The organism is Promicromonospora thailandica (assembly GCF_024171955.1).
GTDB classification, from domain to species: domain Bacteria; phylum Actinomycetota; class Actinomycetes; order Actinomycetales; family Cellulomonadaceae; genus Promicromonospora; species Promicromonospora thailandica.
In genome coordinates this window covers 230,687-313,651 of the sequence record NZ_JAMTCS010000007.1, presented here as the reverse complement: position 1 = coordinate 313,651, position 82,965 = coordinate 230,687, and the positions used below count along the sequence as shown (strand labels likewise).

Genomic DNA, 82,965 nt, shown 5'->3' with positions numbered 1-82,965 from the left:
AGACGGACGGCGTACCGCCCGGCCAGGCCACGGACGACGGCACAGCACCGGGCCGGGCCGCCGGCGACTCACCGGCCACCGGGTCCGGGAACAGCGCGAACCCGCCCGGCGGCGACCAGGTGCCGCCCGGCCTCGCGAAGTCCGACGGCGTGCCCCCCGGCCTGGCGAAGAAGGACGGCGTACCGCCGGGCCAGGCGAAGAAGGGCACGCCCCCGCCCGGCCAGGCGAAGAAGGACACCCCGCCCGGCCAGGCGAAGAAGGACACCCCGCCCGGCCAGGCGAAGAAGGACACCCCGCCCGGCCAGGCGAAGAAGGGCTCCTCGGGCACGGGCGCGGAAACCGGCGCGGACGGCACGCCTCCCGGACTGGCGAAGCAGGACGGGGTGCCGCCGGGCCAGGCCCGGAAGCAGGCCGGCCGGACTGCCTGGCCGCCGGACGAGGGGTACGCCCCGCCGGGGTATCCCGACGGCTCGGAGCGGGCGAACGGTCGGCGCCCCGACGACGGGCGCCCGAGCGACCGGTCCGACAGGTACGAGCACGACCGGCGCGCCGGCGACCGGCGGCACGGCCGGGACGGTCAGGACCGCTGGAGGAGCACGAGCACCTCGTAGTGCGAGGTCTGCGGGAACATGTCGAGGAGCCGTGCCCGCACCGGACGCAGGGACGGCATGGCGGCAAGATCCTTGGCGAGCGTGGTCGCGTTGCAGCTCGAGTACAGGACGTGGTCGATCCCCGAGGTCTCGAGCCACCGCGCCAGGTCGGCGCCGATACCGCGGCGCGGCGGGTTCACGATCACCATCTCCGGCAGTCCGGGAGCGTCCGGCCCGACGGCGAACGCCGTGGCATCCCCCGCCGCGAACGAGACGTCGCGGAACCGCTCACCGGCCGGTCCCGCGCTCAGCCGGGCCGCCGTGCCCGACGCCGCCGCGACCGCCTCGGCACTGATCTCGATGCCGGTGACCGCGCGCCCTGGTGCGGCACAGTGCAGGGCGAACCCGCCGACGCCGCAGTAGAGATCCCAGAGGCTCGTCGGCCCCACCTCGTCGACCCAGGTCCGCGCCTGCCGGTACAGCTCGGTGGCCACCGGTGTGTTGGTCTGGAAGAAGCTCTGCGGGCGCAGGTCGAGCGTGATGTCGTCGATCCGCATCGGGAGCGTGGTCCGCTCGGTGAGGGGGATCTCCAGGTCACCCTCCAGGATCGCGGCGTGCGCGGGCTGGATGTTCGCCGACGCCACGGCCAGGGCCGGCAGCTCCGCCTGGAGCGCGGGAAGGTGCTTGCGGATCCGCGCGATCGACTCCTGGGACCGCAGCACGAACCGGACCATGAGCTCGGCGTCGGGCGAGAGGGTCACCAGGAGGTACTTGAGCTCGCCGCGCTGCTGGGCGCGCTTGCCCCTGCCGGAGACCTCGTAGGGCTCCAGGTTCGCGCGGGTCACGAAGGCGGCGAGCGGCCCGAACGACGCCTGCAGGGCCACGGGGTAGAGGCCGCAGTCCGTGAGATCGACGCCCCGCCCCGCACCGTCCAGGATGCCCAGCACGGGCGCCCCGACGGTGCCGCTGACCACCATCTTCGCCTTGTTCCGGAAGCCCGACTCCTGGCCGGTGACGGCCGGCAGCCAGGTCAGGTCGGCGGACACGGGTTCGAGGAGGGCGGCGACGTGCCCCTCCTTGTCGAGCACCTGCGTCGGGTAGTCGATCTCCAGGAGGGTGCAGGAGTGGCAGCGGCCGGCGTCGTAGTGAGGGCACTGCACGTACCCATTATCCCGCGCGCCGGCCCTGCCTTCGACCGCCCGGCCCGCGACGGGCCCGGACGCTCAGCCCACGTACTCGAAGTGCCACGGTTCCTCGCGCCCGCCGCCGGCACGCGCCCACCCCGGGTGCACCCAGCCGGAGTTCGGACCGTGCGCGGCGAGCCACTCGTACTCGGGCTGCCCGAACCGGAACCCGTCGTCCACCGGCACGTCGACCGCCAGGGCCCAGCCGTGGTTCGAGGTTCCGGGGGCGGCCACCTGGCCGCTGCCGAACTCGTCGAGCGCCTGGAGCTGCCAGTCGTAGGGGCGGTAGCCGTACTCGACGCGCAGCGGCTTGCCGAACGTGGCCTCGAACGCCAGGCCCAGCTTCTTCCACGCCTGGGCGGCGTCGCACCGCAGGTACTGGTCCTGTCCCTCCGGCCCGACGCCCACCTTGCACAGCGTGTCCAGCGCTAGGCGCCCGTTGGTCCCGTCGGCGACGGTGGCCCGCGCGTCCCACGCCGCCTTCTCGATGGCGGCCCGTGCCGCCTCCCGGCGCTCCGTCAGCTTCGTCACGGAGGCCGGGTCCTGCATGTCGGCCCCGGTCCCGAGCGCCGCCTGCCCCTCGGCCCGCTGCTCGCTCAGCGTCGTGCGGACGTCGGCCGGCGCCCCGACGCTCGCCGTCCAGTCGAGCGTGTACCGGGCGTCCCGTACCGAGATCTTGAGCTGGTCGCTGACCGCGGTGAGCCGCGCCGTCGCCGTCTTCAGGTCGGCTGCCTTCCGGGCCGCTCGTTCAGCCTCCGCCTTCGCCTTCTCCTGGGCCGCCTTGCGCTGCTGCTGCCACTCCTTGGTGGCCGCGAGCACGTCCTCGGTGGCCGCGACGAGCGTCGAGGACGTGGTGCGCATGGTCGTGGCCCACTCGGTCGCCTGCGCCTCCAGGGCGTCGACGTCCTCCGGAGCCTCCAGCCCGGCGGCGCCGGCCGCCGGAACCGTGGGCGGCGCGGCCGTGCCGAGCTCCTTGGCGGCCGCGACGTGCTTCGCCAGCTCGGCCCGGACCGCGTCGTCCGGCACCTTCCCCTTCGTCGCGGCCAGGGCCTGCTCCGCGGCGGCGATCTGCTCGGCGAGCCCGTCCTGCGCCGTACGGCCCTTGTCCACCGCGGCCACGACCTCGGCGCGCGCGGCCGTCAGCTCCTCCAGCTCGCGGCCGTTCCCGGCCTGGACCAGCGCGAAGACGATGCTCCCGACCAGCGCCACGGCCGCCGCGACGAGAAAGACGAACAGCGGCCGCATGGACCCGCCGTCGGCGTAGGCCCGGCGTGCGCCGGGTACGGGGACGACCGGGACGACGAACTCGTCCGGCGCTCCGACCTGCGGCGATGCACCCGAGTCAGGCGACGGGTCACTCCCGGCGGACGGTGCGGCGGGTGCGGTCGGGTCCGGCTCGAAGGGCATGGCCGAAGTGTGGCGAATCCGGGACGTGAGCGCTAGTTGCCCGCCCGCTCGGCCAGGCCCTTGAGCTTCTCGACGTAGGCCGCGGAGCCGCCCTCGCCCAGGTCGGGGATGTTGGTGTTGTCGACGTGGAGCCCCACGGAGTCGTCGGTCAGCTCGCGGAGGATGTCGGCGTGGCCTGCGTGCCGCGCGATCTCGTCGGTCACGTGCACCATGAGGCGGAACAGCGTGACGTCCCCGGACCGCCACCACGGCACGTGCCCGACGGCGGACAGCGGCAGCGAGTCGATGGTCTCGTCGCAGAACACCCAGGCCCGGCGGTACAGGTCCACGACCGACTCGACCGACTCGTCGGCGGTCGCGTACCAGTCGGCCTGCGGGTCCGCCTCGTAGTCGGCGTCGGAGACGATCTCCTCCGGGTTCGGCCACTCACGGCCGAAGCACGACCCGAAGTAACCGATCTCGATGTTGGCGCAGTGCTTCACGATGCCGAGCAGGTTGTTGCCGGACGACACCAGGGGCCAGCGCGCCTGCTTCTCCGTGAGGCCCTCGAGCTTCCACAGGAGGGCCTCACGGGTCTCCTGGAGGTACTTCTTCAGGATCTGCTTCTGTTCGAGGTCGGCGGTGGACGCCGGGTCACTCGTCGTCTGAGTCATGCGGACAGTGTGACCCCTGCCACTGACATCGTCACCGACTGCGGGGTGCCCGGGCCGGTCGGCGCCCCCGCTGGAGCCACCACTCGGCGAACATGAGGTTGACCACCCACGACACCCAGGCGGACGCGATGGCCGCACCCTCGATCTCCGGCGCGCCGAACGCGAGGTCCGGGTCGCTCAGCGCCCCCGGCACGTAGACGGCGATGAGCACAGGGCCCCAGAACCGGTTGGTCACGATCGAGAAGGCGAGGGCGGTGCTGCGCACCATCCACGCCCGGTGGTCGCCGAAGCGCCGCTGCCGCACCGCACGGAACCCGAGCAGCGTGCAGACGAGCAGCAGCACGGCCAGGAAGGTGTTCGCCACCTGCTGACCCGCGCCGGCGCTGGGGAACTGCGCCGTGACCAGCGCGGCGGCTCCCGTCACGAGCGCGGCCGCCACGTAGGTGCGGCCGCTCCACCGGTGCACCCGGGGGTGGTGGGCGCGCAGCCACGGCCAGAGCTGCAGCACCGCGGCGGTGAGCATGACCGAACCCGCGAAGATGTGCGTCACGAGCGCGGGGTAGAACGCGGGGCCACGATCCGTGGGCACCAGGGAGAGCGTCGGGTCCAGCCCGACGTACCGCGGCAGCGCGGTCACCAGGAACACACCCGTGACGACCGTGAGCGGCGCGATCCAGGGGCGGCGCCACCAGCGGACCGGCGGCGAGGCGGGCGGGCGGGCGGGCGCGGGCGTCGTCGTCGCCATCTCGTACCTGCTTTCGTCGTGCCGGGCCGCGGCCCGGCGGAGGAGAGGGGAAGGGTCAGCGGCGGGCGCGGAACGCGAGCCCGGCCGCCACCATGGAGACCAGCCCGAGACCCAGGCACCAGGCGACCGCGAGGGCGGCCTCCCCGCCCGGTCCGGCGCTGCCAGAGAGCAGCGCCCGCACGGTCTCGATCACCGGTGTCACCGGCTGGTGCTCGGCGAAGCCGCGCAACCAGGTGGGCAGCGTCTCGACCGGCACGAACGCGCTGGACACATAGGGCAGGAACATCACGCCGAAGGTGAACCCGCCCGCGGCGTCGGGCGACCGGACGAGCACGCCCACGAGGGCCGCGAGCCACGTGATCCAGGCGACGAACAGCAGGATCACGCCCACGGCCGCCAGCCATTCCCACGGCGTGGCCTCGGGCCGGAAGCCCATGAGGATCGACACGCCGAACACGATCGCGGTGGACGCGAGGTTCTTCACCAGGCTCGCGACCACGTGCCCGGTCAGCACCGTCCAGGCGGCGACGGGCATGGAGCGCAGCCGCTCCACCATGCCGCTCGACATGTCGCGTTCCACCGCCAGGGCGGTGTTGGCGGCACCGAACCCGGCGGCCAGCAGGATGACGCCGGGCGTCACGTAGGTGATGTAGCCCGTCCCGATGTCGACGGCGCCGCCGAACACCAGGACGAACAGCAGCAGGATGATCACGGGGAGCACCACCGCGGTGATCATCGCGTCGAGGTCGCGCGTGACCAGGCGCAGGCCGCGCACCGACATCGTCGTCACGTCCCGGAGCAGGTACCTCATGCCGCCACCCCCGCGGGCCGCGCCGCGCGCTCCTGGCCGGCGTGCCCGGTCAGGGCGAGGAAGACGTCGTCCAGGGTCGGCGCGCGCACCTCCCAGTGCTCGGGTACGACGCCGGTGGCCTCCACCGCCGAGAGCACCGCCCGCACGTGGGCGACGGATCCGTCGGTGGGGACCCGCACGCGGGCGCCCTCGGGCGTCGGCACCGCGAGCGCCGGGGCGACCAGGGCGGCGTCGGCCGGCGAGGCGAGCACGAGCTCGACCCCGGCCTCGCCCACCTCACGCTTGAGCTGTGCGGGCGTGCCCTCGGCGACGACGCGGCCGCCGTCCACGAGGGCCACGCGCCGCGCGAGGCGGTCCGCCTCCTCGAGGTACTGGGTGGTGAGGAACACGCTCGTCCCGTCGGCCACGACGCCCCGGACGACGTCCCACAGGGCCTGCCGGGAGCGCGGGTCGAGGCCGGTGGTGGGCTCGTCGAGGAACATGACGCGGGGCCGGGTGAGCAGACCGGCGGCCAGGTCGAGCCGACGGCGCATGCCGCCCGACCAGGTGGCCACACGGCGGCCCGCCGCGTCGGCCAGGTCGAAGGCCGTGAGCAGCGCGTCGACGCGGTCGCGGACCGCCCGGCGGGGCAGGTGGGCGAGGTGGCCCATCATCGTGAGGTTCTCGGCGCCGGAGAGCTTGTCGTCGACGGCGACCTGCTGCCCGGTGAGGCTGATGAGCTCGCGCACCCGGGAGGCGTCGCGGACGACGTCGTGACCGGCGACGGTCGCGCGCCCGGCGTCGGGTCGCAGCAGCGTGGTGAGGATGCGAACGGTGGTGGTCTTGCCGGCGCCGTTCGGCCCGAGCAGCGCGAGCACAGCGCCCTCCTCCAGCTCCAGGTCGAGCCCGTCGAGCACGGGTGGGCTCGCGGGGTCGCGCCGGGCGAAGGACTTGCGCAGTCCTTCCGCCGTGACGATCGCGGTCATGGGGGGTCCCCTTCCGAGACTTTCTGTATATGGCCTACGCGGAATAGTGTGCGGCGTAAACAGTATGGGGTCAAGAGAGTTTCGGCGGGCGACGCGAGATCGGGGGAGGATGGGGGCGATGAGCACCGACACGACGCCCGAGCAGCCCGAGCCGGAGGAGACCGCGGCGGACCCGCTGCCCGCGGCCGTGCGCCGCCTGTGGGGCGCGGCCGCGCCCCGGCGGCGCGGGCCCAAGCCCGCCCTGTCCACCGCGCGCATCGTGCGGGCCGCCATGGGCCTGGCCGACGCCGAGGGCCTGGCCGCCGTCTCGATGGCGCGCGTGGCCGAGGCGCTCGGGTACACGCCCATGGCCCTCTACCGCCACGTCGCCAACAAGGAGGAGCTGCTGCTCCTCATGGTCGACGCCGTGGCGGAGCAGGCGCCGGAGATCCCGGACGACGCCGGCTGGCGCGCGGGGCTGGAGCTGTGGACGCGAGCCCAGATCGAGCTCGGTGTCCGACGGCCGTGGATGCTGGAGCTGCCGCTGTCCTCCGCACTGCCCGGACCCAACCGGGTGCGGTGGATGGACCAGGCGTTCAAGGTCATGCGGACGCTGGACCTGCCCGCGGACGAGAAGCTCGCCGTCATCGGCCTCCTCGCGCAGCACGTGCTCGGCCAGGCCCGGGTGGAGGTCGAGTCGCGGCGTGCGGCCGTCCAGATCGTCCTGCGGGAGTCCGGGCTGCCGGCCACCACGCCGGAGCCGGAGCTCGACCCCGCCGCGGTGGCCGCGGCGAACCCGTGGGCCGACCTCGAGGCGATGCTCGTCCGCCACGCCGAGCCCACGGCCTACCCGCACCTGTTCGAGTCGTTCGCGACGTGGCAGCCGCCCGAGGGCGAGCCCGCCGACGAGGTCGGCTTCGGCATGGGCATCCTGCTCGACGGCATCGAGGCGTACCTGCGCCGCCGGGGGGCGCTGCCCGACGCGGAGTGAGCGCCGCCGCCCCGGCCCACGACACGACAACGGCCCGAGCGTGACCACAGGTGGCGGTTTCCGGACGTCGTGCACAGGCACACGGTCCGGCGGCGCGGCATGTCAGTGGTGTGCGTCAGAGTGGTGCCGTGACGAGCGAACCCCTGACCGACCTGACGCCGCGACCGGGCGTGGCCGCACGCTGCTTCGGCGACGGCGACCCGCTCTACGAGACCTACCACGACACGGAGTGGGGCGTGCCCGTGCACGGGGAGTCCGCCCTGCTGGAACGGCTCGCGCTGGAGGGTTTCCAGTCGGGCCTCTCCTGGATCACCGTGCTGCGCAAGCGGCCCGCGTTCCGGGAGGTCTTCGAGGACTTCGAGCCCGAGCGCGTGGCGGGCTTCGGCCCGGACGACGTCGAGCGGCTGCTCACGGACAGCCGCATCATCCGCAACCGCATGAAGATCGAGGCCACGATCGACAACGCGCGGGCCGTCCTCGCCCTGCACGATGCCGGGCGCACGCTCGACGAGCTGATCTGGTCGTTCGCACCCGACCCCGCGGATCGGGTGCGCGCGGCCACGTTCGCCGAGGTACCGGCCACCACCGACGAGTCGAAGGCCCTGAGCAAGGCGCTCAAGAAGGAGGGCTTCCGGTTCGTCGGGCCCACCACCGCCTACGCGGCGATGCAGGCGTGCGGCCTCGTCGACGACCACCTGGCCGGCTGCCCGGTCGTACTGGGCCGCGCGGCGGCCGGCGGCACCCTCGACGTCACCGCCGGCGGACCGGCGGCCTGACGGTCACAGCTCGGCGCACGGCTCCACCACCGGCAGCACGGCGTCGCGCACCCACTCGGCGAGCGACGTCGCCGGCGGCCGCAGGATCACGGTGTCGACGCCGTTGCCCGCGAACCCGCGCATCTCCTCGACGAAGGCGGCGGTGTCCCCCGGGCCGATCGGTGTGCCCCGGTGCAGCATCGTGATCCGGATGTCGGCGACGTCCCGGCCCACGTCGTCGCAGTGCCGGCGCAGCACGTCGAGCAGGTGACGCAGACGCTCCGGCGTCTCGGCGAACAGGTTGCACGCGTCCGCGTACTGCGCCACCAGCCGGAGCGTGCGCTTCTCCCCCGAGCCGCCGATCATGATCTCGGGCTTCGAGAGCGGCTGCGGCGAGCACAGCGTCTCGGCCAACCGGAAGTGCTTGCCCTCGAAGGGTCCGTTGTCGTCGGGGTCGTACATCTGCCGCGCGATCCGGACCGTCTCCTCCAGCATCTCGAAGCGGTCCCGGAGCTCCGGGAAGGGCACCCCGAGCGCCGCGTGCTCCCGGTCGTACCAGGCGGCTCCGATGCCGTAGGTGGCCCGGCCGCCCGAGACCACGTCGAGCGAGGCGACGATCTTCGCCAGCAGCCCCGGGTAGCGGTAGGTCACGCCCGTGACCAGGGAACCCAGCTGCACCTTCTCGGTCACGCCGGCCAGATAGCCCAGGGTCGTGTACGCCTCCAGCATGGGGTCCGACGCCGGGAAGCCCTGGTGCACCATCTGGAAGTAGTGGTCCATCACGGAGATCCACGAGACGCCGCCCTCGTCGGCGTACCGGGCAGCGTCCGCCAGCTCGGTACGCATCCCGGCCGGATCCATCGAGTCGAAACGCATGAAGTGGGTACCGATTCGCATGCGTCGATCCTCCTCCGCCGCCGGGCGGCGTCAAGCGCAGCGGGCCGTCAGGCGTCGGAGCGGACCGGGCTGCGCAGCAGCCGCGCCACGATCCAGGTGATCTCGCCCGCCGTCTCGCCCGGCGTGGCCGAGGGCTGCATGGCGTGGCTCAGCACGGCCCGCACCACCAGGTCGATGACCGCCGTGATGCGCTCCGGCTCCAGGTCGATCTCGTACCGGTCCACACGGTCCTGCACCACCACCTTCACGGTGCCGAGCAGCGCCTCCGAGTGGGTCGTGAGCAGCGGGAGCAGCTCGGTGTCGGCGCCGTGCGTCGCGGACACCACGGCCCGCAGCAGCTCGTTGCCCCGCGCGAGCACGAGGGTCCGCTCCACTGCGGCGCGGATCGCGGACAGCAGGTCACCGGGGTGCTCGTCGAAGGCCTCGGCGATCTGGAAGACGAAACCGGCGCACTCCGACAGCACCATCGCCTCGGCCAGGTCCTCCCGGCTGCCCACGGCGTTGTAGACGGTCTGCCGGCTGACCCCCGCCTCGGCCGCGAGACGGGCCATCGTCACCCTGGACCACCCGTCGGCACACGTCAGCCGCGCCGCGGCCGCGATGATCCGGCTGCGGCTCGAGATGGGGTCCTCGTGCCCCGCGGTCGCCTCGGCCATGCCCTGATCCTAGGGAGCGGACCCGTTCCCGGCCGGGCGAAACGGGGTGGGGGGAGAACGTTTCACCCGCTCGGGTTTTCGGTATGCGGAGCGTCACCTCGGGCAGCCCACGCGTGCCGCTCGACCAGCCCGGGCAGGGAAACCCCATAGAGTGGCAGGCATGGACCTCGAGGAACGCCTGGCAGTCTTCATCGACTACGAGAACCTGGCGCTCGGCGCCCGGGAGCACCTGGGGGGCATGCAGTTCGACTTCGGCCCGATCGCCGACGCGCTCGCCGTCCGCGGACGCGTCGTGGCACGCCGGGCCTACGCGGACTGGTCGTACTTCGACGAGGACCGCCGCATGCTGACACGGCACCAGGTCGAGCTCATCGAGATGACGCAGCGGATGGGTGCCTCCCGCAAGAACGCCGCCGACATCAAGATGGTGGTCGACGCCATCGAGATGGCCTTCGAGCGCGACTACATCTCCACGTTCGTCATGTGCACGGGGGACAGCGACTTCTCCCCGCTCGTCCACAAGCTGCGCGAGCTCAACAAGCGCGTGATCGGTGTGGGTGTCGAGAAGTCGACGTCGCGCCTGCTGCCCGCCGCGTGCGACGAGTTCCTCTTCTACGACCGCCTCGAAGGCGTCGAGGTGCCCGAGGAGGACCAGGGTGCGCCGGCCCCGAAGCGCGGCTCCCGCACCCGCAAGGCCGGTACGACGCAGAAGGCGCCCGCCACGTCGCGGCGCACCAAGGCCGCCGAGGCCGTCGCCGAGGCGGTGGCGGAGGCTGCCGCCGAGACGGTCGAGGCGACCGTCGAGGCAGGGGCCGCCGCCGAGCCGAAGCCCGCCACCCGCCGACGCCGCAAGGCGGAGCCCGCCCCGGCCCCGGCCGACGTCATGCCCGAGACGGAGGCCGAGACCGAGGCGGACGTCGCCGACCAGGACGACGCCGTGTCGGACGACGTACCCATGGAGGTACGCGTCGCCCAGACCCTCGCCGACCTGCAGTCGTCCACGAGCGGCGCCGTGACGGCGTCCGCGCTCAAGCGCACCCTGCTGCGCAAGGACCCGACCTTCAGCGAGTCCGACTACGGCTTCCGTACGTTCGGCGAGTTCCTGCGGTTCCTCGCGGACCGCGGGTTCGTCGAGCTCGCCGCGGGCCCGTCGGCGGGCGACCCGGAGGTGTCCCTGCCGGAGCAGGGCGACACCGACGCCGCGTTCGCGCTGCTGCGCTCCGTGGTGCAGGAGGCGAACGGCTCCGCCGCCCTGTCCGGCCTCAAGAACGCGGTGCGCAAGCGCCGTCCCGACTTCTCGGAGAAGGCCCTCGGCTTCCGGGGCTTCCTGCAGTTCGCCAAGGCCGCGGAGGCGGCCGGCGCGGTAGCGCTGGCCTGGGACGACGACGCCGACGACTACCTGGTCACCGCCTAGTCACCTCCTCGGGTCCTACCCGGCGGCCCGGAGCACGCCCGGCACCTCCGCGAGCCGGCGGGCGAGCTCGGTGCCGTCGCGTCCGGTGACGGTGGGCACCGGCGCCTCGCCCTCGGCCGAGGCGCCGTTGCCCGGCGCGTTCCCGGCGAGCACCTGCTGCCCGCCGGTCAGCTCCCGGATGGCGACGGCCCGCACCCGGCCCGGGCTGCGGCGTGCGGCCCGGTCGTAGATGTCGGGGTCGTGCTGCCCGTCGTCGCCCACGAGCAGCCAGCGCACGTGGGGGAACCACGACATCAGCAGGTCGAGGCTGGCGTCCTTGTGGGCGGGACCGCTCCGGAACCAGCCCGTCAGGGTGGGTCCCCAGTCGGTGAGCAGCAGCGGGCCGGCCGGGTACCCGTGCTGGGCGAGGAACGCGCGCAGCGTCCCCGCCGTGTTCCACGCGCCGGTGGACAGGTAGAAGAACGGGGCCTCCGGGTGCGCCTCGCGGACGGTCCGGTAGAGGTCGGCCATGCCCGGCACGGGCCGTCGCGCGCTCGAGTGCCGCACGAACGTGTTCCAGGCCGCGAGCAGGGGGCGGGGCACCGCCGTGACCATGGTCGTGTCGTCCATGTCGCTGACCACGCCGAACCGGGTGTCCTGCCCGAGCACCAGCACGGTCGCCTCACCGGTCACCGGTTCGGGCACGTCGAGGCACGTCAGGGTGACCGCATGGGTGCCTGTGGACAGCGGCGCGGTGGTCGGCAGCTCGACGTCGACGTACCCGGCCCGGTCGCTCACGACGTCCGACGCCGTCTCGCCCACCCGGACGCCGACGCGCTGGTGCGGCGCCGGGACGGTGAGGAAGTGCCGGAAGCCGCGCCGCCCGGCGCGCAGCTGGTCCCGCTCCGGGCCGGTGTGCCCGCGGGGGGCGAGCAGCACGCGCGCGAGCACCCGCACCCGGTCGGGTGTGCCGTATCCGGTGTAGACCTCCAGCCGAGGTCGCCAGCCGAGCCGGGACAGCAGCCACCCCGCCGCGGCGTAGAGGTGGTCCTCCACCACCGCGGCGAGGTGCGGGCGCTGTGAGGGATGCGGGGTCGGGGTAGCCATCCCTCGATTCTGACGGACTACTGCCCACCCATGCCTGTCGTCGCGACACCCTGCACGATGCGCCGCTGGAACAGCATGAACACGACGAGCAGCGGCAGGGCCGCGATCATGGCCGAGGCCATGTTCTGGGCGTACTGCACGCCGTAGGCGTCCTTCACGGTGGACAGGCCCACCGGCAGCGTCATGAACTGCGGGTCCGTCGTGATGATGAACGGCCAGAGGAAGTTGTTCCACGCACCGATGAACACGAAGATCGCGACGGCGACGAGGATCGACCGCGACAGCGGCAGCACGATGGTCCAGAACAGGCGCCACGGCCCGGCGCCGTCGATGCGGGCCGCGTCGAGCAGCTCGCTGGGGATCGCGTCGAAGAAGCGCTTGAGGATGAACACCATGACGGGCGCCACCACCTGCGGGAGCACGATGCCGGCGAACGTGTCGACGAGCCCGAGGAGCTGCATCTCGCGGAACAGCGGGACGATGAGGATCTGGCCCGGCATCATGATCGCGGCGAGGGTCAGCCACTGCATGAAGGCGCGGCCCCGGAACAGCGTCTGCGAGAACGCGAACGCCGCCATCGCGGAGATGAGCACGGTCAGCGCCGTGACCAGCACGGCGACCACCAGGCTGTTCCACATCCACAACGGGAGGTCGCTGGCGCCGAGCACCTTCTGGTAGGCCTCGACCGTCCAGCCCGTCGCGGGCATCAGCTGGGCGGGCAGCGCCGCCTCCGACTCGTGCTTGAAGCTCGTGATCGCACCCCAGACGATCGGCACGAGCCACGCGACGGCGATCACGGCGAGCGCGATCAGCGCACCCGCCCGGGCCCACGGCGACGGTCCGATCGTGAGCCTGGTGAGCGTGCGGTTCTCGGCACGCTCCTGCAGGGCCTTCGTCCGGCGGACGGCGGCGATGTCGGCGACGGCCATGTCAGGCCTCCTTCCGGGCCGGCAGCAGGCGCACCAGCGTGAACACGAGGATCAGGGCGAAGAACACGTACGAGATCGCCGACGCGTAGCCGAGGCGGTAGTTCGTGAAGCCCGTGTCGTAGATGTACTCCAGGATCGGCCGCGTGCTGCCGTTCGGGCCGCCGGCCGTGAGCATGTAGATCTGGTCGAACACCTTGAGCGAGGCCAGGAGCTGGAGCACCAGGATGACGCCGGTGATAGTGCGCAGCTGCGGCAGCGTGATGGAGAACAGGCGCCGCCAGCCGCCCGCGCCGTCGATGGTCGCCGCCTCGTACTGCTGCTGCGGTATCCCCTGCAGCGCGGCCAGGTAGAGCAGGAAGTTGAAGCCGACCGTCCACCACACGGTGACGCCGGCGATCGAGAACATCGCCACGTTCTCGTCCGTGAGCCAGCCGATGGGTTCGAGCCCGATGGCGGCGACCCACGCGTCCAGCAGGCCGATGTCCGGCTGGAACATCCAGTTGCTGAGGTGCCAGACGACGGCACTGGTCAGCAGGTACGGCGCGAAGAACGACATGCGCCAGACCCACTGCCCGGGCAGGCCCGTGTGCACGAGCAGGGCCATGATCAGCGCGACCAGCACGAGGGGGACGGTGCTGAGGACGGTGAACCACACCGTGTGCCACAGCGTCTCCCACACCTGGGGGTCGCGGAAGGCCTCCACGTAGTTGTCGAACCCGATGAACTCGCTGCCCGCACCGGTCAGGCTCTGGTTCGTGAAGCTCATCCAGAGGCCGTAGAGGGTCGGGACCACGAGGAAGAGTCCGGTGGCGACCGCGAACGGCGCCACGAACAGGTAGCCGGACCGGTCCTGCGCGCGCAGGGACGTGCCGGAGGTGCGGGTGCCCGTGCCGGGCGAGGCCGCAGGTGTCCGCCGGCGGGACGTCGCCCCACCGGGGACGGTGGTGACGTCGGCGTTCGAGACAGTCATCGTCGTCCTCTCGATCAGGCGGGGTTGGGCAGGGCGAGGAAGCGGTCCATCTCGGCGAGCATCCGGGTCACGGCCGTGCGGCCGGGGGCCTTGCCCGCGAGGGTGTCCGTCATGGCGTCGGCCATGCGGGTCTGGAAGTCGCTGCCGCCGCCGGTGAACCAGGCGTCGGGGTCGAAGACCGCGACCTCGGCGGCCGGTGCGTAGTCGCGCTGCGGCGTGAGCTCCTGGTACTCGGGCTCCTGCACGATGGGCTGGTACGCCGGGATGTGTCCGGCCGACGCCCAGGTCAGGCCCTGCTTGAGCAGCCCGGCCAGCACCCGGTAGGTCGCCTCGCGCGCCGCCGGGTCCGGGCTGCCCTGCTTGGGGAGCACGAACGCGTGGGAGTCGGCGTAGTTGGCAGGGGTGTCGAAGACCGCGGGGAACTGCGTGGCGCCGACGTCGGGGTTGGCGTCCCGGAACATCGGCAGGTCCCACTCGCCCGCGAACATGAGCCCGGTGCGGTTCGACATGAAGCGCGCGGCTGCGGCGTTCCCGTCCTGGTTCCTGGCGGCCACCGTGCCGTCGATCATCTCCTGGAGGAACTCGAACACCTCGGCCGCGGCCTCCTCGTCGAGGGCGGCGGGGCGGCCCGGCGTCAGCTCGTACTCGCCGCCGTTCTGCGAGTAGAGACCCCAGAACATGCGCCAGCAGCCGGCAGGGTCTCGCTGGTAGCCCCAGCCGACGCCGGTCTCACCGGTGACCTCTGCCATGGCCCGGCCGGCGGCCAGGAAGCCGTCGGTGCCGGAGACGGCGTCCAGGTCGAGCTTCCCGTCCGGTCCGGCCAGGCCGGCGTCCTGGACGATCGTGGGGTTGTGGAAGGCGATGTACGGGTGCGTGTCCAGCGGCAGGGCGTAGAGCTGACCGTCGTACTGGGCCTTCTGCCAGACCGCCGGGGCGAAGTCTGCCTCGGTGATGCCGAGGTCGGCGAGGGCGTCGAGGTCGAACGGCTCCAGCAGCCCGCCCGGCGCGTACCCGGCGAGCCGGGACATGTGCATGACGGCGGCCTCGGGCGGGCGTCCGCCGGACGACGCCATCGCGAGCTTCGTGTAGTACGGCGGTCCCCACGCCAGGGTGGTCGACTGCACGGCGATGTCCGGGTTCGCCGCGGCCACTGTGCCCACCATCTCCTGCATCAGCGCACCGTCACCCCCGGAGAAGAGGTCCCAGATCATGACGGACGTGCGTCCGGCGCCCGCTGCGCTGGGTGTCGCGCACCCGGCGAGGGCACCGCCCAGCGCCACGCCACCGGCACCGACGAGGGCCGCCTTGAGCACGTCGCGCCGGCTCAGCCCTCCCGAACTGCCCGCGCGCATGCGGGCTCTCGACCCGGACGCAAGGCTTCCTTGCCCTGCGACACCGCGTCCTCGAAACACGGTCATCTTCGACCTCCTATGGTGCAACGTTGCGCTCCAACGTTGGATCACGATGGACTAGGCTGCGCGTCTCGTCAAGGGGCGAAGGGGCGGAAGGAAGTGAAGGGTTGTCTGAACGAGCGAGCCGTCGAGTAGGCATCAAGGAGGTCGCCGCGGCGGCGGGGGTCTCCTGGAAGACCGTCTCCAACGTGGTGAACGGAACGGGCCGCGTCGGCGCCGCCACGCGGGAGCGCGTCGAGGCGGTCATCGCGGAGCTCGACTACCGGCCGAACCTCGCCGGCCGGCAGCTCCGCCGCGGTCGCACGAACACACTCGCCCTCGCCGTGCCGTGGGTGCACGCGCCCTACTTCTCGGTGCTGGCGCACGAGCTGATCGAGGTGGCGGGCACGCGCGGGTACCGCGTGCTCATCGAGGAGACGCGGTCCTCCCGCGACATCGAGCTCGAGGTGGCCCGCGGCTTCGACGTGCAGGCGATCGACGGCATCATCTTCTCGCCGCTGGAGCTCACACCGGCCCAGATCGACGAGGCCCGCGGCTCCCTGCCGCTGGTGCTCCTCGGCGAGCGCGCCGACCAGGACCCGGCGCGGGAACGTCGCACGGACCACGTGAGCATCGACAACGTGGCCGCGGCGGCGCAGGTCACGACGCACCTGCTGGAGGGCGGCCGGCGTCGGCTCGGCTTCCTCGGCGCGGAACCGCGCGGTGCGGGCCGCACGGGCGCGCAACGCGTCCAGGGCTTCCTGGACGCCCATGCCGCCGCCGAGGTGGACGTCGACGAGCGGTGGGTGCTCCAGGTGGACCAGTTCTCCCGCCCGGCGGGCGCCTCGACCATCGAGGCGGCCCTGCCCCGGATCGACCAGATCGACGGCCTCGTCTGCGCCAACGACGAGCTCGCCCTCGGAGCCCTGTACGCGCTGCGCCGCAACGGTGTCCGCGTGCCGGAGGACCTCGCCGTGACGGGGTGGGACAACACCGAGGACGGCCGGTACGCGAACCCCTCGCTCACCACGGTCGCGCCCGACCTGCGCGCCATCGCGGAGACCGCCGTGGACCGGGTGCTCACGCAGCTCGAGAAGCCGTCGGTCGAGCCCGTCGACGCGGTGGTGCCGCACCGCCTGCTGGTCCGGGAGAGCAGCCGGACCTGACCGCGCGGGCGCCGACACCGGCCCTCCGCCGGGGGCGACCCGGTGATACAACGTTGCATTCTTTGCCGAACCCGTGTTGAATCTCCGCGCACCTGTCGTAGACGCAACGGAGCAGCTGATGACCTTCCTCGACCGCTTCTCGCCCGCCGGCGCACCCACGGCCACGGCCGTGCCGCGCCCCGAGTACCCCCGCCCGCAGATGGCCCGCGACCGCTGGCTGAACCTGAACGGCACCTGGCAGTTCGAGATCGACTCGGGCGACTCCGGTCTCGAGCGCGGCCTGGTCGAGCGGCCGCTCCAGGGCGAGATCACCGTGCCCTTCGCCCCGGAGTCCCAGCTCTCCGGCATCGAGAACACCGACTTCCTCGAGGCGGTCTGGTACCGCCGCGAGGTGACCGTCCCGGCGGAGTGGTCCGACGTCGGCGAGGACCCGCACGTGCTGCTGCACTTCGGCGCGGTCGACCACGACACGACCGTGTGGGTCGACGGCACGGAGGTGGTGCGGCACCGCGGCGGCTTCACGCCGTTCACGGCAGACCTGCACGGGGTGGCGGGCCCGGGCGACACGGTCACCGTCGTCGTGCGGGCGCGGGACACGCGGCACGGGCCGCAGGCCCGCGGCAAGCAGAGCAACCGCTACGCCAACTTCGAGTGCAACTACACGCGCACCACGGGCATCTGGCAGACCGTGTGGCTCGAGCCGGTGCCCGCCGCGCACCTGCGCCGGCCGCGCATCACGCCGGACCTGTCGAGCTCGGCGTTCGACGTCGTGGTGCCACTGTCGGCGAACCGGCGCGGGCACACCGTCACCGTCACGGTGACCGACGAGGACGGCGAGGTGGGCAGCGCCACCGCGCGCGCCGACCTCGACCTGGCGCCGGCGCTGCGCGTCGTCGTCCCCGCCGACCGCGTGCGCACCTGGGGTCCCGAGGACCCGCACCTGTACGGCATCGACGTCGAGCTGCGGGACGCCGCGGGCGCCGTCGTCGACTCGGTGCGCTCGTACGGCGGGCTGCGGTCGGTGTCCATCGACGGCACGGCGATCAAGATCAACGGCGAGCACGTGTTCCAGCGGCTCGTGCTGGACCAGGGCTACTGGCCCGAGTCGCTCATGACGGCGCCCTCGGACGAGGCCCTCGCGCGCGACATCGAGCTGGGCCTCGCGGCGGGCTTCAACGGCGCTCGCCTGCACCAGAAGGTCTTCGAGGAGCGCTACCTGTTCCACGCGGACCGGCTGGGCTACCTGGTCTGGGGCGAGTTCGGCGACTGGGGCGTGAGCGGCTACGGAACGCCGGCGGACGGCCAGCGGCCGACGACGTCCTTCGTGGCCGAGTGGCTCGAGGCCCTGCACCGGGACTACTCGCACCCGTCGATCATCGGCTGGTGCCCGCTCAACGAGACGCACCAGGACCTGCACGACCGCATCACGCAGCTGGACGACGTGACCCGCGGCATGTGGCTGGCCACCAAGGTCGCCGACCCGACGCGGCCGGTGCTCGACGCCAGCGGCTACGCGCACCGCGTGCCGGAGACCGACGTCTGGGACTCGCACAACTACGAGCAGGACCCGGCGACGTTCGCGGAGCAGGTCGGCGGGCTCGCGGCGGGCACGCCGTTCGCGAACCGGCGCGACGACGGCACGCCGATCTCGCAGCCGTACAACGGGCAGCCGTACTTCGTCAGCGAGTACGGCGGCATCTGGTGGAACCCGGAGACCGCGGCGAGCGCCTCGGGCAGCTCCCCCGACTCTTGGGGCTACGGCCAGCGCGTGGCGGACGAGGACGAGTTCCACGCCCGGTTCGCGGGCCTGACGGACGCGCTGCTCGACGACCCGCTGATGTTCGGCTACTGCTACACGCAGCTCACCGACGTGTTCCAGGAGGAGAACGGCGTCTACCGGTTCGACCGGAGCGTCAAGCTCGACGTCGACCGCGTGCGGGCCGTGCAGGTGCGCCCCGCGGCGTTCGAGAAGCCCACGGACTGACTCCACCGCCCCGTGTCAGGCGTGCAGGTCACCGGGGTGACCTGCACGCCGGACACGGGGTCTTGTCGTTCTCTTTAGCCTTTTGTCCCGCATCACACCTCGTCCACAAGGCTGCTTGGGGGGTGCACAATAGGCCGGTGACGTACCGGTTCCTCAAGCTCATCCTCTCGCTCCTCGTGCTTGTGCTCCTGCGCCCGCGCGTCACAGGCCTGGACAACATCCCGAAGCAGGGTGCGGTGATCCTGGCGAGCAACCACCTGTCGTTCATCGACTCGCTGCTCATCCCGATCATGGCGCCGCGGCACGTGGCGTTCCTGGCCAAGGCTGAGTACTGGACCGGCAAGGGCATCAAGGGCCGGTTCTCCCGCTGGTTCTTCACCAAGATGGGCGACATCCCGGTGCAGCGCGACGACCCGCGGGCCGGGCAGCGCTCCCTGGAGGACGCGCTGGCGGTGCTGCAGCGCGGCGGCGCGTTCGGCATCTACCCGGAGGGCACGCGCTCGCGCGACGGCAAGCTGCACAAGGGCCACACGGGCGTCGCCTGGCTGGCGCTGACCGGCAAGGCCCCGGTGGTGCCGGTCGCGCTGCTGGGCACGGACAAGGTCAAGCCCATCGGCAAGATGCCGCGGCTCGCCCGCGTCGAGGTGCACTTCGGGGCGCCGATCGACCCGTCCCGGCAGATCGCCGCGGGGACCAAGCCCGCACAGGCCCGGCGCGAGCTCACGGAGCAGGTCATGCAGTCCATCCAGGCGATGAGCGGCCAGGAGCGCGCGGACACCTGACGGCCCGGCATCCCGTGCGGGGTATGCCCCGGATGTGATGTACCGGTGGGCTCGGCGGGCGGCCGATACTACGGATGAGATCGGCACGTATCCGTACCGAACCGTGGAGGCCCCTCGTGCACGAACACGTCCCCAGCTCCACCGACCACGACCACGACCACACCTCGTTCGGCCGGCGCGACCTGCTGCGCGGTGCCGTCGTCCTCGGCATCGGCGCCGCGGGCGCGACGATCGCGGCAGCCTCACCGGCCGCCGCGGCGCCCGGTGAGCCGCCGTCGCTCGCACCCGACCCCGACGCACCCGCCGACGCCCCGCCGGGTGCGCTGGCCGGCGTGGAGATCGCGGCGCCGACCATCGCGAGCTGCGCGACGTGGGGCGCGGCAGCCGCCCGGGGCACGATCGACACGGTCTCGACCAACCCGAACAAGATCCTGATCCACCACACGGCCTCGGCGAACGTCACCGACTACTCCCGAGCCGCCGGCTACCAGATCGCCCGCGACATCCAGCAGTGGCACTTCGCCAACGGCTGGGTGGACACCGGCCAGCACCTCACGGTGAGCCGCGGCGGCTACGTCATGGAGGGCCGGCACGGTTCGCTCTCCCGGCTGCAGAACGGCAGCGGCACGGTGGTGGGTGCGCACGCGCCCGGCCAGAACAGCCAGGCGATCGGCATCGAGAACCAGGGCACGTACACGAGCGCGACGCCGCCCGCCCAGCTCTGGAGCCGCCTGGTGGAGCTGTGCGCCTACATCTGCGACCAGTACGGCATCGCGCCCACGCAGATCTACGGCCACCGGGACTACACGGCCACGGCGTGCCCGGGGGACGTCCTGTACGCGATGCTGCCGCAGCTGCGGTCGGAGGTCGCGGCGGCCCTGGCGGGCACGAGCTGGTCCGTGGTCGTGGACAACACGTCGGCGGGCTTCTCGGCCGGCTCGTCGTGGCTCACGTCGTCCTTCTCGGGCGAGCGGTACGGCGCCGACTACCGCTACGCGACGCCGGCCGAGGTGAGCGACCTGGCCACGTACTCGGCCACGATCCCCTCCAGCGGCTCCTACCGGGTGGAGGCCTGGTTCCCCGGGATCGCGGGCTACAACACGTCCACGCCGTTCATCGTGCACACCGGCACGGGCTCGTCCACCGTCCGGGTGGACCAGTCCACGGGCGGCGGCACCTGGCTCTCGCTCGGCACGTACGCGATGACGGCGGGCACCCGCACGGTGGTCGCCGTCAGCCGCTGGACCCAGGGCACCGCCTACGTCGTGGCGGACGCGATCCGCATCACCCGGCTCTGAACCGCCCTCAGGCGGCCGCCCGGCCCGACAGGCCCGTCCGGGCCAGCAGGTCCAGGGCCGGGCGGTGCTTGTTGAACGTGTACACGTGCAGCCCGGGCGCGCCGGCGTCGAGCACCTCGCGGGCCAGCGCCGCGGAGTACTCGATGCCGTGCGCGTGCTGGGCCTCGGTGTCCACGGCACCGTCGGGTGCCACGAGCCGGTCGAGCTCCCGGAGCAGGGCGGCGGGCGCGGCCACGCCCGTGAGCTCCTCGACGCGGCGCAGCCGGCGGGCCTCCGTCGTCGGCAGGATGCCGGCGAGGATCGGGATGGTCACGCCAGCGGCGCGGGCCGCCTCGACGAAGCCGGTGTAGGACTCGGCCCGGTAGAAGAACTGGGTGATCGCGAAGCTCGCGCCCGCCTCCTGCTTCTCCAGGAGCCGGTGCACCTCCTGCTCGCGCGTGGTGCCGGCGCCGGCGTTCCCGTCCGGGAACGTCGCGACGGCGATGGCCAGCGGGTGGGCCGCGGAGCGCAGCGCGGCGCTGGCGTCGGCGGCACACCGGCGCTCGTCCACCTGGCGCAGCAGCCGGACGAGGTCGACGCTGGACCGCACACCGTCCTCGGGCGGCGTCCAGTGCGGCTCGTCGCGCGGCGGGTCGCCCCGCAGGGCCAGGAACGATCGCACGCCCGCCTCGAGGAACTCGTCGATCACCTCGGACACGTCCTCGCGGGACGCGCCCACGCAGGTCAGGTGTGCCACCGGCAGCACGGGCGTGCCGCGCAGCAGCGTGGCGAGCACCTCGCGCGACGTCGCCCGGTCGCCCCCGCCCGCGCCGTACGTGACGGAGACGAAGTCCGGCCGGGCCGCCACGAGCTGCTCCGCGGTCTCCCAGAAGCGGGGCGCGACGTCGGGCCGGCGCGGCGGCATCAGCTCGAACGAGACCGTCGGGCGGTGCGGGTGTACCTCGGCGACCATGGCTGCTCCATCGAACCTGGCGTGAGCACCTTGCCTCGTCGTGCCGCACATGCGGCAGCAGCAGGCAGGTTGCTGCGGTGTCAGGGAGCCAGGACTCTCGACCGCTCTGGATGGGGTTCGCCCCCATCGTAGGCGACCGTCCAGCACTGGGACAGATTTCGTCCGGCGGTCGAGACGGCCCGGTCCACGCCGTGCGGACCGGGCCGCCGCGTCACTTCACCGACCCCGCCACCAGGCCGCCGACCAGCCGCTTCTCGATGGCCATGAACAGGATCACGACGGGCACGATGGCCACGATCGACACCCCGAACACGTAGTGCCAGGACGTCTCGTACTGGCCCACGAACTTCGTCAGCGCCACCGAAAGGGGCTGGTTGCCCGCCGTCGTGAGCAGCACGAGCGAGGCCGCGAACTCGTTCCAGGACGCGACGAACGTGAACACGACCGCCGTCACGATGCCCGGCCAGACCAGCGGGAGGTTGATCTTGGTGAGCACGGCGAACGTGCCCGCGCCGTCGAGCTGCGCCGCCTCGTCCACCTCCTTCGGGATGCCCGCGAAGAAGCTGTGCATGATCCAGACCGCGAACGACAGGTTGAACGCCGCGTTGACCAGGATCATCGCGAGCCACGTGTCGAGGATGCCCACGGCGATGAACTCGCGGAACAGACCCGAGGTCAGCACCGCGGGCTGCACCATCTGCGTCACGATCACGAGGAACAGGAAGACCAGCCGCCCCCGGAACCGGAAACGCGCCGTGTAGTAGGCGGCCGGCAGCGCGACGGCGAGCACGAGGAGCGTCGCGCACAGCGAGATCACCAGGGTGGAGATCAGGTTCTGCAGCAGCGGCGTCTCGGGCGTCGACCACATCGTGACGTAGTTGTCCCAGTGCCACTCCCGCGGGAAGTAGGTGGGATCGACCGACCTGATCTCGGCCTTGGTCTTCACCGAGCCGAAGAACATGATCAGGTACGGCAGCAGGAACACCACCAGCACCACGAGCCCGGCCAGCAGCCGCAGCAGCAGGGAGCCGAGCGGTACCTGGTCAGCGGTGTACCTCCGCACCCGCCGCCCGTCGTCCGACGGCGGACGGGTCGCCTTGCGCGGCGGCGTCGCCGTCTGCGTGATCGCGGCCATCAGACCTCCTCCAGCGGGCGGACCATCCGGACGTAGACCGCCACGATGACGACGACCACGAGGAACGCGATGACGGACAGCGCGCTCGCCAGGTCGATCTGCCGCTGGTTCTGCATGTACTTGAAGATCATGGTCATCACGGTGTCGGCGTCGTACCCCGGGATGGACCCGGTCATGACGCGCAGGATCGGCAGCGAGTTGAACACGTTGATGATGTTGATCAGCACCGCCACCGAGATGGCTCCACGGAGCTGGGGCAGCACCACGCTGAAGTACGTGCGCACACCGTTCGCCCCGTCGATCCGCGCCGCCTCGACGGTCTCGCCGGGCACCGTCTGCAGGCCCGCCAGGATCGTGTAGGTGGTGAACGGCAGCGACACGAACACCGCGACCACCATGGCCCACGCGAAGGCGGTGCCCGCGTGCCGGGTCCAGCCGTAGCCCTCGGGCGTGTCGATCAGGCCGACGTCCACGAGGAACGAGTTGATGATGCCGAAGTACGGCTCCAGCCCGTAGTGCACCACCAGGGTGGTCATCACGACGCTGGAGGCCCACGGCACGATGACGGCCATGCGCACCAGGCGCCGGCCGGGGAACGCCTTGTTCAGCAGCGCCGCCAGGGCGAGCGACCCCAGCAGGGTGCACGCGACCACGACGACCACCCACACCACGGTGCGTCCGAGGATCGGCCAGAAGGCCTCGAACCCCAGCACGGTGGCGAAGTTGTCGAGCCCGACGCCGCCCTTGTCCACGCCGCTCTGGCTGATGTCACGGGTCGAGTTGTAGAACATCAGGCCCACCGGGAACAGGACCACGGTCGCGATGAGCGCGACCGCGGGCCCGATCCACGGCAGGGCCTTGAGCAGGTCCTTCACGACAGTCGTCCGATCAGCCCTGGTCGACCCGGTCCTGGATCTCCGCCAGGACGTCCGCAGCGGACTTCTTGCTGTCGAGCTGGCCGAAGAGCGCCTTGAACGCGGAGTCCGTGGCGGCCCAGTCCGGGTTGGTGGTCGGGTAGAACTGCGCGTCGGGCAGCACCTCGAGGAACGGCGCGAGCGACTCCTCGCCGGCCAGCTCCTCCGAACCGGACAGCGTGGTGGGCAGGAAGCCCTCGGCCTGGACCCACGGCACGTAGACGTCGGCGGTGTAGAAGTAGTCGAAGAAGGCGGTGATGGCCTCCTGCTTGTCGCCGTCGTTCTGGAACGCCATGAGGTGGTCCGCCACGCCCAGCGTGAACGGCGAGCCGTCCTCGGTGGGGATCGGGTGGATCGAGTACTCCAGGTCGGGGTTGTCCGACTCGATCTGGCCGACGCTCGGCGGCAGGCCGACCTGCATGCCGACCTTGCCCTGGACGAAGATGTCGAACAGCGGGCTGCGGTCCGTCGCACCCGCGTCGGCCTGGGTGGCGCCCTCGTCGATCATCGTCTTGATGAACTCGGCGCCGGCCAGGTTCTCCGGGGTGTCGACCGTGATGGCGTCGGCGTCACCGAACGAACCACCGCCGCCCCACAGCCACACGGCCGCCTCGGCCTGGGCCTCCTCGGAACCGAGCGGCATGCCGTAGCCGGCCACGCCGCCGCCGAGCTCCGAGACCTTCTTCGCGGACTCGAGCAGCTCGTCCCACGTCGCGGGAACCTCGGCGCCCGCCTCCTCCAGCAGCGCGTCGTTCACGAACAGCGCGCGGGCCGACGCGATGAATGGCAGACCGTAGGTGGTGCCGCCCACCTGGGCGTTCTCCAGGAACGTGGGCTGGAAGTCGGCGTAGGTCTCCTCAGAGGTGACCTCCTCGACCGGGTAGAGCAGCTCGTCCTCGGCGAAGCCCGCGAACGGACCGCCGTTGTAGATGTCGGGTGCGTCGCCGCCCTGGATCTTGGTCGCGATGACCGACTCGAGGTTGTCCCACGACTCGACCTGGAGGTTCACCGTGATGTCAGGGTTCTCCTCCTCGAACCCGGCGATCACGTCGTTCCACAGGCCCTGGGTGGCGTCGGAGTAGCTGGGGACGAGCAGGTCGATCGTGGTCGCGCCACCGCCCTCCTCCCCCGATGACGACCCGCCGAACCCGCAGGCTGTGAGTCCCGTTGCCGTGGCCAGCGTGATCGCCATGATCCCGCCGAACCTCTTGTACTGGGCCATGACCGTCCCTCTCCTTCGTGGTGGTGCTGGTCACGTTTTCACTAGGCCGCGTAATCTGTCAATGGTTCTAACAAACCTGTGACCTCCGGGTGACACGGCGGTCACAGGGGCGGTCCGGGGCCGGCTCAGGGCAGCGAAAAAGGGCCGCAGCGCACGGCTGCGGCCCTCTTCGGAAGGGTGTGGGAAGCGCGCCCGGGGTCAGCGCTCGGGGTCAGCGCTCGGTGGCGCCGATCATGGGCAGGCCGAACGAGAGGCCGACCGTCAGGATCCCGCCCACGAACAGGAAGGGCGACGACGCCCCGGTGTCGGACGAACCGATCCCGATCAGGACGAGCCCGGCCAGGAACAGCGCGAAGCACACGATCACGCGGACCAGCAGGGTCGCCGTGGGCTCCTGCTTCTGCCTACGGGCCACCTCGAAGTTGCTCATGGGCCAAATCTACCGTCCGGCGCGTGTCCACGAGACGGAGGGACGGCGACCGCGCCGGGGGTGACTTCTGCGGCGTTCTCGACGTGCGAGTCCGCTCCAGGTGCGCTAGTAGCGGCGGCGCCTCGGAGAGCTCAGCGAGCGCGCCCACCAGCCGTGTCGGGGCGGGCACCGCCGGTCCGGTCTCGGCACCAGGATCGGTTCGCCTCGCACCCAGACCAGCATCGCTGCAGGTCAGAGGGACGCCCGGTAACGCGGGCCACGCCCAGGGCGGCCGCCTGGACCAGCCGCACAGGCCCGTCCGAGGTCGTCGGGCCACGTCCGGTGGTCGGCACCCACTGGACGGGCCCCCGCCGACCGAGGTGTGAAAAGTACCCGAACCGCAACCGTTGTTCGCTGAGCGCGAACAAGGGGCGCGTCCGGGTGACACTACGATGCGGACGTGGCAAACACGTCCCCTGCCTTCGACCAGCGTCCCGCCCGTGTACGCACGGACTGGGGCATCTCCGGCGCACTCGCCCTCACCGCCACGGATGCGCGCGCGTCGCTCGTGGTCGTCGTGGACGTGCTCTCCTTCTCGACCACCGTCACCGTCGCCTGTGAACAGGGAGCGGGGGTCTACCCGTTCCCGTACCACGATCCCGCCGGCGCGGCCCGGCTGGCCCGCACCATGCGCGCCGCGCTGGCGGGTCCGCGGTGGGAGGACGGCATCAGCATCTCGCCCGCGTCGCTGCAGGACCTCGACGCCGAGCGCCTGGTGCTCCCGTCGCCGGGCGCCGCACAGATCTGCCACACGATCGCGAACCGCGGCGCCCTCATCGTCACGGGTAGCCTCCGCAACGCGAAGGCCGTGGCCGGTCTGGCGGCCGCGCACCTCGACGCGTCCGAGCGGCACGACGTCGTGCTGGTCCCCGTGGGCGAGCGGTGGCCGGACGACACGCTGCGGCCCGCGCTCGAGGACCACCTCGCCGTGGGGGCCATCGCGGCGCGCCTCACGTCGATGCTGCCCGGCGTCAGCATCTCCCCCGAGACGGCCGCTACCGCGACGCTCTGGAAGGGCACCAAGGACGTGGTCGACTTCGTGGGCGGCTCCGCGAGCGGCCGCGAGCTGCTCGACTCCGGGTTTGCCGACGACGTCACGATCGCCACCGACCTGGACGCCACCGACGTGGTGCCCGTGCTCATGGACGGCGCGTTCGTGCCGCTGGGCCACCGGGCTGCCGCGGCCCGCAACCGGGTGCAGGCCGCGGCCCGTTAGGACCGCTGGAACGAGCGGGACAGCGCGGCGACGATCTCCACGTCGCCGTCCAGCCACGGCACGTCGTCCAGCTCGCCGGCACCGAGCCAGCGCAGCTCGTCATGGTCCTCCAGCGGGGTCGGGTCGCCCTCCCGCAGGGTGGCGAACCAGACCCGCATGCGGTGGACGGGCGTGATCGGCCAGCCCTCGCCGTCCGACGCCGGGAGCTCCGCGCCCAGCGTCACCGTCACGCCGAGCTCCTCCGCGAGTTCGCGGTGCAGCGCGGCGAGCCGGTCCTCGCCCGGCTCCACCTTGCCGCCCGGCAGCTCCCAGCGGCCGGCGAGAGCCGGCGGCGCCGAACGGCGTGCGGCGAGCAGCCGGGTGGGGTGGTCGAGGTCGTCCACGATCGCCGCGGCGACCACGTCGATGCGCGTCTCCTGCATGCCGAGCAGTCTCCCACCCGGCCCTCCTGCCCGACCCCGGACACAGGACGACGACGGCACCTCTGGGGAGGGCGCCGTCGTCGTGGACCTGCGTCGTCTGAGCTGCGGCTCTGCTCGGCTCAGTCGGCGAGCTGGTACTCGTGAGCCTTCGCGATGGCCTCGGCGCGCGAGGACACGCCGAGCTTGCGGTAGACACTGCGCACCTGCGTCTTCACCGTGTTGCGGGTGACGTACAGGCGCCGAGCGATCTGCTCGAGCGTGGCGTCCTCGCTGAGGTTCGCCAGGATTACCCGCTCACGGCGGGTGAGGCTGGGCACACGGTGTTCTAGGGTCATCGCGGTCATGATTATTTTTCCTCCACACAGCGGCCGGCTCTGGGGTTCCGGCCTACGGATGCTGCTATGGGGAAGAACGCACCTGCATGGACTTCATGACGCGGTTCTCGGAGGAAAACGTAACCGTTACCGTTTCGAGACACAGATCACCCGGAGAGCGCGAGCGAGTGACCGCTGACGGCGTTATTTTTCGCGCCTGCGGCCCCCCGGCGGTCTGTGTGCCGCGCCCGCCGGGGGCCGCCGTCGGGGTCAGTTCCCGGTGTGCGCGGCGTACTCCGCGGCGCTGAGCAGCTCGCCCGTGCCGGTCACCTCGACCTTGAACAGCCAGCCCTTGCCGTACGGGTCCTCGTTCACGATCTCGGGGTTGTCGACGGCCTCGGTGTTCACCTCGGCGACCGTGCCGCTGACCGGGGAGTACAGCTCGGACACGGACTTGGTGGACTCGATCTCGCCCACCACGGCACCGGCCTCGACCTGGGCGCCCACCTCGGGCAGCTCCAGGTAGACCACGTCACCCAGCGCCTCGGCCGCGACGTCGGTCACGCCGATGACGGCGGGGGTGGACCCGTCCAGCCACTCGTGCTCGGTGGTGTACTTCAGGTTCTCGGGGAAGTCGGCCATGACAGCTCCTTGCGGTTCCGGGAGGGGTGGGTCAGTTCTGGGGACGACGGTAGAACGGCACGGGCACCACCACGAACGGTTCGGCCCTGCCACGCACGTCGACCGCGAGCTCCGTGCCCTCGGCGGAGACCTCGGGGGTCACGTAGGCCAGGGCGATCGGGTACCCGAGGGTGGGCGACGGCGCACCCGAGGTGACCGTGCCGACGGTCGCGCCGGGCTCGGAGCCCTCGCCGCGCAGCACGACCGGGTAGTCCGCGCGGGCCGGGCGCCGGCCCTCGCCGCGCAGGCCCACGAGCACGCGCGCCGGCGGCGACGCCTTGCGCGCCGCCAGGGCGTCGCGGCCCACGAAGGGGATCGGCGCGCCGTCGTCGGACACCTTGTCGAGGCGCACGACGCGCCCCAGCCCCGCCTCGAACGGCGTGGTCGTCGTGTCGAGCTCGTGCCCGTAGAGCGGCATGCCCGCCTCCAGGCGGAGCGAGTCGCGGGCCGACAGGCCTGCCGGCACCAGGTCGAACGGCTCACCCGCGGCGAGCAGCGCGCGCCACAGGGACACGGCGCGTTCGGCCGGGACCCAGATCTCGAACCCGTCCTCGCCCGTGTACCCGGTGCGGCCGACGAGCACCTGCTCACCCTCGAACCGCATGCCCATGCAGGCGTAGTACCTGAGGTCGGCGAAGGCGGTGCCGCCCGAGATCTCGGCGTCCTCCTCGAGGCACGCGGTCGCGCGGAGGATCTCCGCGGCCCGCGGCCCCTGCACCGCGATCAGGGCCTGACCCGGCTGGACGTCCTTGAGCACCACGTCGAACCCGGCGGCGCGCTGCTCCAGCTCGCCCAGCACGAGCGTCGCGTTGGCGGCGTTGGCGACCACCGAGTACACCCCGGGAGCCTTGTGGTAGACGATCAGGTCGTCCAGCACGCTGCCGTCCTCGGCGCAGATCATCGAATAGCGCGCACCCATCTCACGCACCTTCGAGATCCAGCCCACGAGGGCGTGGTCGAGGAACGCGGCGGCGTCCGGCCCCGTCACCTCGATGTTGCCCATGTGCGAGAGGTCGAACAGGCCGGCGGTCCCGCGCACCGCGCGGTGCTCCGCCAGGTCGGAGGTGTACCGCAGCGGCATCAGCCAGCCGCCGAACGGCGTCATCGAGGCGCCCAGCGCCACGTGCTCGTCGTGGAGCGGGGTCGTCTTGTCGGTCACGGCAGGTCCCATCACTCGGTGAAGGCTTCGATCGGCGGGCACGCGCACACGAGGTTGCGGTCACCCTTGGCCCCGTCGATGCGGCGCACCGGGGGCCAGTACTTGGTGGCGCGCAGGCTCGCCACGGGGAACGCGGCCAGCTCGCGGGAGTAGGGCTTGTCCCACTCGTCGCCCAGCAGCGACGCGGCCGTGTGCGGCGCGTTGTGCAGCGGGTTGTCGTCACGCGGCCAGGTGCCCGCGCCGACGGCGTCGATCTCGCCGCGGATGGCGATCATCGCGTCGATGAACCGGTCGAGCTCTGCCAGGTCCTCCGACTCCGTGGGCTCCACCATCAGCGTGCCGGGCACGGGGAAGGCGAGCGTGGGGGCGTGGAAGCCGTAGTCCATGAGGCGCTTGGACACGTCCTCCGCGGTCACGCCGGTCTCGGCGGTGATCTGGCGCAGGTCGAGGATGCACTCGTGCGCCACCAGCCCGTTCGGGCCGGTGTACAGCACGGGGAAGTGCGGGTCGAGGCGGCTGGCCACGTAGTTCGCGGTGAGGACGGCGGCCTTGGTCGCCTCGGTCAGCCCGTCCGGGCCCATGAGGGCCACGTAGGCGTACGAGATGGGGAGGATGCCTGCCGAGCCGTACCGGGTCGCGGACACCGGGACGCCCGCCGCGGCGGCCTCACCCGTGAGCGCGCCGGGGGTCGGGTCGCCCGGGAGGAACGGCACGAGGTGCTCGGCCACCGCGACCGGGCCGACGCCGGGGCCACCGCCGCCGTGCGGGATGCAGAACGTCTTGTGCAGGTTGAGGTGCGACACGTCGCCGCCGAACTCGCCCGGCCGGGCCAGGCCCACCAGGGCGTTCAGGTTGGCGCCGTCGATGTAGACCTGGCCGCCCGCCTCGTGCACCAGGTCGCAGACCTCGCGCACGTGCTCCTCGTACACGCCGTGCGTGGACGGGTAGGTGATCATGATCCCCGCGACCTGGGGGCCGTGCTGCTCCAGCTTGGCGCGCAGGTCGTCGAGCAGGATCTCGCCGTCGTCGGCCGTGGCGACCACCACGACGCGCAGGCCCGCGAGCGCCGCCGACGCCGCGTTGGTGCCGTGCGCGGAGGCGGGGATGAGCACGATGTCGCGGTGCTGCTCGCCGCGGGAGGCGTGGTAGCCCTTGATCGCGAGCAGGCCGGCGAACTCGCCCTGGCTGCCGGCGTTGGGCTGCACGGACACGGCGGCGTACCCGGTGATCTCGGCGAGCTGAGCCTCGAGCGCGGTGACGAGCTCGGTGTAGCCCTGGGTCTGGTCGGCCGGCGCGTAGGGGTGGATGTCCGCGAAGCCGGGCCAGGAGATGGCCTCCATCTCGGCGGTCGCGTTGAGCTTCATGGTGCAGGAGCCCAGCGGGATCATGGTGCGGTCGAGCGCCAGGTCCTTGTCCGAGAGCTTGCGCAGGTAGCGCAGCATGCTCGTCTCGGAGCGGTGGCTGTGGAAGATGGGGTGCTGCAGGTAGTCGGTGGTCCGGACCATCTCCGCCGGCAGGGCCGGGTCGAGGACCGGACCGGACACGTCGAAGGGCTCGTCCGAGAATACTGCGAGCACGTTCGCAACATCCTGCGCCGTAGTGGTCTCGTCCGTGCTGATCTGCACGTGGTCGGCGTCCGGAACGAAGAGGTTGTACCCGGCGTCGGCCGCGGCGCGGGCGAGCTCCTGGGCCCGGCCCGGCACCTCGATACGGACGGTGTCGAAGAAGACGTCGTGCTCGATCCTGAACCCTGAGGCGTGAATGCCCTCGGCGAGAGACAACGCGTACCCGTGCACACGGGTCGCGATCGCCTTCAGGCCCTCCGGACCGTGGTAGACCGCGTACATGCTGGCCACGATGGCCAGCAGCGCCTGGGCGGTGCAGATGTTGCTCGTGGCCTTCTCGCGGCGGATGTGCTGCTCGCGGGTGGCCAGCGCGAGGCGGTAGCCGGCGGCGCCGTCGACGTCGATCGAGACCCCGACCAGGCGGCCCGGGAGCTGCCGCTCCAGACCCTTCTTCACCGCCATGTACGCGGCGTGCGGGCCGCCGTAGAACAGCGGGACGCCGAAGCGCTGGGCGGAGCCCACGGAGATGTCGGCGCCGAGCTCACCGGGGCTGACCAGGAGCGTCAGGGCGAGCAGGTCGGTCGCGACCGTGACGAGCGCGCCGGCCGCCTTGGCCTCGGCGACCACGGCGCGCGCGTCGAGCACCCGGCCGGAGGCGCCGGCCTGCTGGATCACGACGCCGACGAGCTGGCCGGCGGGCAGCTCGGTGCCGGCGGCGTCGAGCCCTGCCTGGAGACCGTCGCTGAGGTCGGCGACCACGACGGGCAGGCCGATGGCCTCGGCGCGACCGCGCGCGACGGCGAGCGACTGGCCGAACAGGTCGGCGTCGAGGACGACGTAACCCTCCTTGGCCCGCGACGCCCGCCACATGAGGGCGACGGCCTCCGCGACCGCGCTGGCCTCGTCGAGCAGCGACGCGTTCGCGATCTCGAGGCCCGTGAGGTCCTCGACCGCGGTCTGGAAGTTGAGCAGGGCCTCCAGCCGGCCCTGGCTGATCTCCGGCTGGTACGGCGTGTAGGCCGTGTACCAGGCGGGCGACTCGAGCACGTTGCGGCGGATGACGGCGGGCGTGTGCGTGCCGTAGAAGCCCTGGCCGATCATCTGGGTCTTGACCTGGTTCTTCGCCGCGAGGTCGCGCAGGTGGGCGAGCACCTCGGCCTCGGTGCGCGCGGCGGGCAGGTTCAGCGGCGCCTGGGTGCGGATCGCCTTGGGGACCGCCCGGTCCACCAGGGTGTCCATCGTGTCGATGCCGAGCTGGTCCAGCATGGTGCGGACCTCGCGGCCGCGCGGACCGAGGTGCCGGTCGGCGAAGACGTCGGGGTTGTGGGGCGTGCTCACGGCGGGCTCCTGGCTGTCCGAGGGCGTGGGGACGACTGCGGTCCCTCCCCGCTCTGTCATCGGACGCCGGGCGTCGACCTGAGAGTTTTGCCGGTCCGCCTTCCCTCGCGGGACGGGGCGCGCCGGCTTGCACCGTCGGTGGAGCCGCCCTGCCCGACGGCGGGGTGGCTCGCTTTCCAGAGTTGCCTCGCCGTGGCGGTACTGGGGCCTGAGAGATTCCCGGGGAGGGTTTGCTCCTTCGGCGCCGGCTCCGACGTCGTCCGAGGACGGCGCTGCGGACCGGACTCTCCCGTCGCGGCTGATGGCGGCGTGTTCGGTTGTGGGGCCCAGCCTACTGTGACGCGGGGTGCACCCGGGCCGCGGCCGTCAGCCCAGGTCGATCTCACGGGCCGCGGCGACCATCTCGTCGACGACGGCGCGCACGATGGGTCCGGGTTCGTGCCGGTTCTGACGGTGCCGCATCACGAGCCGCCGCGAGCCGAGACCGGCGAGGGCGACCACCGCGACGCCGTCGGGCACCTCCTGCTGGAGCGCGAGGGCGGGCAGCATGGCGATGCCCTGACCGGCGGCGACGAGCGAGATGGCGGTGTCGAAGTCGTTGTAGGCGTGCCGCATCTCGAAGGTCGTGCCGAGCTGGGCGGCCAGGCGGCTGGCCGCACGCTCGGCCGCGGACCCGGCCTGCGGCCCCACCCAGGTGAGGGCGGCGAGGTCGTCGAGGCGCTCGGGCTCGGGCAGGCTGGTCGGGACCACGATGCGCCACGGCTCGTCGAGCAGGGGCACGTCGTGCGCACCGCGGGGAGCCGGAGCGTCCACCTCGACGTCGCGCTCCAGCACCACCGCGTCCAGGTCACCGGCCCGCAGCCGGCGCACCGAGTCCACCGGGTCGTACTCCTGGACGTCCACCTCGATGTGCGGGTGCCGCTCGGCGAGCGAGACGAGCACGGGGGCCACGACCGTCCGGATCGCGGTCTGGATGGAGCCGACCGACACCCGTCCTGTGAGCTCACCCTCCAGCGCGGCGACGGCCTGCCGGGCCTGCACCAGCTCGGCCTCGATGCGCTCGGCGGCGTCCGCCAGGACGCGGCCGGCGGGCGTGAGGGTGACGCCGCGGGGGCCGCGGTCCAGCACGTCGATGCCCTCCTCGGCCTCCAGCCGGGCGATCTGCTGGGAGACGGCGGACGGCGTCACGTGCAGCAGGTCGGCCGCCGCGAGCACGCCGCCCGCCCGGTGCACGGCAAGGAGGAAAGCGAGTCGTCGTGGATCGGTTGCCATGTAGCGATGCTACATCCCGGAGTCACAAACATTCGATTGTGCTGAACCTGGGTTTGCCTCATGATTGAGGCTGTCGGTGGTCGGACCCAGATCCGTACCGGCACCCACCCCACCCTTCACGGATGATCCCGGCTCTCGACCTCCGGAGCATCCTCGAATCGTTTCGATACTACGTTCCCCAGGAGTCTTCTCATGTCCCTCATGATGGTCGTCACCGCTCTCGGCTGGTTCGGCGCGCTCGCCGGGCTCGTGGCGTATGCCATGGTCAGCCGCGGGCGCTGGAGCGCCGACTCACTCGCGTTCCAGAGCACCAACGTGCTGGCGGCCGGGACCCTGCTGACCGTGGCCGCGGTGAACGGCATCTGGCCGTCCGCGGCGTCGAACGTCGCCGCCATCGTGATCGGTGCCAACGCGCTGTTCACCGTGTTCCGCGCCAAGCGGCGCGCAGCGGGCGAGGCCGCGGCGCTGTCCGTGGTCGAGGCCGCGGCGGAGCCCCTGCCGGCCGAGACCGCAGAGCGGCCCGCCGTCCCGCAGCGGGTGTACGCCGAGGCCGCCTGAGCCGCACGGCGCCTTGCGGGTGACGCCGGATGTGCTGCGCTGGAGCCATGACTCCTCGCCTCCGGTCCGTCGTGCTGGACACCACGGATGCCCGCGCCCTCGCCGAGTTCTACCGGCAGCTCCTCGACCTGGAGTACCGCCCGGGGGACGCCCCGCCGTCCGACGGCCAACCCGACCCCCGCGGCGCCGACTGGCTCGTGCTCCGGAACGACGACGGCGTCGACCTCGCGTTCCAGCAGGTCGAGGACCTGCCCCGGTCGACGTGGCCGGGAACCGACGTGCCGCAGCAGCTGCACCTCGACACCTCGGTGCCGGACGCGGCCGCGCTCACCGCGGCCCGCGACCGCGCCCTCGAGCTGGGGGCGACCCAGCTGTTCGACCGGTTCGACGACCCGGACGAGCCGCTGTACGTCCTCGCGGACCCGGCGGGCCACCCGTTCTGCATCTTCGTCGGCTGACCCCGGCGTTCGATCATCTTCGAGACCGAGGTTGCTTCTCTGTGGAGCCGCTCAAAGAGGAGCAACCTCGGTCTCGAAGGTGATCGTGGCGCGACGCCGCGCCCCTCAGCCCGCTCCTCTGCCCGCTCTTCAGGCCGCCGTGAGGTCCGCGACGAGGGCCCGGTGGTCCGAGACCCCCGTGTCCACCGCCCGGCCACCGACCGGCCGGAACGCTCCGTCCGACGCCGGGTCCGCAGGGTCCCCCGGGTCGAGCAGGATGTGGTCGATCTGGAACCGGGGGTCGTGCCGCGGGTAGGTGTCGTCCGTGGCGAGCGGGCGCCAGCCGGTGCGGTCCGCCGGCACCGGCGCCCGGAGGTTCAGGTCGCCCAGCAGCACGACCGGCCGGTGCGCCCTGGTGAGCTGCTGCCGGAGATGGTCGAGCTGCCACTCGGCATACCGCTCGTCGGGCACTCCCCTGCGGTATCCGGCCGCACGTCGCACGAACCCGCCGGCCCAGCTCACGGCAGGGAACCGGTAGACGCTCAGGTGCGTGCCCACGACGGTCAGCGGACCGGCCACCGTCTCGACCACCGCCGCGAGCGCCACCCGGGGCTCGTCCGTGCCGAGCTGTACCCGCCCCCAGACCCACGGCGTGGCGCCTGGCAGGAGCACCACGCGCCAGGTCCGCACGGGAAGCCGGGACAGCAGGGCGATGCCGTATCCCGGGGTGGTGGGCAGCTCGGTGGCGCGCGCCCGCCGTCGTACGCCGGGGTAGCGGAAGGGCCCGGCGAGGGCGGGCAGGAAGCGGTGGTCCACGGCCTTCATCGCTCGCGCGCACAGCAGCGCCTGGTCCACTCCCCCGGACCGGGACTGACGCCGGTCCACCTCCTGCAGCGCGACCACGTCGGCGTCGAGCCCCGCGACGGCGTCCGCCAGGCGGTGGTTGTCGACGCGGCCGTCCGGACCGAGGCCGTGCTGGATGTTGAAGGTGGCGACGCGCAGCGCGCGGCTCATCCGTCCTCCGCGATCTTCCGCGTCTGGCGGTCGATCTCGGCCGGGTCGACGCCCCGCTCCCGCAGGAGGGCGTCGACCTTGGCCTCGAGGCGCTGGTCGCCCTCGCGGGACTGCGACGAGCCCCAGAAGTAGAACAGCCCGAGTCCTGCAGCCTGCCAGATGAGCTGCAGGAACTCGGACTGCCAGTTCTCGAACGTCGAAGCGAGGAAGTCCGGCCAGTAGTCGATCCACGAGAACGAGGTCCCGTGGTCGCTCGCCTCGTTGCCGAAGCGGATCGCCTGGAAGACGAACTGCCCGACCCAGGACAGCAGGAAGAACGCCCCGGTGACCAACCCGAACGAGTACGCCTTCCAGAACACCGGCCGGGATCGGGTCTCGTCGGTCTTCGCGTCGCTCATCACGCCTCCTGGCAGTTGCCGATCGGCGCCCCTGACCTGGGACGTCTGCCCACCAAGGTAGGCCGGTGGGTCAGTCGTCGCCCGGCGGGACCGGGTTGCGCAGGAACTCGTCGATCGCCTCCCGGGTCGGGAACACGGTCACGCCCGGTCCGGAGAAGAGGTGCACCAGCGTCTGGGCGATGTCGCGCACGGCGACGTTCGCGAGGTTGGAGGCCTCCCGCAGCAGCTCGAACGCGGCAGTCTCCCCCACGCCGTACACGACCATCAGCACGCCCTTGGCCTGCTCGATGACCGCGCGCTTCTCGGCCGAGGCCTGGATCGAGGCGGTCGCCTCGCGGGCCGCGGCCTCCTTGTGCGACTCGGTCACGTCGATGAAGTACCCGAAGAGCTCCACCACCTGGCCCGTCACGGGGTCGCGGCGGCCCTGGCCCGTCACGGCCAGGGTGCGCGTCCGGCCGTACGCGTCCCGGATGCGGTGCACGGAGCTGAACGGCCGGCCGGTCTCCGCGGCGAGCCGCAGCACCCCGTCCACGCGGGCGCGGTCCTCCGGGTGCTTGTGCGACAGCATCAACGGCGTCGTCGGCACGATCTGCCCGGGCTCGAAGCCGTGCATCACGTACACCTCGTCCGACCACGCCCACGTACCCGTCGCCAGGTCGAGGCGGTACCTGCCGACCGGCGGCCGGCTTCCCCCGGCGAAAACTTGCTCGATTGCGCCGTCGAACGTTCGCTCGACGGGTGACTGTCCCGTGTTCACGGAGGCGCCTCCTGGGGCAGGGTCGTTGCTGATGGTTCGAACAGTACGGGACGTGCGACCGTTCGGCGCCGACGCTAGCGTGAGGAGGAGGGTCGAGAACTGGCCGGCACGTCGATCCGACATGTGTGCACGACGACGGAGGACGCCATGAGCCAGGACCAGCCTTTCCCACCGCAGCAGCAGGAGCCGCCCGGTACGACGGATCGGATGATACCGGCCCCGGACCACGGCGAGGAGAGCTATGTCGGCAGCGAGAAGCTGGCCGGCTGCCGGGCTCTCGTGACCGGCGGGGACTCGGGGATCGGGCGGGCCGTCGCGATCGCGTTCGCCCGCGAGGGTGCCGATGTCGCCATCTCGTTCCTCCCCGAGGAGGAACGAGACGCGCGGACGACGGCGGAGTGGGTCGAGCGGGCCGGACGGCGCTGCGCGCTGCTGCCCGGAGACCTGCGGGACGAGGCGACCGCGCGCGGCGTGGCGCACCGGGCAGCGGGCGAGCTCGGCGGCCTGGACGTGCTGGTGAACAACGCGGGGTACCAGATGGCGCGGCGCGACTCGGTGGACGACCTGACCACCGAGGAGCTGGACCGCGTGCTCAAGACCAACCTGTACGCGCTGTTCTGGGTGACGCAGTCGGCGCTGGGACACCTCGGCGAGGGCGGCGCGATCATCAACAACTCGTCGATCCAGGCGTACCAGCCGTCCACGTCCCTGCTCGACTACGCCGCCACGAAGGCGGCCATCAACAACGTCACGGTGAACCTCGCGGCCGAGCTCGGCCCGCGAGGGATCCGCGTGAACGCCGTGGCGCCGGGTCCGATCTGGACGCCGCTGCAGCCGGCCACGCAGCCGGAGGAGAAGATCGCGTCGTTCGGCAGCGACACGCCGCTGGGCCGGGCGGGTCAGCCGGCGGAGGTCGCGCCGGCCTTCGTCTTCCTGGCCTCCCCGGTGACGGCGTCGTACGTCTCGGGCACGGTGCTGGGCGTCACGGGTGGCAAGCCGGTCTTCTGACGCCCGGCAGGACAAGAAGGTCCGCCTCGACCAGGCGGTTCGGCCTGCTCCCAGCGGCTGGGAGCATGCCGAACCACCTGGTCGAGGCGGACCTTTGTCGTGCGGAAAGACCCAGGTCAGCCGACCGTGACGTTCACCGACGCCTGCGACGGCGCCTGCAGGCTCGTGCCCGGGTACTTCGCGATCCAGGCGCCCGTGGCGGACGCGGAGACCGACGTCGAGTAGTTGCCGTTCGAGCCCGTGGTCACCGTCTTCTTGAGCACCGGTGCGGCCGAGCCCGCCGGGTCGAAGTAGATCTCGACCTTCGTGTTCGGCGCCGGCCGCTCCTGCGCGCCGCCGCCGCTGACGAGCTGCACCTTGCGGACGCCACCGCTCAGCGTCACCGAGCCGGGGGCGGGCAGCGACGTCCGCGACGCCGTGACCGTGGTGCTGCTGGCGCGCTTGACCACGAGGGTCGTGACCGTCGGGTCCTCGACGAGCACGTCATGGGTGCAGTTGCTGGTGCCGCCGTCGAGGCCGTCCCAGTCGGGTGCGGCGCAAGCCTTCATGGCGTCGCGGATGCCGATGTCGTACACGCCCGCCGGGAGGGTCGGGTTGAACGTCAGCGTCACGTGGCTGGTGCCGATGCCCGCGTGCACCAGCTCGCGCTGCATGCGGTACCCGTCGGGGTAGCTGCCCTCGCCACGGCGGCTCTCCGCGCTGACGAATCCGGACATGCCGCCCATCGAGAAGTTGAGGCTGCCGACGTCGACGCGGCGGCTCACGGGCGCCAGGCCCACGACGACGTCGTGCGTCATCAGGTGGTCACCCGCGGTGTAGCCGCCCTGCGTGACCCTGACCTGGCCCTGCCGCAGGGTGGTCGACCGGGTGCGCTCGGCGGACGTGATGGTCCAGACCGTGCGCGCGCCCGTGTCGGTCTGCGCCATCTCGGCGCGCCACTTCCCGGAGGCCCCCGGCTTCTGCCGGCTCGTGAAGTAGCCGCGCGAGTCCGTGGTGAGCGTGGCCCGGAGCGTCTCCGGAGCCGACCCCTCCGGGTCGAAGTAGAGCTTGACCTCCTGGCCGGTCGCGGGCTCGTACTCGCCCGTGCCCAGGCTGCGGACGTTCGCGGCGCCGTGCACCGAGATGGTCGAGCCCGCCGGAGCGCTCGACGGCGAGGTCCAGATCAGCGGGATGTTCCGCAGTGCACGGAACGGCACCGAGATGGGCGTCTGCGTGCGGATCGGCACCTCGGTCACACCCTCGTCCGTGGTGATCGCGACCCGGGCGTCGAGGCTGACCTGGTAGACACCGGGAGCGGCGTCCGCCGGCAGCGGCACCGTGGACGTCCAGGTGTCGGCGGCGCCACCGGCCACGAACGACTCGCCCAGGAGCTCGCGGTTGTCCGGGTCGACCATGGTGATGCGTCCGGACTTCATGGACGACGACGTCCCGTCGTGCGTGATGGTCAGCGTGCCGGTGATGGAACCGTTCACCGAGGAGCCCGCCGGCAGCGAGATCTTCGCGGTGACGCTGACGTCGGCGGCTCGCGCCGTCACGCTCGCCGTGCTCGACGGCCCGGGTGAGGCCGCGGCGTCCGGTGACGCGGCGGCCGCCGTCGGCGCCGTGGAAACCCCTGGCGCCACGGCGCCGGCCACCAGCAGTGCTGCCCCGAGTGCCACGCCCAGCGACACCCGCATCCTTGATCTCATCACGTGTACGCCCCTTGTCCGCGGGACGCGGACGCGTCCCCCCTCAGGCGCATGTTCACCCGCTGGACCCGCCCCGGCCACGGGAGACGGTGATGTGAGCGGGTGAAAAAATTCGCCCGATCGGACCTACCAGACAGTTGAGACAATGGGACGGTGCACACCGACGACCGCGGCGAATCTCCGGCCCAACGGGCCGACCGGAACTGGAACGAGCTCCTCCAGGAGCTGCGGGTCATGCAGACCGGCGTGCAGATCCTCACGGGGTTCCTGCTGACGCTGCCCTTCCAGTCCCGGTTCGCCGACCTGGACCACTACCAGCGCACCGTCTACCTCGTGCTGGTGGTGACCGCCGTCATCGCGACGGCCCTCATCGTGGCGCCGGTCAGCGTGCACCGGTCGCTGTTCCGCCAGCAGATGAAGCGCGTCATCGTGACCCAGGCCGACCGGCTCGCGCGCGTGGCGCTCGGCGTGCTCGCCCTCGTCATGACCGGGGCCACCCTGCTGGTGTTCGACGTCGTGGTCGGGCGCACGGAGGGCATCGTGGCCGGCGCGACCGTGCTGGTCGTGCTGGCGCTCGTGTGGGTCGTGCTGCCGGAGGTGCTGCGCCGGCGCAAGTGATGGCCGGTCAGAGGGTCTTGTGCCAGGCCACGATCCGGTCCACCGCACGCGTCACCGTGTCGAGCGACGAGGCGAACGACAGGCGCACCCAGTCCCGCCCGCGCACGCCGTCGAAGTCCGTGCCCGGCGTGATCGCGACGTCGGCCTCCGCGAGCAGCCGCGCGCAGTACGTGACGGAGTCGAGGCCGAAGGCCGAGATGTTCCCGTACAGGTAGAAGGCACCGTCGGCGGGTGCGACCGGGCGCCAGCCCAGCTCACCGAGCCGGTCCAGGAGCAGGGTGCGCGACGCCGCGTAGCGCGCGACGTTCTCGGCGGCCGCGGCGTAGCCCTCGGGTGTGAAGGCCGCGATGCCCGCCTGCTGCGCGAGCGCCGGCGGGGACAGTGCGACGTTCCCGGCCAGCGCGTCGACGGGCGCGACCAGCTCGTCGGGCAGCACGAGCCAGCCGAGCCGCCAGCCCGTCATGGCCCAGTACTTCGAGAACGAGTTCACGACCACGGCGCCCTGGCCGGTGTACGACGCGGCGGTCGCCTGCGCCACCTCGTCCGAGTACGCGATGCCGTGGTAGATCTCGTCGCTGATCAGCCGGACGTCGTGGTCGGCGCACCACGCGGCGATCGCGGCCAGCTCGGCCGGGGTGATCATCGTGCCGGTGGGGTTGGCGGGCGAGGCGACCATGACGCCGTCGAGCCCGCCGCCGTAGTACGCCTCATTGAGCTGCGACACCGTGGGCTGGTAGCGGGTCTCGGGTCCGCAGTCGAGCTCGACCACCTCGCAGCCCAGCGCCGACAGGATGTTCTTGTAGGCGGGGTAGCCCGGGCGCGCGAGCGCCACCCGGTCGCCGACGTCGAAGGCCGCGAGGAACGCCAGCACGAATCCGCCGCTGGAGCCGGTGGTGACGGCGATGCGCGCGGGGTCGACGTCGACGTCGTACCAGCGCCGGTAGTGCCCCGCGATCTGGTCGCGCAGGGCGGGCACGCCCATCGCCTCGGTGTAGCCGAGGTTCCCGTCGCGCAGCAGGGCGATCGCCCGCTCCCGCACGACGTCGGACGCCCCGGTGGACGGCTCCCCCGCGCACAGGTTGAGCACGTCGGCCCCGGTGGCGCGGCGCGCGTTGGCGGCGGCGAGCACCTCCATGACGGCGAACGGGGGCACGTGGGACCGGCGAGAGACCTTCATGCTGCCCATCATGGCCCACGTGCCGTGTGTGCGGGCCGTGCCGGGGTCACCAGCGCAGGCGGCCGACCGTCAAGGAACCGCCCGCGTCGTCGAGCGCGGTCCAGGCGACGCGGTCGCCGTCCACCCCCACCGTGACCATGTCGCCCGGCAGGGTGAACAGGCTGAGTGCGTCGTCCTCGCCGGTGAGGACGCGTGCGGGCCCGCCGGGTGACGACCAGGCGACCGTCCCCGCGGACACGTCGATCGCGTCCACCTCGCCCACGCCGCGCACCTGGTAGCCGGTGCCCTCCTCGACGTCGACCACGTAGAGGAGACCGCCTGAGGCGAAGGCCAGCCGCCCGGCGTCGTAGCCGACGGCGGTCACGGGCTGGAGGTCGAGCAGTCCGCTGTCCACGCTGAGCAGGGGGCGCGCATCGTCCATCGCAGGCCCGGCGAGGAGCAGGAAGACCGTGCCTTCACCCTGTCCGGATGCCGGGCCCTCGCCCGCCGCGCTCGCGACCACCACACCGTCGGGGGACGAACCGATCGCGCAGACGCGCCTCGCCTGGTCGGGGTGCGGTGTCGTGAGGTCCGGGCGCATCGCGACGTGCAGGACACCGCCACACACCGGGCCGGCGACGGACGAGGTCGTGGTCCACCAGACCGCGTCGTCCGAGAGCGCCGGCTCCCCGGCCTCCGCCGAGACGAGGGTCGTGGAGTCGCTCACCGTGACGACGCTCCCGTCGTCGTCCAGCGTCCGGAGCGCCCACGGGAGCGTCCCGGTGACCTGGGTGTTCGGCGTCGCGAACCAGGCGGCGCGGTCGCCCTGCCGCACGAGGCCGAACGCCTGGGGCCAGCGCCCGGCGACCTGGCGGGTGGTGGCGACGTCGGCGGTCCGCAGGCGGCCCCCGTCGGGCGCGAGGGCGCGCAGCGTGAGCGGCCCGGTGAGCCGGTCGCCGTCGAACAGCCTGAAGGAGTCGGACCAGCCGACGACACTTCCGCGCGCGCCCAGCGTCGCGGCGTCGGCGACCACCCGGTCGCCGGTCCGCACGACGTGGTCGACAGCCACGTCGGCGCAGGGTGCGACCACGTGCGCGTCCGTGACGCGCACCACCGTGGTGATCGTGATGTCGCCCCAGCTCGCCGACACGTCGTCGACCGGCACGGCACGCGCAGCCGGGTCCAGGGGCCCGCCGCACACCGCGTCGTCGGCCGGCTCGGGGAACGGCAGGTCCGACAGGCCGTGCCTCCCGTCGATCCCGAGCACGTGGCGCAGCCACTCGCTGCCCGGGAGTACCACCGGCCCGACGCCGGGGACGTGGACCGGGCCGACGAGCAGCAGGCCGAGCACCACGGCGAGCACGCCGGCGACGGCGCCCCGTGCCACGCGCCGACGGCGGACGGCGGCGCGGGCCGTGAGCAGCACGTCGTGCGCGTCGGCGCGGTACGCGGGAACGGCGTCGACGGCGGACGCGCTCAGCAGCGAGCGCAGCCGGGCCAGGCCACGGGCGTTGGTGGACTTCACCGTGCCCACCGAGATGCCGAGCTCCTCGGCGACCTGTGCCTCGGGCAGGTCGAGCAGGTGGCGCATGACCACGACCCTGCGCTGACCGGGCGGGAGCGCGCGCAGGGCCCGGCCGAGCTCGTCGCGGACGGCGACGCCCTCGGCGTGGTCGGGCACGGGGGTGAGCGGCACGACGCCGTCGTCCGTGACGCCGGAGCGCCGGTCCTTGCGCCAGCCGTCGATCCGGAGGTTCATCAGGATGCGGCGCGCGTAGGCACGGGGCTCTCCGGTGCGCGCCCGGGCCCACGCGCGGTAGGTGCGCTCGAAGGTGGCCTGGACCAGCTCCTCGGCCTGGTGCGGGTCACCCGTCAGCAGGTAGGCCGTGCGGTGCAGGTACGGCCCCGCGGACGCCACGAAGTCCACGAACTCCGCGTCGCGGTCGGGTGCCACCAGCACCCGGGCGCGCGCCGGGTCGACGACGGGCTGCTCGGCTGTCTCCGTGTTCATACCGCCCACCACGGGCGGACGAGCGCCGAGGTTGCCTCGCGGTGGACGTTCGCGGCGCGGTGCATGGCGTCATCATCGCGCCCGGCCGCCCTTCACCGGTGCTTGTGAAAGTTGTAACATGGATGTATGGCGCCGGGACCGCGCGACGAAGCCGACAACGACCCCCTCCGCCGGGCCGCGCAGTACCGCGTGGACCGGGAGACGGTCGCGGAGCGAGAGGCGAGCGAGGGTGCCGGGTCGGCGACCACCGACGACGCCTCGGAGGAGGCTCAGCGCCCTGGCAGCATGACCACCGAGGAGCGGGCGCGCTACGTCGACGTCGTGGTCGACCAGGCGATGCGGCGCGGCGAGTTCGACAACCTGCCGCTGCACGGCAAGCCGATCCCCGGCCTGTCCGGCACCTACGACCCCGACTGGTGGGTCAAGGGCCTCATCGAGCGCGAGAACATCACCGGCGTGCTGCCGTCGGCACAGCTCCGGAAGGACTCCGCCGAGCTGGAGGGCAGGCTCGACCTCGAGGCCATGGAGGGGCGCGTCCGCGAGATCGTCGAGGACTTCAACGCCCGGGTGATCGACGCGCGCCGCCAGCTCCAGGGCGGGCCTCCGGTCGTCACGCCCACGCGCGACGTCGACGCGGAGGTCAGGAGGTGGGCGGAACGGCGGGCGGCGCGCCGGGCGTCGTCGGCCACCCCGGCGGCACCGCCCCGCCGGGCGCCGGGCGGACGGCCCTGGTGGAAGTTCTGGTGAGGCCCGGGACCGGGCTCAGAACCCGTACGTCGTCACGATGACCACGGCCGTGGCGAGCCAGTAGGGCACGGAGCCCGCCACGAAGCCGAGCCCCGCCGCGACCGCCATCCGGCCCCAGCGGGCGCCGAACCGGCCGGACACGGCACCCGCGGCCATCGCGAGGCAGCCCGTGATGGTCACACCCTCGGCGGCGCCCTGCGAGATCAGCATGCCGAGGACGGCCGCCACGATGCCGACGAGCAGCTCGCCGCGCACGAGATACGGACCGTGCCGGCGGGCGCGGTGATGGGTCTCCTGGTGCGTTGTCATGGCGCATCGCCCCTCGTGCCCGGCGTCGGTGCGGGCACCTCCGTTCCAGGATCGCACCGGCACCCGCCACCCGCCAGGGGCACGGCCGCCCGGTCGCCGTCAGCCGCGCACGTAGCCGTCGAACCAGCGCCGCGTCTGGCGCCACACCTGTTCCCGTACGGGCGCCGCGGACAGGGTCACGTCGTGCAGGCCGCCCGCGATGCGCACCAGCGTCACCAGCGAGCCGACGTCGGGCACCCGGCGGGCGATGCCGACCACGTCGAGCACGGAGTCGGTGCTCCGCATGTCCTCGCTCCACCGCGTCGGGATGGTGCTCCGGGCGCTGAGCAGCACCAGCACAGGGATGTCGAGGCCGAGCCCGCGGGCCACCTGGTCCTGCCCGCGGAAGATCGCGGCGAGCCAGGCGGGCGTGGCGCGCCACCCGGCGTCGGGGCGCCAGGCCACGTCGTAGTCCCACTCCCCGTCGAACCGGGCCGAGATCGACCGGGCGTACAGGCCGCGGTCCAGGTTGACGAGCTGGCTGCGGGGCACGAGCGCCGACTGGACCCGGATGCCGGGCTCCATGAGCTTGCGCACCGTCTCGCGCGGCTGGAACTCGAGCCAGGGGGAGTTGAGCACGAGCCCCGCGACCCGCTCCTGGTTGCGGGCCGTCCACAGGCTGACCGTCAGGCCGCCCGTCGAGTGGCCCATGAGCACCAGCCTGCGCTCCGGCCGGTCGGCCCGGCCGTGTCCCATGACGTCGAGCGCCGCCTCGATGTCCTCGTCGTAGGTGGTCAGGCTGCGCACGTAGCCCGGCGTCTGGTCCGGGCGCAGGCTGCGCCCGTACCGCCGCAGGTCGAGAGCGTGGAACCGCACGCCGAGCGACTCCCAGAACTCCGCGAGGTGCACCTGGAAGAAGTAGTCGAGCCAGCCGTGCACGTACAGGAGGTCGACGCCGGCGTCGGGCACCGGCTCGGCCGCCTCCGGCTGCCCGGTGGCCTCGGGGTGACGCACGGTGCCGGGCAGGCGCAGCCGCCGGCCGAGCTCGGCGAGCTCCTCCCACAGGCGCGCGACCTGCGGGTTGCCGGCACCCACGGGGTGACCGCGGCGCGGCTCCGTCGCCTCGGGGACGGCGGGCCGGAACCGCCGCACGAGGGTCGCCACCACCTCCGCCTCGTCCTCGTCGGCGGTCAGGGGGAGGGTGCGGCGCTCGAACCCCGGCAGCACGTCGGGCTCCCAGTCCTGACCGACCGCGGGTCCCGCCTCGGCCGCCGTCCTGCTGTCAGGGTCGGGAGCAGGGTCGGGGTCCGGGGAGTGGCTCGTCATCTGACCGACGGTAACCGCAGGTGCGCCCACTCCGCCGGGTAGTCGTCGAGCCAGTCGGCGAGGGACCGGGCGGGCCGGCCCGCCAGCTGCCCGACGTCGGGGCTCACGCCCGCCAGCACCCCCGCCTCGACGGCCTGGCACTGCGTGATCCAGTCCTCGACCTCGCCCGTGGTGGACCGGGAGAAGAGGGCCCGCGCCTGCTCCGCGGTCTGCGGCACGTACCGGATGGTGCGCCCCACGGCAGCCGAGAGCGTCTCGGCGACCTCGTCGAGGCTCAGTGACTCCGGCCCGGTGAGGTGGTACGTCCGCCCGTCGTGCCGCCGGGGGTCCTCGTCGAGCAGGACGGCGGTGGCCACGTCGGCCACGTCGTCGTGCGAGACGGAGGCGACCCGGCCGTCGCCCGCGGGGGCGCGGAGCACGGTGCCGGGCGCCGAGCCGTACGACTCGTCGTGCACCGCGAACGTCAGGGTGCGGTGGAACATCGAGGTCCGCAGCAGCGTCCAGCGCAGGTCGGTGCCGCGCAGGTACTCCTCCGTGAGCCAGTCGTCGCGGGCCACCGTGGCGACGGCGTCCGGCGCCGCGCCCACGGACGACACGTAGACCACGTGCGGCACCCCGGCGAGCACCGCGGCGTCGACGGCGGCGCGGTGCCGCGCGACCCGGCGCCGGCCCGCCTGACCGGGTACGAGGAACACGGCGTGCGCGCCCTCGAACACACCCGTCAGCACCCGCGACGCGGTCTCGGGCGAGCTGTCGAACGACAGCTCGGACGGGAGGGCGACGACCTCGGTCTCCGGCAGCGGGGCCCCGTCGGGCAGGCGGGGGACCTGGCCCCGTCCGGTGACCAGCAGGCGCTGCCGACCACCCGCCGCGGCGATGCGGAAGGCGAGCCTGGAACCGAGGCGGCCGTCGGCCCCGGTGAGGACGACGAGCCGGTCGGGAGACGCGGGCGTCATCCCCTCACGGTAGTCGGCCCGCGGTCGCCCGGCCGCGCGTGCCGGGGTGAAAGCCGACCTCGGCTCAGGCCTCCGACGGCACGCCCAGCCGGCCGCGCACGAAGGCCACGACGCCGTCCGCCGCCGCCTCGACCTGGGCGAGGCACTCCTCGAAGTCCTCCGGGCCGCCGTACCAGGGGTCGGCGATGTCGAGCCGGTCGTCGGGCAGGCCCGCCGCAGCGGGGTCGAACGACCGGTACATCCGCACGTCCGCGTCCGGTGCCAGGGCGCGCAGGGCGCGCGCGTGGCGCGTGGTCATGGCGAGCAGCAGGTCGCGCGCGCCGGCGTCGGCGGCCGTCACCTGCCGGGCGCGGTGCCCGTCACCCGCGGGGTAGCCGTGCTCGGCCAGGACCGCGCGGGCCCGCGGGTCCACGGGGTTGCCGTGCTCCTCGTCGCTCACGCCGGAGGAGTCCAGCACGACGGCGTCGCCGAGGCCCGCGGCCTCGAAGCGGTCCCGTAGCACGATCTCGGCCATGGGGGAGCGGCAGATGTTTCCCGTGCAGACGGTCATCACGCGATAGGCGGTCACCCGGGCATTCTCCCCGAGACCGGACCAGCTGGTCGCCTTCCGGCCCGGGCCGCCTCCGGGCACGGGAAAGCCCGCGGGGCGACTGTCGTCAGCCGTGCTGGACGAGGGCACGGCACCCGCGGGCTCCGGTGGTCGCGAGGATCTCGCCACCATGTCCCGTTGCGCCTCTGCCGGTCAGGAAGGCCCCGTGCTGAGCCCCCGGTCCGGTGTCGGCGCGAAACGCTTGCGCGTCACGCGACTAGCGCGCGACCACCTCATGGGTCCGATGTGAATTCACTACTCGGATCACCTCCCTTCTCATGTGCCCACGAACCTACGCTTCCCGGAGCCCCGCGCACAGAGTTTTTTCTCGCGGCGAAACGAGGGCACCGCGAGATGGAGCGACGACTTTGGGCCCGCCGCGCCGTCTGCCCCTCCATGACGACCCTCACCGCCGACGCCTTCACGACGTCGGCCGACGGCACCCGGATCGCCTACGACCTGACCGGGCCCGTACCCGGCCTGGCGCCGGCGGTCGTGGTGGTCGACGGCGTGCTCGCCCACCGGCTGGCCGTGACGCGGGCCGTGGCGGCCGAGCTGGACCGGAGGGTCACCACGCTGCGCTACGACCGGCGGGGCCGGGGCGCGAGCGGGGACACGCCCCCGTACAGCGTGGACCGCGAGGTCGACGACATCGCCGCGCTGCTGGAGGTGACGGGTCCGGCCGCGCTGGTGGGCATCTCCACGGGCGTGTTCCTCGCGCTGCGCGCGGCGGCCGACCTCGGGGCCGCCGTCACCGCGGTGCTCTGCTACGAACCCACCTACGACGTGGCGAGCGGGGAGCCGCCCGTGGACCCGCGGATGATCGCCGGCGTGGAGGCGTGCCTGGAGGCCGGCGACCCGGGCAGCGCCGTCGAGGTCTTCCTCGACGTGATGGGCATGCCGTGCGGGCTGGTCCCACGCATGCGGGCGTCGCCGTCGTGGGCGGACCTGGAGGCGATCGCGCCGACCATCGCCTATGACGGCCGGGTGCTCGCCGGCGTCGCGCTGGGCCACCGGGCCCTCATGTGCCGCTGGGAGCAGATCACGCAGTCCGTGCTCGTGGTGGACGGCACCGCGAGCGCCGCGGCCGTGACGGCGGCGGCGGACTCGCTCGCCGCCGCGCTGCCGGAGGCACTCCGGGTGACCCTTCCGGGCCACGGGACGGACGTGCCCCCGGCGGCGCTGGCGGAGGCGGTGACGGGTCTGCTCAGAAGGGCCGGCGTGCCGTGACGAGGATGCGTGGCGCCTCGTCGACGAGCACGTTGCCCGTGGCGAAGTGCATGTGCAGCGCGCGCAGCCCGGCCTCGTGCCGGGCAATCGCGGCCGGGGTGAGCTCGGCGAGCCCGGGCACCTGCCAGGCCGCCGTGCGCAGGTACCAGAGCACGGACGACAGGTCCGTGAACGTGCGCGTGCCCACGTGCTCCGTGGCCTCGACGATCTCCAGGCCGGCGGCGACGAGCCCGTCGGAGACGACGTCGACGGTGACGGCGTCCGGGTCCCACCCGAGCGGCACGCCGAGCGCCTTGTTGAGGACGATGCCGTCGCGGGTGTCGACCTGTTCGGTGAGGAACGTGCCGCCGGGCTCGAGCACGCGGCCCACCTCGGCGGCGTCGATGGTGCTGAACCGGCTGAGCACCACGCTGTACCGGCCGTCGAAGAAGGGGAGCAGCACGTCGCCCGTCCAGGAGGGCTCGGCGCGGCGCACGTCCACGCCGAGGGGCTCCAGCCGGCGGCGCGCCGTGAGGAAGGCCGGGCCGGTCTCCGTGGCGGCCGAGCCGGTGGGCAGCGGGCCGAGGCCCGCGAAGAAGTCACCGTTGCCGGTGCCGATGTCCAGCACCGCGCCTCGGGAGCGCCGCACGAGCTCCTGGGCGAGGGCGGGGTAGTCCCAGCCGGGGGTGTCGACCGTGAGACGGTCGTCGACGGGGGTCTCGTCGAGACCACCGGTGAACAGCGCCGCGGGGGTCGACGGGGTCGCGGGAGCGTTGCGCGCCCATTCGATGTGATCCTCGAACGGCGCGTCCGGCGCCGGAGCTGGGGCGATCGAGACGTCAAGCATGGGGGAGATTGTGGCGCAAAGTAGGAGCAACGGGCTAACAGTGACGTAAACCCGACCGGAGGAGTCGATCTGATGGTGCAACCGTGGCGTAGATCCCGCGTCTCACCTGCGAAGGGACCGGATTCGCTGTGCGTGGTGGGCCTCATGTCGGGCACCTCGCACGACGCCGTCGACGCCGCGGCCTGCGATCTCCGGCTCGACGGCGGGACCCTCCTGCTCACCCCGCGTGGTCACGTCTCCGTGCCGTACCCGGCGGCGCTGCGGTCCGAGCTGGTGGCCGCTCTGCCCCCGGCGCGCACCACGATCGAGCAGGTGTGCCGCCTCGACACGGGGATCGGGCAGGCGTTCGCGGACGTCGCGCGGCGCGCCGTGGCCGAGCTGTGCGACGGCCGCGCCGACCTGGTGGTCTCCCACGGGCAGACCGTCTACCACTGGGTCGACGACGGCGCCGTGCGTGGCACCCTGCAGATCGGCGAGGCGGCGTGGATCGCCGAGGCGACGGGGCTGCCCGTCGTCTCCGGCCTACGCACCCGCGACGTCGCCGCCGGCGGGCAGGGTGCGCCCCTGGTCGGTCTGTTCGACGCGCTGTGGCTCGCGGGACGGCCCGGTGCCGCCGTCGCCCTGAACCTGGGCGGCATCGCGAACGTGACGGTACCGACGGGGGACGGGGGAGCGCTCGCGTTCGACACGGGCCCCGCGTGCGCGCTGCTCGACGCCGCCACCCGGCACGTCACCGGTGACCGCCTCACCTTCGACGCCGACGGCGCGCTCGCCGCCCGCGGCCGGGTGGCGCCCGAGCTGCTGGCGCGGCTGCTCGACGACCCGTACTACGCCCGGCCGGCGCCGAAGTCGACCGGCAAGGAGCTGTTCCACCTCGGCTACGTGCTCGACCGGCTGGGGCCGACGCCGCCGTCGGCCGAGGACCTGCTCGCCACGCTGGTCGCGCTGACCGCCCGCACGGTGGCCGACGCGATCCGGGACGGCGTCACGGAGGTCGTCGCGTCGGGCGGCGGCACGCGCAACCCCGTGCTCATGGCGGCGCTGCGGGAGGAGCTGCCCGGGGTGGCGGTCCGGACCTCGGACGAGCTGGGTGTGCCCAGCCAAGCCAAAGAGGCGCTGGCGTTCGCCGTGCTGGGCTGGCACACGTGGCACGGCTTGCCGGGCGTGCTGCCGGGGGCGACGGGCGCACGGCACGTGAGCGTGCTGGGGTCGGTGACGCCGGGCGCGGGCGGGGTGTTCCCGCCGGGCGCGGCCGCCGGGGCGGACCGCCCGGGACGGCTGGAGGTGGTGCGCTGCTGACGTCGCCGCCGCGCCCCGGACATGACGAAGGCCCCGACTCTGTGAGCCGGGGCCTTCGTGCAACGTGCGCGAGGGGGGAGTTGAACCCCCACGCCCTTTCGGGCACACGGACCTGAACCGTGCGCGTCTGCCTATTCCGCCACTCGCGCGCTGCTGATGAGGAGGCTAGCACGGCTCAGACCCCACTTCCGAATCCAATAGCCGTGAGGTGGTTCACGTGCTGCCGCAGGTCTAGTAGCGTGCGGATCCGCCCACGCCTCTCCTCATCGCGCCACCTGAGGGAAGATCGGAGAAGATCCGCAGGACATCCACAGTATTGGAGTCTGCGAGCACCTACCGGTCTATACGATCTAGGTAGTCTGCCCGGCGCAGACCCTGGAAGGAGGTGGCATGGGCGCCCTGGACCGCTTCGAGAAGAGCGTGGAGCGCATGATGAACAACGCGTTCGCCAAGGTGGGACGTGGCGAGGTGAAGCCTGTCGAACTGGCGAGCAGGCTGCGGCGTGAGCTGGACGACCGTGCCGCGGTCGTCGGACGCGACCGTACCGTCGCACCGAACGAGTTCACCATCGAGCTGGCCCCTGACGACTTCGCGCAGATCGAGGCGTGGGGTGCACAGACCCTCGCCGACGAGCTCGCGTCCAACATCACGGCGTACGCCGCGACGCAGCACTACGCGTTCGTCGGCCCCGTGAGCGTGACGTTCGACGAGCAGTACGAGCTGGTGCCCGGCCGCTTCACCGTGCGGTCGCGCAGCGTGCAGGGGAGCGTCGCCCCGGCGACCTCCGGCGCGCCGACCGGCCGGCACCCGCTGATCGACATCGACGGACAGCGGTACCTGCTGACGGGTCCCGTGACCGTCATCGGGCGCGACGCCGAGGCGGACATCGTCGTGGACGACCCGGGCGTGTCCCGGCGCCACCTCGAGATCCGCGTGACGCCGGACGGCGTCGTCGCGACCGACATGGGCTCCACGAACGGGCTGTACGTGGAGGGCCACCAGGTCCCGGCCGCGACGCTGCTCGACGGCAACACGATGACCATCGGCCGTACCCGGATCATGTTCTGGACCGGCAGCGCGTCCGGTGCGGACAACGAGGACTGGTGACTGACCCGACATGAGCGAGCTGACGTTCACCCTGCTCCGGCTGGGCTACCTGGTGCTGCTGTGGGTGTTCGTGCTCTCGGCCGTGGCCGTGCTGCGGCGCGACCTCGCAGGGCCACGCACCGCGAGCACCCGGCGGCGCCGGCCCGAGCCGGCGGGGCCGGCCCCGACGCCGACCCCCGGCGGTGGAGCCCCCCGCGCACCCCAGCGCGGCGGGCCGTCGCGGCTCGTCGTGGTGGCCGGCCCGCTCACGGGCACCACCATCCCGCTCACCTCGTCGGGCGTGCTGATCGGGCGGGCGCCCAGCTGCACCCTCGTGCTCGACGACGACTACTCGTCGTCGCGGCACGCGCGGATCTTCCCCCAGGGCGGTCAGTGGTTCGTGGAGGACCTCGGTTCCACGAACGGCACGTACATCGGCGAGGAGCGGGTCCAGGGCATCGTCCCGCTCGCCCCGGGTGTGGGCGTGCAGATCGGACAGTCCGTCGTCGAGCTCCAGGGATGACCACCACGTGACCGTGACCTTGCGGTATGCCGCGCGTTCCGACGTCGGCCTCGTCCGCTCCAACAACCAGGACTCCGCCTACGCGGGGCCCAACCTCCTCGTCGTGGCCGACGGCATGGGCGGGCACGCCGGTGGCGACGTCGCGTCCGCGCTGACCATCGCCGCGCTGGTGGGCCTGGACCGGCCCGACCACAGCTCCGACCAGTCGATGTCCGAGCTGGAGCGCACGATCGACCGCGCCCGGCAGGACCTCGTCGACGCCACCACGGCAGACCCGGACCTGGCGGGCATGGGCACCACGGTGACCGCGCTGCTCAAGTCCGGCAACACCCTGGCCATGGCCCACCTGGGCGACTCGCGCGCCTACCTCCTGCGCGACGGCGTCCTGGCCCAGGTCACGGTGGATCACACCTTCGTGCAGCACCTGGTCGACACGGGCCGCATCACGCCGGACGAGGCGGAGACACACCCGCAGCGCAACGTCGTCATGCGGGTGCTCGGCGACTTCGACCTCGACCTGACGCCCGACCTCTCCATCCGCGAGGCCGTGCCCGGCGACCGCTGGATGCTGTGCTCCGACGGCCTGTCCGGGTTCGTCCCCGAGGACGAGATCGCCGAGGTGCTCGCCGCGGTGGCCACCCCGCAGGACGCCGTCGAGCGGCTCATCTCGATGTCCATGCGCGCGGGCAGCACCGACAACATCACCGTCGTGGTCGCCGACGTCCTGGACGAGGCCGCGGCCGCCGGCACCGTCGCCACCGTGGTCCCCGAGATCGTCGGCTCGGCCGCTCTCGCCGGGGTCACCGCCGCGGGCAACGACCCGCAGGCCCCCACCAACCTGCCCGCGTCCGGCTCCGGGGTCGACGGCGACACCGTGACCGGCTTCGTCCGCGCCCCCGCCCCCACGGGCGAGCAGGCCGCGGCGCCGGGCGCCGTCAGCGTGCTGTCCGAGGCCGTGGTCCAGGACGGCCTCGCCGACACCCTCGAGCAGGCCGTGATCGCGAGCGGCTCCGAGGACGAGCAGTACCGGCCCGACGTCCAGCCGGACGACGACGAGGACGACGAGACCGACACGGAGGCGACGCCGAAGAAGCGTGCCTGGCTGACCGTGGCCGGTGTGCTCCTGCTGATCGTCGGCCTGGGGCTGGCGGGCTGGGGCGGCTACCGCTGGACGCAGACCCAGTACTACGTGGGCGAGTCGGACGGGCAGGTCGCCGTCTTCCGCGGCATCCCCGCCACGGCCGGTCCGCTGACCTTCTCGACCCCGGTCGAGCTCACCGGCACCCGGGTCGACGAGCTGCCCGACTTCGTGGCCTCCCGCGTGCACGAGACCATCCGTGCCACCTCGCTGGAGGACGCCCGCGGGCGCGCGGACCGCCTCATCGCCGACGCCGCTGCCGAGACCGACCCCACGCCGTCGGCGAGCCCCTCCTCGACCCCCACCCCGACGTCCACGCCCACGCCGACCCCGACGCCCACGTCGAGCGACCGGGCCGGCAACGAGACGAAGACCCAGAAGGACTCCACGCAGGGGGCGAACGGATGACCGCCCTCCGACCCGAGGAAGGCGCCCCGACCCGCATCGCCGAGGCGATCCTGCTGGTCGTCGCGCTCGCGCTCGGCATGGGCGGCATGTGGATGGTGGGCCACTCCCTGGAGGGCGGCCTGCCCGAGGGGTTCTGGACCTACACCATCGTGCTCGCCGCGCTCGCCTTCACCGCGCACATCGTGCTGCGGCTGCGCGCGCCGTACGCCGACCAGGTGATCCTCCCGGCCGTGGTGCTGCTCAACAGCGTCAGCATGGCGACGGTCCTGCGCCAGGACATCGTGCCCTACCCCTCCCTCCAGGGTGCCAACGCGCCGCGCCACATCATGTGGTCGGCGATCGGGATCGTCCTGGCCTGCATCGTCATCGTCGTCATCCGCGACCACCGCAGCCTGCGCCGCCTCACCTACACGGCGATGGTCGTCGGCATCGTGCTGGTGATCCTGCCGCTGATCCCCGGCCTGGGCAGGGAGATCAACGGCGCGAAGATCTGGATCTACATCGGACCGTTCTCGCTGCAGCCGGCCGAGTTCGCGAAGATCGCGTTCGCCGTGTTCTTCGCGGGCTACCTGGTCGCCAACCGCGACACGCTCGCCCTGGCGGGCAAGAAGTTCCTCGGGCTGCAGCTCCCGCGCCTGCGCGACCTCGGCCCGATCCTGATCGTCTGGGCCGTGTCGCTCGCGGTCCTCATCGGCGAGAAGGACCTCGGCACCTCGCTCCTGTTCTTCGGCCTGTTCGTCGGCATGCTCTACCTCGCCACGGACCGCGTGGGCTGGATCGCCATCGGCCTCGTGATGTTCGCGGCCGGGGCCGTGGTCGCGTGGTCGATCTTCAGCCACGTGCAGCTCCGGGTGAACATCTGGCTCGACGCGCTCAACCCCGACCTCATCAACGGACCGTCCTTCCAGCTCGTGCAGGGTCTGTTCGCGATGGCGTACGGCGGCATGTTCGGTGCCGGCTGGGGCGAGGGGTACCCGCAGTACGTGCCGTTCGCGTTCTCCGACTTCATCTACGCGGCCATCGGCGAGGAGCTCGGGCTCACGGGCCTGCTCGCGATCCTGCTGGTCTACCTGGTGATCATCCAGCGCGGCCTGCGCCACGCGATCGGCGTGCGCGACGGCTTCGGCAAGCTGCTCGCCGGCGGTCTCGCGTTCGTGATGGCGCTGCAGCTCTTCGTCGTCGTCGGCGGCATCACCCGGGTCATCCCGCTCACCGGCCTGACCCTGCCGTTCATGGCGCAGGGTGGGTCGTCCCTGCTCGCGAACTGGATCGTCATCGCCCTCATGCTGCGTATCTCCGACGCCGCCCGGCGGCCGTCCGCCCTGCCGACCCGCGGCGCCCTGGCCGACCCGGTGCCGGCCGTCGTCGGTGGCGGCGCCATCGAGGTCGGCGGCGGCACGCCGGTGCAGGCCGAGACCGAGGCCGGTGCCGGCCGCAGCGGTACGCCCGACGACGCGACCCAGATCGTCCGGGGGGTGGACCGGTGAACGCGACCCTGCGCCGCCTGTCGGCCGTCGTGATGGTCATGTTCCTGACCCTCATGATCTCGACCACGTGGATCCAGTTCGTCGCGGCGGGCGAGCTGAACGACCACCCGCGCAACGTCCGCGGCATCTACAGCGCCCTCGCCCGCGACCGCGGCCCGATCGTGATCAAGGGCGGCGAGGCGATCGTGACCTCCGAACCGGTGGACGACAACTTCAAGTACCAGCGCACCTACTCCGGCGGCGACGCCGGACCCGCGTCCCTGTACGCGCCGGTGACCGGCTACTTCTCGGTCAACGGCACCGTCACCGGGATGGAGCGGTACGCCAACAGCTACCTGGCGGGCGAGGACGACTCGCTGTGGCTGGACCGCCTGCAGAACCTCATCACGGGTGAGGAGGCGCAGGGCTCCTCGGTGGAGCTCACCATCGACCCCAAGATCCAGCAGGCGGCCTGGGACGCCCTGGGCGACCGCAACGGTGCCGCCGTCGTGCTCGACCCGAAGACCGGGGCGATCCTCGCGATGGTCTCCAAGCCGTCCTACGACCCGAACACGCTCGCGGTCCACGACGCCGAGGAGGCCACGGCGACCTCGGAACGGCTGATCAACGAGAAGCCGGTGGTCGGCAGTGTCGAGGGCGAGGAGCGGCGGAGCGTCTACGGGCCGACCATCAACCGCACGATCAACGCGACGTTCCCGCCCGGGTCCACGTTCAAGGTGCTGACCTCGGCCGCGGCGATCGAGTACAACGGCCTCACGCCGACCACCCAGATCGACGCCCCGAACTCCTACACCCTTCCGGGCACCTCGACGTCTGTGGGCAACTTCGGTGGCTTCCCGTGCTCGCCGACCGAGCGGATGACGCTGCTGGAGGCGCTCCAGGACTCCTGCAACACCGCCTACCTCAAGGTCGCCACCGACGTGGGGCGGGACGGCATGCAGCGGATGTTCGAGGACTTCGGCTTCACCGAGTCGCTCGAGGTCCCGATGACGACGTCGATCGGTGCCTACCCGGGCCTCATCGGCGGCGAGGGCGACGACGACTCCGACGCCCGCATCGCGCTGTCCGGCATCGGCCAGGGCAGCGTCCGCATGACGCCGCTCCAGGTCGCCATGATCTCGGCCGCCGTGGCGAACGACGGCGACCTCATGAAGCCGTACCTCATCCAGAGCGTGCGGGACAGCGACCTCGAGCTGGTGAGCCAGACCAAGCCGAGCCGCTACAAGAGCCCGTTCTCGTCGTCCACGGCCGACGCGCTCACCGACATGATGCTCGCGGTGGTCAACAACGGCTCGGGTACCGCGGCGCAGGTGTCCGGCGTCCAGGTCGCCGGCAAGACGGGTACCGCCCAGGACGACCCGCGGTCGCCCACGCTGTGGTTCACCGGGTTCGCCCCGGCCGACGACCCGCAGGTGGCGATCGCGATCGTGCTGGAGAACGAGGGCGAGTCGACCCTCGAGTCCTCGGCCGGCTCCCTCGCCGCCCCGATCGCCGGACAGATCTTCAAGGCGGCGGTCGGCCAATGAGACCGGTCGAGGGTCTGACGCTCGGTGAGCGCTACACGCTGGTGCGGCGCATCGCCATGGGCGGCATGGGCGAGGTCTGGGTCGCGCGCGACGAGAAGCTCGCGCGCGAGATCGCCGTGAAGGTGCTCCGCGAGGAGTACACGGGCAACGAGGACTTCCTCCGTCGCCTGCGCACGGAGGCCCGGAACTCGTCGACCCTCGTCCACCCCAACATCGCGCAGATGTTCGACTACGGCGAGGAGCGGGGCGCCGGCTACCTCGTCATGGAGCTGGTGCTGGGCGAGCCCCTGGCCGACCTGCTCGAGCGGGAGCCGGTGCTGCAGCCGGCACGGCTGCTGCCGATCCTGGCCCAGACGGCCCGCGGACTGCACGCCGCCCACCTGGCCGGCGTGGTCCACCGGGACGTCAAGCCCGGCAACATCCTGCTGGAGCACTCCGGCACGGTGAAGATCACCGACTTCGGCGTCTCGGTGGCGCAGAACCAGGTGCCCATGACCGCGACGGGCATGGTCATGGGCACGGCCCAGTACCTCTCGCCCGAGCAGGCCGTGGGCCAGTCCGCCACGGGGGCCTCCGACATCTACGCGCTCGGCGTGGTCGCCTACGAGGCCACGGCCGGACGCCGCCCGTTCACGGGCCGGACGCCGGTCGACATCGCGATCGCGCACGTCAACGCGCCGGTCCCGCTGCTGCCGACGTCGGTGCACCCGGGCCTGGCCGAGACCATCACCAAGATGCTGGAGAAGGACCCGGCGCAGCGCATCTCGTCCGCGGACCAGCTCGCACGCCACCTCGACATGCTCGCCGCGGAGATCGCGGAGGACCCCTTCGGCAGCTCGCGCTACGCGCGCCGGTCGCGCCGCGAGAGCCGCGACGGGCAGGCGGCGACGCGCTCGGGCAACGGCCGCAACGGCGCGGTCCAGCCCGGTCCGTCGCACGCTCGTCGGCAGACCCCGTTCGGCGGCGGCCGCCACACCACGGTGGCCAACGCGCAGTCGGCGCCCCCCGGCCCGCAGCGCGGCACGCCGTCCGGGGGCTACGGCTCCGGGACGCCCGCGGGCGGGTACGGCAGCGGCGGCGCGAACGGCTTCGCCGACTCCGCGGGGTTCGGCACGACCTCCGGCACCTACGGGACGGACGCCTACGGGCGGCCGCACTCGCCCGCGCCGGGCAGCCCCGGCGCGAACCCGTTCAGCCCGACCTCTGCCGGGTACGGGACGGACTCGGCCGGCTACGGCACCGACTCCGCCGGGTACGGGACGGACTCCGCCGGGTACGGCACGACGTCGGGCGCGCACGGCGCCGACGCCTACGGGCAGGCGCGCGGCGCGGGCTACGTCCCGCCGCCGACGGCGGGCGGGGCGAACGGCGCCCGGGCCTACCCGTCCCGCCGCGACCTGCACTCGACACGCCAGGACGGACGGCGGGTCCCCCAGCAAGGCCGCTCGGGAGGGCACCCTGGGAAAGGGCGAAGTCTGTCGTCCGACATCCAACGCTGGGTGGGCGGGCTCGAGGACCGGTTCGGTGTCCGCGTGTCCTGGCCGCTCGTCGCGCTCGTCGCGCTGCTGCTCGTGGTCCTCATCATCACGCTCGTCACCGGGGGCGGAGACGACAGCGCTCTGAAGGAGCCGTGGGGTTCCTCCGAAATCTATGCCGAAACGCTGAATTCCCCGGCAGCGGCCACACCCGCCACTTCTGGGATGATGCTCCTCAACGAGCCGTATGCCCCGGGGCAGGCGGCCATGACATCAAAGGACGTATGAGTGGTGGAGAACACGCCCCGCGTACTCGCCGGCCGCTACGAGGTCGGTGAGCTGGTCGGCCGCGGCGGTATGGCCGAGGTGCACATCGGCCACGACACCCGCCTGGGTCGCACGGTCGCGATCAAGGTGCTGCGTTCCGACCTCGCCCGCGACCCGTCCTTCCTGACCCGCTTCCGGCGCGAGGCGCAGTCCGCCGCCGCCCTGAACCACCCCGCCGTCGTCGCCGTCTACGACACGGGCGAGGACGTGCACCAGAACGCCGCCGGCGAGGACGTGCACGTCCCGTTCATCGTCATGGAGTACGTCGAGGGGCACACGGTCCGCGACATCCTGACCGACGGCGCCGCGGTGCCGATCGAGGAGGCCGTCGAGATCACGGTCGGCGTGCTGAGCGCGCTGGAGTACTCCCACCACGCCGGCATCGTGCACCGCGACATCAAGCCCGCGAACGTGATGATCACGCCCACCGGCGCGGTCAAGGTGATGGACTTCGGCATCGCCCGCGCCATGGCCGACTCTGCCGCGACGATGACGCAGACGCACGCCGTCATCGGCACCGCCCAGTACCTCTCCCCGGAGCAGGCGCGCGGCGAGCAGGTGGACACCCGCTCCGACCTGTACTCGACGGGCTGCATGCTGTTCGAGCTGCTCACCGGGCGTCCGCCGTTCCAGGGCGACTCGCCGGTGGCCGTCGCGTACCAGCACGTGGGCCAGGAGCCGCAGCGGCCGTCCGAGGTCGCCACCGACGTGCCCGACGTGCTGGACCGCATCACCCTCAAGGCCCTGACCAAGGACCGCGACCAGCGGTACAGCACGGCCGCCGAGTTCCGGCGCGACCTGGAGGCCGCGATGCGCGGCGGCCAGGTCAGCGCGCCGATGGTCGGCGCGGGCGCCATGATGGGCGCCACGCAGGTCGCGGGTCAGCCCGCGTACGGCGCCACGCAGGTCATGTCGCCGACCCAGCCCGGCTGGGGCCCGGCGACGGCGCAGCAGAGCCCGGTCACGCCGGGCGGCGGCTACCCCGGCCAGCCCACGCGCGCCGACCAGCGCCCGCCCGAGAAGAAGAGCCGGGCACTGATGTGGTGGCTGCTCGGGATCGCCCTCGCGGCGGTCGCGGCCATCGTCATCGCCATGATCGTCAACGGGCAGGAGAGGGCGCCGGAGACCGTGCCCGTGCCCACCATCCAGGAGGGCATCAGCGCCGACGAGGCGCGGGCGCAGATCGAGGCCGCCGGGCTGACGTTCCAGCAGGCCATCGACAAGGACTCCGACCTCACCGAGGGCGTGACCACCGGCACGACCGATCCGGCTGCCGGGGAGGAGGTCGAGCCGAGCTCGACCGTCACCGTGTTCGTCGCGGGCGCTCCGGGCCAGGTCACGCTGCCGGACCTGGAGGGCAAGAGCGAGGACGAGGCGCGGGCGGCCCTGGAGGAGCTCAACCTCGCGATCGGCGAGAACCAGACCGAGAACAGCCCGGACGTCCCGAAGGGCATGGTCACCAAGACGGAGCCGGGCAGCGGTCAGACGGTGCAGGAGGGATCCGACGTCGTCCTGTACCTCTCGACCGGCAACACCACGCTCCCGAACGTCGTCGGACAGTCCCGCGAGGGCGCCGAGCCGCAGCTCGCGAACCTCGGCCTGGGCACGATCCAGTGGGACGAGGTGGAGACCGACGAGGTCCCGCCGGGCACGATCGCCAGCACCGACCCCGGCGCGGGCGACGTGCCGCAGGGCACCACCGTGACGGTCTTCATCGCGAAGGAACCGGCGAAGCAGGAGACCACGGTGCCGTCCGACCTGTACGGCAAGACGCTGGAAGAGGCGTACGTGCTGTGCACCGGTGCCCAGGTCACCTGTGAGCAGGCGTCGGAGGAGCCGTCCGCCTCCTTCCCGGCCGGCACGGTCATCAACTCCAACCCGGCTCCCGGATCGACCGTCGAGGTCGGCGCCCGGATCGCGCTCGTGATGTCCTCCGGTCCCGAAGGCGGCGAGGGCGAGGGCGAGGGCGACGGCGAGGGCGTCTTCCCGTAGCACACGACAGCGCGGGCCGGGATCGCCCGGCCCGCGCTGCGTACGTCTGAGATGGCGTCGCGGGTCACGAGGTGACCAGCGGCGCCATTCCCTTCGCCCGCTCGACGGCCCCGTCCAGGCCGCACACCTCGAGCCAGTTGGCCAGCAGCCGGTGCCCGCCCTCGGTGAGCACCGACTCGGGGTGGAACTGGACGCCGTGCAGCGGCAGCTCCCGGTGCTGCAGGCCCATCACGATGCCCGAGGCGGTCGCGCAGGTCACCGTCAGCTCGGCCGGCACGCTCTCGGGCGTGACGGCCAGCGAGTGGTAGCGGGTGGCGGTGAACGGCGCCGGCAGGCCGGCGAGCACACCCTCGCCCCGGTGCTCCACGAGGCTGGTCTTGCCGTGCATGAGCTCGGGCGCGTGCGTCACCGTACCGCCGTACACCTCGGCGAGCGCCTGGTGTCCCAGGCAGACGCCGAGCATCGGCGTGCGGGACCGCGCGCAGGCACGAATGACGTCCTCGGAGGCCCCGGCCTCGGCGGGCGTGCCGGGTCCGGGGGACACCAGGACGCCGTCGTAGGGCATCCGGGTGCCGGCGCCGTCGTCGTACCAGAAGCGGCCCTCGGGGTCCGGCTCGGGTACGGCGTCGTTGCGGACCACCACGGTCCGCGCGCCGATCTGGTCGAGGTAGCCGACGATCGTCCACACGAACGAGTCGTAGTTGTCGACGACGAGGATGCGCGTCATGCAGGCATGCTACGCGCCGACCGTCGTGTCGTTGAACGGCATGTACTCGCTGAGCCACGGGAAGAACGTGGTGAAGCACACGGCGACGAGGCCGAACACGAGCACGAGGCAGACGAGGAGCTTGAACCAGCCCGGGCCGGGGATGGCCCGCCACAGCAGCGCGTACATCAGCTCACCAGCTCCTTCGGCATACCCTCGCCCACCGGCGCCCAGTAGTCGAGCTCGCCGTGCACGATGTACCGCTCGGTCGCGGAGAACATCGGGTGGCAGGAGGTCAGCGTGATGAACCGCTGGGTCAGCTCGGGCATCTCCTGGTCGGAGGTCACGCCGGGCACCGGCGCGATCACCTCGACGTTCTGCGGGTAGACGATCTTGGACTCGGTCACCTTGTAGACGTACCAGGTGTCCTCGGTGCGGACCACGATGGCGTCGTCCGTCTGGAGGTCGGCGATCTTGTTGAACGGCTTGCCGTACGTGGTGCGGTGCGCGGCGAGGGCGAAGTTGCCGAGGTCGCCCGGCATCGCCGTGCCGACGTAGTGGCCGATGCCGATGGTGTCGAGCACCGTGGCCTTCTCGGTGCCCTCGGCGACCGGCTTGACGTAGTCCTCGCCGAACCGGGGGACGTACATCTGCGCGAACAGGGTGCCCTCGCTGGGTTCCTCCGGAACCGGCGGCGCGTCGCGGTGCTCGGTGACGGTCTCCGGACCGGAGGGGGCGCTCTCCCAGTCCATCTCGGCGATGATCGCGTTCTGTGCCCGCGCGCCCTCGACGTCGGTCCACCACAGCTGCCAGACCACGAAGAGCCCGAGCACGATGCCTGCCGTCACCAGCAGCTCGCCCAGCACGCCGATCAGCCACGCGACGGGACGCATGGGCGCCGACGAACCCTGTGGCCTGCGGGCGTTCCGTGGTCCCATCCCGGACGGCCCCCGCTGGTAGGCGATGGGGAACACCTCCTGGGGCAGGGGCACGTTGTGGCCGGCCTGCGCGTGGGTCATCCAAAGACCTCCGTACCCTCGGGAACCGTCGCGTACTGCAGACCGCCGCCGCCGTCGTGCGCGGGAAGGTCCAGGTGCTCGCTGCGTCGCACGTCCCAGCCCAGGTGCACCCAGTCGACGTACTCCAGGTACGTCTGCACACCCTCGGACCGGTCGAGCGACGCCTCCATCTTCGCCGGGTCCCCGACGGCCGTCACCTCGTAGGGGGGTGAAAAGACCTTTCCATGGAGCAGGAGGATGTTCCCGGAGCACCGGAACGCCGACGTCGACGTGACCCGCTCGCCCTGGAGCGTCATGGCCTCGGCGCCACCGCTCCACAGCGCGTTGATCACGTGCTGGAGGTCCTGCTGGTGCACCACCAGGTCGTCGGGCTGCGGCTCGACGCCGCCCGGGCCGGCGCCGACGGCCGTGGACGGCGCGTCGTCGAGCGTCACGGTGAGGCCGGGACCGCTCACCGGCCGGGATCCGGAGAGCACGCCCTCGCGCCGTGCCTGCTCGGCGGGCGGGGTCGGCACCGCCGTGCCCGCGTGCGCGGACAGGACCTCGATCTCGCGGTCGAGCTCGCTCGTGCGTTCCGTCAGGTCGGCGACGCGCGCCGTCTCGACGTCGACCAGCTGGGCGAGGTCCTGCGGATCGCGGGAGCTCGCACCCCCGCCGTCGGACAGGCGCGCGCTCGCGCTGAACATGAGGCCCGCCAGGACGGCGACGCCACCCACGCTGACCCACGACCGCCAGCCCGCTGTCAAGGACGCGCGGAAGAAGTGCCGCGCACCGCGCACCGACGGCGCGGGCGTCGGTTCGGCTCCGGTCACGCGCCCCTCCTGCAACGATCGTCAAACCCGCGGACACGTCCGGTCACGCACAAGGCCTGTGGACCACTACGCTAGTCCACGAGAAAGCAGACGTCGGCCCGGCACACCCGGCGGGGCCATCACCCAGGACAGGAGCGCGTCTCGTGCCCGAGTCGAAGTCCCGCAACAAGAAGAAGGCCGCGCCCCGGGCGGAGAAGTCCGAGGCCAAGGTCGCGCTGCCCGGCGAGGCGGTCAACCCGCGCTGGTTGGCCCCCGTGATGCTCGGCCTCATGATCCTGGGCCTCGCCTGGATCGTGACGTTCTACCTCACGAGCGCGGACCTCGGTCTGCCGATCCCGCAGATCGGCCAGTGGAACCTGGCGGTCGGCTTCGGCCTGATCATCGTGGGCTTCGGCCTCACGACCCGCTGGAAGTAGCGGCTCCGCGGCCGCGTCGAGGCGGCCGCGGAGCTGTATCCCCATTTATCCACAGCTGTGGGTAAAGCTGGGGAAAAGAGGATGTCGCTACATCCCCAGGACCCCGGCGGTCGTGTAGCGCCAGACGGCCAGGCCCACCAGGACCACGATGCCGACGGCCGGGACGAGCCAGGCGACGAGCGCCCTGCGCTCCCGCGGGGCGTACGCGTACGCCGCGGCCACGAGCGCCCCCGTGACCAGTCCGCCCAGGTGCGCCTCCCACGAGATCCTCGGTACGAAGAACCCGATCGCACCGTTGATCGCCAGCAGCACCAGCACCTGGCCCAGGCTCCGCCCGAGCCGGCGCAGCACCGGCAGCATCGCCCCGAACAGGCCGAACACCATGCCGGACGCACCGACCACAGGCGTGATCCAGGCGGTGGACGTGAGCGGGTCGCCGGCGAGCAGCAGCACGGCGACCTGTCCACCGACGGCCGCGAGCAGGCAGAGCACCGTGAACCGGAGCCGCCCGAGCAGCGGCTCGAGGAACTGGCCGGTTATCCACAGGGCGTACATGTTGAACAGGATGTGCAGCGGCGACGTCGAGTGCAGGAACGAGGCCGTCAGGAAGCGCCACGGCTCGACGACCCCGCCCCACGGCCAGAACCACAGCAGCTCCGTCCAGCGCCCACCTGTCGCGAGCTGCAGCACCCAGCTGGCGACACAGATCCCGATGATGGTGAACGTGACGACAGGCCGCCCACCCGCCGTCGTCTCGCGTGCCTCGCCACCGAACACGGTCCGTGCGCGGGGCGCGGTGCGCCGCGCCTCGCGGACGCAGTCCACGCACTGCACACCGACGGCGGCCGGGCGCTGGCACTCGGGGCAGGCCGGGCGACCGCAGCGCTGACAGCGCACGTAGGCCACGCGGTCGGGGTGGCGTGGGCAGACGGGAGCCGCGGCCTCGGTCGGCTCCTCGGCGGCCGGGTCGTTCGTCGCGATACGTCCTCAGTCCCCTCGGTCCTCAGGTGCCCTGGTGATCAGGGACGTGCTCAGGGCTCGATGGTCACCGACGTGATCGTGATGTCCTCGACCGGGCGGTCGCCAGGACGCGTGCGCGTCTTGCCGATCGTGTCGACGACCTCGCGCGACGCGTCGTCGGCCACCTTGCCGAAGATGGTGTGCTTGCCGTTCAGCCACGGAGTCTCCGCCGTGGTGAGGAAGAACTGCGAGCCATTGGTGCCCTCGATCTCGCCCGTCACCGGGTTGCGGCGCTTGCCGGCGTTGGCCATCGCGAGGAGGTACTTCTCGGTGAACTGGAGCTCCGGGTGGATCTCGTCGTTGAACGTGTAGCCGGGGCCGCCGGTTCCCGTCCCGAGCGGGCAGCCGCCCTGGATCATGAAGTCGTCGATGACGCGGTGGAAGATGAGGCCGTCGTAGAACGGGTCCTTGCGCTCCTCACCCGTCCGCGGGTCCGTCCAGGCCTTCTCACCCGTCGCGAGGCCGACGAAGTTCTCGACAGTCTTGGGCGCGTGGTTCGGGAAGAGCTCGATGCGGATGTCACCGGAGGTGGTGTGCAGGATTGCGAACATGTATCAATCCTCCCACGGAGCGGCCCGCTGGTGCTGCACCCACGGCGCCCGCCCTCGCAAGCACGGCGGGTCGGTGGCAGAGTGGCACCTTGAGCAGTATCTGAACAGTTCGGGGGAAGCTTCATGACCCGTAAGAAGGTGACCGACTACGTGGACACGACCAAGATCGACACCGAGAAGGTCAAGGAGAAGGCCGCGGAGGCCTCGGCCCTGCTCTCCGACGTCAGCTCCAGGGCCGCTACGCAGGCCGGAACGCTCGCCGCACAGGCCAGGGGCCGGGCGGTGCACGCACGTGACTGGGCACAGCCTCGCGTGAACGACTTCATCGCCTGGCTCACACCACGCGCCGAGAGGGCATGGCAGGACAGTCTCCAGGCGGCGGCGCCCCAGGTCGAGAAGGCAGCGACCAAGGCCGCACCGCTGATCGACACGGCACACGACAAGCTCGTGGACGACCTGCTGCCCAAGATGGTCTCCGCGTTCAACTCCGCCGCGGCCAACGCCGCGACGGCACAGAGCAGGACCGCACTGGCCGCCGCTGCCGCCGCCGAGGCGGCGGAGAAGGCGGACCGGAAGGGTTCGCGCAAGGGTTGGGTCGTCGCGCTGGTCGCGGGCGGCGCCGCCGTCGCGGGCTACGTGTTCTGGAAGCGTGCGCAGCCGCAGACCGACCCCTGGGCCGAGCCCTGGGAGCAGGGTGCGGGAGCCGACTACTCGGACGGCGCCCGCCGCTCGTCCGGCGTCGGCGCGGCGGCGGGTTCCGCCGTCACCAAGGGCCGGGAGGCCGGCGCCAAGGCCGCTCAGACGGCGAAGGACCTGGGCGCGCGGGCGTACTCGGCCGCCACCCCGGCGTTCGAGGCCGCCAAGGAGAAGGCCGGTCCGGTGCTGGAGAAGGCCGCGCCGGTGCTCGACGCGGCCAAGGAGAAGGCGGCGCCGGTGCTCGACGCGGCCAAGGCTCGCGCGCAGAAGGCGGGCACGGACACCGGCCAGAAGGGTCGGCACGGCAGCGACAGCGCTCCGGCGTCCGGCGCCGTGACCGAGCCGGTCACCGATCCGGTGACCGGGATCACCGCCGAGCCGGCACCGGTGGCCGAGCCGACCGAGCCGGGCCTCCCGGTGGAGCCCGGCGAGCCCACGGAGCAGCCTCTTGTGGACGAGGTGCCACCGGCCGAGGCCGAGAAGTCCGAGACCTCTGGGAAGAGCAAGAAGCAGGGCTGAGGCCGGACGACGAGCAGCGCCTGCCCGGCGTCGCGGAGCCTGTGCTCGTGCGACGCCGGGCAGGCGCTCTCGCGTTCTCAGCTCCTCGCGGGGCCCGCGGTCAGCCGCCGATCGGCGAGGCCGACCCGGTGAACGGGTCGAGCTGGATGAACGCCTCGGTGGGGTCGCCGTCGTGCACGAGCGACTCCTGGTTGACGACGTCGTCGAAGGCGAACGCGTACGCCTTGCCGTCCGCCATCTGCTCGTGGATGTACTTGGCGTAGTAGTTCGTCACCGAGTCCTGGTAGAAGCCTGCCGGGTCCTGGGTGGGCTGGGTGGTGCTGTCGAGCAGCGACGACCGGTTGAAGCCTGCGCACAGCGTGCGTGCGATGGCACCGATGTCGTCGTTGGGGGCCGCGAGGTCACCGGCGCACCCGAAGATCGACTCGCCCGACGGCTTCGGGAACGTCGTGACGACGGCGCCCGACGTGTCGGTGAACGTCATCGTGTCGCCCGAGACCGTGCCGAGGAACTTCTTCTCCGGCTGGTCGCCGTAGGGCACCACGGTCAGGGTCTCGGAGGAGTACTTGCTCCACACCCGGTCGACGTAGTCCGACAGCACGTTCGCGTCGATCTGTCCCGTGCCGACGCCGTGGCCGGGGGAGAGGACGCGCAGTACCGAGCCGTCGGGCCCGGTCTGCGCGAGCTTGTCCCAGCCGGGCTGCTGCGACAGGGCGGAGACGACGTTGTTCCAGCCGTCGGGCTTCAGCATGCCGGTGTGCATCAGCTCGCCGCTGGAGGACCGCAGCCCGGTCTGGTACGGCGCCGAGAAGAAGTCGACCTGGGTGCTGTTGATCCACAGCCCGGAGTCGTTGAGCGTGTACTCCGTCCAGTTGAACAGGATGTCGCGGTTGGGGTCGCTCGGGTTCTGCACGGCGGGCTGCACGAGCTGACCGTCGTTGACGATCTTGAAGTCGAGCTTGCTGCCGTACGAGAAGTAGACGCGTCCGGACAGCTTGGGCATCTGGATCGTGACGTCCTGGCCCACGGCGGGGCCGGCGATCGACGCGTCCGGGGCCGGCTCCGGCACGCTCCCGGCGTCGGGCCAGGGGTGGAACGTGCCGGCGGCGTCGGCGTAGCCGAGCTCGCCGCCCGTCTCACCGAGCACGTAGATGAACACCTCGTCGCTCCGGCCCGAGTCGTTCGAGATCGTGAGCGGGATGGTGTCGGGCACTGCGGCGGCGGACGGGGTGACGACCACGGCGGCCGATACGGCTGCGGTCAGTACGGCGGCGCTGCCGATGAGTTTCCTGGTCAGGGACACTCGGTCCTCCTCGTGATGACGAGGGGCCGGTCAGTGTGGTGGTGCTTGCCCCTCGCTCTCGACGATATGGAAGGGGTCTTTCCTTGTCAGTCTCCGACCCTCGATCGGGGGTGAAAACGGCCTCGAACGGGCAAAGATACGTGGTCACCACTATCCGGGCATACGTAGTCTCCCGGTCCTTCCACACGGCTCCGCGTGGGAACGCTCCCAGGCGGGCGCCGTCCGGGCACGAAAAAGCCCACCTGCACCGATGGGTATCAGTGCAGGTGGGTCGATGTGGAGCCAGCGGGACTCGAACCCGCAACCCCCTGCTTGCAAACGGCTCTCGACCCTTGGGATACAGCCGTTTTCCCGGGATGCTCTGTCCGTGGACGTCCGGGCTTGTCCGTGCTGGGGCACCCAATCTGGCACCCAGATTGGCACCGGAGCCCTGCGGGTTTGTGACTCAATATTCTCCCGGCTCGGGGTCCCTGGTCCTCCGTCATCCGTTGGCGCGGGGCACGTCTCGGACATCGGTTCTGCCGGCAGGGCAACCCGTCCCGCTCATCGCGTGTCGGTGCGTGGTGCTCGTCGTCGGCGGGACGGGTTGCCCTGCCGGCGGGTTCGGTGTCAGGGTCCCGGTGAAGCCAATGGATGACGGAGGACCAGGGGCACCGCGGTTCCCTCGATCCTCTTGATTCCGGCAGGTGCCCCCGGAGGGCATGAGCTGTAACAGAGAGACGGTCTCGACTGCTGAAGTCGGGACCGTCTTTGTCATGTCTGGGCCGCGAGGCGGTGGGGTGCGACGGGGTGCGGCCGCAGGCGCCGCCAGGCGCCGGAGGTCGCGGGGCCCTGTCGCGGGGCCCCGCCGACGCGCGGCCCTGCGCGCCAGCGGCGCGCCTTGAGACAGTAAGGAAATTCATCACGGAGCCGCACTGTCGTCGCTGAGGCCAGTCTGACCTGGAAAGGAGAGACCGTCCCACACATCACGAGGTTGCGGTGGCTCCGGAAGGCCGACTTGCTCCCGGATTGCGGGATCGTCGCGCTCGGGGTCGTAACTGCCCAAGCTCGGGTTGTAGCGGCTCATGTTCCTGCGCACCATCGTGCGGGCAGCGAAGGCGATGTGCTCTGTCTGATAGCGCTTGTGGTACACGGCACGCATGTTCTGGAACTCAAGGCTGGTCACCAGCGCGAAGATGATAAACACGATGGTCGCCTGGACCCCGTCGCCCTCTTCACGCTCAGGGCTGTGGTAGAGGTGTGCCGTGTGTCCGTCGAGCTCGTTGCCGATCGCGAGTAGTTCTGCCTCGTCGAAATCGGCATCGAGTTGGTGCGCCAGGCGGTTTCGCAGCTTGTTCAGAGTACGAAGGGCTCGAAGGTCGGCACTGGTGAACGCTCCCAGCGCGTCACAGAGACTCACTTTCGCCGAGAACGTCATCCTGTCGACGCGGAGCGCATCCGGGTTCGCAAGATGTGCCTCCATGGCGTTATTTACACAGGATTCGAGCCAGAGATGTCCCTTCAGGAAGCATTCCAGTGGGTTGCCTATGTTCATGTGCCGCGCGAACAGCTCATAGTCCAATCCCACTGGACTCCCCAATCACCTATGCGTCGAAGTCGTAGCGGAGAACATAGGCCCCGGCGTCCATGACCATGACGTTGACCTCGACCGGATCGCCTGCCTCGGTGACAGCCGTTCGCGTGAGCACAAACACCGGAGTCCCTGCAGGGATCGCGAGTTCCTCGGTCTCGGCCTTGGTCGGCATGCGACTGAGGATGTCCTCGCGGAAGTGCGCCGGTGCCTGCCCAAGATCAGCGAGGCGCGCGTAGATGCCGCCAGGGCCGGTGTCCTCTTCCAGGATCCGGGTCCCTGCGACGAGGCTCGCAGGGAGGTAGGACGTAGCGACGATGACGGGCTTGTCGTCCAGCAGGTAGCGCCGTCGCCGTGTTGCGACCTCCTCCGTGCTGTCGAAGATCGCCGCGACGTCCCCCGGTGCTTCGGCCTCCGGGACTATCTCGATGTGGTCGACAGTCGGACGCCGCCCACGGGTCTCGTCGTCCCAAACGCTGCGTCCGGCCTTCCACTTCCGCGCGCTGACACGGCTGATGCCGTTTCGCACGATCGGGTCGAAGGAGCGCACGAAGACCCCGACGCCGCGTCTAGTGGTCGTCAGCCCTTCGGCCTGGAGCATGCCGAGTGCGCTGCGCACAGTGAGGCGCGCAGCGCCGTACTCCTTGATGAGCGCGTTCTCTCCTGGCAGTTGGTCGCCCGGCCCGTACTCCCCGCGCTCGATGGCGTCGCGAAGGTCGGCGGCGATGGCCTCCGCCACTCCGTGCTTCGCCTCTTTAGACATGCCTCAACCCTATGCGTCTCCCGTGGGGCACTCGCAACCCGCCTGGACTCCTCCAGTCTACTTCTTTGCAGATGTCGTTGACATCCTTAAAGAGGTGACTCACAGTGGTGTCAGCCACTTCTTTAAAGATGTGTCCATCGGTGCTCACGACAAGGGGATCGGCCATGACAGTTCTGACGGAGCAAGGCGCGATGCGTCCGGGACAGACCTACGTCGAGTCCAAGCGTTCGTACGAGGCGGTGGAACTGGCTCTGCGTGATGTTCTGGCGGCGGAGGCGCTGCTGCGTCGCGCAGAGTCCCGCCTGGAGGAAGTGACCACGCCCGGCTGCTACTGCGGCGGAGAGGCACTGTTCGCGCTCGACAAGGTGTGGACGCTGCGCGACGAACTGAACAGCCACATCCGCATCGCCCAGGACGAAGGCGGCATCCGATGACCGCCGTCACGAGTGCTGACACGCGGCTCGGGGAGGAACTAACCGTCCTCGCTGCTCGGGTCTTGGAGCTGCGGTGGGCGCTCGGCCCGATCGTGACGCGCCTGACCGATCCGGGCATGCCCGCTTTCCTCGGAGCCGAGACGGCCGGTGCGGCGATGTCGAGCCTGGAGGAACTGGCCGAAGAGATTCGGTTCGAGGCTCGGGCCGCGTCAGAGGGCAGGCTTTGACCGGCCCCGTGGTGGCCGACCCGCTGCAACACCCGCTCGTCTCCTCGTACGTGTCGGCGGTGTGGCCCGGGTCCGGTGCCCTGCCCGCCGTCGACCCCACCACCCTTCCGGCCGACGCCCGTACCGCGCTGTCCGCGCGCCTGTCGGATGCGTCCTTCGACGCCTGGAACACCCAGGCCGCGAAGGTCGGCTACTGCTCGCACCCCGTGCGCCTGGTCGGGTCCTCGATGCGGATCGACTCCGGCACCGGTGAGGTCCTGGACGACTTCGCCACCTGGCGCGACACCAGGGCCGGTGTCCTCATGGTCCCGTGCGGGAACCGGCGCGCCGACAAGTGCCCTGCCTGCTCCCGCGTCTACGCCCGGGACATGTTCGAGGTCATCCGCGCTGGCCTGGTCGGCGGCAAGACCGTGCCCGCCTCGGTGAAGTCCGCGCCGGTCGTGTTCGCGACCCTGACCGCCCCGTCGTTCGGTCACGTCCACGGCACCCGGAGGAAGAAGGACGGCACCCCCGCACGCTGCCGCCCTCGCGACTCCGCGCAACGCTGCGCCCACGGTCGCCCCATCGGCTGCAACCGCACCCACCACGCCGGAGACGCGATGCTCGGCGTCCCGCTCTGCTCGGACTGCTACGACTGGGACACCGCCATCGTGTGGCAGTACCACGCCCCGGAACTGTGGCGCCGCTTCCAGATCGCGATGAAGCGCGCCCTCGCCGCCCGGCTCGGCGTCGACGAACGAGACCTCAAGACTCGCGCCTCGGTGCAGTTCGCCCGCGTCGCGGAGTACCAAGCCCGTGGGGCGATCCACTTCCACGCCCTGGTCCGCCTCGACGGCCCCGACGGCCCCGGCTCGCCCGCACCGCTGGACGCTGACACCCTCGCATCCCTGGTCGCTGAGGCCGGTCACACCGTGCGGTTCACCGCGCCTCCGGTCGACGCCGACGACACCGAACGGACCCTGCGGTTCGGGTCGCAGCTCGACGCGCATCCCGTGCTGACCAGCCGCCTGACGGACGCCGGCCAAACCGAGACGCTGACCGCTGAGCAGGTCGCTGGGTACCTCGCAAAGTACGCCACCAAAAGCGCTGGCACCGATACCCACGACGGCAAGGCCCTGCCGCACCTCGAGCACCTCCAGGCCGTGTGCGAGTCGCTGTCCTCCCGCTGGTGGGCTTCCGGTCGCCCGGACCTCGACGACGGGGAACGCGGAATCTATGACCGGCTCGGAGCCTGCGCTCCCATGCTCGGGTTCCGTGGCCACTTCTCCACCAGGTCGCGGGCCTACTCGGTGACGCTGACGCGGCTCCGGAAAGCTCGTGCGAAGTTCGCTCGCCTCCAGGCCGACGCCCAACGCTCCGGGCAACCGCTCGATGTGGCCGACCTGGAAGCCCGGCTCTTGGCCGACGACGACGACAGCACGCTCGTCGTCGGGAACTGGATGTTCGACGGCCAGGGCTGGGAGACCAGCCACGATGCCGCCCTCGCCAACGCTGCGGCCGACCGTGCCCGCCAATACGACCAACACCGCGCCGATGTCCGGCGCAGCGACGCTGCGTGACCACGAATCTGAGAGGGGAAGATCATGGCCAGGAAGAACACGGCGCTTGCCGTCGTCGCTGAGGTGGTCCCGGTGCTCTACCGGGTGGAAGAGGCAGCCCATGCGCTGCGGCTGTCGCGGTCGGTCACCTATGAGCTGATCCGCTCGGGACGGCTGCGCACGGTCAAGGTGGGTGCTCGGCGGCTGGTACCTGTTGCGGCGCTGACCGAGTACGTCAACGCGCTGGAGGCTGCGGCATGAGCGAGCAGCAGGAGGACAAGACGCGGCGGGCCAAGGGTGATCACACGGTCTACTTCGACAAGAGTCGCGGCGTCTGGATCGCCCAGGCTGACCTGGGGTTCACCGCGAAGGGCACTCGACTTCGCCCGAAGGCGTCGGGCAAGGATGAGGAGGCTGCACTTCGTGCGCTGCGGAAGCGGATCCGCGAGCATGAGGCGGGCCTTGTCCACGGCTGGGAGCGGGTCACCGTCTCGCAGGTCGTTGAGCAGTGGCTCGAACTCGGGCGGTCGAACGTGGGGGAGAAGACTAGGGAGGGGAACGAGGACGACTACCGCCTGTACATCAAGCCGTACCTCGGCCGACGCCGAGTTAAGGACCTGCGGCCTGACGAGGTGGACCGGTGGCTGTTGAGCCTGACGCCGAAACTCGCCACGTCGAGTCTGAAGCAGGTGCGCTCGGTGCTCCGGAGGTCGATCGAGCGTGCGGTGAAGCACGGCCTCGCTGAGAGGAACGTGGTCGACCTGTGCCCGCCACCGAAGGGCAGGACAGGCAGACCGTCGAAGTCGCTGACGCTGGAGCAAGCCTCTGATCTGCTCGACAAGACACGCGACCACCACATGCACGCCTACATCGTGTTGTCGCTGCTGCTCGGCGTTCGACCGGAGGAAGCGCGCGCTCTCCGGTGGGACCGTGTTCACCTCGAACCGGCGAACGGTCTTGCCCCGCACGTCGAGGTCTGGCGCTCGGTCCGGTTCGGTGGCGACACGAAGTCCCCGAAGTCGCGTCGCACGCTGGCGATCTCGGGGTACGTCGGCGCTGTGCTGCGGGATCACCAGAAGGCCCAGGAAGAAATGCGGCGGAAGGCGGGCGACCGCTGGCAAGAGAATGGGCTCGTGTTCCCGTCGCGCGTCGGCACGCTCCAGGACGCGCACAACGTCCTTCGGATGTTCCGCGACGCGCTGCGCCTGGTGCCGGGGATCGACCCGGACGACTGGATCACCTACGAGCTGCGGCACTCGTTCGTGTCGATCCTCTCGCAGAACGGGATGCCGGTGGAGGAGATCTCGCGCCTGATGGGGCACTCGGGAACGGCGGTCACCGAACTGGTCTACCGGCACGAACTCCGCCCGGTACTCCAGTCCGGAGCGGCGATCATGGACGCCGTGTTTCCGGTGCTCAACGCATCGAAGGAGGACGACGATGACGCCGCATAGGCTCCCGAATAGGCACTTTCCGGCTCGGGCACGAAAAAACCCACCTGCACCGATGGGTATCAGTGCAGGTGGGGCGGGGTGGAGCCAGCGGGACTCGAACCCGCAACCCCCTGCTTGCAAAGCAGGTGCGCTACCAATTGCGCCATGGCCCCGCAGCGGGGCGTTCAGTCGATCGAGTCGGTGACCTCGGACCAGAGATCACGGCCCGATGCGTCCTCGTTGAGCTTGCGCCAGAGGACATACCCGGCACCAGCGGCGAGCAGCACGATCAGCAGCTTCTTCACGAGATCCTCCTGGGGAGCCTCGGCGGGTCCGGGGAGTGGGGCTAGGAGGACTTGAACCTCCGACCTCTTCCTTATCAGGGAAGCGCTCTAACCGTCTGAGCTATAGCCCCGTGCGAGCGTTCTGCACGCTGTCGCGACACTGGAGATTACCCCAGGTCGGGACGATGTCCCAAACCGAAATGGCGGTCCGCGGTGTGACGTGCGTCGAGCCGTGCGCTGCAGCGCACGGGAACGCTCGAGGTAGTGCTGGTCAGTCGTCGGTCAGCGTGAGGTGGACGCCGCCCACCAGCGCTGCCGTGATGTTGTACAGGAACGCCATGATCGTCGCGATCGCAGTGAGCAGCACGATGTTGCAGATGCTGATCAGCGTCGCGAGCGAGATGACGCGGGGGAACTCCACGAACTGCGTGAGGTTCACGTTGCTCTGCGGGCCGACGGCGTCCTCCACGAAGCTCTGCACCGTGGTGAACACGCCGAAGCCGTCCAGCACGGACCAGAACACCGCGGTGGCCACGACGGTCATGATCGCGATCGCGACGGCCAGCAGGAACGCCAGCTTCATGACCGACCACGGGTCCACGCGGGAGATCGCGAGCCGCACCCGGCGCGGGCCGGCGGGTGCCGGACGCGACACCTCTGGCGTGGGCACCGACGCCGGGCGGGGCCCGCCCGTCGCGCCGGCAGGCGCCGGTGTGGCGGTGCCACGCACGCCCGCTGCCGTGTAGTGCATCTCGGGGCGGGCGTTGGCGGTGCTGGGCGCCGCGGAAGTCCGCTCCTCCTCGTCCGACCCGATCGACGAGACCTTCTTGGCAGCGCTGCGGGCAGCGTCGAGAGCGGCCTGAGCGGCCTTCATCGCACCCGCGCGAACGCCCTCCGAGCCGTCGGCCGGCGCCGGGGGAGCCGGAGGCACGTCCGGGGCGGTGACGCGGTTCCACGACTTCGCCTCGGTGCTCGCGTCACGCGGGGCGGCCTGCGAGGTCGCGGACTCCTCCGCGGGCTCCTGGTCCTTGTCCGAGCGGCCCGCCTCATAGGCGGAGCGCCAGATCCCGCCGGTCGTCGGGACAGCTGAACCGGACTGCTTCGGCGCCGACGCGGCGGCCGGCGCCGCGCCCGGGGCGGGCTTGGCCTCGGCCGGCGTGGCCGGGCTCGGCGTGGCCTGGTCCGACGTCGCCGCCCCCGCGGGCTTGGCCGGCCGGGCGCCGGTCGGGGCCGGGGGCGCCGGCGGCGTCACGACCGCGACCGGTTCCGGCGCGGCACCGTCCTTCGAGCTGCCGCCCGACGCCGCCTCGGTGTCGGATGTCTCGGGTGCGTCCGAGCCCGCCCCTGCCTGCTTCGTCTCCGAGGTCTCGGCCGGGGTCGGCTCCCGGTTCACGTCCTTGCGGACCCTGGTGTCGTCCAGGTCCTCGTCGAGCTCGGGCGACGCCGTGCGCACGGGCCCGCTCTTGTCACTCGTCATCAGCTGTCCTCGCGTCCGGTGCTGTCCTCAGGGGTGCTCGGAACTTCGTCAGGGGTCGGGATCTCTTCCACGGTAACCCGCTCGGCCGACTCGCCGTCGGAGATCTCGTCCACGGCGCCCGTCCCATCGCCCGCGTCCTCACGCTCCGCGTTCCGCGCGACGGCGATGATCCTGTCGCCCTTGTCCGGCTTTGCGAAGGTTACCCCCTGCGTGTTCCGCCCGGTGAGGTTGACCTCGGCCACCGCGGACCGCACGATCTTGCCGCGCTCCATGATCACCAGCACTTCGTCGTCCGCGTGCGTCACAAGAGCACCCACAAGATCACCCCGTGCCTCCACGAGGTTGGCCACCTTGATGCCCAGGCCGCCACGGCCCTGGATGCGGTACTCGGAGATGCGCGTGCGCTTGGCGAACCCGCCCTCGGTGACCACGAAGAGGTCCGCGCCCTCCACGACGACATCCGCGGCGAGCAGCTCGTCGTCCTCGCGGAACTTCATGCCGGTGACGCCGGACGTGGCACGTCCCAGCGGGCGGATGGACTCGTCGTCCGCGTGGAAGCGGATGGACTGACCCTTGCGCGACACGAGGATGAGGTCGTCGTCCGCGTTCACCAGACGGGCCGAGACCAGCTCGTCGGCGGCGCCGTCGGCGTCCTCGCGCAGGTTGATCGCGATGAGGCCGCCCGACCGCGGGGAGTTGTACTCACCGAGCCGCGTCTTCTTCACGAGGCCCCGGCGCGTGGCCAGGACCAGGTAGTCCGCGGCCTCGTAGTCCGGGATGTCGAGCACCTGGGCGATCCGCTCGCCCGGCTGGAAGGCCAGGAGGTTCGCGACGTGCTGTCCCTTGGCGTCGCGGCCGCCCTCCGGCAGCTCGTACCCCTTCGCCCGGTAGACGCGGCCGAGGTTGGTGAAGAACAGCATCCAGTGGTGGGTCGTCGTCGTGAAGAAGTGGTCCACGATGTCGTCCTCGCGCAGCTGCGCGCCGCGCACACCCTTGCCGCCCCGCTTCTGGGAGCGGTAGTTGTCGGTCCGCGTCCGCTTCGCGTAGCCACCGCGCGTGATGGTGACGACCACGTCCTCCTCGGGGATGAGGTCCTCCATCGACATGTCGCCGTCGTACGGGAGGATCGTGGTGCGCCGCTCGTCGCCCCAGCGGTCGGTGACCTCGTCGAGCTCCTCGCCCACGATGGCCCGCTGCCGCTCCGGCTTCGCCAGGATGTCCTGGTAGTCGTCGATCTCGGCCTGCAGCTTGGCGTGGTCGTCGAGGATCCGCTGGCGCTCGAGGGCCGCGAGGCGGCGCAGCTGCAGCGCCAGGATCGCGTTCGCCTGCTGCTCGTCGATCGCCAGCAGGTCCATCAGACCGCTCCGCGCCTGGTCGGCGTCAGGGGAGCGGCGGATCAGCGCGATGACCTCGTCCAGCGCGTCGAGGGCCTTCAGGTAGCCCTCGTAGATGTGGATCTGGTCCTGCGCCTCCTTGAGGAGGTACTCGGTACGCCGGCGCACGACCTCGATCTGGTGCGTGGTCCAGTGCCGCACGAAGGCGTCGATGCTGAGGGTACGAGGCACCTCGTCCACCAGCGCGAGCATGTTCGCGCTGAAGTTCTCCTGCAGCTGGGTGTGCTTGTAGAGGTTGTTCAGCACGACCTTCGCGACGGCGTCGCGCTTGAGCACGATCACCAGACGCTGACCGGTGCGGCCCGACGTCTCGTCGCGGATGTCCGCGATGCCCTGGATCCTGTTGTCGTTCACCAGGTCGGCGATCTTCGACGCCAGGTTGTCCGGGTTGACCATGTACGGCAGCTCGGTGACGACCAGGCAGATCCGGTTCTGGATCTCCTCGACGTTCACGACGGCACGCATCGTGATGGAGCCGCGGCCCGTGCGGTACGCGTCCTCGATGCCCTTGTGGCCCAGGATCTGCGCGCCCGTGGGGAAGTCGGGGCCCTTGATGCGCTGCATGAGCGCCTCGAGCAGCTCCTCGCGCGTGGCCTCGGGGTGGGCGAGGTGCCAGCGGACGCCGTCCGCCACCTCCCGCAGGTTGTGCGGCGGGATGTTCGTGGCCATACCGACGGCGATGCCTGCCGAGCCGTTGACCAGGAGGTTCGGGATGCGCGCGGGGAGGACGACGGGCTCCTGCGTGCGGCCGTCGTAGTTCGGCCGGAAGTCGACCGTGCCCTTCTCGATGTCGCGCACCATCTCCATCGCGAGGGGCGCCATCTTGCACTCGGTGTACCGCGGGGCAGCCGCAGGGTCGTTGCCCGGCGAGCCGAAGTTGCCCTGGCCCGCGACGAGCGGGTATCGCAGCACCCAGTCCTGCACCAGGCGCACGAGGGTGTCGTAGATCGCGGTGTCGCCGTGCGGGTGGTACTTGCCCATGACGTCGCCCACGACGCGCGAGCACTTGGAGAACGCCCGGTCGGGCCGGTAGCCGCCGTCGTACATCGCGTAGATGACCCGGCGGTGCACCGGCTTGAGCCCGTCTCGCACGTCGGGCAGCGCCCGGCCGACGATCACGCTCATCGCGTAGTCGAGGTACGACCGCTGCATCTCGAGCTGCAGGTCCACCTGCTCGACGCGGCCGTGATGCACCGCGACGCGCGCGTCCTCTGTGGGCATTCCGTCGTCGGAGTTCTCCACGCCGGGGGTCTCGTCCGTCACCGTCTGTACTTCCTTTCCACGCCGGTGGGCGTGTCACTTCGTCTCACGTCGACATCGTCCGGGGCCGTCCGCCCCGCGCCGTGTCGCGTCAGATGTCTGGGCTCACGTTGACATCCTGCGGGGCTCGCAAGCTCACTCCTCAGATATCAAGGAACCGCACGTCCTTGGCGTTGCGCTGGATGAAGGTGCGCCGGGACTCCACGTCCTCGCCCATCAGGATCGAGAAGATCTCGTCGGCGGCGGCCGCGTCGTCCATGGTCACCTGGAGCAGGGTCCGGTGGTCCGGGTCCATGGTGGTGTCCCAGAGCTCGGAGTAGTCCATCTCGCCCAGGCCCTTGTAGCGCTGGATGCCGTTGTCCTTGGGGATGCGCTTGCCCTGCGCCGCGCCGGCCTCGAGGAACGCGTCGCGCTCCCGGTCGGAGTACACGTAGTCGTGCGGGGCGTTGCTCCACTTGATGCGGTACAGCGGCGGCTGCGCGAGGTACACGTGTCCGTGCTCGATGAGCGGGCGCATGTACCGGAACAGCAGGGTGAGCAGCAGCGTGCAGATGTGCTGGCCGTCGACGTCTGCGTCGGCCATGAGCACGATCTTGTGGTACCGGAGCTTCGAGATGTCGAAGTCCTCGCCGATGCCCGTGCCGAAGGCGGTGATGAGCGCCTGGACCTCGGCGTTGGACAGCGCCTTGTCCAGCCGCGCCCGCTCCACGTTCAGGATCTTGCCGCGCAGGGGCAGGATCGCCTGGTTGTGCGGGTTGCGGCCGCGGACGGCGGAGCCGCCGGCCGAGTCACCCTCCACGACGTAGATCTCGCACTCGTCCGGGAACCGCGACTGGCAGTCCTTGAGCTTGCCCGGCATGGCGGCGCCGTTGAGCACCCCCTTGCGGCGGGTCGCCTCACGCGCCTTGCGGGCGGCGATGCGGGCCTGCGAGGCCTGGATTGCCTTACGGATGACGTCACGCGCCTCGTTCGGGTGGGCGTCGAACCAGTCGGTGAGCTGCTCGCGCACCACGCGCTGCACGAAGGTCTTCGCCTCCGTGTTGCCGAGCTTGGTCTTGGTCTGACCCTCGAACTGCGGCTCGCCGAGCTTCACGGAGATGACGGCGGTGAGGCCTTCGCGGATGTCGTCACCCGTGAGGTTCTCGTCCTTCTCCTTGATGATGCCCTTGTCGCGTGCGTAGCTGTTGACCAGCGTGGTCATCGCCGCACGGAAACCCTCCTCGTGCGTACCACCTTCCGTGGTCGAGATCGTGTTCGCGAAGGTGTGCACCGACTCGCTGTACGCGCTCGTCCACTGCAGTGCGATCTCGACCGCGATCTTGCGCTCGGTGTCCTCGCTCTCGAACGAGATGACGTCGGGGTGGATGAGCTCGACGCGCTTCGCCGAGTTGAGATGGTGCACGTAGTCCATGAGGCCGTCGTCGTACTTGTACGTGACGGTGCGCGCCGCGTCCTGCGACTGCCCGTCGGCGTCGGCGACCTCCTCGACGCCGTCGGCCGCCACCTCGGGCTCGGCCCCGGTGACCTCGTCCGTGGCGGACGAGTGCCCGGCACGCTCGTCGGTCAGCGTGATCTTGAGGCCCTTGTTCAGGAAGGCGTACTGCTGGAACCGCGCGCGGAGGGTCTCGAAGTCGTACTCCGTGGTCTCGAAGATCGAGCCGTCCGCCCAGAACGTCTGGGTGGTGCCGGTGTGCTCGTCGTCGGCCAGCGGCTCCAGGCGCTCGACGCCCGTGATCGGGTTGCCGCCCTCGGTGTACTCCTGGCGCCAGTGGTACCCGTCGCGCCGCACCTCGGAGACGAACCGGGTGCTCAGTGCGTTCACCACGGACATGCCCACGCCGTGCAGGCCGCCGGAGACGGCGTACCCGCCGCCACCGAACTTGCCGCCGGCGTGCAGGATCGTCATGACGACCTCGAGGGTGGGCTTGCCCTCGGTCGGGTGCATCGCGACCGGGATGCCTCGACCGTCGTCGGTGACACGCACGCCGCCGTCGGGCAGAAGGCGCACGTCGATCTCCGTGGCGTGGCCCGCGAGGGCTTCGTCCACAGCGTTATCCACAATCTCGTACACAAGGTGGTGGAGCCCGCGTTCACCGGTCGATCCGATATACATGCCCGGTCGCTTACGAACGGCCTCGAGACCTTCCAGGACGGTGATGTTCCCGGCGTCGTAGCCGCCGTCGATTCGCTCTGTCACGGGCGGGGTTGCTCCTCGTCTTTCAGGCACACGATGCGCACCACGACGGACGTACCAGCGGCTGCACGAGCAGCACGGACCCCTGAGGTCCATGCCGTGCTCGGGTGCTGGGGGCTGTCCGACGGCTCGTCGGTGCTCAGCGTTCCGGGCTCTCAGGACGATCCTGGGAACCCGGCGCGGTTGACCCCTCCATACTACCTTCTGAACGGCGAAAACCCGGGATCCTGGGGTGTTTGGAGGCACTCCTCCACAACCTTTCTCCACAGGGTGATTTCTGGGGTCCTGGCCGGGTTCCAGCAGGCTCCCACGGCCCCTGTACGACCCGTCTCCGACGACTCCGTCAAGGCCCACGGAGGTTCTGGTCGGGGTTACCAGAACGCACGTTCGAAGTACCGCGCTTGTCACCCGGGATCGTCAGGGGACGGCCATGTCGGCGTCTGCCGAAGGTCAGACAATATGCACGCAGAAGGAGACATTTCGTTGATTTGTCGTTTTCTGCTCTAATAGCGCCGACCGGTCATCAGCGCGACTCGCGCTGCCGTCTCTCTCTTCGAAGGGCAACAGAGTGAAGAAGCTTCTCGCCGGCGGCACTCTCGCCGCACTGGCTCTGGGCGGAATGGTCGCCATGGCCGCCCCTGCGTCCGCGCACACCCCGAGCGTCTCCGCTGACTGCGGGTTCGTGAACGTGGACCTCAAGTACTACTCGGGTGCCAACGTCACCGTCGTCATCGACGGTGAGACCCGTGAGGACACGGAGTTCTCGAACGGCTTCCAGGGCCGCTACGACAACCTGGCGCTCGACGCCGCGCACGACTGGACCGTCACCGTCGACGCGTACGACAACGACAAGTACGACTGGACGCAGTCCGGCTCGATCCCCGCGTGCCAGACCCCGCCGCCCGCCGAGTTCGTCTCGCCGGTCATCCCGGAGGCCGTGGCGGGCTGCGCCGCCAGCCTCGACGACGTCGTGCTCCCGGAGAGCACCGAGGCGATCACGTACAGCAAGTCCGAGGCGGGCATCGTCGCCACGCTGACCTCCGACGCCTACGCGTTCCCCGAGGACCTGGGCGCCTACGTGCTCCAGCCCGACGGCACGGCACTCCTGCCGACCGAGCTCGTCGTCCTCGAGGAGGACTGCGCCGAGCCCACCCCGTCGCCCGAGCCCAGCGAGGAGCCGGTCGTCGAGCCGTCGGAGGAGGCCTCCGTGCCCGCCGCCGAGCCGTCCGCGTCCCCCAGCCCCGCCGCTGAGGAGCCCCCGGTGCTCGCCGCGACCGGTGCGACCGTCGGTGGCGCCGTGGCGTTCGCCGCGCTGCTCGCCGCCGGTGGCGTCGCCCTGGTCTGGGCCCGCAAGCGGATGCAGCAGAACGCCTGACATCTCTGGCTGACGCTCCTGCGCAGCTGAGCTGAGAAGGGCTCCCCGGCTTCGGCCGGGGAGCCCTTCGTCGTTCCCGGGGTCAGCCCCAGGTGTCCCGGGGTCCGGGGCCGCGCACCGACCGTGGTCCTCTGCGGAACCCAGGCCCGGCCGGGCCGAGCACGGTCACCTCCTCGACCACGCCCTCACCGATCTCCTCGGCCATCCGCCGCAGGAGGGTCGGCACCAGGAGCCGCAGCTGCGTGGCCCAGGCCGTTGAGTCGGCACGGACGACAAGCACCTTGTCCTCGAACGTCTCGGGTGCGCAGTGGTCGGCGATCTCGCCGCCGACGACCTCGCGCCACCGACCCATGACGCCGCCGACCGAGACCTCCTCGGTCCAGCCCTTCTCCCGCAGGAAGCGGCCGACCACGGAGCCGAGCAGCTGGGGATCGCGCGCCCCCGGGCCGGGACCGCTCGTCCTGGGCTCCGCCAGCGGGGACCGGCGCGCCGGCGAACCAGGCCGCAGCCCGCGAGCGCGCGCAGCCGCCTTCGCACGGTTGAGTGCGGCCCGCGCCACCTCCGACGCGGGGGTCAGCTCAGGTCCCGAGTTATCCACAGGGGGTTGTGGAGAGTCGTCAGTCACGTGTCACCGTCCCGGGTTCCACGTGAAACCGTACTCCGTCGAGAACCACGGGCACGTCCTCCGGGACGGCCGCTGTGACGAGCACCTGCCGGGCCGGGAGGACGAGGTCGGCGAGCCGCTCCCGACGACGGACGTCGAGCTCCGCGAACACGTCGTCGAGAATGAGCACGGGGTCGGCGTCGGTCCCGAGATCGGGGTCCCAGAAGGCGGGTGAATCCGCCGAATTCTGCGGATCTCCCCCCAGAAGCCGGAACGACGCGAGCCGCAGCGCGAGCGCGAAGGACCACGACTCGCCGTGGCTCGCGTAGCCCTTGGCCGGCAGACCGCCGAGGGTCAGCACGAGGTCGTCCCGGTGCGGGCCGACGAGGCTCACGCCGCGCTCCAGCTCCTGTGGCCGGGCTTCGGTGAGCGCCTCCAGCAGCAGGTCACGGAGCTGTCCGACCTGGGTGGAGTTATCCCCAGAGCCTGTGGACAACTCCGGTGGATGACCGGTCTCGAGCGCAGGCAGTGACGCACGATAGGCGATCTCCGCGTCCCCGTCGGCATCGCTCACCTGCTCGTAGGCGGCCGCCACCGCGGGGCGCAGCGCGGCGACGAGCTGGAGGCGCAGCGAGAGGATCTCGGCGCCGAGCTCGGCGAGCCGCGCGTCCCAGACGTCGAGCGTCGCGAGCTCCGCGGCGGCACTCTCCGACCGGGCCGAGCCGCCGGACCTGCGGGACGCACGTGCCGACTTCAGCAGCGCCGAGCGTTGACGCAGCACCCGCTCGTAGTCGGACAGCACCGCGGAGACCCGCGGCATCATCAGCACCAGCAGCTGGTCCATGAACCGCCGGCGACCGTCGGGGTCGCCCTTGACGAGGGCGAGATCCTCCGGGGCGAAGAGCACCGTGCGCAGGATCCCCAGCACGTCGCGAGCCCGGACCTGCTGGCCGCGGTTGATCCGCGCCCGGTTCGCCTTGCCCTGCGTGATCTCCAGCTCGATCGTGCTGGCCCGGTCCCCGCGCACGATGCGCGTCCGGACGACGGCGCGTTCGGCGCCCGAGCGGATCAGCGGGGCGTCTGTGGCCACCCGGTGCGACCCGAGGGTGGCCACGTACCCGATGGCCTCCACGAGGTTGGTCTTGCCGCGCCCGTTCCGCCCGACGAACGCGTTGACGCCGGGCTCCAGC

At 71.6% G+C, this 82,965-nt stretch carries 79 protein-coding genes, 3 tRNA genes, 1 pseudogene and 2 riboswitches (1 of these 85 running past the window's edge); of the genes and pseudogenes, 31 read left to right on the top strand and 52 right to left on the bottom strand.

Going from position 1 to position 82,965, the window contains the following annotated elements:
- Positions 1-611 (top strand): annotated as a pseudogene (locus APR03_RS13370) (hypothetical protein); the annotation flags it as partial.
- Here the strand turns inward: APR03_RS13370 and rlmC are convergent.
- From rlmC to APR03_RS13340, 6 genes are all read right to left on the bottom strand, one after another.
- A complete protein-coding gene (gene rlmC, locus APR03_RS13365; RefSeq protein ID WP_253836322.1) occupies positions 578-1,750 on the bottom strand; it encodes a 23S rRNA (uracil(747)-C(5))-methyltransferase RlmC in 1,173 nt (390 codons plus the stop codon). The pseudogene APR03_RS13370 and the gene rlmC sit on opposite strands and share 34 nt — an antisense overlap.
- Before the next feature lie 63 nt (positions 1,751-1,813).
- Positions 1,814-3,181 carry a M15 family metallopeptidase gene (locus APR03_RS13360; protein WP_253836321.1) on the bottom strand — a complete coding sequence of 456 codons (1,368 nt, stop codon included), beginning with the start codon at positions 3,179-3,181 and terminating at the stop codon, positions 1,814-1,816.
- Between the two features lie 32 nt (positions 3,182-3,213).
- The gene (locus APR03_RS13355) at positions 3,214-3,834 is read right to left on the bottom strand and encodes a DinB family protein (protein WP_253836320.1); all 621 of its coding nucleotides are present in this window, start codon (positions 3,832-3,834) and stop codon (positions 3,214-3,216) included.
- Between the two features lie 31 nt (positions 3,835-3,865).
- A complete protein-coding gene (locus APR03_RS13350; RefSeq protein WP_253836319.1) occupies positions 3,866-4,579 on the bottom strand; it encodes a DUF2306 domain-containing protein in 714 nt (237 codons plus the stop codon).
- 55 nt (positions 4,580-4,634) lie between these two features.
- A complete protein-coding gene (locus APR03_RS13345; protein WP_253836318.1) occupies positions 4,635-5,390 on the bottom strand; it encodes an ABC transporter permease in 756 nt (251 codons plus the stop codon).
- Positions 5,387-6,355 carry an ATP-binding cassette domain-containing protein gene (locus APR03_RS13340; RefSeq protein WP_253836315.1) on the bottom strand — a complete coding sequence of 323 codons (969 nt, stop codon included), beginning with the start codon at positions 6,353-6,355 and terminating at the stop codon, positions 5,387-5,389. The genes APR03_RS13345 and APR03_RS13340 overlap by 4 nt, the downstream gene beginning before the upstream one ends.
- A gap of 118 nt (positions 6,356-6,473) precedes the next feature.
- On the opposite strand from APR03_RS13340, the gene APR03_RS13335 reads away from it, so the two are divergent.
- Together APR03_RS13335 and APR03_RS13330 are read left to right on the top strand one after the other, a co-directional pair.
- Positions 6,474-7,325: a TetR/AcrR family transcriptional regulator gene (locus APR03_RS13335; protein ID WP_253836312.1), complete on the top strand. Its 852-nt coding sequence runs from the start codon at positions 6,474-6,476 to the stop codon at positions 7,323-7,325.
- 128 nt (positions 7,326-7,453) lie between these two features.
- Positions 7,454-8,101, top strand: a complete 648-nt coding sequence (locus APR03_RS13330) for a DNA-3-methyladenine glycosylase I (protein ID WP_308216495.1) — start codon at positions 7,454-7,456, stop codon at positions 8,099-8,101.
- 3 nt (positions 8,102-8,104) lie between these two features.
- On the opposite strand, the gene APR03_RS13325 is transcribed toward APR03_RS13330, so the two are convergent.
- Together APR03_RS13325 and APR03_RS13320 are read right to left on the bottom strand one after the other, a co-directional pair.
- On the bottom strand, positions 8,105-8,977 hold the full coding sequence (locus APR03_RS13325; RefSeq protein ID WP_253836310.1) for an LLM class F420-dependent oxidoreductase: 873 nt from the start codon (positions 8,975-8,977) through the stop codon (positions 8,105-8,107).
- A gap of 47 nt (positions 8,978-9,024) precedes the next feature.
- Complete coding sequence (locus APR03_RS13320) at positions 9,025-9,633, bottom strand: TetR/AcrR family transcriptional regulator (protein ID WP_253836308.1); 609 nt, start codon at positions 9,631-9,633, stop codon at positions 9,025-9,027.
- 160 nt (positions 9,634-9,793) lie between these two features.
- Here APR03_RS13320 and APR03_RS13315 point away from each other — a divergent pair, with 160 nt between their 5' ends.
- Complete coding sequence (locus APR03_RS13315; protein ID WP_253836306.1) at positions 9,794-11,047, top strand: NYN domain-containing protein; 1,254 nt, start codon at positions 9,794-9,796, stop codon at positions 11,045-11,047.
- Between the two features lie 15 nt (positions 11,048-11,062).
- Here the strand turns inward: APR03_RS13315 and APR03_RS13310 are convergent, their stop codons facing one another.
- Genes APR03_RS13310 through APR03_RS13295 form a run of 4 tightly spaced genes read right to left on the bottom strand, consistent with a single transcriptional unit; the run spans position 11,063 to position 15,384 of the window.
- Positions 11,063-12,133 carry an App1 family protein phosphatidate phosphatase gene (locus tag APR03_RS13310; protein WP_253836305.1) on the bottom strand — a complete coding sequence of 357 codons (1,071 nt, stop codon included), beginning with the start codon at positions 12,131-12,133 and terminating at the stop codon, positions 11,063-11,065.
- A gap of 17 nt (positions 12,134-12,150) precedes the next feature.
- Positions 12,151-13,062, bottom strand: a complete 912-nt coding sequence (locus APR03_RS13305) for a carbohydrate ABC transporter permease (RefSeq protein ID WP_253836304.1) — start codon at positions 13,060-13,062, stop codon at positions 12,151-12,153.
- Between the two features lies 1 nt (position 13,063).
- The gene (locus APR03_RS13300) at positions 13,064-14,032 is read right to left on the bottom strand and encodes a carbohydrate ABC transporter permease (protein ID WP_253836303.1); all 969 of its coding nucleotides are present in this window, start codon (positions 14,030-14,032) and stop codon (positions 13,064-13,066) included.
- A gap of 14 nt (positions 14,033-14,046) precedes the next feature.
- Positions 14,047-15,384: an extracellular solute-binding protein gene (locus APR03_RS13295; RefSeq protein ID WP_253836302.1), complete on the bottom strand. Its 1,338-nt coding sequence runs from the start codon at positions 15,382-15,384 to the stop codon at positions 14,047-14,049.
- A gap of 167 nt (positions 15,385-15,551) precedes the next feature.
- On the opposite strand from APR03_RS13295, the gene APR03_RS13290 reads away from it, so the two are divergent.
- The 4 genes from APR03_RS13290 to APR03_RS13275 all read left to right on the top strand — a co-directional run bounded on the left by APR03_RS13290 (position 15,552) and on the right by APR03_RS13275 (position 20,653).
- The gene (locus APR03_RS13290; protein WP_253836301.1) at positions 15,552-16,589 is read left to right on the top strand and encodes a LacI family DNA-binding transcriptional regulator; all 1,038 of its coding nucleotides are present in this window, start codon (positions 15,552-15,554) and stop codon (positions 16,587-16,589) included.
- A gap of 118 nt (positions 16,590-16,707) precedes the next feature.
- Positions 16,708-18,573 (top strand): glycoside hydrolase family 2 protein, encoded by a 1,866-nt coding sequence (locus APR03_RS13285; protein WP_253836300.1) that lies wholly within the window; start codon positions 16,708-16,710, stop codon positions 18,571-18,573.
- 137 nt (positions 18,574-18,710) lie between these two features.
- Positions 18,711-19,355 carry a lysophospholipid acyltransferase family protein gene (locus APR03_RS13280; RefSeq protein ID WP_253836298.1) on the top strand — a complete coding sequence of 215 codons (645 nt, stop codon included), beginning with the start codon at positions 18,711-18,713 and terminating at the stop codon, positions 19,353-19,355.
- Between the two features lie 116 nt (positions 19,356-19,471).
- Entirely contained in the window at positions 19,472-20,653 is a 1,182-nt protein-coding gene (locus APR03_RS13275; RefSeq protein WP_253836296.1) for a golvesin C-terminal-like domain-containing protein, read from the top strand.
- 7 nt (positions 20,654-20,660) lie between these two features.
- On the opposite strand, the gene APR03_RS13270 is transcribed toward APR03_RS13275, so the two are convergent.
- From APR03_RS13270 to APR03_RS13250, 5 genes are all read right to left on the bottom strand, one after another.
- A complete protein-coding gene (locus APR03_RS13270; protein WP_253836294.1) occupies positions 20,661-21,605 on the bottom strand; it encodes a methylenetetrahydrofolate reductase in 945 nt (314 codons plus the stop codon).
- Positions 21,606-21,609: 4 nt separating this feature from the next.
- A riboswitch (SAM riboswitch) is annotated at positions 21,610-21,722 on the bottom strand.
- 94 nt (positions 21,723-21,816) lie between these two features.
- On the bottom strand, positions 21,817-22,740 hold the full coding sequence (locus APR03_RS13265; RefSeq protein WP_253836292.1) for a carbohydrate ABC transporter permease: 924 nt from the start codon (positions 22,738-22,740) through the stop codon (positions 21,817-21,819).
- A complete protein-coding gene (locus APR03_RS13260; RefSeq protein ID WP_253836290.1) occupies positions 22,740-23,615 on the bottom strand; it encodes a carbohydrate ABC transporter permease in 876 nt (291 codons plus the stop codon). The genes APR03_RS13265 and APR03_RS13260 overlap by 1 nt, the downstream gene beginning before the upstream one ends.
- Positions 23,616-23,628: 13 nt before the next feature.
- Positions 23,629-24,876 (bottom strand): extracellular solute-binding protein, encoded by a 1,248-nt coding sequence (locus APR03_RS13255; protein WP_253836288.1) that lies wholly within the window; start codon positions 24,874-24,876, stop codon positions 23,629-23,631.
- 211 nt (positions 24,877-25,087) lie between these two features.
- On the bottom strand, positions 25,088-25,306 hold the full coding sequence (locus tag APR03_RS13250) for a hypothetical protein (protein ID WP_253836286.1): 219 nt from the start codon (positions 25,304-25,306) through the stop codon (positions 25,088-25,090).
- Between the two features lie 439 nt (positions 25,307-25,745).
- Here APR03_RS13250 and APR03_RS13245 point away from each other — a divergent pair, with 439 nt between their 5' ends.
- Positions 25,746-26,561 carry a 2-phosphosulfolactate phosphatase gene (locus APR03_RS13245; protein WP_253836285.1) on the top strand — a complete coding sequence of 272 codons (816 nt, stop codon included), beginning with the start codon at positions 25,746-25,748 and terminating at the stop codon, positions 26,559-26,561.
- Here the strand turns inward: APR03_RS13245 and APR03_RS13240 are convergent.
- The 6 genes from APR03_RS13240 to APR03_RS13215 form a co-directional block, all read right to left on the bottom strand.
- On the bottom strand, positions 26,558-26,983 hold the full coding sequence (locus APR03_RS13240; protein WP_253836282.1) for a (deoxy)nucleoside triphosphate pyrophosphohydrolase: 426 nt from the start codon (positions 26,981-26,983) through the stop codon (positions 26,558-26,560). The two genes, APR03_RS13245 and APR03_RS13240, sit on opposite strands and share 4 nt — an antisense overlap.
- Before the next feature lie 119 nt (positions 26,984-27,102).
- Positions 27,103-27,318, bottom strand: a complete 216-nt coding sequence (locus APR03_RS13235; RefSeq protein ID WP_253836280.1) for a LuxR C-terminal-related transcriptional regulator — start codon at positions 27,316-27,318, stop codon at positions 27,103-27,105.
- 249 nt (positions 27,319-27,567) lie between these two features.
- Positions 27,568-27,939 carry a glycine cleavage system protein GcvH gene (gene gcvH / locus APR03_RS13230; RefSeq protein ID WP_253836278.1) on the bottom strand — a complete coding sequence of 124 codons (372 nt, stop codon included), beginning with the start codon at positions 27,937-27,939 and terminating at the stop codon, positions 27,568-27,570.
- Between the two features lie 31 nt (positions 27,940-27,970).
- Positions 27,971-29,149, bottom strand: coding sequence for a glycine cleavage system aminomethyltransferase GcvT (gene gcvT / locus APR03_RS13225; protein WP_253836356.1), 1,179 nt, complete (start codon positions 29,147-29,149; stop codon positions 27,971-27,973).
- Positions 29,149-32,100 carry an aminomethyl-transferring glycine dehydrogenase gene (gene gcvP / locus APR03_RS13220; protein WP_275977481.1) on the bottom strand — a complete coding sequence of 984 codons (2,952 nt, stop codon included), beginning with the start codon at positions 32,098-32,100 and terminating at the stop codon, positions 29,149-29,151. The genes gcvT and gcvP overlap by 1 nt, the downstream gene beginning before the upstream one ends.
- Positions 32,101-32,226: 126 nt before the next feature.
- A riboswitch (glycine riboswitch) is annotated at positions 32,227-32,342 on the bottom strand.
- Positions 32,343-32,406: 64 nt separating this feature from the next.
- Positions 32,407-33,312, bottom strand: a complete 906-nt coding sequence (locus APR03_RS13215) for a LysR family transcriptional regulator (protein ID WP_253836274.1) — start codon at positions 33,310-33,312, stop codon at positions 32,407-32,409.
- 192 nt (positions 33,313-33,504) lie between these two features.
- Here APR03_RS13215 and APR03_RS13210 point away from each other — a divergent pair, with 192 nt between their 5' ends.
- Both APR03_RS13210 and APR03_RS13205 read left to right on the top strand, forming a co-directional pair.
- On the top strand, positions 33,505-33,870 hold the full coding sequence (locus tag APR03_RS13210) for a CBU_0592 family membrane protein (RefSeq protein WP_253836273.1): 366 nt from the start codon (positions 33,505-33,507) through the stop codon (positions 33,868-33,870).
- 47 nt (positions 33,871-33,917) lie between these two features.
- On the top strand, positions 33,918-34,328 hold the full coding sequence (locus APR03_RS13205; protein WP_253836271.1) for a VOC family protein: 411 nt from the start codon (positions 33,918-33,920) through the stop codon (positions 34,326-34,328).
- Between the two features lie 129 nt (positions 34,329-34,457).
- On the opposite strand, the gene APR03_RS13200 is transcribed toward APR03_RS13205, so the two are convergent.
- The 3 genes from APR03_RS13200 to APR03_RS13190 form a co-directional block, all read right to left on the bottom strand.
- Positions 34,458-35,321: an endonuclease/exonuclease/phosphatase family protein gene (locus APR03_RS13200; RefSeq protein ID WP_253836269.1), complete on the bottom strand. Its 864-nt coding sequence runs from the start codon at positions 35,319-35,321 to the stop codon at positions 34,458-34,460.
- Positions 35,318-35,719, bottom strand: coding sequence for a DUF6766 family protein (locus APR03_RS13195; protein WP_253836267.1), 402 nt, complete (start codon positions 35,717-35,719; stop codon positions 35,318-35,320). Before APR03_RS13195 ends, APR03_RS13200 begins: the two co-directional genes overlap by 4 nt.
- A 70-nt stretch (positions 35,720-35,789) precedes the next feature.
- Positions 35,790-36,476 (bottom strand): PAS and ANTAR domain-containing protein, encoded by a 687-nt coding sequence (locus APR03_RS13190; RefSeq protein ID WP_253836265.1) that lies wholly within the window; start codon positions 36,474-36,476, stop codon positions 35,790-35,792.
- A 147-nt stretch (positions 36,477-36,623) separates the two neighbouring features.
- Between APR03_RS13190 and APR03_RS13185 the strand changes: the two genes are divergently transcribed.
- Positions 36,624-37,484 carry an SDR family oxidoreductase gene (locus APR03_RS13185; protein ID WP_253836263.1) on the top strand — a complete coding sequence of 287 codons (861 nt, stop codon included), beginning with the start codon at positions 36,624-36,626 and terminating at the stop codon, positions 37,482-37,484.
- Between the two features lie 116 nt (positions 37,485-37,600).
- On the opposite strand, the gene APR03_RS13180 is transcribed toward APR03_RS13185, so the two are convergent.
- Positions 37,601-39,175: a hypothetical protein gene (locus APR03_RS13180; RefSeq protein ID WP_253836261.1), complete on the bottom strand. Its 1,575-nt coding sequence runs from the start codon at positions 39,173-39,175 to the stop codon at positions 37,601-37,603.
- Positions 39,176-39,325: 150 nt separating this feature from the next.
- Between APR03_RS13180 and APR03_RS13175 the strand changes: the two genes are divergently transcribed.
- Positions 39,326-39,790 carry a DUF6328 family protein gene (locus tag APR03_RS13175; RefSeq protein WP_253836259.1) on the top strand — a complete coding sequence of 155 codons (465 nt, stop codon included), beginning with the start codon at positions 39,326-39,328 and terminating at the stop codon, positions 39,788-39,790.
- 7 nt (positions 39,791-39,797) lie between these two features.
- Here the strand turns inward: APR03_RS13175 and APR03_RS13170 are convergent, their stop codons facing one another.
- Positions 39,798-40,967: a pyridoxal phosphate-dependent aminotransferase gene (locus APR03_RS13170; protein WP_253836257.1), complete on the bottom strand. Its 1,170-nt coding sequence runs from the start codon at positions 40,965-40,967 to the stop codon at positions 39,798-39,800.
- A 46-nt stretch (positions 40,968-41,013) separates the two neighbouring features.
- Complete coding sequence (locus tag APR03_RS13165; protein WP_253836255.1) at positions 41,014-42,957, bottom strand: SigE family RNA polymerase sigma factor; 1,944 nt, start codon at positions 42,955-42,957, stop codon at positions 41,014-41,016.
- Between the two features lie 126 nt (positions 42,958-43,083).
- Between APR03_RS13165 and APR03_RS13160 the strand changes: the two genes are divergently transcribed.
- On the top strand, positions 43,084-43,704 hold the full coding sequence (locus APR03_RS13160) for a DnaJ family domain-containing protein (protein ID WP_253836253.1): 621 nt from the start codon (positions 43,084-43,086) through the stop codon (positions 43,702-43,704).
- Between the two features lie 15 nt (positions 43,705-43,719).
- On the opposite strand, the gene APR03_RS13155 is transcribed toward APR03_RS13160, so the two are convergent.
- The 4 genes from APR03_RS13155 to APR03_RS13140 all read right to left on the bottom strand — a co-directional run bounded on the left by APR03_RS13155 (position 43,720) and on the right by APR03_RS13140 (position 46,824).
- The gene (locus APR03_RS13155) at positions 43,720-44,013 is read right to left on the bottom strand and encodes a hypothetical protein (RefSeq protein WP_253836251.1); all 294 of its coding nucleotides are present in this window, start codon (positions 44,011-44,013) and stop codon (positions 43,720-43,722) included.
- A gap of 99 nt (positions 44,014-44,112) precedes the next feature.
- A complete protein-coding gene (locus APR03_RS13150) occupies positions 44,113-45,318 on the bottom strand; it encodes an alpha/beta hydrolase (protein WP_253836249.1) in 1,206 nt (401 codons plus the stop codon).
- Complete coding sequence (locus tag APR03_RS13145; RefSeq protein ID WP_253836247.1) at positions 45,315-46,274, bottom strand: NmrA family NAD(P)-binding protein; 960 nt, start codon at positions 46,272-46,274, stop codon at positions 45,315-45,317. The genes APR03_RS13150 and APR03_RS13145 overlap by 4 nt, the downstream gene beginning before the upstream one ends.
- Before the next feature lie 64 nt (positions 46,275-46,338).
- Positions 46,339-46,824, bottom strand: a complete 486-nt coding sequence (locus tag APR03_RS13140) for a low molecular weight protein-tyrosine-phosphatase (RefSeq protein ID WP_253836354.1) — start codon at positions 46,822-46,824, stop codon at positions 46,339-46,341.
- A gap of 393 nt (positions 46,825-47,217) precedes the next feature.
- Here APR03_RS13140 and APR03_RS13135 point away from each other — a divergent pair, with 393 nt between their 5' ends.
- A complete protein-coding gene (locus APR03_RS13135; RefSeq protein ID WP_275977480.1) occupies positions 47,218-48,093 on the top strand; it encodes an alpha/beta fold hydrolase in 876 nt (291 codons plus the stop codon).
- Here APR03_RS13135 and APR03_RS13125 read toward each other — a convergent pair.
- Positions 48,071-48,919 (bottom strand): class I SAM-dependent methyltransferase, encoded by an 849-nt coding sequence (locus APR03_RS13125; protein ID WP_253836245.1) that lies wholly within the window; start codon positions 48,917-48,919, stop codon positions 48,071-48,073. The two genes, APR03_RS13135 and APR03_RS13125, sit on opposite strands and share 23 nt — an antisense overlap.
- 72 nt (positions 48,920-48,991) lie before the next feature.
- On the opposite strand from APR03_RS13125, the gene APR03_RS13120 reads away from it, so the two are divergent.
- Complete coding sequence (locus tag APR03_RS13120) at positions 48,992-50,218, top strand: anhydro-N-acetylmuramic acid kinase (protein ID WP_275977479.1); 1,227 nt, start codon at positions 48,992-48,994, stop codon at positions 50,216-50,218.
- Positions 50,219-50,283: 65 nt separating this feature from the next.
- On the opposite strand, the gene APR03_RS13115 is transcribed toward APR03_RS13120, so the two are convergent.
- Positions 50,284-50,367: transfer RNA gene (locus APR03_RS13115), tRNA-Leu, on the bottom strand.
- A 241-nt stretch (positions 50,368-50,608) separates the two neighbouring features.
- Between APR03_RS13115 and APR03_RS13110 the strand changes: the two genes are divergently transcribed.
- From APR03_RS13110 to pknB, 7 genes are read left to right on the top strand one after another with little or no spacing between them, the layout of a single operon-like run.
- Positions 50,609-51,325 carry an FHA domain-containing protein gene (locus APR03_RS13110; RefSeq protein WP_020017306.1) on the top strand — a complete coding sequence of 239 codons (717 nt, stop codon included), beginning with the start codon at positions 50,609-50,611 and terminating at the stop codon, positions 51,323-51,325.
- A 10-nt stretch (positions 51,326-51,335) separates the two neighbouring features.
- The gene (locus APR03_RS13105; protein WP_253836240.1) at positions 51,336-51,827 is read left to right on the top strand and encodes an FHA domain-containing protein FhaB/FipA; all 492 of its coding nucleotides are present in this window, start codon (positions 51,336-51,338) and stop codon (positions 51,825-51,827) included.
- Positions 51,828-51,834: 7 nt separating this feature from the next.
- Positions 51,835-53,373 carry a PP2C family protein-serine/threonine phosphatase gene (locus tag APR03_RS13100; protein ID WP_253836238.1) on the top strand — a complete coding sequence of 513 codons (1,539 nt, stop codon included), beginning with the start codon at positions 51,835-51,837 and terminating at the stop codon, positions 53,371-53,373.
- Positions 53,370-54,860 carry an FtsW/RodA/SpoVE family cell cycle protein gene (locus APR03_RS13095; protein ID WP_253836236.1) on the top strand — a complete coding sequence of 497 codons (1,491 nt, stop codon included), beginning with the start codon at positions 53,370-53,372 and terminating at the stop codon, positions 54,858-54,860. The genes APR03_RS13100 and APR03_RS13095 overlap by 4 nt, the downstream gene beginning before the upstream one ends.
- Complete coding sequence (locus tag APR03_RS13090) at positions 54,857-56,386, top strand: peptidoglycan D,D-transpeptidase FtsI family protein (RefSeq protein ID WP_253836234.1); 1,530 nt, start codon at positions 54,857-54,859, stop codon at positions 56,384-56,386. Before APR03_RS13095 ends, APR03_RS13090 begins: the two co-directional genes overlap by 4 nt.
- Complete coding sequence (locus APR03_RS13085; protein WP_253836232.1) at positions 56,383-58,149, top strand: serine/threonine-protein kinase; 1,767 nt, start codon at positions 56,383-56,385, stop codon at positions 58,147-58,149. Before APR03_RS13090 ends, APR03_RS13085 begins: the two co-directional genes overlap by 4 nt.
- The gene (gene pknB, locus APR03_RS13080; protein WP_253836230.1) at positions 58,150-60,180 is read left to right on the top strand and encodes a Stk1 family PASTA domain-containing Ser/Thr kinase; all 2,031 of its coding nucleotides are present in this window, start codon (positions 58,150-58,152) and stop codon (positions 60,178-60,180) included.
- A 64-nt stretch (positions 60,181-60,244) separates the two neighbouring features.
- Here pknB and APR03_RS13075 read toward each other — a convergent pair whose 3' ends face one another.
- The 4 genes from APR03_RS13075 to APR03_RS13060 are packed head-to-tail and all read right to left on the bottom strand — an operon-like array spanning position 60,245 to position 62,717.
- Entirely contained in the window at positions 60,245-60,907 is a 663-nt protein-coding gene (locus APR03_RS13075; RefSeq protein ID WP_253836229.1) for an aminodeoxychorismate/anthranilate synthase component II, read from the bottom strand.
- Positions 60,908-60,916: 9 nt separating this feature from the next.
- Positions 60,917-61,075 (bottom strand): hypothetical protein, encoded by a 159-nt coding sequence (locus tag APR03_RS13070; protein ID WP_253836227.1) that lies wholly within the window; start codon positions 61,073-61,075, stop codon positions 60,917-60,919.
- Complete coding sequence (locus APR03_RS13065) at positions 61,075-61,905, bottom strand: class E sortase (RefSeq protein WP_253836225.1); 831 nt, start codon at positions 61,903-61,905, stop codon at positions 61,075-61,077. Before APR03_RS13065 ends, APR03_RS13070 begins: the two co-directional genes overlap by 1 nt.
- Positions 61,902-62,717 (bottom strand): DUF881 domain-containing protein, encoded by an 816-nt coding sequence (locus APR03_RS13060; RefSeq protein WP_253836224.1) that lies wholly within the window; start codon positions 62,715-62,717, stop codon positions 61,902-61,904. Before APR03_RS13060 ends, APR03_RS13065 begins: the two co-directional genes overlap by 4 nt.
- 143 nt (positions 62,718-62,860) lie before the next feature.
- Between APR03_RS13060 and APR03_RS13055 the strand changes: the two genes are divergently transcribed.
- The gene (locus APR03_RS13055; protein ID WP_253836222.1) at positions 62,861-63,133 is read left to right on the top strand and encodes a cell division protein CrgA; all 273 of its coding nucleotides are present in this window, start codon (positions 62,861-62,863) and stop codon (positions 63,131-63,133) included.
- A gap of 87 nt (positions 63,134-63,220) precedes the next feature.
- Here the strand turns inward: APR03_RS13055 and APR03_RS13050 are convergent, their stop codons facing one another.
- On the bottom strand, positions 63,221-64,114 hold the full coding sequence (locus tag APR03_RS13050) for a rhomboid family intramembrane serine protease (RefSeq protein WP_253836352.1): 894 nt from the start codon (positions 64,112-64,114) through the stop codon (positions 63,221-63,223).
- Positions 64,115-64,164: 50 nt separating this feature from the next.
- Entirely contained in the window at positions 64,165-64,704 is a 540-nt protein-coding gene (locus tag APR03_RS13045; RefSeq protein WP_253836220.1) for a peptidylprolyl isomerase, read from the bottom strand.
- Positions 64,705-64,827: 123 nt separating this feature from the next.
- Here APR03_RS13045 and APR03_RS13040 point away from each other — a divergent pair, with 123 nt between their 5' ends.
- Positions 64,828-65,919 (top strand): hypothetical protein, encoded by a 1,092-nt coding sequence (locus tag APR03_RS13040; protein ID WP_253836219.1) that lies wholly within the window; start codon positions 64,828-64,830, stop codon positions 65,917-65,919.
- A 100-nt stretch (positions 65,920-66,019) separates the two neighbouring features.
- On the opposite strand, the gene APR03_RS13035 is transcribed toward APR03_RS13040, so the two are convergent.
- The 3 genes from APR03_RS13035 to APR03_RS13025 all read right to left on the bottom strand — a co-directional run bounded on the left by APR03_RS13035 (position 66,020) and on the right by APR03_RS13025 (position 69,555).
- Positions 66,020-67,222 carry a beta-1,3-glucanase family protein gene (locus APR03_RS13035; RefSeq protein ID WP_253836217.1) on the bottom strand — a complete coding sequence of 401 codons (1,203 nt, stop codon included), beginning with the start codon at positions 67,220-67,222 and terminating at the stop codon, positions 66,020-66,022.
- 901 nt (positions 67,223-68,123) lie between these two features.
- Positions 68,124-68,789 carry a hypothetical protein gene (locus tag APR03_RS13030; RefSeq protein ID WP_253836215.1) on the bottom strand — a complete coding sequence of 222 codons (666 nt, stop codon included), beginning with the start codon at positions 68,787-68,789 and terminating at the stop codon, positions 68,124-68,126.
- Between the two features lie 16 nt (positions 68,790-68,805).
- Positions 68,806-69,555, bottom strand: coding sequence for a GntR family transcriptional regulator (locus tag APR03_RS13025; RefSeq protein ID WP_253836213.1), 750 nt, complete (start codon positions 69,553-69,555; stop codon positions 68,806-68,808).
- Positions 69,556-69,719: 164 nt separating this feature from the next.
- Between APR03_RS13025 and APR03_RS13020 the strand changes: the two genes are divergently transcribed.
- The 5 genes from APR03_RS13020 to APR03_RS13000 are packed head-to-tail and all read left to right on the top strand — an operon-like array spanning position 69,720 to position 73,208.
- Positions 69,720-69,989, top strand: coding sequence for a hypothetical protein (locus tag APR03_RS13020; RefSeq protein ID WP_253836211.1), 270 nt, complete (start codon positions 69,720-69,722; stop codon positions 69,987-69,989).
- Entirely contained in the window at positions 69,986-70,216 is a 231-nt protein-coding gene (locus APR03_RS13015) for a hypothetical protein (protein WP_253836209.1), read from the top strand. The genes APR03_RS13020 and APR03_RS13015 overlap by 4 nt, the downstream gene beginning before the upstream one ends.
- An 8-nt stretch (positions 70,217-70,224) precedes the next feature.
- Positions 70,225-71,775, top strand: a complete 1,551-nt coding sequence (locus APR03_RS13010) for a replication initiator (RefSeq protein WP_308216496.1) — start codon at positions 70,225-70,227, stop codon at positions 71,773-71,775.
- A 24-nt stretch (positions 71,776-71,799) separates the two neighbouring features.
- The gene (locus APR03_RS13005; RefSeq protein WP_253836207.1) at positions 71,800-72,015 is read left to right on the top strand and encodes a helix-turn-helix domain-containing protein; all 216 of its coding nucleotides are present in this window, start codon (positions 71,800-71,802) and stop codon (positions 72,013-72,015) included.
- On the top strand, positions 72,012-73,208 hold the full coding sequence (locus tag APR03_RS13000) for a site-specific integrase (RefSeq protein WP_253836206.1): 1,197 nt from the start codon (positions 72,012-72,014) through the stop codon (positions 73,206-73,208). The genes APR03_RS13005 and APR03_RS13000 overlap by 4 nt, the downstream gene beginning before the upstream one ends.
- Before the next feature lie 79 nt (positions 73,209-73,287).
- Here APR03_RS13000 and APR03_RS12995 read toward each other — a convergent pair.
- From APR03_RS12995 to gyrB, 6 genes are all read right to left on the bottom strand, one after another.
- Positions 73,288-73,360: transfer RNA gene (locus APR03_RS12995), tRNA-Ala, on the bottom strand.
- A 12-nt stretch (positions 73,361-73,372) separates the two neighbouring features.
- The gene (locus APR03_RS12990; protein ID WP_253836205.1) at positions 73,373-73,492 is read right to left on the bottom strand and encodes a DLW-39 family protein; all 120 of its coding nucleotides are present in this window, start codon (positions 73,490-73,492) and stop codon (positions 73,373-73,375) included.
- 36 nt (positions 73,493-73,528) lie between these two features.
- Positions 73,529-73,602: transfer RNA gene (locus APR03_RS12985), tRNA-Ile, on the bottom strand.
- 140 nt (positions 73,603-73,742) lie between these two features.
- Positions 73,743-74,948 carry a DUF3566 domain-containing protein gene (locus APR03_RS12980; protein ID WP_253836204.1) on the bottom strand — a complete coding sequence of 402 codons (1,206 nt, stop codon included), beginning with the start codon at positions 74,946-74,948 and terminating at the stop codon, positions 73,743-73,745.
- Positions 74,948-77,605, bottom strand: coding sequence for a DNA gyrase subunit A (gene gyrA, locus APR03_RS12975; RefSeq protein ID WP_372494866.1), 2,658 nt, complete (start codon positions 77,603-77,605; stop codon positions 74,948-74,950). The genes APR03_RS12980 and gyrA overlap by 1 nt, the downstream gene beginning before the upstream one ends.
- A gap of 139 nt (positions 77,606-77,744) precedes the next feature.
- Positions 77,745-79,799, bottom strand: coding sequence for a DNA topoisomerase (ATP-hydrolyzing) subunit B (gene gyrB / locus APR03_RS12970; protein WP_253836203.1), 2,055 nt, complete (start codon positions 79,797-79,799; stop codon positions 77,745-77,747).
- 565 nt (positions 79,800-80,364) lie between these two features.
- Between gyrB and APR03_RS12965 the strand changes: the two genes are divergently transcribed.
- Positions 80,365-81,171: a hypothetical protein gene (locus APR03_RS12965; RefSeq protein WP_253836202.1), complete on the top strand. Its 807-nt coding sequence runs from the start codon at positions 80,365-80,367 to the stop codon at positions 81,169-81,171.
- An 82-nt stretch (positions 81,172-81,253) separates the two neighbouring features.
- Here the strand turns inward: APR03_RS12965 and APR03_RS12960 are convergent, their stop codons facing one another.
- Both APR03_RS12960 and recF read right to left on the bottom strand, forming a co-directional pair.
- Complete coding sequence (locus APR03_RS12960) at positions 81,254-81,583, bottom strand: DciA family protein (protein ID WP_253836201.1); 330 nt, start codon at positions 81,581-81,583, stop codon at positions 81,254-81,256.
- A gap of 205 nt (positions 81,584-81,788) precedes the next feature.
- A protein-coding gene (gene recF, locus APR03_RS12955) for a DNA replication/repair protein RecF (protein WP_253836348.1) crosses the window boundary here: on the bottom strand, positions 81,789-82,965 show its 3' portion. Its footprint extends 59 nt past the window's final position; only the last 1,177 of its 1,236 coding nucleotides appear in the window; its start codon lies off the right edge, out of view; the stop codon is at positions 81,789-81,791.

Bases quoted from the DNA above. Each gene is read 5' to 3' on its own strand.
- APR03_RS13360 (WP_253836321.1), bottom strand. From the start codon at position 3,181: ATGCCCTTCGAGCCGGACCCGACCGCACCCGCCGCACCGTCCGCCGGG.
- APR03_RS13355 (WP_253836320.1), bottom strand. From the start codon at position 3,834: ATGACTCAGACGACGAGTGACCCGGCGTCCACCGCCGACCTCGAACAG.
- APR03_RS13350 (WP_253836319.1), bottom strand. From the start codon at position 4,579: ATGGCGACGACGACGCCCGCGCCCGCCCGCCCGCCCGCCTCGCCGCCG.
- APR03_RS13345 (WP_253836318.1), bottom strand. From the start codon at position 5,390: ATGAGGTACCTGCTCCGGGACGTGACGACGATGTCGGTGCGCGGCCTG.
- APR03_RS13340 (WP_253836315.1), bottom strand. From the start codon at position 6,355: ATGACCGCGATCGTCACGGCGGAAGGACTGCGCAAGTCCTTCGCCCGG.
- APR03_RS13335 (WP_253836312.1), top strand. From the start codon at position 6,474: ATGAGCACCGACACGACGCCCGAGCAGCCCGAGCCGGAGGAGACCGCG.
- APR03_RS13325 (WP_253836310.1), bottom strand. From the start codon at position 8,977: ATGCGAATCGGTACCCACTTCATGCGTTTCGACTCGATGGATCCGGCC.
- APR03_RS13320 (WP_253836308.1), bottom strand. From the start codon at position 9,633: ATGGCCGAGGCGACCGCGGGGCACGAGGACCCCATCTCGAGCCGCAGC.
- APR03_RS13315 (WP_253836306.1), top strand. From the start codon at position 9,794: ATGGACCTCGAGGAACGCCTGGCAGTCTTCATCGACTACGAGAACCTG.
- APR03_RS13310 (WP_253836305.1), bottom strand. From the start codon at position 12,133: ATGGCTACCCCGACCCCGCATCCCTCACAGCGCCCGCACCTCGCCGCG.
- APR03_RS13305 (WP_253836304.1), bottom strand. From the start codon at position 13,062: ATGGCCGTCGCCGACATCGCCGCCGTCCGCCGGACGAAGGCCCTGCAG.
- APR03_RS13300 (WP_253836303.1), bottom strand. From the start codon at position 14,032: ATGACTGTCTCGAACGCCGACGTCACCACCGTCCCCGGTGGGGCGACG.
- APR03_RS13295 (WP_253836302.1), bottom strand. From the start codon at position 15,384: ATGCGCGCGGGCAGTTCGGGAGGGCTGAGCCGGCGCGACGTGCTCAAG.
- APR03_RS13285 (WP_253836300.1), top strand. From the start codon at position 16,708: ATGACCTTCCTCGACCGCTTCTCGCCCGCCGGCGCACCCACGGCCACG.
- APR03_RS13270 (WP_253836294.1), bottom strand. From the start codon at position 21,605: ATGGTCGCCGAGGTACACCCGCACCGCCCGACGGTCTCGTTCGAGCTG.
- APR03_RS13265 (WP_253836292.1), bottom strand. From the start codon at position 22,740: ATGGCCGCGATCACGCAGACGGCGACGCCGCCGCGCAAGGCGACCCGT.
- APR03_RS13255 (WP_253836288.1), bottom strand. From the start codon at position 24,876: ATGGCCCAGTACAAGAGGTTCGGCGGGATCATGGCGATCACGCTGGCC.
- APR03_RS13250 (WP_253836286.1), bottom strand. From the start codon at position 25,306: ATGAGCAACTTCGAGGTGGCCCGTAGGCAGAAGCAGGAGCCCACGGCG.
- APR03_RS13240 (WP_253836282.1), bottom strand. From the start codon at position 26,983: ATGCAGGAGACGCGCATCGACGTGGTCGCCGCGGCGATCGTGGACGAC.
- APR03_RS13235 (WP_253836280.1), bottom strand. From the start codon at position 27,318: ATGACCCTAGAACACCGTGTGCCCAGCCTCACCCGCCGTGAGCGGGTA.
- gcvH (WP_253836278.1), bottom strand. From the start codon at position 27,939: ATGGCCGACTTCCCCGAGAACCTGAAGTACACCACCGAGCACGAGTGG.
- gcvT (WP_253836356.1), bottom strand. From the start codon at position 29,149: ATGGGACCTGCCGTGACCGACAAGACGACCCCGCTCCACGACGAGCAC.
- gcvP (WP_275977481.1), bottom strand. From the start codon at position 32,100: ATGACAGAGCGGGGAGGGACCGCAGTCGTCCCCACGCCCTCGGACAGC.
- APR03_RS13215 (WP_253836274.1), bottom strand. From the start codon at position 33,312: ATGGCAACCGATCCACGACGACTCGCTTTCCTCCTTGCCGTGCACCGG.
- APR03_RS13210 (WP_253836273.1), top strand. From the start codon at position 33,505: ATGTCCCTCATGATGGTCGTCACCGCTCTCGGCTGGTTCGGCGCGCTC.
- APR03_RS13205 (WP_253836271.1), top strand. From the start codon at position 33,918: ATGACTCCTCGCCTCCGGTCCGTCGTGCTGGACACCACGGATGCCCGC.
- APR03_RS13200 (WP_253836269.1), bottom strand. From the start codon at position 35,321: ATGAGCCGCGCGCTGCGCGTCGCCACCTTCAACATCCAGCACGGCCTC.
- APR03_RS13195 (WP_253836267.1), bottom strand. From the start codon at position 35,719: ATGAGCGACGCGAAGACCGACGAGACCCGATCCCGGCCGGTGTTCTGG.
- APR03_RS13185 (WP_253836263.1), top strand. From the start codon at position 36,624: ATGAGCCAGGACCAGCCTTTCCCACCGCAGCAGCAGGAGCCGCCCGGT.
- APR03_RS13170 (WP_253836257.1), bottom strand. From the start codon at position 40,967: ATGAAGGTCTCTCGCCGGTCCCACGTGCCCCCGTTCGCCGTCATGGAG.
- APR03_RS13165 (WP_253836255.1), bottom strand. From the start codon at position 42,957: ATGAACACGGAGACAGCCGAGCAGCCCGTCGTCGACCCGGCGCGCGCC.
- APR03_RS13160 (WP_253836253.1), top strand. From the start codon at position 43,084: ATGGCGCCGGGACCGCGCGACGAAGCCGACAACGACCCCCTCCGCCGG.
- APR03_RS13155 (WP_253836251.1), bottom strand. From the start codon at position 44,013: ATGACAACGCACCAGGAGACCCATCACCGCGCCCGCCGGCACGGTCCG.
- APR03_RS13150 (WP_253836249.1), bottom strand. From the start codon at position 45,318: ATGACGAGCCACTCCCCGGACCCCGACCCTGCTCCCGACCCTGACAGC.
- APR03_RS13145 (WP_253836247.1), bottom strand. From the start codon at position 46,274: ATGACGCCCGCGTCTCCCGACCGGCTCGTCGTCCTCACCGGGGCCGAC.
- APR03_RS13140 (WP_253836354.1), bottom strand. From the start codon at position 46,824: ATGACCGTCTGCACGGGAAACATCTGCCGCTCCCCCATGGCCGAGATC.
- APR03_RS13135 (WP_275977480.1), top strand. From the start codon at position 47,218: ATGGAGCGACGACTTTGGGCCCGCCGCGCCGTCTGCCCCTCCATGACG.
- APR03_RS13125 (WP_253836245.1), bottom strand. From the start codon at position 48,919: ATGCTTGACGTCTCGATCGCCCCAGCTCCGGCGCCGGACGCGCCGTTC.
- APR03_RS13120 (WP_275977479.1), top strand. From the start codon at position 48,992: ATGGTGCAACCGTGGCGTAGATCCCGCGTCTCACCTGCGAAGGGACCG.
- APR03_RS13110 (WP_020017306.1), top strand. From the start codon at position 50,609: ATGGGCGCCCTGGACCGCTTCGAGAAGAGCGTGGAGCGCATGATGAAC.
- APR03_RS13105 (WP_253836240.1), top strand. From the start codon at position 51,336: ATGAGCGAGCTGACGTTCACCCTGCTCCGGCTGGGCTACCTGGTGCTG.
- APR03_RS13095 (WP_253836236.1), top strand. From the start codon at position 53,370: ATGACCGCCCTCCGACCCGAGGAAGGCGCCCCGACCCGCATCGCCGAG.
- APR03_RS13085 (WP_253836232.1), top strand. From the start codon at position 56,383: ATGAGACCGGTCGAGGGTCTGACGCTCGGTGAGCGCTACACGCTGGTG.
- APR03_RS13075 (WP_253836229.1), bottom strand. From the start codon at position 60,907: ATGACGCGCATCCTCGTCGTCGACAACTACGACTCGTTCGTGTGGACG.
- APR03_RS13070 (WP_253836227.1), bottom strand. From the start codon at position 61,075: ATGTACGCGCTGCTGTGGCGGGCCATCCCCGGCCCGGGCTGGTTCAAG.
- APR03_RS13065 (WP_253836225.1), bottom strand. From the start codon at position 61,905: ATGACCCACGCGCAGGCCGGCCACAACGTGCCCCTGCCCCAGGAGGTG.
- APR03_RS13045 (WP_253836220.1), bottom strand. From the start codon at position 64,704: ATGTTCGCAATCCTGCACACCACCTCCGGTGACATCCGCATCGAGCTC.
- APR03_RS13040 (WP_253836219.1), top strand. From the start codon at position 64,828: ATGACCCGTAAGAAGGTGACCGACTACGTGGACACGACCAAGATCGAC.
- APR03_RS13025 (WP_253836213.1), bottom strand. From the start codon at position 69,555: ATGTCTAAAGAGGCGAAGCACGGAGTGGCGGAGGCCATCGCCGCCGAC.
- APR03_RS13020 (WP_253836211.1), top strand. From the start codon at position 69,720: ATGACAGTTCTGACGGAGCAAGGCGCGATGCGTCCGGGACAGACCTAC.
- APR03_RS13015 (WP_253836209.1), top strand. From the start codon at position 69,986: ATGACCGCCGTCACGAGTGCTGACACGCGGCTCGGGGAGGAACTAACC.
- APR03_RS13005 (WP_253836207.1), top strand. From the start codon at position 71,800: ATGGCCAGGAAGAACACGGCGCTTGCCGTCGTCGCTGAGGTGGTCCCG.
- APR03_RS13000 (WP_253836206.1), top strand. From the start codon at position 72,012: ATGAGCGAGCAGCAGGAGGACAAGACGCGGCGGGCCAAGGGTGATCAC.
- APR03_RS12980 (WP_253836204.1), bottom strand. From the start codon at position 74,948: ATGACGAGTGACAAGAGCGGGCCCGTGCGCACGGCGTCGCCCGAGCTC.